The organism is Martelella sp. K41-7 (genome assembly GCF_055808365.1).
Genome location: NZ_CM147867.1, coordinates 3,720,137 through 3,822,500, shown reverse-complemented (window position 1 = coordinate 3,822,500; position 102,364 = coordinate 3,720,137). Strand labels below are relative to the sequence as shown.

At 60.0% G+C, this 102,364-nt stretch carries 99 protein-coding genes and 2 pseudogenes (2 of these 101 cut by a window edge); 60 read left to right on the top strand and 41 right to left on the bottom strand.

What is annotated here, in order from left to right:
- Both hrpB and AC0L7L_RS18140 read left to right on the top strand, forming a co-directional pair.
- Positions 1 to 1,032 carry the end of an ATP-dependent helicase HrpB gene (hrpB, locus tag AC0L7L_RS18145; protein WP_473510512.1) on the top strand. 1,425 nt of this gene lie to the left of the window's left edge, so only the last 1,032 of its 2,457 coding nucleotides appear in the window; the start codon falls outside the window, past its left edge; the stop codon is at positions 1,030 to 1,032.
- Positions 1,033 to 1,137: 105 nt separating this feature from the next.
- Positions 1,138 to 2,445 carry an ActS/PrrB/RegB family redox-sensitive histidine kinase gene (locus AC0L7L_RS18140; RefSeq protein ID WP_272213478.1) on the top strand — a complete coding sequence of 436 codons (1,308 nt, stop codon included), beginning with the start codon at positions 1,138 to 1,140 and terminating at the stop codon, positions 2,443 to 2,445.
- Here the strand turns inward: AC0L7L_RS18140 and AC0L7L_RS18135 are convergent.
- From AC0L7L_RS18135 to AC0L7L_RS18125, 3 genes are all read right to left on the bottom strand, one after another.
- The gene (locus tag AC0L7L_RS18135) at positions 2,436 to 3,701 is read right to left on the bottom strand and encodes an MFS transporter (protein ID WP_272213477.1); all 1,266 of its coding nucleotides are present in this window, start codon (positions 3,699 to 3,701) and stop codon (positions 2,436 to 2,438) included. The genes AC0L7L_RS18140 and AC0L7L_RS18135 overlap by 10 nt on opposite strands.
- A gap of 121 nt (positions 3,702 to 3,822) precedes the next feature.
- Positions 3,823 to 4,356: a gluconokinase gene (locus tag AC0L7L_RS18130; RefSeq protein WP_473510510.1), complete on the bottom strand. Its 534-nt coding sequence runs from the start codon at positions 4,354 to 4,356 to the stop codon at positions 3,823 to 3,825.
- 151 nt (positions 4,357 to 4,507) lie between these two features.
- A complete protein-coding gene (locus AC0L7L_RS18125; RefSeq protein WP_473510508.1) occupies positions 4,508 to 5,686 on the bottom strand; it encodes a cytochrome c3 family protein in 1,179 nt (392 codons plus the stop codon).
- A gap of 127 nt (positions 5,687 to 5,813) precedes the next feature.
- Between AC0L7L_RS18125 and AC0L7L_RS18120 the strand changes: the two genes are divergently transcribed.
- From AC0L7L_RS18120 to AC0L7L_RS18075, 10 genes are all read left to right on the top strand, one after another.
- A complete protein-coding gene (locus tag AC0L7L_RS18120; RefSeq protein WP_473510505.1) occupies positions 5,814 to 7,082 on the top strand; it encodes a Na(+)-translocating NADH-quinone reductase subunit A in 1,269 nt (422 codons plus the stop codon).
- Positions 7,079 to 7,855: an RnfABCDGE type electron transport complex subunit D gene (locus tag AC0L7L_RS18115; RefSeq protein ID WP_473510503.1), complete on the top strand. Its 777-nt coding sequence runs from the start codon at positions 7,079 to 7,081 to the stop codon at positions 7,853 to 7,855. The genes AC0L7L_RS18120 and AC0L7L_RS18115 overlap by 4 nt, the downstream gene beginning before the upstream one ends.
- A complete protein-coding gene (locus tag AC0L7L_RS18110) occupies positions 7,848 to 8,648 on the top strand; it encodes an FMN-binding protein (RefSeq protein WP_473510501.1) in 801 nt (266 codons plus the stop codon). Before AC0L7L_RS18115 ends, AC0L7L_RS18110 begins: the two co-directional genes overlap by 8 nt.
- Position 8,649: 1 nt before the next feature.
- Positions 8,650 to 9,315, top strand: coding sequence for an NADH:ubiquinone reductase (Na(+)-transporting) subunit D (locus AC0L7L_RS18105; RefSeq protein ID WP_473510499.1), 666 nt, complete (start codon positions 8,650 to 8,652; stop codon positions 9,313 to 9,315).
- Positions 9,312 to 9,923, top strand: a complete 612-nt coding sequence (gene nqrE, locus AC0L7L_RS18100; RefSeq protein ID WP_473510497.1) for an NADH:ubiquinone reductase (Na(+)-transporting) subunit E — start codon at positions 9,312 to 9,314, stop codon at positions 9,921 to 9,923. The genes AC0L7L_RS18105 and nqrE overlap by 4 nt, the downstream gene beginning before the upstream one ends.
- A complete protein-coding gene (nqrF, locus tag AC0L7L_RS18095) occupies positions 9,920 to 11,146 on the top strand; it encodes an NADH:ubiquinone reductase (Na(+)-transporting) subunit F (protein ID WP_272213468.1) in 1,227 nt (408 codons plus the stop codon). Before nqrE ends, nqrF begins: the two co-directional genes overlap by 4 nt.
- Positions 11,147 to 11,149: 3 nt before the next feature.
- Complete coding sequence (locus tag AC0L7L_RS18090; protein WP_473510494.1) at positions 11,150 to 12,166, top strand: FAD:protein FMN transferase; 1,017 nt, start codon at positions 11,150 to 11,152, stop codon at positions 12,164 to 12,166.
- A gap of 22 nt (positions 12,167 to 12,188) precedes the next feature.
- The gene (locus AC0L7L_RS18085) at positions 12,189 to 12,356 is read left to right on the top strand and encodes a hypothetical protein (protein ID WP_473510492.1); all 168 of its coding nucleotides are present in this window, start codon (positions 12,189 to 12,191) and stop codon (positions 12,354 to 12,356) included.
- The gene (locus AC0L7L_RS18080; protein ID WP_272213465.1) at positions 12,353 to 12,745 is read left to right on the top strand and encodes a CBS domain-containing protein; all 393 of its coding nucleotides are present in this window, start codon (positions 12,353 to 12,355) and stop codon (positions 12,743 to 12,745) included. The genes AC0L7L_RS18085 and AC0L7L_RS18080 overlap by 4 nt, the downstream gene beginning before the upstream one ends.
- 193 nt (positions 12,746 to 12,938) lie before the next feature.
- Entirely contained in the window at positions 12,939 to 13,520 is a 582-nt protein-coding gene (locus AC0L7L_RS18075) for an ActR/PrrA/RegA family redox response regulator transcription factor (RefSeq protein ID WP_272213464.1), read from the top strand.
- Here AC0L7L_RS18075 and AC0L7L_RS18070 read toward each other — a convergent pair.
- Positions 13,517 to 14,014, bottom strand: a complete 498-nt coding sequence (locus AC0L7L_RS18070) for an MmcB family DNA repair protein (RefSeq protein ID WP_272213463.1) — start codon at positions 14,012 to 14,014, stop codon at positions 13,517 to 13,519. The genes AC0L7L_RS18075 and AC0L7L_RS18070 overlap by 4 nt on opposite strands.
- Before the next feature lie 167 nt (positions 14,015 to 14,181).
- Between AC0L7L_RS18070 and AC0L7L_RS18065 the strand changes: the two genes are divergently transcribed.
- From AC0L7L_RS18065 to coaBC, 4 genes are all read left to right on the top strand, one after another.
- A complete protein-coding gene (locus tag AC0L7L_RS18065) occupies positions 14,182 to 14,826 on the top strand; it encodes a L,D-transpeptidase (RefSeq protein ID WP_272213462.1) in 645 nt (214 codons plus the stop codon).
- Positions 14,827 to 14,991: 165 nt separating this feature from the next.
- Positions 14,992 to 16,086 (top strand): carboxynorspermidine decarboxylase, encoded by a 1,095-nt coding sequence (gene nspC, locus AC0L7L_RS18060; protein WP_473510488.1) that lies wholly within the window; start codon positions 14,992 to 14,994, stop codon positions 16,084 to 16,086.
- Positions 16,087 to 16,173: 87 nt separating this feature from the next.
- A complete protein-coding gene (locus tag AC0L7L_RS18055; protein WP_272213461.1) occupies positions 16,174 to 17,418 on the top strand; it encodes a saccharopine dehydrogenase family protein in 1,245 nt (414 codons plus the stop codon).
- Positions 17,419 to 17,520: 102 nt separating this feature from the next.
- Complete coding sequence (gene coaBC / locus AC0L7L_RS18050) at positions 17,521 to 18,720, top strand: bifunctional phosphopantothenoylcysteine decarboxylase/phosphopantothenate--cysteine ligase CoaBC (RefSeq protein ID WP_473510486.1); 1,200 nt, start codon at positions 17,521 to 17,523, stop codon at positions 18,718 to 18,720.
- On the opposite strand, the gene AC0L7L_RS18045 is transcribed toward coaBC, so the two are convergent.
- Together AC0L7L_RS18045 and AC0L7L_RS18040 are read right to left on the bottom strand one after the other, a co-directional pair.
- On the bottom strand, positions 18,721 to 19,056 hold the full coding sequence (locus AC0L7L_RS18045) for a chaperone modulator CbpM (protein ID WP_272213457.1): 336 nt from the start codon (positions 19,054 to 19,056) through the stop codon (positions 18,721 to 18,723).
- Positions 19,056 to 19,997, bottom strand: a complete 942-nt coding sequence (locus AC0L7L_RS18040) for a DnaJ C-terminal domain-containing protein (RefSeq protein WP_473510484.1) — start codon at positions 19,995 to 19,997, stop codon at positions 19,056 to 19,058. The genes AC0L7L_RS18045 and AC0L7L_RS18040 overlap by 1 nt, the downstream gene beginning before the upstream one ends.
- A 170-nt stretch (positions 19,998 to 20,167) precedes the next feature.
- Here AC0L7L_RS18040 and AC0L7L_RS18035 point away from each other — a divergent pair, with 170 nt between their 5' ends.
- The 4 genes from AC0L7L_RS18035 (at position 20,168) to pyc (ending at position 28,371) form a co-directional block, all read left to right on the top strand.
- The gene (locus AC0L7L_RS18035) at positions 20,168 to 20,368 is read left to right on the top strand and encodes a YgaP family membrane protein (protein WP_272213455.1); all 201 of its coding nucleotides are present in this window, start codon (positions 20,168 to 20,170) and stop codon (positions 20,366 to 20,368) included.
- A 13-nt stretch (positions 20,369 to 20,381) separates the two neighbouring features.
- Positions 20,382 to 21,374: an efflux RND transporter periplasmic adaptor subunit gene (locus tag AC0L7L_RS18030; RefSeq protein WP_473510481.1), complete on the top strand. Its 993-nt coding sequence runs from the start codon at positions 20,382 to 20,384 to the stop codon at positions 21,372 to 21,374.
- The gene (locus tag AC0L7L_RS18025; protein WP_473510479.1) at positions 21,371 to 24,565 is read left to right on the top strand and encodes an efflux RND transporter permease subunit; all 3,195 of its coding nucleotides are present in this window, start codon (positions 21,371 to 21,373) and stop codon (positions 24,563 to 24,565) included. The genes AC0L7L_RS18030 and AC0L7L_RS18025 overlap by 4 nt, the downstream gene beginning before the upstream one ends.
- Before the next feature lie 347 nt (positions 24,566 to 24,912).
- Positions 24,913 to 28,371, top strand: a complete 3,459-nt coding sequence (pyc, locus tag AC0L7L_RS18020) for a pyruvate carboxylase (protein ID WP_473510477.1) — start codon at positions 24,913 to 24,915, stop codon at positions 28,369 to 28,371.
- A 38-nt stretch (positions 28,372 to 28,409) separates the two neighbouring features.
- On the opposite strand, the gene AC0L7L_RS18015 is transcribed toward pyc, so the two are convergent.
- Positions 28,410 to 29,315, bottom strand: coding sequence for an EamA family transporter (locus AC0L7L_RS18015; RefSeq protein WP_272213448.1), 906 nt, complete (start codon positions 29,313 to 29,315; stop codon positions 28,410 to 28,412).
- A 78-nt stretch (positions 29,316 to 29,393) separates the two neighbouring features.
- Between AC0L7L_RS18015 and AC0L7L_RS18010 the strand changes: the two genes are divergently transcribed.
- From AC0L7L_RS18010 to ispG, 5 genes are all read left to right on the top strand, one after another.
- A complete protein-coding gene (locus tag AC0L7L_RS18010; RefSeq protein ID WP_473510475.1) occupies positions 29,394 to 29,876 on the top strand; it encodes a MarR family winged helix-turn-helix transcriptional regulator in 483 nt (160 codons plus the stop codon).
- 143 nt (positions 29,877 to 30,019) lie between these two features.
- Positions 30,020 to 30,799 carry a DeoR/GlpR family DNA-binding transcription regulator gene (locus AC0L7L_RS18005; RefSeq protein WP_473510473.1) on the top strand — a complete coding sequence of 260 codons (780 nt, stop codon included), beginning with the start codon at positions 30,020 to 30,022 and terminating at the stop codon, positions 30,797 to 30,799.
- Positions 30,799 to 31,194, top strand: a complete 396-nt coding sequence (locus AC0L7L_RS18000; protein WP_473510471.1) for a VOC family protein — start codon at positions 30,799 to 30,801, stop codon at positions 31,192 to 31,194. Before AC0L7L_RS18005 ends, AC0L7L_RS18000 begins: the two co-directional genes overlap by 1 nt.
- An 11-nt stretch (positions 31,195 to 31,205) precedes the next feature.
- Complete coding sequence (locus AC0L7L_RS17995; RefSeq protein ID WP_473510470.1) at positions 31,206 to 32,393, top strand: MFS transporter; 1,188 nt, start codon at positions 31,206 to 31,208, stop codon at positions 32,391 to 32,393.
- A 59-nt stretch (positions 32,394 to 32,452) separates the two neighbouring features.
- Positions 32,453 to 33,709: a flavodoxin-dependent (E)-4-hydroxy-3-methylbut-2-enyl-diphosphate synthase gene (ispG, locus tag AC0L7L_RS17990; protein ID WP_473510468.1), complete on the top strand. Its 1,257-nt coding sequence runs from the start codon at positions 32,453 to 32,455 to the stop codon at positions 33,707 to 33,709.
- 6 nt (positions 33,710 to 33,715) lie between these two features.
- Here the strand turns inward: ispG and AC0L7L_RS17985 are convergent, their stop codons facing one another.
- The 5 genes from AC0L7L_RS17985 to acs form a co-directional block, all read right to left on the bottom strand.
- Complete coding sequence (locus AC0L7L_RS17985; protein WP_272213441.1) at positions 33,716 to 33,934, bottom strand: DUF1413 domain-containing protein; 219 nt, start codon at positions 33,932 to 33,934, stop codon at positions 33,716 to 33,718.
- Position 33,935: 1 nt separating this feature from the next.
- Positions 33,936 to 34,574 (bottom strand): LysE family translocator, encoded by a 639-nt coding sequence (locus tag AC0L7L_RS17980; RefSeq protein ID WP_272213440.1) that lies wholly within the window; start codon positions 34,572 to 34,574, stop codon positions 33,936 to 33,938.
- 12 nt (positions 34,575 to 34,586) lie between these two features.
- Positions 34,587 to 35,372 (bottom strand): NAD(P)-binding domain-containing protein, encoded by a 786-nt coding sequence (locus tag AC0L7L_RS17975; RefSeq protein WP_272213439.1) that lies wholly within the window; start codon positions 35,370 to 35,372, stop codon positions 34,587 to 34,589.
- 111 nt (positions 35,373 to 35,483) lie between these two features.
- Positions 35,484 to 36,065: an NADPH-dependent FMN reductase gene (locus AC0L7L_RS17970; RefSeq protein WP_473510466.1), complete on the bottom strand. Its 582-nt coding sequence runs from the start codon at positions 36,063 to 36,065 to the stop codon at positions 35,484 to 35,486.
- A 207-nt stretch (positions 36,066 to 36,272) separates the two neighbouring features.
- Complete coding sequence (gene acs / locus AC0L7L_RS17965; protein ID WP_473510464.1) at positions 36,273 to 38,231, bottom strand: acetate--CoA ligase; 1,959 nt, start codon at positions 38,229 to 38,231, stop codon at positions 36,273 to 36,275.
- A gap of 199 nt (positions 38,232 to 38,430) precedes the next feature.
- Between acs and AC0L7L_RS17960 the strand changes: the two genes are divergently transcribed.
- Positions 38,431 to 39,129: a DUF1013 domain-containing protein gene (locus AC0L7L_RS17960; protein WP_272213438.1), complete on the top strand. Its 699-nt coding sequence runs from the start codon at positions 38,431 to 38,433 to the stop codon at positions 39,127 to 39,129.
- A gap of 90 nt (positions 39,130 to 39,219) precedes the next feature.
- On the opposite strand, the gene AC0L7L_RS17955 is transcribed toward AC0L7L_RS17960, so the two are convergent.
- On the bottom strand, positions 39,220 to 39,594 hold the full coding sequence (locus tag AC0L7L_RS17955) for a winged helix-turn-helix transcriptional regulator (RefSeq protein WP_272213437.1): 375 nt from the start codon (positions 39,592 to 39,594) through the stop codon (positions 39,220 to 39,222).
- Positions 39,595 to 39,699: 105 nt separating this feature from the next.
- Between AC0L7L_RS17955 and AC0L7L_RS17950 the strand changes: the two genes are divergently transcribed.
- Positions 39,700 to 40,830, top strand: coding sequence for an NADH:flavin oxidoreductase (locus tag AC0L7L_RS17950; protein WP_473510461.1), 1,131 nt, complete (start codon positions 39,700 to 39,702; stop codon positions 40,828 to 40,830).
- 63 nt (positions 40,831 to 40,893) lie between these two features.
- Here the strand turns inward: AC0L7L_RS17950 and AC0L7L_RS17945 are convergent.
- Positions 40,894 to 41,564: pseudogene (locus AC0L7L_RS17945) on the bottom strand (YggS family pyridoxal phosphate-dependent enzyme).
- A gap of 175 nt (positions 41,565 to 41,739) precedes the next feature.
- On the opposite strand from AC0L7L_RS17945, the gene leuS reads away from it, so the two are divergent.
- The 3 genes from leuS (at position 41,740) to holA (ending at position 46,071) form a co-directional block, all read left to right on the top strand.
- Entirely contained in the window at positions 41,740 to 44,370 is a 2,631-nt protein-coding gene (leuS, locus tag AC0L7L_RS17940; protein WP_473510459.1) for a leucine--tRNA ligase, read from the top strand.
- Positions 44,357 to 44,914 carry a hypothetical protein gene (locus AC0L7L_RS17935; protein ID WP_473510457.1) on the top strand — a complete coding sequence of 186 codons (558 nt, stop codon included), beginning with the start codon at positions 44,357 to 44,359 and terminating at the stop codon, positions 44,912 to 44,914. Before leuS ends, AC0L7L_RS17935 begins: the two co-directional genes overlap by 14 nt.
- A gap of 110 nt (positions 44,915 to 45,024) precedes the next feature.
- Positions 45,025 to 46,071 (top strand): DNA polymerase III subunit delta, encoded by a 1,047-nt coding sequence (gene holA / locus AC0L7L_RS17930; RefSeq protein ID WP_473510455.1) that lies wholly within the window; start codon positions 45,025 to 45,027, stop codon positions 46,069 to 46,071.
- A 263-nt stretch (positions 46,072 to 46,334) separates the two neighbouring features.
- Here holA and AC0L7L_RS17925 read toward each other — a convergent pair whose 3' ends face one another.
- From AC0L7L_RS17925 to hemE, 8 genes are all read right to left on the bottom strand, one after another.
- Positions 46,335 to 47,216, bottom strand: a complete 882-nt coding sequence (locus AC0L7L_RS17925) for a ParB/RepB/Spo0J family partition protein (RefSeq protein WP_272213428.1) — start codon at positions 47,214 to 47,216, stop codon at positions 46,335 to 46,337.
- 41 nt (positions 47,217 to 47,257) lie between these two features.
- Entirely contained in the window at positions 47,258 to 48,049 is a 792-nt protein-coding gene (locus AC0L7L_RS17920; protein WP_272213427.1) for a ParA family protein, read from the bottom strand.
- 3 nt (positions 48,050 to 48,052) lie between these two features.
- On the bottom strand, positions 48,053 to 48,688 hold the full coding sequence (locus AC0L7L_RS17915) for a 16S rRNA (guanine(527)-N(7))-methyltransferase RsmG (RefSeq protein ID WP_272213426.1): 636 nt from the start codon (positions 48,686 to 48,688) through the stop codon (positions 48,053 to 48,055).
- A gap of 7 nt (positions 48,689 to 48,695) precedes the next feature.
- Positions 48,696 to 50,558 carry a tRNA uridine-5-carboxymethylaminomethyl(34) synthesis enzyme MnmG gene (gene mnmG / locus AC0L7L_RS17910; protein WP_473510452.1) on the bottom strand — a complete coding sequence of 621 codons (1,863 nt, stop codon included), beginning with the start codon at positions 50,556 to 50,558 and terminating at the stop codon, positions 48,696 to 48,698.
- 111 nt (positions 50,559 to 50,669) lie between these two features.
- Complete coding sequence (gene mnmE, locus AC0L7L_RS17905; protein WP_473510450.1) at positions 50,670 to 51,989, bottom strand: tRNA uridine-5-carboxymethylaminomethyl(34) synthesis GTPase MnmE; 1,320 nt, start codon at positions 51,987 to 51,989, stop codon at positions 50,670 to 50,672.
- 241 nt (positions 51,990 to 52,230) lie between these two features.
- Positions 52,231 to 53,496 (bottom strand): transcription termination factor Rho, encoded by a 1,266-nt coding sequence (gene rho, locus AC0L7L_RS17900; RefSeq protein WP_473510448.1) that lies wholly within the window; start codon positions 53,494 to 53,496, stop codon positions 52,231 to 52,233.
- 199 nt (positions 53,497 to 53,695) lie between these two features.
- A complete protein-coding gene (hemJ, locus tag AC0L7L_RS17895) occupies positions 53,696 to 54,238 on the bottom strand; it encodes a protoporphyrinogen oxidase HemJ (protein WP_473510446.1) in 543 nt (180 codons plus the stop codon).
- Positions 54,239 to 54,270: 32 nt separating this feature from the next.
- Complete coding sequence (gene hemE, locus AC0L7L_RS17890; RefSeq protein ID WP_272213425.1) at positions 54,271 to 55,296, bottom strand: uroporphyrinogen decarboxylase; 1,026 nt, start codon at positions 55,294 to 55,296, stop codon at positions 54,271 to 54,273.
- A gap of 410 nt (positions 55,297 to 55,706) precedes the next feature.
- Here hemE and AC0L7L_RS17885 point away from each other — a divergent pair, with 410 nt between their 5' ends.
- Genes AC0L7L_RS17885 through dnaQ form a run of 5 tightly spaced genes read left to right on the top strand, consistent with a single transcriptional unit; the run spans position 55,707 to position 59,360 of the window.
- Positions 55,707 to 56,528: a pyruvate, water dikinase regulatory protein gene (locus AC0L7L_RS17885; protein WP_272213424.1), complete on the top strand. Its 822-nt coding sequence runs from the start codon at positions 55,707 to 55,709 to the stop codon at positions 56,526 to 56,528.
- A gap of 37 nt (positions 56,529 to 56,565) precedes the next feature.
- Positions 56,566 to 57,189 carry a Maf family protein gene (locus AC0L7L_RS17880; protein ID WP_473510444.1) on the top strand — a complete coding sequence of 208 codons (624 nt, stop codon included), beginning with the start codon at positions 56,566 to 56,568 and terminating at the stop codon, positions 57,187 to 57,189.
- Positions 57,182 to 58,042: a shikimate dehydrogenase gene (locus AC0L7L_RS17875; RefSeq protein WP_272213420.1), complete on the top strand. Its 861-nt coding sequence runs from the start codon at positions 57,182 to 57,184 to the stop codon at positions 58,040 to 58,042. The genes AC0L7L_RS17880 and AC0L7L_RS17875 overlap by 8 nt, the downstream gene beginning before the upstream one ends.
- On the top strand, positions 58,039 to 58,647 hold the full coding sequence (gene coaE / locus AC0L7L_RS17870) for a dephospho-CoA kinase (RefSeq protein ID WP_272213419.1): 609 nt from the start codon (positions 58,039 to 58,041) through the stop codon (positions 58,645 to 58,647). The genes AC0L7L_RS17875 and coaE overlap by 4 nt, the downstream gene beginning before the upstream one ends.
- Positions 58,647 to 59,360, top strand: coding sequence for a DNA polymerase III subunit epsilon (gene dnaQ, locus AC0L7L_RS17865; protein ID WP_272213418.1), 714 nt, complete (start codon positions 58,647 to 58,649; stop codon positions 59,358 to 59,360). The genes coaE and dnaQ overlap by 1 nt, the downstream gene beginning before the upstream one ends.
- A 113-nt stretch (positions 59,361 to 59,473) precedes the next feature.
- Here dnaQ and AC0L7L_RS17860 read toward each other — a convergent pair whose 3' ends face one another.
- Together AC0L7L_RS17860 and AC0L7L_RS17855 are read right to left on the bottom strand one after the other, a co-directional pair.
- A complete protein-coding gene (locus AC0L7L_RS17860; RefSeq protein WP_473510440.1) occupies positions 59,474 to 61,642 on the bottom strand; it encodes a malate synthase G in 2,169 nt (722 codons plus the stop codon).
- 112 nt (positions 61,643 to 61,754) lie between these two features.
- Complete coding sequence (locus AC0L7L_RS17855) at positions 61,755 to 62,660, bottom strand: LysR family transcriptional regulator (protein WP_473510438.1); 906 nt, start codon at positions 62,658 to 62,660, stop codon at positions 61,755 to 61,757.
- A 105-nt stretch (positions 62,661 to 62,765) separates the two neighbouring features.
- On the opposite strand from AC0L7L_RS17855, the gene AC0L7L_RS17850 reads away from it, so the two are divergent.
- Positions 62,766 to 63,401 carry a class I SAM-dependent methyltransferase gene (locus AC0L7L_RS17850; protein ID WP_272213415.1) on the top strand — a complete coding sequence of 212 codons (636 nt, stop codon included), beginning with the start codon at positions 62,766 to 62,768 and terminating at the stop codon, positions 63,399 to 63,401.
- A 67-nt stretch (positions 63,402 to 63,468) separates the two neighbouring features.
- On the opposite strand, the pseudogene hslU reads toward AC0L7L_RS17850, so the two are convergent.
- The 5 genes and pseudogenes from hslU to AC0L7L_RS17825 form a co-directional block, all read right to left on the bottom strand.
- A pseudogene (gene hslU, locus AC0L7L_RS17845) lies at positions 63,469 to 64,777 on the bottom strand (ATP-dependent protease ATPase subunit HslU).
- 13 nt (positions 64,778 to 64,790) lie between these two features.
- Positions 64,791 to 65,291, bottom strand: a complete 501-nt coding sequence (locus tag AC0L7L_RS17840; RefSeq protein WP_272213413.1) for a GNAT family N-acetyltransferase — start codon at positions 65,289 to 65,291, stop codon at positions 64,791 to 64,793.
- A complete protein-coding gene (hslV, locus tag AC0L7L_RS17835; protein ID WP_473510436.1) occupies positions 65,281 to 65,838 on the bottom strand; it encodes an ATP-dependent protease subunit HslV in 558 nt (185 codons plus the stop codon). Before hslV ends, AC0L7L_RS17840 begins: the two co-directional genes overlap by 11 nt.
- Before the next feature lie 96 nt (positions 65,839 to 65,934).
- The gene (locus AC0L7L_RS17830) at positions 65,935 to 66,375 is read right to left on the bottom strand and encodes a DMT family transporter (RefSeq protein WP_272213412.1); all 441 of its coding nucleotides are present in this window, start codon (positions 66,373 to 66,375) and stop codon (positions 65,935 to 65,937) included.
- On the bottom strand, positions 66,372 to 66,866 hold the full coding sequence (locus AC0L7L_RS17825; RefSeq protein WP_473510433.1) for a DMT family transporter: 495 nt from the start codon (positions 66,864 to 66,866) through the stop codon (positions 66,372 to 66,374). Before AC0L7L_RS17825 ends, AC0L7L_RS17830 begins: the two co-directional genes overlap by 4 nt.
- A 234-nt stretch (positions 66,867 to 67,100) precedes the next feature.
- On the opposite strand from AC0L7L_RS17825, the gene hisB reads away from it, so the two are divergent.
- The 7 genes from hisB to coaA are packed head-to-tail and all read left to right on the top strand — an operon-like array spanning position 67,101 to position 71,706.
- Positions 67,101 to 67,709 carry an imidazoleglycerol-phosphate dehydratase HisB gene (gene hisB / locus AC0L7L_RS17820; RefSeq protein WP_272213409.1) on the top strand — a complete coding sequence of 203 codons (609 nt, stop codon included), beginning with the start codon at positions 67,101 to 67,103 and terminating at the stop codon, positions 67,707 to 67,709.
- An 11-nt stretch (positions 67,710 to 67,720) separates the two neighbouring features.
- Positions 67,721 to 68,179 (top strand): DUF2628 domain-containing protein, encoded by a 459-nt coding sequence (locus AC0L7L_RS17815; protein WP_473510430.1) that lies wholly within the window; start codon positions 67,721 to 67,723, stop codon positions 68,177 to 68,179.
- A 5-nt stretch (positions 68,180 to 68,184) separates the two neighbouring features.
- Positions 68,185 to 68,835, top strand: coding sequence for an imidazole glycerol phosphate synthase subunit HisH (gene hisH, locus AC0L7L_RS17810; protein WP_473510428.1), 651 nt, complete (start codon positions 68,185 to 68,187; stop codon positions 68,833 to 68,835).
- A gap of 22 nt (positions 68,836 to 68,857) precedes the next feature.
- Positions 68,858 to 69,592, top strand: a complete 735-nt coding sequence (hisA, locus tag AC0L7L_RS17805; protein ID WP_272213405.1) for a 1-(5-phosphoribosyl)-5-[(5-phosphoribosylamino)methylideneamino]imidazole-4-carboxamide isomerase — start codon at positions 68,858 to 68,860, stop codon at positions 69,590 to 69,592.
- Entirely contained in the window at positions 69,589 to 70,371 is a 783-nt protein-coding gene (gene hisF, locus AC0L7L_RS17800; protein ID WP_272213404.1) for an imidazole glycerol phosphate synthase subunit HisF, read from the top strand. The genes hisA and hisF overlap by 4 nt, the downstream gene beginning before the upstream one ends.
- Positions 70,372 to 70,387: 16 nt before the next feature.
- Entirely contained in the window at positions 70,388 to 70,711 is a 324-nt protein-coding gene (locus AC0L7L_RS17795) for a phosphoribosyl-ATP diphosphatase (protein WP_272213403.1), read from the top strand.
- On the top strand, positions 70,708 to 71,706 hold the full coding sequence (gene coaA / locus AC0L7L_RS17790; RefSeq protein WP_272213402.1) for a type I pantothenate kinase: 999 nt from the start codon (positions 70,708 to 70,710) through the stop codon (positions 71,704 to 71,706). The genes AC0L7L_RS17795 and coaA overlap by 4 nt, the downstream gene beginning before the upstream one ends.
- Before the next feature lie 3 nt (positions 71,707 to 71,709).
- Here coaA and AC0L7L_RS17785 read toward each other — a convergent pair whose 3' ends face one another.
- Complete coding sequence (locus tag AC0L7L_RS17785; protein ID WP_272213401.1) at positions 71,710 to 72,327, bottom strand: alpha-ketoglutarate-dependent dioxygenase AlkB family protein; 618 nt, start codon at positions 72,325 to 72,327, stop codon at positions 71,710 to 71,712.
- A 5-nt stretch (positions 72,328 to 72,332) separates the two neighbouring features.
- Complete coding sequence (gene arfB, locus AC0L7L_RS17780; RefSeq protein WP_473510424.1) at positions 72,333 to 72,770, bottom strand: alternative ribosome rescue aminoacyl-tRNA hydrolase ArfB; 438 nt, start codon at positions 72,768 to 72,770, stop codon at positions 72,333 to 72,335.
- Positions 72,771 to 73,027: 257 nt separating this feature from the next.
- On the opposite strand from arfB, the gene AC0L7L_RS17775 reads away from it, so the two are divergent.
- Positions 73,028 to 73,477 (top strand): glyoxalase superfamily protein, encoded by a 450-nt coding sequence (locus AC0L7L_RS17775; protein WP_272213400.1) that lies wholly within the window; start codon positions 73,028 to 73,030, stop codon positions 73,475 to 73,477.
- Between the two features lie 91 nt (positions 73,478 to 73,568).
- Here AC0L7L_RS17775 and AC0L7L_RS17770 read toward each other — a convergent pair whose 3' ends face one another.
- Positions 73,569 to 75,176, bottom strand: a complete 1,608-nt coding sequence (locus tag AC0L7L_RS17770) for a phosphoenolpyruvate carboxykinase (protein WP_272213399.1) — start codon at positions 75,174 to 75,176, stop codon at positions 73,569 to 73,571.
- A 335-nt stretch (positions 75,177 to 75,511) separates the two neighbouring features.
- Here AC0L7L_RS17770 and AC0L7L_RS17765 point away from each other — a divergent pair, with 335 nt between their 5' ends.
- The 5 genes from AC0L7L_RS17765 to AC0L7L_RS17745 all read left to right on the top strand — a co-directional run bounded on the left by AC0L7L_RS17765 (position 75,512) and on the right by AC0L7L_RS17745 (position 79,461).
- Entirely contained in the window at positions 75,512 to 76,234 is a 723-nt protein-coding gene (locus tag AC0L7L_RS17765) for a response regulator transcription factor (RefSeq protein WP_272213398.1), read from the top strand.
- Between the two features lie 181 nt (positions 76,235 to 76,415).
- Entirely contained in the window at positions 76,416 to 78,125 is a 1,710-nt protein-coding gene (locus AC0L7L_RS17760) for a sensor histidine kinase (protein ID WP_473514002.1), read from the top strand.
- Positions 78,122 to 78,613 carry an HPr kinase/phosphorylase gene (locus AC0L7L_RS17755; protein ID WP_473510421.1) on the top strand — a complete coding sequence of 164 codons (492 nt, stop codon included), beginning with the start codon at positions 78,122 to 78,124 and terminating at the stop codon, positions 78,611 to 78,613. The genes AC0L7L_RS17760 and AC0L7L_RS17755 overlap by 4 nt, the downstream gene beginning before the upstream one ends.
- Positions 78,614 to 78,772: 159 nt before the next feature.
- The gene (locus tag AC0L7L_RS17750; protein ID WP_272213394.1) at positions 78,773 to 79,174 is read left to right on the top strand and encodes a PTS sugar transporter subunit IIA; all 402 of its coding nucleotides are present in this window, start codon (positions 78,773 to 78,775) and stop codon (positions 79,172 to 79,174) included.
- Positions 79,175 to 79,182: 8 nt separating this feature from the next.
- Entirely contained in the window at positions 79,183 to 79,461 is a 279-nt protein-coding gene (locus AC0L7L_RS17745; protein ID WP_272213393.1) for an HPr family phosphocarrier protein, read from the top strand.
- A 41-nt stretch (positions 79,462 to 79,502) separates the two neighbouring features.
- Here AC0L7L_RS17745 and AC0L7L_RS17740 read toward each other — a convergent pair whose 3' ends face one another.
- Positions 79,503 to 80,237 carry a Crp/Fnr family transcriptional regulator gene (locus tag AC0L7L_RS17740; RefSeq protein WP_272213392.1) on the bottom strand — a complete coding sequence of 245 codons (735 nt, stop codon included), beginning with the start codon at positions 80,235 to 80,237 and terminating at the stop codon, positions 79,503 to 79,505.
- A gap of 239 nt (positions 80,238 to 80,476) precedes the next feature.
- On the opposite strand from AC0L7L_RS17740, the gene AC0L7L_RS17735 reads away from it, so the two are divergent.
- Positions 80,477 to 81,556 carry a glycosyltransferase family protein gene (locus tag AC0L7L_RS17735; protein WP_272213391.1) on the top strand — a complete coding sequence of 360 codons (1,080 nt, stop codon included), beginning with the start codon at positions 80,477 to 80,479 and terminating at the stop codon, positions 81,554 to 81,556.
- A gap of 145 nt (positions 81,557 to 81,701) precedes the next feature.
- Here AC0L7L_RS17735 and AC0L7L_RS17730 read toward each other — a convergent pair whose 3' ends face one another.
- From AC0L7L_RS17730 to AC0L7L_RS17720, 3 genes are all read right to left on the bottom strand, one after another.
- A complete protein-coding gene (locus AC0L7L_RS17730) occupies positions 81,702 to 83,222 on the bottom strand; it encodes an aldehyde dehydrogenase (NADP(+)) (protein ID WP_272213390.1) in 1,521 nt (506 codons plus the stop codon).
- A 48-nt stretch (positions 83,223 to 83,270) separates the two neighbouring features.
- On the bottom strand, positions 83,271 to 84,410 hold the full coding sequence (locus AC0L7L_RS17725) for a fumarylacetoacetate hydrolase family protein (protein WP_473514000.1): 1,140 nt from the start codon (positions 84,408 to 84,410) through the stop codon (positions 83,271 to 83,273).
- A 305-nt stretch (positions 84,411 to 84,715) separates the two neighbouring features.
- The gene (locus tag AC0L7L_RS17720; protein ID WP_473510417.1) at positions 84,716 to 85,891 is read right to left on the bottom strand and encodes a LysR family transcriptional regulator; all 1,176 of its coding nucleotides are present in this window, start codon (positions 85,889 to 85,891) and stop codon (positions 84,716 to 84,718) included.
- Positions 85,892 to 86,030: 139 nt separating this feature from the next.
- On the opposite strand from AC0L7L_RS17720, the gene AC0L7L_RS17715 reads away from it, so the two are divergent.
- The 9 genes from AC0L7L_RS17715 to AC0L7L_RS17675 all read left to right on the top strand — a co-directional run bounded on the left by AC0L7L_RS17715 (position 86,031) and on the right by AC0L7L_RS17675 (position 97,085).
- Complete coding sequence (locus AC0L7L_RS17715) at positions 86,031 to 87,581, top strand: aromatic amino acid ammonia-lyase (protein ID WP_272213388.1); 1,551 nt, start codon at positions 86,031 to 86,033, stop codon at positions 87,579 to 87,581.
- Between the two features lie 54 nt (positions 87,582 to 87,635).
- A complete protein-coding gene (osmF, locus tag AC0L7L_RS17710) occupies positions 87,636 to 88,553 on the top strand; it encodes a glycine betaine ABC transporter substrate-binding protein OsmF (protein WP_272213387.1) in 918 nt (305 codons plus the stop codon).
- Positions 88,554 to 88,805: 252 nt separating this feature from the next.
- Positions 88,806 to 90,008, top strand: coding sequence for an ABC transporter permease (locus AC0L7L_RS17705; protein WP_473510414.1), 1,203 nt, complete (start codon positions 88,806 to 88,808; stop codon positions 90,006 to 90,008).
- Positions 90,005 to 90,943 carry an ABC transporter ATP-binding protein gene (locus AC0L7L_RS17700; protein ID WP_473510413.1) on the top strand — a complete coding sequence of 313 codons (939 nt, stop codon included), beginning with the start codon at positions 90,005 to 90,007 and terminating at the stop codon, positions 90,941 to 90,943. The genes AC0L7L_RS17705 and AC0L7L_RS17700 overlap by 4 nt, the downstream gene beginning before the upstream one ends.
- Positions 90,940 to 91,680: an ABC transporter permease gene (locus AC0L7L_RS17695; RefSeq protein WP_272213385.1), complete on the top strand. Its 741-nt coding sequence runs from the start codon at positions 90,940 to 90,942 to the stop codon at positions 91,678 to 91,680. Before AC0L7L_RS17700 ends, AC0L7L_RS17695 begins: the two co-directional genes overlap by 4 nt.
- 10 nt (positions 91,681 to 91,690) lie before the next feature.
- Positions 91,691 to 93,070, top strand: a complete 1,380-nt coding sequence (locus AC0L7L_RS17690) for a dihydroorotase (protein ID WP_272213384.1) — start codon at positions 91,691 to 91,693, stop codon at positions 93,068 to 93,070.
- Positions 93,067 to 94,320 carry a Zn-dependent hydrolase gene (locus AC0L7L_RS17685; protein WP_272213382.1) on the top strand — a complete coding sequence of 418 codons (1,254 nt, stop codon included), beginning with the start codon at positions 93,067 to 93,069 and terminating at the stop codon, positions 94,318 to 94,320. Before AC0L7L_RS17690 ends, AC0L7L_RS17685 begins: the two co-directional genes overlap by 4 nt.
- 1 nt (position 94,321) lies before the next feature.
- The gene (locus AC0L7L_RS17680) at positions 94,322 to 95,410 is read left to right on the top strand and encodes a DUF917 domain-containing protein (protein WP_272213381.1); all 1,089 of its coding nucleotides are present in this window, start codon (positions 94,322 to 94,324) and stop codon (positions 95,408 to 95,410) included.
- Between the two features lie 10 nt (positions 95,411 to 95,420).
- Positions 95,421 to 97,085, top strand: coding sequence for a urocanate hydratase (locus AC0L7L_RS17675; protein ID WP_473510409.1), 1,665 nt, complete (start codon positions 95,421 to 95,423; stop codon positions 97,083 to 97,085).
- Positions 97,086 to 97,177: 92 nt separating this feature from the next.
- Here the strand turns inward: AC0L7L_RS17675 and gyrB are convergent, their stop codons facing one another.
- From gyrB to AC0L7L_RS17650, 5 genes are all read right to left on the bottom strand, one after another.
- Positions 97,178 to 99,613 carry a DNA topoisomerase (ATP-hydrolyzing) subunit B gene (gyrB, locus tag AC0L7L_RS17670; RefSeq protein WP_473510407.1) on the bottom strand — a complete coding sequence of 812 codons (2,436 nt, stop codon included), beginning with the start codon at positions 99,611 to 99,613 and terminating at the stop codon, positions 97,178 to 97,180.
- A 341-nt stretch (positions 99,614 to 99,954) separates the two neighbouring features.
- Entirely contained in the window at positions 99,955 to 100,161 is a 207-nt protein-coding gene (locus AC0L7L_RS17665; protein WP_473510406.1) for a hypothetical protein, read from the bottom strand.
- Positions 100,162 to 100,377: 216 nt separating this feature from the next.
- The gene (locus tag AC0L7L_RS17660) at positions 100,378 to 100,740 is read right to left on the bottom strand and encodes a helix-turn-helix domain-containing protein (RefSeq protein ID WP_473513997.1); all 363 of its coding nucleotides are present in this window, start codon (positions 100,738 to 100,740) and stop codon (positions 100,378 to 100,380) included.
- A complete protein-coding gene (locus tag AC0L7L_RS17655) occupies positions 100,712 to 101,305 on the bottom strand; it encodes a Smr/MutS family protein (RefSeq protein ID WP_272213377.1) in 594 nt (197 codons plus the stop codon). The genes AC0L7L_RS17660 and AC0L7L_RS17655 overlap by 29 nt, the downstream gene beginning before the upstream one ends.
- A 67-nt stretch (positions 101,306 to 101,372) precedes the next feature.
- The gene (locus AC0L7L_RS17650) at positions 101,373 to 102,074 is read right to left on the bottom strand and encodes a Tim44/TimA family putative adaptor protein (RefSeq protein WP_473513995.1); all 702 of its coding nucleotides are present in this window, start codon (positions 102,072 to 102,074) and stop codon (positions 101,373 to 101,375) included.
- A gap of 141 nt (positions 102,075 to 102,215) precedes the next feature.
- Here AC0L7L_RS17650 and AC0L7L_RS17645 point away from each other — a divergent pair, with 141 nt between their 5' ends.
- Positions 102,216 to 102,364 carry the 5' portion of an FxsA family protein gene (locus AC0L7L_RS17645; RefSeq protein WP_272213376.1) on the top strand. The gene runs 406 nt beyond the window's last position, so only the first 149 of its 555 coding nucleotides appear in the window; the start codon lies at positions 102,216 to 102,218; its stop codon lies beyond the right edge, outside the window.

Below are 102,364 nucleotides of genomic sequence, written 5' to 3'. Positions count from 1 at the left end.
GCTGAAGCCGCACGCGGGCTTGCCGGGCGTATCGCCAGAACGGCGGGTGGCGGCAGAACCGGCGGCCTGTTTGATCCCGGCGAAGCGCTGATCCGGGCCTTTCCGGACCGGATCGCAATGGCGCGGGGCGGGCGGGGCCGTTATCTGATGGCAAACGGGCGCGGGGCCGAGCTTAACGAAGACGACCCGCTGGCGACCCATGATTTCCTCGTGATCGCCGATCTGACAGGCTCGGCCGCGCGCGGACGCATTCTTGCCGCCTGCCCTGTCTCACGTGAAACAATTCTCACGGCGCGCGCTGGCGCAATCGAAAGCCGCGATGAGTGCGTCTTCGACCGGCAGAGCCTTTCGGTTCGCGCCCGCAGCGTGACCCGTCTTGATGCGCTGGTGCTTTTCGAACGGCAGGGCGCGAAACCGTCCGGTGAAACGGCGGCCGAAGCCCTTGCCGAGGGCTTGCGTAGCTTCGGGCTCTCGCATCTGTCCTTTCCGAAGGAAGCGGCGCGTCTTGTCGAACGGATCGGCTTTCTCAACCGAAAGCTTGGCGATCCCTGGCCCGATGTCAGCGATGATGGCCTTCTTGAAAGCCTTGATGTCTGGTTCACGCCGTTTCAGACCGGCGTAACCGCGCTTTCCTCCGTCAGTGCCAACAGTCTGATGCAGGGCCTCAAGGCCCTTATCCCCTATCCGCTTGCCGGCGATCTCGACCGGCTGGCGCCAACGCATTTTACCGCCCCCACCGGCGATCGCATGCCGATCCGCTATGACAGTGACGAACCGGTTCTGTCCATCCGGGTGCAGATGCTATACGGGCTGAAGAACCATCCGGTGATTGCCGGCGGGGTGCCGCTGCTGCTGGAGCTGACCTCTCCGGCCGGGCGTCCGATCCAGACAACACGCGATCTGCCGGGCTTCTGGGTGGGATCATGGAAGGATGTGCGGGCCGACATGCGCGGGCGCTATCCGAAACATCTGTGGCCCGAAGACCCGGTCAATGCGGACGCGACGCGGCGGGCAAAGCCGCGCGGTCAATGACGAAGAAGAGGCAAGAATGATGGCGCGTCCCGTCGGTTTTCTGCTCCCCTGCCATGGCGGCTGTCTTCTCGAACCGCCGCAACACGACTTCTGGGAGAGCGATCCATGAACACCCCGGTCCGCGACATGGTTGGCCATGAACGCCGTGGCAATCTGCGCCTGCAGACACTGGTGCGGCTGAGATGGCTGGCGGTGGCCGGCCAGGCGGCAACGGCGCTGACGGTGACGTTCGGGCTCGACTTTCCGATGCCGATCATTCCCGTGCTTGCGCTGATCGGTGCACTTGCGCTCGGCAATCTTGTGCTGAGCCTGCGCTTTCCGGCGACCCAGCGCGTCAGTCCAAGGATTGCCTTTGCGCTGATCGGCTTCGACCTTCTGCAGCTCACCGCGCTGCTCTATCTGACCGGCGGACTTGCCAATCCGTTTGCGCCGCTGATCTGCGTGCCGGTAATCATCTCGTTCGCCGCCTTGCCGCTGCACTATGCCTTTGCTCTTCTGGCTTTCGCGGTTTCCGGCGTCTCGGCGCTGGCGCTCACCCCGTTTCCCCTGCCCTGGCATGACGGCATTATTCTCGAAATCGAGCCGATCCTGAAATTCGGGATCTGGATCGCGATCATCTCGATGCTGGGGTTTGCCGCTTTTTATGCCCAGCGCATCACGCTCGAGGCCCAGCAGATTTCAGATGCGCTGGCGGCAACCGAGCTGGTACTGCAGCGCGAACAGCATCTGTCCCAGCTCGACGGGCTGGCGGCGGCTGCCGCGCATGAACTCGGCACGCCGCTTGCCACGATTTCGGTGGTGGCCAAGGAAATGGCGCGCGCGCTCGGTGACGATCCGGAACACGGCGAGGACGTGCAACTGCTCGTCAGCCAGAGCCAGCGCTGCCGGGGCATCCTCGGCCGCCTCACCTCGCTTTCCAAGGAGGATGAGGCCCATATGCGGCTTTTGCCGCTGACCTCGCTGATCGAGGAAGTCGTTGCGCCGCACCGGCCCTTCGTGGCTGAAATCAAGATCAGGGTTTCCGGCGATACCGGCGGCGAACCTGTGGGCGCGCGCAACCCCGGCATCATCTACGGTCTTGGCAATATCGTTGAAAACGCGGTCGAGCATGCCCGTCGCAAGGTGGAGGTCGAGGCGCAATACAGCGAAACCCGCGTGACGATCACCGTCGTCGATGATGGCGAAGGCTACACACCGGACATTCTGCCGCGCATCGGGGATCCGTTCGTGTCAGACAGGCCGAAGGACCCCGCTGACAGCCGGGCCGGAGGACTTGGTCTCGGGCTTTTCATCGCCAAGACGCTGCTGGAGCGATCCGGCGCGCGGCTGACCTTCGAAAATGCCGGCGGCGCGCGTATCACCGTCACCTGGCCGCGCTGGCGAATGGAAGACGACGCGCCCGATCAGAGCTGAGACTTCTCAGCCGGGATCACCTGGGTGAGGAAGATCGCAACCGTGGCCATGGCTGCAAACAGCGCCAGCAGAAAGCCTGGCGCCAGTGTGAAGCCCGTCTGCTGAATGATGAAGGTCGCCACAAGCGGTGTCAGTCCGCCGATAATCGCAAAGCCGATATTATAGACGAAGGCGACGCCGGTATAGCGCACATCGGTCGGGAAGATCGCCGTCAGCAGTACCGGCCCCACACCCCAGGCAAAGGCGGCGATCAGCGAGATCACGATCATAGCCGGGATCAGCGACGATACGCCTTCATGGATCCAGACATAGACCGGGATCGCCGCAATCGCGAGCAGCAGCGTGGCGACAAAGGCCGGGACCTTGATGCCGATAAAATCGGCGATGGCGCCGGCAACGGGCATCGGCAGCGAAAACACAATGATGCCGATGAGCAAGGCGGTTGCCACCTGATCGGGGTCGTAATGCAGGAAATCGGTCAGATAGCTGTTCATATAGAGGTACAACAGCGGCACGGCGGCGGCGCCAAGCCCGGTGATGAACAGGCCAAGCCAGACGGCGCGGGCATTGTCGCGGAACAGCGCTGCCAGCGGCACCTTGTGGGCTGAAGCTTCCATCTCGGCGAATGCCGGGCTTTCGGAAAGGCGGGCCCGCAGGAAGAAACCGACAATGGCGACAAGACCGCCGACGAAAAAGCCGATACGCCAGCCATAAGACAGCACGGCAGCATCACTCAGCAGATGTTCGATCGCCCATTGCACGGCCTGCGCCGCCAGCATGCCGACATTGATGATCATGAACAGGAAGCCGCAGGCAAGGCCGCGCCGCTTCGGCATGGTTTCGGTAATCAGCGTCATCGCGCCGGGAATTTCACCGCCAAGGCAAAGCCCCTGCACCATGCGCAGCACCACCAGCGCGACGGTTGCCGAAATACCCCAGGTCGCGTAGCCGGGCATGAAGGCGATCAGGAAGGTGGCCCCCGCCATGCCGGCAATCGAGATCCGGAGCATCATCTTACGGCCGTGCCTGTCGCCGAAATGGGAAAACAGAATGCCGCCGAGCGGCCGGACCAGATAGCCAGCAGCAAAAACCGCGAAGGTGGCAAGCAGGCCGGTCGCCGCAGTTTCTGCCGGAAAGAAGGTCTTGGCGATCTGCGATGCAAACGAGGCGTAGATCACAAAATCGTAAAATTCCAGACCGCCGCCCATACTGCCCAGAAACAGCGCCCGATTGCGCTCGCCTGAAGTCACCGCCATGTTGTCACCCTCCGCTCGGTTCGTCGGAGGAAACGTTGGCGGAACGGCAGGCGAAAGGCAAGCCTGTTGGCAACCCGAAACAGTGGTTTAGCGCGCTATCGCTTGCACAGGGTGCCGCGGATCAGGCAAAGGCGGCCTTCAGACCGGCAAGCGCATTATCTGCGATCGCGTCGGGGACATTGTCGATGTCAACCGTGACCACACCGGCCTCGCCTGTCGGGTCTTCAAGGGTTAACAGCTGGCTTTGCAACAGCGAGGTCGGCATGAAATGACCGGCCCGCGCGCCAATACGCCTGGCAAGCAGAGCCTCGCTGCCGTTCAGGAACACGAAGGCCAGCTGTCCGCCGGCGGTGGCGCGCAGCCGGTCACGATAGACCTTTTTCAGAGCCGAACAGGTGACCACCACACCCGCCGTTTGCGCGCGGGCAAGCTCGGCGCCCACAAGGTCAAGCCAGGGCCAGCGATCTCCATCCTCAAGCGGGATTCCGGCGCTCATCTTCTCGACATTGGATGCCGGATGCAGGTCGTCTCCCTCCACATGCTCATAACCGAGGCGTTCGGCCAGAAGCCGCGCAATCGAGGATTTGCCGCATCCGCTCACACCCATGACGATGATGGCGCGCGGCAGAGCGGCTTCGGCCTTGTTCGTGTTCATTGATTGGTTCATCCGGTCCGGCAGGAAAGATCGACAGGCATCGCCCGCCATATGATGTTCCCGCGTTAGCATGACCGGTCCGCCAACCGCAACGGGACAGAATGTCCCGTCGGACGGAAAGACCCGGCGGGACATTCTGAAATTGCTGCGTTTAACGCTGGATGCCAAGCGAAGTGACGTCCACTTCAAGCGGGCCGGAAAGGTCCTGGATCGAATCGTAGAGCAGTTCCAGCGCATATTGCGGATTATGTGCAAAGGCACCCGGATCGGCCGTCACGAATTTCCAGTTGTAAGCCGCCTTCAGGCTGCGCGGTGTCCAGGCATTATAACGCACCGTCTTGCCGTCGACCGCGTCGGCCCGGCCATCCTGATCGGCATCGACGAAGAAATAGGGGTAATGCGGTTCGAAGACGATCGGCGTTTCAGCGACATTGGCCGCATAATCCCGGATCATCTCCATCAGCAGGGCTGCATTGTTGGAGATGTCGGAGCGGATGCCCTTGGAAAGGTCGCCGCTGCCGTCATAGCTGACGCGGGAAATCCGGATTGCGTCGAAATTGCCGGTCTCGTGACAGGTGAGACAGGTCTCTTCGGCAACTGTCAACGTATGCGGATTGTGGCAGGAGGCACAATCCGCCACCGGACGGGCATGGAAGAACCGGCCCGAATAGGCCTTGTCGGGATATTCGAAGCCGCCCGCGCCAGCAGCACCAAGGCGCACAGCACCGGCAAGTGCATAATGCGGGTTGATGAAGCCGATTTCGGGGTCCGGCGTGTCTGCAGCCTTGTCGCCCACAGCATTGGTCACACTCACCCCGGCCTCACGACCGGCATGACAGGTGAGACAGGCCGCCTCGACACCGGGCTTGACCGGGTGCTCGATCCCGCTTGGCAGCGTGATCGCGGTAATTTCGGAAAGGCCGGGATTGTGGCAGGTCTCGCAATCTACGACGCCGCCAACGGGGACAGCCGCCGCCACACCCGGCTCGCTGCCGTCCAGCCCGTGGAAGGCGCGGAAGCCCGCACCGGAGTGACAGGTGGAACAGCTTGCAGGCACCTCGCCGTCGTCGTCCCAATGGGTAAAGGCTTCCGCCGAGGCATCGGCATGCGCAGAGCGCGCCCAGGCCTCGATCATCTTCTGCTGCGGGATTGAAATCTGGTCCGGACGGAAAGGCCCGGACTGCGGCATGACGAACAGTTCCAGCGCCTCGACGGCGGTTTCACCCTCGCTGTTATCCTGCGCCGAAACCGCCGTAGAATTGACAAATGTCAATACTGCTGCAACAACAGCCATGAAAATTTGAGAAAAACGGTTCACTTCATTAGACATGGCTTTTCACCCCCGCTGAAAATTCATAGTCTGTTCTTAACGTATGCTAAACAATTCGGTCCGTTCCGGCAATTCAAATGTCGGATAGACCGTATTGTTTGATGCGATAAGTCTTGGGAGTGTTTTTTTGGACCGCCTTTTTTCTGCCGGTCTGTCCGTGCCGACCGGCCCTTCATTGAACGATGACCATGCAGCCGAAACGCTTCTGACCGAGGAGGCAGCGCTTGTTCCCGCCGCCGGGGAGGAGCTGAGGGTCGTGCCGCTGGTCGAGGTTGACGCGCTCGTCGCGCAGGGCGAACCGCTGCTTTCGCTGCGCGCCGCACCCGATATCCGGCTTGTCGCGCCGATGGCCGCGCGGGTGGCCGCGATCGAGCTCAATCCCGGCCGCCGGCTGATCCAGATGCTGCTTTTCCGCGAAGACAGCGGCGACCGGCACACCTTTACGGTGGCAGACGCGGAGGGCGACGCGACAGCATTGCGGGCGCTGATGCAGGCGGCCGGCCTCTGGCGGCTTTTCCGCAGCCGACCCTTCGGGCATATGCCCGCTCCAGCCGACCTCCCCGCTGCGATTTTCGTGATGGCGACCGATTCGAGACCGGATGCCCCCGATCCGATGACGGCGCTTTCGGGTCGCGAGGATGCACTCTCGCGCGGTCTTGCCGCACTCAACCTGCTGGCCGAAGGCGCTGTTTTCCTGTGCGAGGCCAGCGGCGTGGCGCTCAATCTCGACAATTCGGCTAGGGTGCGGCGCATCACCTGCGGTTCACTGCATCCGCAGGGACTGGCCGGCATCCAGATCCACCACCATGCGCCGGCTGAAATCGACGCCCGCGTCTGGGACATTCATGCAGAGGACGTTGCCGATCTCGGCGACCTCCTCGCCTCTGGCCTCTTGCCAGAAACGCGGCTCGTCACCGTCACCGGCTCGGCCATGCGCGCGCCAAGGCTCCTTCGCTGTCAGCCCGGTGCAGATCTGCGTGGCCTTTGTCACGGCCATGTGCAGCCGGGGCCCTATCAGGTGCTGGCCGGTTCCGTGCTCGACGGCAGGCCGGCGCACTGGCTCGGCCACCGTGACCGGCAGGCAAGCATTGTTACACCTGGTTCCGGTAAAAGACGCCGCCACTGGTTTTCCGCCGCCTTGACCCGGGCCGCCCGGCCGCTGCCGATCATTCCGACGGCAGCCCTTGCGCAATCCTTCGGCGGCGATATTCCGGCAGCAGCCCTGATGCGCGCGCTTTCATCCGGAGACCAGGAAGCGGCAGCCCGTCTCGGTGCACTTTCGCTGCTGGAGGAAGACCTGGCACTGGTCGATTATGTGACCTCATCAGAGCCATCGCTTGCTGCGCAGCTGCGCGGGCTGTTGAACGCCATAGAAAAAGAGGAGGCCCCGGCATGAACCACGGATTGTGGGATCGCGAAACGGTAGCCCTTCTCCTTTTGATCTCGGTGATGCCGCTGGCGCTGACGTGGCTCTGGTATGGCGGGCTCGATGCCGCCGGTGTTCTGGTGCTGGCGCTGATCATTTCCGGTCTGTGGCATCTGATCTTCATGCTGGCGCGCGCGCAGCCACCCTCATTTGCCGGCGCGCTGACGGCGCTTGCAGTGGCCATGCTGGCGCCTGAGGACCTTAGCATCGTGCAGCTTGTTCTCGGCATCAGCTTTGGCTCGGTGATGGCAGAACTGGTGTTCGGCGGCTGGGGCCGCAATGTGCTGAACCCGGCGACCGTGACGCTTGCCTTTCTCGGCTTCGGCTTTGTCACCGCCCCCTGGCCGGAACTGCCGCTGCCGCTGGCATGGGCGGCCATTCCGGCGGCCCTTCTCGGCGCGTTTTTCGGTGTGATGCCGGCCCGCGTGATCGCAGGCGCAGTCATTGTCATCGGCGGCGCGCATCTGGTCGGGGTGCCGGTCGAGCCTGCGCTTCCAGCAATCGCCGTGGTGCTGGTGCTTTTGGTCGCAGACCCCGTGGCGAGCGCCTCGACCAAACTCGGCGGCTGGCTCAACGGCGCCTTTTTCGGCGCACTGATCATCCTGTTCACACTCGGCTGGCAAACCGCCGCATCCGTACAGCTTGCGGTTTCGGCAGCGCTTTTGACCTCGCTTGCAGCCCCGTTGCTGGACGAAGCCGCCATTGCGCTGTGGCTTGCTCAAAGGAGAAGACGTCATGGCTGACCTCAACCCGATCTCGGCATGGCGCCGGTTTCTGGCGCTGCCCAATGAAAACCGGACCAAGACCGTCATTGTCGCCTTTCTCGTCTCCGCCATCTGCGCCCTGATGGTCAGTGGCGCCACCGTCATCCTGCGACCGATTCAAACGGCAAATCGCGCAGCGGAAGAACAGGCCCGGCTGGAAGCGCTGGTCGCCGGTATCCCCGGCATGTCCGAGATCCTCGAGGAGCCCGGCGGTTCGCTGTCCACCGTCGTGATCAATCTGCCCAAGGGCGAAGCCGCGCAGAACGTGACGCCCGAAACCCTGCCCGCGGCACTCGATGATGCGGCGAACTGGACAACGCTTTCACCGGCCGAAGATACCGCCGGCATCGGAAGGCGGCCGAACTACACCCAGATCTATCTGCTGAGGAACGAAAACGGCGATATCTCGCTGGCACTGCTGCCGGTTAGCGGCCCGGGTTATCAGGCCGAAATCGATGCGATCGTGGCGCTGCGCGGTGACATGAACACCATTGCCGGGGTGGCGATTACCAATCAGGCAGAAACACCCGGCCTTGGCGGCCGCATCGAGGAACCGGCATGGCTGGCGCAATTCCCCGGCACCGAGCTTGCCGATGCGTCCGGCACTGTCCGCTTTGCCGTTGCCAAGGGGGCTGCCGGCAATGATTACGAGGTCGACGGCATCACCGGGGCCACCCGCACCGGCAATGCCTTTACCAAGATCATGCGGTTCTGGGGCGGGCCGGAAGGTTACGGCCCGCTGATCGACGCCGTTCAGCGCGGGGAGTTCTGATATGGCCCGGTCAACCAATCTCTGGTCGACGCTGACGGAGCCGCTCGTCCTGCAAAACCCGGTAACGCTGCAGATCCTCGGCATCTGTTCGGCGCTGGCGGTGACCACGTCGGTTGCGACCGCGCTGACCATGTCGGCGTCGCTGACCACGGTTCTGGTACTGTCTGCCGGCCTCGTCAGCCTGATCCGGCGGCATATTCCGGACTCGATCCGGCTGATTGTCCAGATCGTGATCGTCGCCTCGCTGGTGGTCGTCATCGACCAGATCCTGCAGGCCTATCTGTTTGACATCAGCCGCAAGCTTTCGGTGTTCGTCAGCTTGATCACCACCAATTGTCTGGTGCTGGGCCGTACCGAATCGTTCTCGCGCTCCAACCCGCCGCTGCCCTCCATGGTCGACGGGCTCGGCAACGGGCTCGGCTATTCGCTGGTGCTGATCGTCATCGGTTCGGCGCGTGAACTGTTCGGTGCCGGCAAGCTGATGGGTTATCAGGTGTTTCCGGTGGTTGCCGACGGTGGCTGGTTCACGCCGCTGAACCTGATGCTGCTGGCACCCAGCGCCTTCTTCATGCTTGGTGGACTGGTCTGGGCGGTGCGCACCGTCCTGCCCGCACAGGCGGAACCCTCGGAGTTCAACCCGCCGAAGACAGAGGAGCCCGGAAAATGACCGACCTCTGGAACCTTTTCCTAAGCGCGGCCTTCGTTGAAAACGCACCGCTGACCCTGTTTCTCGGGCTCTGCACCTTTCTGGCGCTGTCGCGCCGCACCGCTTCAGCCATCGGCCTCGGCATCGCCGTGACGGCCGTTATGGGCGTCACCGTGCCGCTCAACCAGGTGATCTATCATGCCCTGCTTGCACCCGGTGCCTGGGCCTGGGCCGGCATGCCGGATATCGACCTTTCCTATCTGAAGCTGATCTCGTTCATCGGCGTCATCGCCGCCACGGTCCAGCTCGTGGAAATGGTGCTCGACCGGTTCTTTCCGGCAATCTACGCTTCCTTTGGCGTGTTCCTGCCGCTTCTGACCGTGCACTGCGCGATTCTCGCCGGCAGCCTGTTCATGGTCGACCGTAATTACGGCATCGGCCAGTCGGCGGTGTTCGGCCTTGGCCAGGGCTTCGGTTTCGGGGTCGCCGTCGTTCTCCTCGGCGCGATCCGTTCGCGCCTTTCCTATGCCGACCTGCCGCAGGGCCTGCGCGGGCTCGGCATCACCTTTGCAATCGCCGGGATGATGTCGCTGGGCTTTTCGGCATTTGCGCAAATGGTGACGCCATGAACGAGATCGCAGTCGGAGCCCTTGTCATTGTCGGTCTCGTGCTGGTTCTCACGCTGGCGCTCTTGATCACCCGCGCGCGCCTGATCCCCGCCGAGGCGCTGACGATCACGGTCAACGACACAATGGAAATCGAGGCCAATCGTGGCGACCGCCTGCTTGGCGTGCTGCATGGCGCGGGCATCGGTATTCCGGCAGCCTGCGGCGGATCGGGCACATGCGGGCTTTGCCGGGTGCATGTGGAGGGTGAAGGCGCCGGTGAACCGCAGGCGACCGAGCGCGGCGTGCTCTCTGCCGCCGAGCGACGTGCCAAAATGCGCCTTGCCTGCCAAACCGCGCTGCGCGGCCCATGCTCTGTCACCGTGCCGCAGGACTTTGTCGGCGCGACCGGCTTTACCTGTCGCGTGGTGTCCAACACCATGAAGGCGCCGCTGATCCGGGAGCTGGTGTTGCAACTGCCCGAAGGTCAGCCATTCGATTTTGTTGCCGGCGGTTTCATGCAGCTCACCGCACCGGCTTATGGGCTCAACTTCCACGATATCGAAATCGACCCGGCGTTTCGCGACCCCTGGAAGATCTCCGGCTGGTCGGACATGACATCCTATGCCGAAAGACCGGTGACGCGGGCCTATTCAATCGCCTGCCGTCCGGAAGATGCCAGGCAGGAACGCGCCGTCTTCAATATCCGCCTTGCCGCACCACCACCGGGCCGCGAGCAGGAAATTCCGCCCGGCGTGGTCTCCTCCTGGCTATTTGCTCTGAAACCGGGCGACGCGGTTGAAGCGTCCGGCCCGTTCGGCGAGTTCGAGGTCCAGCCGACCGAACGCGAGATGGTCTTCATCGGCGGCGGTGTCGGCATGGCGCCGCTTCGCGCCATGATCCACGACCAGATCGGCAAAGGCACGCCGCGGCGGATGCGTTATTTCTACGGCGCACGCTCGGTGGCCGACCTGTTCTATGTCGAGGAATTCGAGAAGATTGCCGACGAACACGACAATTTCTCGTGGACGCCGGCGCTTTCCGATCCCGCGCCCGGCGACCGCTGGACGGGCGCCAGCGGGTTTATCCACGATGTCGTGCGCGCGGAGCTTTCCCGCCATCCCGCACCCGAGGACTGCGAATATTACATGTGCGGGCCGCCGGTGATGATTTCGGCGGTAACCTCCACGCTCCACCGGCTCGGCATCGAGCCGAAGTCCATCTTCTATGACGATTTCGGAGTCTGACCCATGAACGCACGTCAAGCATTTCTGACCCGCCGCCGCGTTCTGGCGCTTACCGGAACGGCTTTTCTGGCCGCGACCGGTGCCCGCGCCGCGGCACCGGCGATCCTGAAATCCGCCCCAGCAACGCGGCAGATCAGCGGTGAGGCCTTCGCCACCACATGGCGCGTAACCGTGCCGGACACGGCCCGGCCCGAGGCGCTTCGCGGCGAGATTGAAATGCTTCTCTCCGGCTTCGACCGGATGATGTCGCCATGGCGGGCCGACAGCGAAATCAGCGCATTCAACCTCGCTGGCCCCGGCAGCAAACCGGTCTCGGCAGAAACAGCCTTCGTGGCCGACAGCGCGCTTGAACTGGCAAGGAAGAGCAATGGCTGGTTTGACCCGAGCATCGGCCCGCTGGTGGCGCGCTATGGCTTCGGGCCGATTGAGGGAAGAACCGCCGATGGCGGTGCACCTTCGCTCTGGCATGCGCTGGCGGTCGATGGCAACCGCCTCGAAAAGACCCAGAACGGCGCCACCATCGACCTTTGCGGCATCGCCAAGGGGCGCGCACTCGACCTGATGGCCCACAGGCTTCTGCAAGCCGGACATAGGGATTTCCTGATTGATCTCGGCGGAGAGTTGGTTGCACACGGCAACCATCCGGCCGGCAGGCCGTGGCAGGTTGCCGTGGAAGACCCGCGTCTGGCTTCAACCGGCAGCGCCGGCGTGCTGCGGCTTGCCGATTGCGCGGTCGCGACCTCGGGCCTTCGCGCGCAGAGCTACACGCTTTCCGGCCACAGCTACAGCCACATCATCGATCCGCGCCATGCCGTTCCGGTCGAGGGCACAATCGCGTCGGTCTCGGTCCTCGGCTCTGATGCGATGACGGCGGATGGTTGGGCCACCGCGCTGACGGCAGCCGGCGAAAGCGGGCCTCTTCTGGCGCGCCGCCAGTCGGTCACAGCGCTGTTCCTTTTTCATGACGGCGACGGGCTTCGCCACGAAACCACCGGCGGCTTCGACCGTTTCCTGCTATAGTCTCTTCAACAGGAGCACGAACATGGAAATCCTGATGGCAATCGCGATCTTCCTTCTGGTCATGGCCGGACTTGGCGTCGGCTTGCTCAGCGGCCGCGGCCCCCTGAAGGGCTCGTGCGGCGGCATGGCCTGCATGAAGGAAGCCGCCTGCGAAGGCTGCCCGAACCGTGGATCGGGGCAGACGAAATGACCGACACGATTGCGGAGATCACCAAAACCGACACACTGACCGTGACGCCGGACATGCCGATCCGCCGTGCCGTGGCGTTGCTCGTCGAAAGCAGAGCTGCGGCCGCGCCGGTCGTCGACGAGGGTGATGCACTCATCGGCATCCTCACCCAGAAGGACTGTTTCAACCCGGCCCTTCAGGCAAGCTATTATCAGGAATGGAAAGGCACGGTCGCTAATTATATGAGCCGCAACGTCGTCAGCCTGCCGGCCAGCACCGACCTCGTTGCCGCCGCCGAAGCCTTCATCGCCCATCCGCATCGGGTGTTCCCCGTCACCGACGGTAATCAGCTGATCGGGCTTCTGCGCCGATCCGATGTGCTTTCGGCCTTGGTGCGGCTCAGCGGATAGACGTTCCGCCCGCGCCATTGCTGCCACAGCCATCGCCCCCGTGACCTCCGGCCTAAGCGGCGGTTTCCTGCCGCCCGGCGAGACGGTTTTTTCAAGTGGATCAGGGTTTACCCCCGGGCTTTCGAGGTTCATAAGCATCCGATAGCATTGACGCGCGGTCATTTGCCGCACAGCGAATTCAGGCAAGACGGACATGGACGAGACTGAGAAATCGGATTTCACGCGGGATGAAAGCCTGGGCGCACCGGAGGGCGATATGAGCCTTCTGATCGTCGATGATGACACGCCCTTTCTGCGCCGCATTGCCCGCGCCATGGAGACGCGCGGTTTTGCAATCGCAACGGCGGAAACCGTGGCGGAAGGCATTGAGAGAGCGAAAGCGCATCCACCGAAATATGCGGTCGTCGACTTGCGGCTTGAAGATGGCAGCGGGCTGGACGTGATCGCCGCCATCCGCGAATCAAGGCCCGATACCCGTATCGTGGTGCTGACCGGATACGGCAATATCGCCACCGCCGTCACTGCCGTAAAACTTGGCGCGCTCGACTATCTCGCCAAACCCGCCGATGCCGACGATATCGTCCACGCGCTGACCCAGGCGCCGGGCGAAAAGGTTGACCCGCCGGAAAACCCGATGTCGGCCGACAGGGTGCGCTGGGAACACATTCAACGTGTCTACGAAATGTGCGACCGAAACGTCTCCGAAACCGCGCGCCGTCTCAACATGCATCGCCGCACCCTGCAGCGGATCCTCGCAAAACGCGCGCCGCGCTAAAACGAAACGCCTTCCGATTCCAGCCGCTCCAGCACCAGTTCGGCCGATGTCAGCCGTTCGGCGGCATTGCGGGCAAAGGCAAGAGTCAGCACCTTGCGGCGCGCCGGTGCCAGCTTGTGTTCCGGCGCCGGCCTGACGATTTCCGCGCCGTAGCGATCGGCCAGCAGCAGGCCGCAGTCTTCGGGAAAGATATCGAGCGGAACCCCGGCATGGGTCGCGAAAAACAGCCGGTCGCAATAGTCGCGATAGTCCGGCCATTTGCGGTCGACACGAAAATCCTCGACCGACGACTTGATTTCGATGATCCAGATCTCGCCCTTTTCGGTGAGGCAGATCAGATCGGCCCGTCGGCCGTTCCTGAGCGTCATCTCGCTGATCGATGCGTGCCGCATGTGCTTCATCAGATGCTGCACGCCGCGACGCACCAACAAGGCTCTTTCAGACTGGCGGCCATCTGCCGTCGGGTTCTTGGCGTGAAGGTCGACAATCGCCATGGAACTTCCCTTCAATCGATGCATTTTCACAACAGCCCACTGCCCGTGTGCAGCTGTCTGCGTGGCTTCGCACTACTTGCGCTTGTCACGCAATGAAATGTTAACCATAAGCTTATATCAGCTAACTATTATCACTTTTCGCTTCAATCGTCGCCACGAGACAGGCCATGCACATCAGAACACTTCTCCTTGCACTTTCCTTCACCGGCCTGCTTGCCGCCGCTAGCTGCACCACGACCGACAGCATGTCCTCGGGCAAGATGGCGCCGATTTCCGCCTATGCCGCCATCAACGACGACGGCGTTGACCTGCCACGGGTGCCAATCGCGGAAGTGGACGACAAATATCGCCGCCAGGTCGTCGATTACGAGACCGATGAAAAGCCGGGCACGATTGTGGTCGATACCAAGGAGCGCCTGCTCTACTATGTGGAAGAAGACGGTAAGGCCGTTCGCTACGGGATCGGCGTCGGTCGCGACGGTTTCCGCTGGTCCGGCGATGCCTATATCGGACGCCGCGCCGAATGGCCGACCTGGTATCCGCCGTCAGCCATGATCAAGCGCCAGCCCGAGCTGAAGGAATATGCCGGCGGCATGGAGGCTGGCATCATGAACCCGCTCGGCGCCCGCGCGCTCTACCTTTACCGCAACGGCAACGACACCATGTTCCGCATCCACGGCAACCCCAACTGGACCTCGATCGGCCAGGCGGTTTCCTCCGGTTGCATCCGCATGATCAACCAGGACATCATCGACCTTTACGCCCGCGTCGACCCCGACCAGCGCACCAAGGTGGTCGTGCTTCCGGGCTGAGACAGCGCTTGAAATTGCATCCGCAAGGCGGCTCTTCGGGGCCGCCTTTTTCATTTCCGGCATCGAATTGTCGGCGCTGCGCTTGATTTTGGCGTTTCGTTCGATAGATAGAGCCCATCAGACCCAAGCGGCATGACCTTTCGCCGCAAACCGAAAGGCCCGGCTATGCAGACCCCCTATTATCTCATCGACAGGTCCCGTCTCCAGGCGAACCTCGACAAGATCGCCTGGCTGCGCGAAGCTTCCGGGGCCAAGGCGCTTCTGGCGCTCAAATGCTTTGCCACCTGGTCGGTGTTCGACCAGATGAGCGCGTATATGGATGGCACCACCTCGTCCTCGCTCTATGAAGTCAAGCTCGGCTTTGAAAAATTCGGCGGCGAAACCCATGCCTATTCGGTTGCCTACAGCGAAAACGAGATCGACGAGGTGCTCGCAAACTGCGACAAGATCATATTCAACTCGATCGGCCAGCTTTCCCGTTTCAAGGCGCAGTCGGAAGGCAAGATCCGCGGCCTGCGCGTCAATCCGCAGGTCTCGACCTCGGATTTCGATCTTGCCGATCCGGCCCGACCATTCTCGCGCCTTGGCGAACATGATCCGGCGGTGATTGAAGCGGTGCTCGATCAGGTCTCCGGCTTCATGTTTCACAACAATTGCGAGAACGAGGATTTCGCCCGTTTCGACGAAATGCTGACGGTCATTGAGGAACGTTTCGGCCCTCTGATCGAACGGCTCGACTGGGTGAGCCTCGGCGGTGGCATTCATTTTACCGGCGAAAGCTATCCGCTGGAAAAGCTCGCCGCGCGGCTGAAGGGTTTTGCCGGAAAGTATGGCGTTCAGGTCTATCTGGAGCCGGGCGAAGCGGCGATTACGGGGGCCGCCACACTGGAAGTCACCGTGCTCGACACGCTGAACAACGGTAAGGACCTTGCCATTGTCGACTCATCCATCGAGGCTCACATGCTGGATCTGCTGATCTATCGCGAAAATGCGAAGATTTTGCCGGACACCGGGCCGCATCAGGTTATGATCTGCGGAAAGTCCTGCCTCGCAGGCGATATTTTCGGCGAGTTTTCCTTTGAAGAACCCGTTAAGGTCGGCGACCATCTGTCGATCGAAAACGCAGCCGGTTACACGATGGTCAAAAAGAACTGGTTTAATGGCGTGAGAATGCCGGCAATCGCGATCCGCGAAGAAAACGGTGAAATCCGTACCGTTCGCGAATTCGGTTATGAAGATTTCAGATCCGCCCTGTCATAAGGCCGGGCTGATCCCGCGGAGCGGCGTGCCGCTCCGACCCTTGATTTCAGGCAGGATAAGCTGCCTAAAACCGGAGGCGTTGTTCCGATGAAGAAAAATGTGCTGATTATCGGCGCGGGCGGCGTGGCCCAGGTGGTTGCGCATAAATGTGCCCAGAACAATGATGTGCTCGGCGATATCCATATCGCCTCACGCACCAAGTCGAAATGCGATGCGATCATCGAAAGTGTGATCGAGAAGAAGGCGATGAAGCAGGACGGTGTTCTGCTGGGCCATCAGCTCGACGCACTCGACATCCCGGCAACTGTGGCTCTGATCACGCAGACCGGGGTCGAAATCGTCATCAATGTCGGCACCGCCTTCCTCAACATGTCGGTTCTGGAAGCTTGCCTTGAGACGGGCGCGGCCTATATCGACACCGCCATTCACGAAGAGCCGGACAAGATCTGCGAAACCCCGCCGTGGTATGCAAACTACGAATGGAAGCGCAAGGACCGCTGCGTTGAAAAGGGCGTCACCGCCATTCTCGGCGCCGGTTTCGATCCCGGTGTCGTCAATGCCTTTGCCCGCCTTGCCAAGGATGACTATGTTGACGACATCTCCGATATCGACATCGTCGACATCAATGCCGGAAACCATGGCAAGTATTTCGCCACCAATTTCGATCCGGAGATCAATTTCCGCGAATTCACCGGCACGGTCTATGCGTGGCAGAACAATGAATGGACGACGAACACGATGTTCGAGGTCGGCCATGAATTCGATCTGCCGGTCGTCGGCAAGCAGACGGCCTATATGTCCGGCCATGACGAGATCCATTCGCTGTCGAAGAATATGGGCTCACCCAATGTCCGCTTCTGGATGGGGTTTGGCGAACGATACATCACCGTATTCACCGTTCTGAAAAACCTCGGCCTGTTGTCCGAGCAGCCGGTGATGACGGCAGAAGGCCAGGAAGTGGTGCCGCTCAAGGTGGTCAAGGCGGTACTGCCCGACCCATCCTCGCTGGCGCCGAACTATACCGGCAAGACCTGCATCGGCGATTTCGTCAAAGGCACCAAGGACGGCAAGCCGGCGGAAGTCTTCATCTACAATGTTGCCGACCATAAGGAAGCCTACAACGAAGTGGGCAGCCAAGGCATTTCCTATACCGCCGGCGTTCCGCCTGTTGCCGCTGCCATTCTGGTGGCATCCGGCGAATGGGACGTGAAGACCATGGCCAATGTCGAGGAACTGCCGCCGAAGCCGTTCCTGCACATTCTGAACCACATCGGCCTGCCGACACGCATAAAGGATGAGAACGGCGACCGGGCACTGGATTTCTCGAAGTAAGTCAGACAATCGGCCCGACATCAGCCCCGCCGCGTTCTCGCAGCGGGGTTTTTCTTTGCCCGCTTCATGCTAAAACCGTCACGAACAACAAGCGGGCTTACCATGTCGCTGAAACACAAACGCATTCTTCTCGTCATCACCGGTGGCATCGCGGCCTATAAAAGCCTCGACCTGATCCGCCGGCTTAAGGAGCGCGGAGCGCATGTCACGCCCCTGATGACAGCGGCGGCGCAGGAATTCATCACGCCGCTCGCCGTTGGCGCACTGTCCGGCGGACACGTGTTTACCGAACTGTTTTCCCGCACCGAGGAACAGGATATCGGCCATATCCGGCTGGCGCGCGAAAACGACCTGATCGTGGTAGCCCCCGCGACTGCCAATCTGATGGCCAAAATGGCCAATGGTCTGGCCGATGATCTTGCAAGCGCGGTGCTGCTGGCGCGCGATTGCCCGGTGCTGCTGGCCCCCGCCATGAACCCGAAAATGTGGACGGCCACCGCAACGCAGCGCAATCTGGCGACCATCGTCGCAGATGGTGCGATGACCATCGGCCCGGTCGCGGGCGAGATGGCCGAAAGCGGTGAGACCGGCACCGGCCGCATGGCGGAGCCGCTGGAGATCGTCGCAGCCGTTGACGCTTTTTTTGACGCGGCGCCGAAGCCGCTTGCGGGAATGCGTGCGGTTATCACCTCCGGCCCGACCCATGAGGCCATCGATCCGGTGCGCTATATCGCCAACCGTTCCTCCGGCCGTCAGGGTCATGCGATTGCGGCTGCCCTTGCGAAGCTGGGCGCAGACGTCACGCTGGTTTCCGGCCCGGTGACGATTGCCGACCCTGCCGGTGTCAGAACCGTGCATGTGGAAAGCGCGCGTGAAATGCTGGCCGCCGTGGAACAGGCGCTGCCTGCCGATATTGCCATCATGGTCGCCGCTGTTGCCGACTGGCGGGCTACGGATTCGGCAACGCAGAAAATCAAGAAGAAGCCCGGAGAAACGCCGCCGCCGCTGCAACTCACCGAAAACCCGGATATCCTTAAGACCGTCGGCCATCATCAACAGCGCCCCGGCCTTGTGATCGGCTTTGCCGCCGAGACCAGCGATATCGCCACTTATGCCCGCGACAAACTTGCCCGCAAGGGCGCCGATCTGATCGTCGCCAATGATGTGTCGAAGGAAGGCGTTATGGGTGGCGCCCGAAACCAGGTGACGCTGGTGACGAAAGACGGCGCCGAGACCTGGCCCGAAATGGACAAACAGGCGGTTGCCCGCAAGTTGGCGGACTGGGTTGCCGGGCGGGTCTGATCAGGCCTTTGGCCGATCCTGCAACCGTGCAATCACCGCTGTGCGGACGTCCTCACCTTCGGCATTGAGCGCGGCATCGAGCGCCTTCATGCGCCGGCGCAACGTGCTGAGTTCATCCATCAGTCGCAGAACGACCGGCACCGCCTCGTCGTTGACCTCGAGGTCTTCGGTCAGTTCGACAATCAGCTGGAGACGGGCCAGATCGGTTTCGTCGAAGGCTGGTCCGCGCTCACCCTGATGCGGCTTCACCCAGGTGCGGGTGATGCAGATTTCCAGGCGTTCGGCGCTCAGCCGGCCGATCCTTTCCAAGACTTGCGTTTTGGTCATGATGATCATCACCGGCCTCCCTTCCAGCCCGCGCGCGGATCGAACCCGTGTTCGCCCTGCCATGCTCTGAGCGCTTCCTCAAGGGCGGGGTCGGGCTTTGGCGGCAATACGATCTTCAGCGTCACAAGCATGTCCCCAGCGCCGCCGCCGGATTTTGGCGCGCCTTTACCTTTGAGCCGCATGACCTTGCCTGAGCTGGAACTGGCCGGGACCTTAAGGTTGACCCGGCCGTCAATTGTCGGCACAGGGACGCTGGCGCCCAGAACGGCCTCATCGATCCCGAGAGGCAGATCGAGCAAGATATCATCGCCATCACGGACGAAGACGGCATCGGGCAGAACCTCAACACGCACATAGGCATCACCCGGCGGGCCGCCATTGACGCCCGGCGCACCCTTACCGGAAAGCCGCAGCGTCTTGCCATCCTCAATTCCGGCGGGGATCGTCAGCGCAATCCGCCCGCCCTCGGGCAGGCCGACTGTCTTCTTCGCGCCGGAAAGCGCTTCGATGAGGCTGACTTGAAGGTGAAAATGACGATCCTCGCCACGCATGCGCATTGAACCGCGCTCCTGCCTGGATCCTGCGGAAGCCCGGCCACCGAAGGCGCGGGAAAAGAACTCGCCGAGATCATCATACCCGCCTTCGAACTCGTAGCGCGCGCTCGGATCGGCCTCGGCATGGGTTCGATAATATTGCCGCTCCGGTCGCTCCTGCTGATTGGCGTCGATCTCCCCGGCGTCGAACCGCCTGCGTTTTTCCGGATCGCTCAACAGGTCATAGGACGCCGTCACCCGACCGAATTGTTCGGCCTTGGCTGCATCACCAGGGTTGAGGTCCGGATGGAGTTTCTTGGCAAGTTGCCTGTAGGCCTTCTTGATTTCGTCCTGAGAGGCCGTTTTGGCAACACCGAGCAGATTATAGGGATCGAGTGTGTCTTGTTGTTCAACCATGCTCGTGACCTTGATCAATCGGCGGACCGACCGCCTCGCCTTATAATATGGGAACTTCCGGTCCGTGTTTCCAGACGCCGAAAGGCTGAATGGGGAAGTATAACGGGCCTTGCAAATTCGCTATAATACCGTATATACGAAAGTACGTATCTTTAAACGAGGAGTTTGCAATGTCTCTCGATCGCGCAGTCCTGGCCTTTGCCGGTGTCATGATCCTCCTGTCGGTGCTTCTGACGGTTTTTGTGAGCATTTACTGGCTTTGGTTCACCGCCTTTATCGGCCTCAACATGCTGCAGTCTGCCTTCACCGGCTTCTGCCCGGCAGCCATGATTTTCAGGAAGCTCGGCTTCAAACCCGGCACCGCATTTTAAAAGTGAGATGATCATGCCCAAAGCTCTTGCATGGCGCGGCGCGGCCGCGCTTCTGATCGCGCTGATCACCGCCGCCTCAGCCGGAGCGGCAACGCTGAAGGTCGAGCCGATGACCGTGCCGGAGTGGAAGGCGGTTTATGGCGAGGTCAAGGCCCGCGACACCGTTCCGGCGCGTGCCCGCCTCGGCGGCACACTGGAAACCCTGACGCTGACCGAAGGCGATACGGTCAGCGAAGGTGATGTGATCGGCACCGTCAAGGATGACAAGCTCGATTACCAGATCGCAGCATACGAGGCCCAACTCAAAGGGCTTCAGGCCTCGCTCGAAAACGCGCGCTCGGAGCTGGCGCGCGGTGAAAACCTCAATCAGCGCGGTGTCATGAGCAACCAGCAACTCGATACGCTGAGAACCCAAGTCGACGTCGTGGTCAACAATATCGCCTCCGTCAACGCCAATATGGAGGTGGTCCGCCAGCAATTGCGCGAGGGCGAGATCCTCGCTCCGGCGTCCGGGCGTGTGCTGCAGGTGCCGGTGGTTGAAGGCTCGGTAATCATGCCGGGCGAAACCATTGCAACGATCGGCTCCGGCGGCTTTTTCTTGAGGCTCGCCATTCCTGCCCGCCATGCGAATCTGTTGCAGGAGGGCGCGACCATCGAAATCAGTCGTCCCGACGCCGAGGGTGAAGCAACGGGCAAACTGGTGAAGCTCTATCCCGAGCTCGACAACAACCGGGTGATTGCCGATGTCGAAGTCGACGGACTAAAGACCGGCTATGTCAACGAGCGCTTTCTGGTGCGCGTCCCGATCGGTGAGCGCCATGCATTTTTCGTGCCCGCAACGGCCGTTTCCACCCGCCATGGGCTGGACTTCGTCACGGTTACGCTGAGCGGCGGCCAGACACGGGAAAAAACCGTGATGACCGGCGGCAATGCCGAAATCGATGGCCAGACCATGATCGAAGTGCTGACCGGGCTTGTCGCAGGCGATGAGGTAATTGTCCCATGAAACCGCACAAGCTTGGCCTTGCCGGCGGGCTGACGAAATCCTTCATCGCCTCGCCGCTGACACCGCTCTTCCTTCTGGCAGCGCTCGCGCTTGGCCTCGTCGCACTGTTCACGCTGCCCCGCGAAGAAGAGCCGCAGATCTCCGTTCCTATGGTCGATATCATCGTCCAGGCGCCCGGTTTGAAGGCGGAAGATGCCGTCAAGCTCGTCTCCGAACCGCTGGAGACGATCATCAAGGGCATCAATGATGTCGAACATGTCTATTCCCAGACGTCCGACAACCAGGTCATGGTTACGGCCCGCTTCAAGGTTGGTACGCCATCCGACAGCGCCGTTCTGCGCGTTCATGACAAGGTCATGGCCAATATGGCCGACATTCCCGTCGGCATTCCCGAACCGCTGATCATCGGACGCACCATTGATGATGTCGCCATTGTAGCGCTGACGCTGACGCCCTCTGCCGGTGCAGATACCGACATTACCGCAAACGATCTGACCCGGGTGGCCCGCGAACTGCAGACCGAGTTGACCAAGATCGATGAGGTCGGGTTGACCTATCTGGTCGGCGAGACCGGCGAGGCAATCCGCGTCGCGCCCGATCCGGAACGGCTAGCCCTTTACGGTGTCACGCTGAAGGCTCTGACTGGCAAGGTGACGGCGGCAAACCGCGCGTTTTCAACCGGCACCGTGCGCGACAACGGTATGCAGGTCGACGTGATGGCCGGTCAGACGCTGTCTTCCCCCGGCGAAATCGGCAATCTTTTGCTGACAAGCGCCGACGGCAGGCCGGTCTATGTGCGCGATGTCGCCGATATCACCTATATCACCGACGATTCCGATGCCATCGCCTCCTCGGTCACGCTTGCCGAAGATGGCACGATGGACCGCGTTCCCGCCGTGACCCTGGCGATCGCCAAGCGCGCCGGGGCCAATGCGGTTGATGTCGCGCACGACACTCTCCGTCGCGTCGATGAACTCAAAGGCACGCTCATTCCCGACACCATGTCGGTTGCCGTCACAAGGGATTATGGCGAAACCGCCAATGAGAAGGCCAATGAACTGCTGTTCCATCTGGCCCTCGCCACGGTTTCGATCATCGTCCTGGTCTGGGTCGCCATTGGGTTCCGCGAGGCGCTGGTCGTGGCCATCGTCATTCCGATCACGATCCTGCTGACGCTGTTTGCCGCCAATATCATGGGCTATACGCTGAACCGCGTGTCGCTGTTCGCGCTGATCTTCTCCATCGGCATTCTGGTGGATGACGCCATCGTGGTGATCGAGAACATCGCCCGTCACTGGGCCATGCCCGACGAACGGACGCGCACACAAGCGGCAATCGAAGCCGTTGCCGAGGTCGGCAATCCGACGATCGTGGCGACGCTGACCGTCGTGGCGGCGCTGTTGCCGATGATGTTCGTCTCCGGCATGATGGGCCCCTATATGAGCCCGATCCCGGCGGTTGCTTCCGCGGCGATGATCTTTTCGTTTTTCGTCGCCGTGATGATCACGCCCTGGCTGATGGTGAAGATTGCCGGAAACGCCAAGCTTCATGGCGATGATGGCCATGGCGGCGGGCCGCTCGGCCGTGCCTATGCAGCGGCGGCCCGCCCGATCCTGAAGACCAAGCTCCGTTCATGGACCTTCATCGGTCTGGTACTTCTGGCAACCTTCGGTTCGCTCAGCCTGTTCTACACCAAACACGTTACGGTCAAACTTCTGCCGTTCGACAACAAGTCAGAGCTGCAGGTGACCATCGACCTGCCGGAAGGCGCCTCGGTCGAGGAGACGGATGCGATTGCCCAGGCCGTTGCCGATGTGGTTCTCCAAGCACCGGAGGTGATTTCGGTTCAGACCCATGCAGGAACCGCCTCGCCCTTCAACTTCAACGGTCTCGTTCGCCATTACTACATGCGAAACCGGCCGGAGATGGGTGACGTCCAGATCAACCTCACCCCCAAGGGCGATCGCGATCGCTCAAGCCACGAGATCGCGCTCGACCTGCGACAGCAGATTCTCGCCGAAGTCGCCGTGCCGGAAGGCAGTTCTCTGAAAATTGTCGAACCGCCGCCCGGTCCCCCAGTGATGGCGACACTGCTGGCCGAAATCTATGGTCCGGACGCCGAAACCCGGCATGCTGTCGCCGAAAAGGTGAAGACGGCGTTCCGCTCCGTGCCCTTCATCGTAGATGTCGATGACAGCTACGGTCAGCAGGCGCGGCGTCTGAGGGTGACGATTTCGGGCGACGATCTCGAATATTACGGGGTCGCCGAACAGGATGTCTTCGATGCTCTTGCCGCGCTCAACGGCACGACGACGGTGGGCTATTCCCATCGTGGCGGCGGCAGACCGCCGATGCCAATCGAGATCGGTCGCACGAAGGACCAGAAGGTCCTCGATGAAACCTTCCTGTCGACGCCGGTTGCCTCGACCACTGGTGGCACCGCATCAGTTGTCGAACTCGGCGATGTCGTGAGCGTCACGGAAGAGCTGACCTCCTACGCCATCTTCCGCCACAACGGGCACTATGCCGATATGGTCACCGGCGAGCTGGCCGGGGACTACGAGGCGCCTCTTTATGGCATGCTTGCGGTTCAGGATGCGATCGACGCGATGGACTGGGGCGATCTGCCGAAACCGGCCATCAAGCTCCACGGCCAGCCGGAGGACGCAACCGAACCTGTGCTTCTGTGGGACGGCGAATGGGAGGTTACCTGGGTGACCTTCCGCGACATGGGTGCCGCCTTCATGGTCGCGCTGCTGGGCATCTATATCCTTGTCGTCGCCCAATTCGGCTCGTTCAAACTGCCGCTTGTGATCCTGACACCGGTGCCGCTGACCTTTATCGGCATCATGCTCGGCCACTGGATGTTCAACGCCCCGTTTACGGCGACCTCGATGATCGGCTTCATTGCGCTTGCCGGCATTATCGTGCGCAATTCGATCCTGCTGGTCGACTTCATCCGACATACAAAGTCGGACGATGTGCCGATGATCGACACGCTGATCGCCGCCGGTTCGATCCGCTTCAAGCCGATCCTGCTGACTGCGCTCGCAGCCATCATCGGCGCGACGGTGATCCTCGCCGATCCGATCTTCCAGGGGCTGGCAATTTCGCTGCTGTTCGGGCTGATATCGTCGACATTGCTTACGGTGCTGATTATTCCGGCAATCTACCGTGCCCTGAGAAGCTGACCGGACGCAACGATCTATCCTGCAACGCGGCAAACGGGCGGCACGCATCTGCGCCGCCCGTTTGCGTGTTTTCAAAAGCCGAGTTAGCGCTGGCCAGAAGCAGGTCAAGGACATGAGGTCGTCAAATCCTGGCTGAGCCAACCGACAGGCCGCCTCGAACCCGGCAACTTGCCGAAATTTGTGCGCTCTACAGCAGATGAAACCTTGCAGCGCGTGCATTCCGGCTTGGCCTCGTCTCAGGATTGGTCCACAATTAACTTAGCCATCAGGCGGATTTGCGCTCTGTCCAGAGTTTGGCTATGAGTTTAAAATTGCGATTGTCACGCTTTTTCCTGAGGAGGCCTTCCTTGCCGATTTCTAAGATACTTGTCGCCAACCGTTCCGAGATTGCCATCCGTGTTTTTCGCGCTGCAAACGAACTCGACATAAAAACGGTCGCGATTTGGGCTGAAGAAGACAAGCTGGCGCTCCACCGCTTCAAGGCAGATGAAAGCTATCAGGTCGGACGCGGCCCGCATCTCGACCATGATATGGGGCCGATCGAAAGCTACCTCTCGATTGAAGAGATCATCCGCGTTGCCAAGCTTTCCGGCGCCGATGCCATCCACCCCGGTTACGGCCTGCTTTCCGAAAGCCCTGAATTCGTCGATGCCTGTGCCGAAGCCGGTATCACCTTCATCGGCCCCAAGGCAGAAACCATGCGACGGCTCGGCAACAAGGTCGCCGCGCGCAATCTTGCCATCGAGGTCGGCGTTCCGGTCGTGCCCGCCACCAAGCCACTGCCCGATGACATGACGGAAGTCGAAAAGATGGCCGAAGAGATCGGTTATCCGGTAATGCTGAAGGCGTCTTGGGGCGGCGGCGGACGCGGCATGCGCGCCATCCATTCCAAGGACGATCTCGCCCGCGAAGTCATCGAAGCCAAGCGCGAGGCAAAGGCCGCCTTCGGAAAGGACGAAGTCTATCTTGAAAAGCTGGTGCAACGCGCCCGCCATGTGGAAAGCCAGATCCTCGGTGACACCCATGGCAATGTCGTACACCTGTTCGAACGTGACTGCTCGATCCAGCGCCGCAACCAGAAGGTCGTCGAGCGCGCGCCGGCACCCTACCTCAATGCAGAACAGCGCGCCGAACTTGCCGAATACTCGCTGAAAATCGGCCGGGCGACTGATTACATCGGCGCCGGCACCGTCGAATATCTGATGGATGCCGATACCGGAAAATTCTACTTCATTGAGGTCAATCCGCGCATTCAGGTCGAGCACACGGTGACGGAAACCGTGACCGGCATCGATATCGTCAAGGCGCAGATCCATATTCTCGACGGCGCTGTGATCGGTACCGAAGAATCCGGCGTTCCCCCGCAGGACGAAATCTATCTGCGCGGCCATGCGCTCCAGTGCCGCATCACCACCGAAGACCCGGAGCACAACTTCATTCCCGATTACGGCCGGATCACCGCCTATCGCGGCGCCACCGGTTTCGGCATCCGGCTGGACGGCGGCACCGCCTATTCCGGTGCAGTGATCACCCGGTTCTATGATCCGCTTCTGGAAAAGGTGACGTCATGGGCGCCCTCCCCGCAGGAAGCAGCCCGCCGTATGGATCGCGCCCTCAGGGAGTTCCGTATTCGTGGCGTCGCCACCAACCTGACATTCCTTGAAGCGATCATCACCCATCCGCAGTTCATGGATTACAGCTATACCACGCGTTTCATCGACGAAACGCCGGAGCTTTTCTCCCAGGTCAAGCGCGCTGACCGCGCCACCAAGCTTCTGAACTATCTGGCCGACGTCACAGTCAACGGTCATCCGGAGGTCAAGGGCCGTCCGAAGCCATCCGACGAAATTGCCGCGCCCGTCGTGCCCTTCATCGAGGGTGATCCGAAGCCGGGCACCAAGCAGCTTCTCGACCAGATGGGACCGGAGAAATTCGCCAAATGGATGCGCAATGAAAAGCGCGTCCTGATGACCGACACCACCATGCGCGACGGTCACCAGTCTCTGCTGGCGACCCGTATGCGCACCCATGACATTGCCACTATTGCCGGGACCTATGCAAAGGCGCTGCCGGAGCTTCTGTCGCTGGAATGCTGGGGCGGCGCGACCTTCGACGTGTCCATGCGCTTTCTGACGGAAGACCCGTGGGAACGGCTGGCAAAGGTGCGCGAAAATGCACCGAACCTGCTGCTGCAGATGCTGCTGCGCGGTGCCAATGGCGTTGGCTACAAGAACTATCCCGACAATGTGGTGAAATATTTCGTCCGACAGGCAGCGCAGGGCGGGATTGATCTGTTCCGCGTTTTCGACTGCCTGAACTGGGTGGAAAACATGCGCGTTTCGATGGATGCCGTGGCCGAGGAAGGCAAGCTCTGCGAGGCGGCAATCTGCTACACCGGCGACATCATGAACGCCAAGCGACCGCAATATGATCTGAAATATTACACCGAGCTTGCGAAGGAACTGGAAGCCGCCGGTGCCCATATCATCGCGGTCAAGGACATGGCCGGCCTGCTGAAACCGGCAGCGGCGAAGATGCTGTTTACGGCACTGCGCGATGCCACCGAGCTGCCAATCCATTTCCACACCCACGACACGTCCGGGATCGCCGCGGCTACCGTGCTTTCGGCTGTCGATGCCGGCGTCGATGCCGTCGACGCGGCCATGGACGCGTTTTCCGGCAACACCTCTCAACCCTGCCTTGGCTCCATCGTCGAGGCACTGAAGGGTCACGAGCGCGATCCGGGGCTGGATACCGGCTATATCCGCCGCATCTCGTTTTACTGGGAGGCTGTGCGCCACCAATATGCAGCCTTTGAAAGCGACCTCAAGGGACCGGCCTCGGAAGTCTATCTTCACGAAATGCCGGGCGGCCAGTTTACCAACCTCAAGGAACAGGCCCGCTCGCTCGGCCTTGAAACCCGCTGGCACGAAGTGGCGCAGGCCTATGCCGACGCCAACCAGATGTTCGGTGATATCGTCAAGGTGACGCCGTCTTCCAAGGTCGTCGGCGACATGGCGCTGATGATGGTCAGCCAGGATCTCGCCGTCAGCGATGTCGAAAATCCCGCCAAGGACATGTCGTTCCCGGATTCGGTCGTCTCGATGCTGAAGGGCGACCTCGGCCAGCCGCCGGCCGGATGGCCGGAAGGCCTGCAGAAGAAGGCACTGAAGGGCGATGAACCCTATACGGTGCGGCCCGGTTCTCTGCTGGAAGCCGCCGACCTCGAGGCCGAACGCAAGGAAGCCGAAGAAAAGATCGGGCGCGAGATCAATGATTTCGAGCTTGCATCCTATCTGATGTACCCGAAGGTGTTCGTCGACTACGCGCTGGCCAGCGAGACCTACGGCCCTGTCGCGGTTCTGCCGACGCCTGCCTATTTCTACGGTCTCGACGAAGGCAATGAGCTGATCGCCGACATCGAACGCGGCAAGACGCTGGTGGTTCAGAACCAGGCGATCACCAGCGCCGACGAAAAGGGCATGGTCACGGTGTTCTTCGAGCTCAACGGTGCGCCCCGCTCGATCAAGGTGCCCGATCGGGCCCATGGTGCGACCGGCGGTGTCAACCAGAAGGTCGACCCAGCCAACCAGAACCAGATCGGCGCGCCGATGCCGGGTGTAATCTCCACCGTGGCCATTTCCGCCGGCCAGCAGGTCGAATCCGGCGACGTGCTGGTTTCGATCGAGGCAATGAAGATGGAAACCGCGCTCCACGCCGACCGTGACGGCGTCATCAAGGAAGTCCATGTGAAGGCGGGCGACCAGATCGACGCCAAGGACCTTCTGGTGGTGTTCGAGGACTGACGAACGCTTTCTTCAGCCCGACATTTGCAAAACCCCGGTCATTCGGCCGGGGTTTTGGCTTTCAGGGGCGCGGTCATGTCCGGTTGCGGCATTGCGGCGTTGCGCCCGGCATGACGGCCAAGCCAGAGGCTTGCGAGGATCAGGATGACACCGGCAATCTGCGGCAATGACAGGGCCTGTCCCAGAATAATCCAGCCGAGGACAACGGCGCTCAGCGGGCTCAGAAAGCCCAGAAGCGCTGCACTTGACGGGCCGATCCGGGCAATTCCGCGAAACCAGAGGAAATAGGTGAGCGCCGCGCCGACAACGCCGAGCCAGACAAGACCGACGATGTTTTGCAGTGTCGGTACTGGAAAGGCCGGTTCGAAAATGATGGCCAGCGGCAGCAGAAGCAGGCCACCGGTCGTCAACTGCCAGGCGGTCAGCGTCAGCGGCGGCACCGGAAACTGCCATTTGCGTGTCAAAACCGTGCCTGCGGCCATCGAAAGCGCGCCACCAAAGGATGCGGCAATTCCCAGCGGATCCAGCACCGCGTCCGGCGAGAGCACGAGAAAGCCGACGCCAACAAGGCCGATAAGTGCTGCGGCCACCCCCAGCAGCCTGATCTGCGTACCAAGTGCTGCGCGCGCCAGAAACAACACGATCAACGGCTGCGTGGCGCCAAGCGTTGCGGCAACGCCGCCGGGCAGGCGATAGGCGGCCACGAACAGCAGGCTCCAGAACAAGGCGAAATTCAGAAACCCGAGCACAAAAAGGCGCGGCAACATCGCACCCCTTGGCCATTGGCGCACCAGCAGCAACAAGATCAGCCCAGCCGGCAGCGCCCGCAACAGCCCCAGCGTCAACGGCAGGCCCGATGGCAACAACTCGGTGGTGACGATATAGGTGCTGCCCCAGATCGCGGGCGCCAGTGCGGTCAGCAGGAAGTCGGATGTCCTGGGCATGATTGCCTCCATTTATCTCGACGTCAAACTATATGGATTTAACTTGACGTCAAGATAAACTTCTTTCACCTTCCTGCCATGGATCATGTGGACAGCATTCTTGCCGAGTGGCAGGCCGAACGCCCCGACCTCGACGCCATGCCGATGGGTGTCATGGGACGGATGAAACGGCTTCAGGTGCACCTTGCGCGCAATCTGGAGACGGTTTTTGCACGCTATGGACTGAATGCGGCAAGCTTTGATGTGCTGGCCACGCTTCGCCGCGCGGGCCCGCCCTATGCGCTTTCCCCCTCGGCTCTGATGGACCGGACGATGGTGTCTTCCGGAACCATGACCAATCGTCTGGACCGGCTTGAGGAAGCAGGCTTTATCTTGCGCCAGCGCAACCCGGAAGACGGTCGCGGCTTCGTGATTGCACTCAACGACACGGGCTTCGCCCTGATCGATGAGGCCGTGAGCGCCCATGTCGAGAACCAGCACCGGCTGATTGCGGCGCTTGCTCAAGATGAGCGGGAAACACTAAACCGCCTGCTGGCAAAATGGCTGGCAGCGTTCGAGTAGGATCGTCCCCTCTCCGTTATCAGCCATGGTTCCCCCCTATTGAAGAGATCTAAACTGGTCTGCGCGGCCCCGTAGAATATTGCGGTATAACACTTGCATGCCTGTTCAATCCAGATTATGCCCGTTTCTGCACGATTTGGACAATGGCGATGCAAGACTATCTGATCCGCGAACGACAAGACATCATCCTTCAGCGCCTCAAGGCCTCTGGCCGGGTTCTGACAACCGATCTGGCGGCGGAATTTGCCGTCTCCGAAGATACGATCCGCCGCGATCTGCGCGATATGGCCGCGCGCGGTCTGTGCGAGCGCGTCTATGGCGGCGCCCTGCCCGTCGCGCCTGCTGCCGGACCGCTCGGCGCCCGCGACAGGGCCGTTGACGCCGAAAAAGAGGAGCTCGGTCGCCTGCTTGCGGGCGAGATCGAAGACGGCATGACCGTATTTTTCGATGCCTCCAGCACCAATATTGCCGCCGCCCGCGCCTTGCCCGAAAACCGCCGGACCACAATCGTCACCAATGCACCGGCTGTTGCCGCCGCCCTCGACGGTCATCAGACGCTTGATGTGGTCATCACCGGCGGACGGATCCATCGTGCGGTCGGCGGCGCCATCGGCGCCCGGTCGATCGAAGATATTCAGGCCTTCCATTTCGACCTTTGCCTGCTTGGCACCTGCGGGCTCGATATCGATGCCGGCCTCACCTGCTTTCACTATGAGGACGCCTTGTTCAAACGCGAGGCGGCGGCGTGTTCCCACCGGGTGGTCACCGCCGTGACGGCAGCAAAATACGCCACCCGCGCACCCTGCAGCGTGATCGCGCTCGATGCACTCGACGCCCTCGCAATTCCAGGCACACTCGGCCCCGGCGCCATTCAGGCGCTTGAGGAAACGGGGCTCGCGCTGATCGGCAGAGGACAGGCATGATGAACGCTGCCCGCATTGCCCATGTCGCGCTCTGGACCCATGACCTGGAGCGTCTTGCCATTTTTTACCGGGATGTCTTCGGTGCCAAAGTGGGTGAGCGCTATGAAAGCAGACGTCGGCCCGGTTTTGTTTCGCGCTTCATGACACTGACAGACGGGCCTGCTATCGAACTGATGCAGGCGCCGTGGCTCTGTCCGGTGAATGACCCGTCAACCGAAAGGCCCGGCTACGCCCATATCGCCATCAGCCTTGGAAGCGCTGCCGCAGTTGACCGGCAGGCAGCGGCGGCAAAAGGCGCCGGCTTTCTCGTCGGCCCGCCCCGCACCACCGGTGACGGTTTCTACGAGGCCGTCCTCTCCGACCCGGACGGAAACCACATTGAAATTACCGCATAACGAGAACAACAATGACAGAAACTTCGCTTGATGCGACCAGACGCCCGCGCCGATACATGTCCCCCCACCGCCTCGGCATCTCGCTGATGTTTCTGATGAACGGCTTCTATATGGGCTCGTGGGCGCCCAAAATTCCGATCTTTGCCGAAAAGCTGGGGCTTTCGGAAGGCGAACTCGGGTTGATGATCCTTGTCTTCGGCATCGGGTCGATCCTTGCCATGCCGCTGGCCGGTATTTTTAACGCCCGCTTCGGTTCCACCAAGGTCAGCAAGGCGGCAGCGCTGATGTTCCTGCCGATGCTGATCCTGATTACGCTTTCAAACACCATCTGGCTGGCCGCGATTGTGATCTTCCTGTTTGGCGGGCTGATGGCCTCGATGGATGTAACGATAAACGCCAATACGGTGGCTGTCGAAAAGGTAGAACATCGGGCGATCATGTCGTCCTGCCACGCCTTCTGGAGCCTCGGCGGACTTCTGGGCGCAGGTTTCGGCGGCGTTCTGATTGCCACAACAGGGCCGCTTGGCCACGCGCTTGCGGCCACCATTCTCGCCGGTCTGTTCCTTGCTGTCGGCTTTCCGAGGCTTATTGAGGATACGCCCACCGGAGAAGAACGCCACCAGAAGATCCGTCTTCCGATGACGCCGCTTCCATGGCTGATCGGCATTGTAGCGCTGTTTTCGATGATCCCCGAAGGCGCCATCATGGACTGGAGCGCACTTTACCTGCATGACGAACTGGGCGTCGATATCGCCTGGGCCGGCTTCGGTTTTGCGGCCTTCCAGCTCTCCATGACGACAATGCGCTTTGCAGGCGACCATGTCCGCGATCGGCTGGGCGGGGTGACAACCATGCGGATTTGCGCCGTGCTGTCGTTCACGGGCCTGCTGTTTGCAGGGCTTGCGCCGTCCACGTTTCTGACCATCGTCGGCTTTGCGATTGCCGGCCTTGGCATTTCCAACATGGTGCCGATTGCGTTTTCAGCCGTCGGAAACCTGCCGGGTTTGGCGCCGGGCATCGGGCTTTCGGTGGCGACCACGCTGGGCTATTCCGGCATTCTGGTTGCGCCCTCGGCGATCGGCTTTCTGGCCGAGCATACCGGGTTTTCACCGATCTTCACCGGCCTGTCGCTTCTTCCCGTCATTGTCTTCCTGATGGCGCCGATGATGCGCTATGCCGACCGCGACAGGATCGGCTGACAGTTGACAACACCGCGCCATTGTACCACCTGAAGGTAAGATCCGCTTCGGAGAAGATGATGACGCTTGCCCCCCGCAATTATGACCCGCTGCCCCGCCGCGCCTCCGTCGCCGTCGATGTGGGTGGCGTTATTGTCGGCGGCGGCGCGCCCGTGGTCGTGCAATCCATGACCAACACGGATACCGCCGATATCGACGCCACCGTGGCGCAGGTCGCAGCCCTTTCAAAAACCGGTTCCGAGCTGGTACGCATCACCGTCGACCGCGATGAGGCCGCAGCAGCCGTACCGCGCATTCGCGAGCGACTGGAACATCTGGGTCTCGATGTCCCGCTGGTCGGCGATTTTCACTATATCGGCCACAAGCTTCTGGCCGATCACCCGGCCTGCGCGGAAGCCCTTGCCAAATATCGTATCAATCCCGGCAATGTCGGGTTTCGCGACAAGCGTGACAAACAGTTTTCCGAGATCATCGAAATGGCGATCCGCTACGATAAACCGGTCCGGATCGGCGTCAACTGGGGCTCGCTCGACCAGGAGCTTCTGACCCGGCTGATGGATGAGAACGCAGAAACCGGTTCGCAGCTTTCCGCCCGTGATGTGACCCGCGAGGCGATCGTGCAGTCGGCGCTGCTCTCGGCGGAACTGGCCGAGGAAATCGGCCTGCCGCGAAACCGCATCATCCTTTCGGCCAAGGTCTCCCAGGTGCAGGACCTCATTGCCGTTTACGCCATGCTTGCGGAGCGGTCCGACCACGCGCTGCACCTCGGCCTTACGGAAGCCGGCATGGGTACCAAGGGTATTGTCGCATCGTCCGCCTCCATGGGCTATGTGTTGCAGCATGGCATTGGCGACACGATCCGGGTTTCGCTGACGCCGGAGCCCGGCGGCGACCGCACCCGCGAGGTGCAGGTGGCGCAGGAGCTGCTGCAGGTCATGGGCTTTCGCCAGTTCGTGCCGGTGGTTGCCGCCTGCCCCGGCTGCGGACGCACGACCTCGACCGTGTTTCAGGAACTGGCCTCCAAGATCGAATCCGATCTGCGTCGCAACATGCCGGTCTGGCGCGAGAAATATCCCGGCGTCGAAGCACTCAACGTCGCGGTCATGGGCTGTATCGTCAATGGACCGGGAGAGAGCAAACACGCCGATATCGGCATTTCGCTGCCCGGCACCGGCGAAACCCCCGCCGCCCCGGTGTTTGTCGATGGCAAAAAGGCCAAGACATTGCGCGGCCCCAACATAGCCGCCGATTTCGAGGCGATGGTGAGCGATTATATCGAGCAGCGTTTTGGCAGTGGAAAACAGGCGGCTGAGTAGGCCGCCTCACCGCTTCAGATAAACCCGACCGCCGCCGTTCTTGCGGCCGGTGTCTTCGACGCCGGGAAAGCATCCCTTGCGCACAGCGTTCAGGAATTCGCGGCCGATCTTGACCTTATCGCCGATAGGAAGCCGGTTCCAGTTCTCACCATAAACCTCGGGAAAGTGAAATGCGCCCGGCTCCTGCGCCAGAAGCCGGTTTGCGATTTCGTCTTCGTCGAGCATGTCAGAGCCTTGTGGTCAGAAGTTTGCAGCCGGCGAGCGTGAAGAAAACCGCCATCGTGCCCTCGATCGCCCGACGTCCCTTCTGATAGGCCCGGACCACAACACCGGACGAGAACATCAGCGCAAGCGTATTGAATGTCATAAAGCCGATGACAACGGCGCCAGCGATGAAAAGGACAATGGTTGCATTGCCAGCATCCTTTGGCAGGCCGATGGAAACGAGCGAGACCCAGGCAAAGATCGCCTTCGGATTGGTGAGATGGATATACAGGCCGCGTCGGTAGAAGATCGCCAGACCGGGATGACCGTCCATCTTCGGCGCTATGTCGGGTGCATCCGGCCGCCATGCCGCGCGGAAGCTCTTGTAGGCCAGATAGAGCAGATAGAACCCGCCGATGAACTTCAGAGCCACGAGACCATAGGCCAGTTTCGTCACCACGGCAGCCATTCCAGTGCCTGCCAGAACGGCCCAGAAAAACGATCCCGTCAAAACCCCGTTAGCAAGCGCGACGGCCTGACGCCTGCCATGCCCCATCGCTGTGCCGGCAATGGCAAGTGTCGCCGGACCGGGGCTGACGATGGCGACGAAATAGGCGGTCCAGGCAAGCGCCAGGGGGCCGAAAAGCGCAGCTGTGTCCATCAATATACCCTGTCAGTCGGATGGTGGCTTGGCATTTTCAAACCGGTCCCAGATGCCGTCAAGCGCTTTAGAAAACGCAGTATAGACATCATTCTCCTTCAGATGGGTCAGAACCTGCTCATTGGTGCCGCCGCGGGTGGCGGATTCATGCGTCAGTTCCGAAAACGACATTTCCCGTGCATTGCGAGCGGTTGAGGCCAGCGCGTAAAACACCGCGCCGGAAAAGGCCCGTGCCTTGTCGGCGGGAACATCCTTGGCCTGCAGCCAGTCAGCGATGGTCTCGTAATAGGCAAAGGCGCCTGCAAGCGAGGCGGTGGCGACGCACAGCGCCTGATATTCGGCATCGGTCTTCACGGCAACCACCGTGCCGAGTGGCTCGAACATTCTGATCGCATCTTCATCCGGCGGGAATACCGGCGTCGGACCGCCATGGAAGGCAACGGCCGGCAGCGGCGTGACGAGTGTGATCCGCGTTGCCGGTGCAACCATCTTTAAAAGCCGCGCCTGACTGTAGGTTGGCATGAAGCTGATGACGTGGTGACCAGGGCCGAATTTCAGTTCGGACGTGATCGCCTCGCCATCCTGCGGCCTGAGCGCCAGACATACGGTCTCGGCACCGTCGATAACATCCTGATTGCTGCCGGCGATTTCAACATTCTCGAAACGATCGGCCAGTTCGGCTGCGATCGTCTCGTTGCGCGGGGATAGAAGAATCGTCGGCTTTTCACCCTCGACTGTGCTCATGCCGATCACCACAGCCCGTGTAATCTCACCCGTTCCGATAAATCCGATCGTCATAGTGCACTCCTTTCATTGGCCGTTTCGGGCAGCATAGAAAGACGGGCCCGATTTGAAAATGGCCCGTATGGCAAAACCGGAGATTTAAGAGATGACGGCTTGGGACGACTGCTATTCAGCGGCTTCGCGCGCCCTCTTGAGCGCTTTGGTCCACCACAACAGGTCCTTGATCGTGGTTTTCGCGGCGTCATTCAAATAGTCATAGTCGGAGAGCTGTTTATCGCCTTTGCTGACAGCCATCATTTCCGGCATGGTAATCGCCACCCCACCGGAAAGCGGCGCCATCTGCAGCTGGCTTGTGACCATACGCACCTGTTCGACAGCGCGAGCACCACCAACACCGCCATAGCCCAGAAACCCAACCGGCTTTCGGCGCCACGCCTGATAGGCATAGTCGAGCGCATTTTTCAAAACGGCGGTCATGCCGTGATTGTATTCGGCGACCGAAAACACAAAACCATCGAATTCGGCCAGCTTCGCTTCCCATTTTTTCGCTGTTTCGTTTTCCGGTGGTTTCGCTGCAATCGGCGCAGTCTCATCGAAAAACGGCATCGGATAATCTCTCAGATCAACGACCTCGAACTCAGCGTCATCATAGGTTTCAGCAATCTCATGAAACCACGCAACAGCCGTGTCTGCGAAACGCTCTGGCCGGGTGCTCCCCACAATGATCGCGATCTTCGGTGTCGACATGTTCACACTCCTTTTCCAGATGATTGCGCCGATAAGAAAGAAACGGCGCGTCTGTACGCCTGCTCAACGCATGGGCCTATCAATACGTTCCGGTCAGGAAAAACCATTCTCCGCCTTACGGACAGCGTCTGCTCAAAAACTTAAGGTCGAGACCACCAGCAGATCGCTCTGCCGGCGGTTCATTGTTCTTTGCCCATTAAGGGGTCGTCACGCCGCCTTCGATTTGTTCTGGCGGTTTTCGATCAGATCGTCGACGACGCCGGGGTCGGCGAGTGTCGATGTGTCACCCAGCGCGCCGAAATCGTCCTCGGCGATCTTGCGCAGGATGCGGCGCATGATCTTGCCGGAACGGGTTTTCGGCAGGCCGGGCGCGAACTGTATCTTGTCCGGTGTGGCAATCGGGCCAATCTCGGCGCGCACCCATTTGATCAGCTCCTGACGCAGCGCATCGTCTGGATCATGCTCGCTCATCAGCGAGACATAGCAGTAAATGCCCTGCCCCTTGACCGGATGCGGATAGCCGACGACGGCAGCCTCTGAGACGAAGTGGTGAGAGACCAGCGCGCTTTCGATTTCCGCCGTGCCCAGACGGTGGCCGGACACATTCAGCACATCATCAACACGACCAGTGATCCAGTAATAGCCGTCCTCATCGCGCCGGCAGCCGTCACCGGTGAAATATTTCCCCTTGTAGGTGGAGAAATAGGTTTGGATGAAGCGATTGTGGTCGCCATAGACCGAACGCGCCTGCCCCGGCCAGCTGTCGGTGATGCAGAGATTGCCGTCGGCGACCCCTTCCAGCACATTGCCCTCATTGTCGACGAGCTGCGGCTGGACCCCGAAAAACGGTTTCGTCGCCGAACCGGGTTTGAGATCGGTGACACCCGGCAGCGGCGTGATCATCATGCCGCCGGTTTCCGTCTGCCACCAGGTATCGACGATCGGGCAGCGTTCCTCGCCGACGACGCGATAATACCATTCCCAGGCTTCCGGGTTGATCGGCTCGCCGACCGAGCCGAGAAGCCGCAGGCTCTCACGCGAGGATTTCTTGACCAGATCGTCGCCCGCGCCCATCAGCGCACGGATCGCCGTCGGGGCGGTGTAGAGAATGTTGACCTTGTGCTTGTCGACCACCTCCCAGAACCGGCCGGAATCCGGGAAGGTGGGCACGCCCTCGAACATCACCGTCGTCGCGCAATTGGCGAGCGGCCCGTAGACGATATAGGAGTGACCGGTGACCCAGCCGACATCGGCTGCACACCAGTAGATCTCGCCCTCCTTGTAGTCGAACACATATTCATGGGTCATCGAGGCCCATACCAGATAACCGCCGGTGGTATGCAGCACGCCCTTGGGCTTGCCGGTGGAACCGGAGGTGTAGAGGATGAACAGCGGATCCTCCGCACGCATCTTCACCGGCGTGCAGTCGCCCTTCACCGTCTTGATTTCCTCGTGATACCAGAGGTCGCGGCCACGCGCCCAGCCGACATGGCCGCCGGTGCGGCGCACCACCAGCACATGATTGACCAGCACATACTGCTTGGCGGCGATGTCGATGGCGAGATCGACATTTTCCTTCAGCTGGATCGGCTTGCCGCCACGCACGCCCTGATCGCAGGTAATGACAAAAGTCGATTCGCAATCGACAATGCGACCGGCCAATGCTTCCGGCGAGAAGCCGGCAAAGACCAGTGAATGAATGGCGCCGATACGCGCGCAGGCCAGCATGGCATAGGCCGCTTCCGGCACCATCGGCATGTAGATCGTCACCCGGTCGCCTTTTTTGACGCCGTGCTTCTTCATCACATTCGCCATCCGGCAAACCTGATCGTATAGCTGGTTATAGGTGATCTTCTTGTCGATATAGGGGTTGTCGCCTTCCCAGATGATCGCGGTCTGTTCCCCGTGGGTCTTCAGATGCCGATCAATGCAGTTGTAGGAGACATTGGTCTGGCCGTCCTCGAACCACTTGATCGAAACCCGGCCTTTGAACGAGGTATTCTTGATCTTGGTATAGGGCTTGAACCAGTCGATCCGCCGGCCGTGCCGGTCCCAGAAGATTTCAGGCTCCTCGACACTTTCCTGGTACCATTTTTCGTATTTGTTTTCGTCGATCAGAGCACGCGTCTTGGCCTGCTTTAAAACCGGATATGTCTTGCCTGACATACTTTCCTCCTCAGAAATTCCTCCGTTTCCTCATTCATACAGGCTCACACGATGTCTTCAATAAGACATTCGTCAATTGTTTTGATGCGATTGCATTTGAAGCGCTAAGGGACTATATGGTCGCGCATGTATTCCCGGAAATTGTGGCAAACACCCACGGACCGCGACACCGGCGCGGACGACAGAAGGACTTTATCCAATGGCACAAAAGCTGCTTATGCCCAAGGCGACAGCCGTATGGCTCGTGGACAACACGGCCTTGTCGTTCGACCAGATTGCCGAGCTCTGCAAACTTCACCCGCTTGAAGTCAAAGCGATTGCCGATGGCGAATCCGCACAAGGCATTAAAGGCCTCGACCCGATTTCGACCGGACAGCTTTCGCGTGAAGAAATTGCACGCGCTGAGGGCAATCCGAACCACAAGCTGAAAATCTCCGAACCCAAGGTTCGCGTACCGGAATCCAAGCGCAAAGGCCCGCGTTACACGCCGGTTTCCAAGCGTCAGGACCGTCCGAACGCTATCCTGTGGCTGGTCAGAAACCACCCGGAACTGAAGGATGCGCAGGTTTCGCGCCTCGTTGGCACCACCAAGTCGACGATCGAGCAGATCCGCGATCGCACCCACTGGAACTCGGCCAATCTGACGCCGATGGATCCGGTCACGCTCGGGCTTTGCAGCCAGATCGACCTTGATCTGGAAGTCGAAAAATCGGCCAAGGATCGTCCGCTTCCCTCTGCGGAAGAACTCGACAATGCCCGTCTGGCCTCGGCAAGCGAAATGGAAAGCCTCGGCGCTTCCATGAGCGACCAGAACGATGACAAGGGAATGTCCGCGGATGAAGTGTTCTCGCGCTTCGCTTCGCTGAAAAACGACGATGACGATGACGAGAACCGCTGATGCGCGGCATGTCTTATCGCTTTGATTCAAGGGGCAGTAAGGCCCCTTTTTCGTGATGTCGGTTCGCGATCACGACCAGGTCCGGCGACATCAGGCCATCTTCCGGTCAAAAGCACTGCGGGCCTGCGAAATTTCCTGTTCATTTTCCAACGCCCAGGCATGCAGGCTGCAATAAAGCGTCTTCAGCGAGGCACCGAGCGGCGTCAGCTGATATTCGACGCCGACCGGCGACGTCGCCAGCACATGCCGGAGGACGAGACCGTTGCGCTCCAGCCGGCGCAGCGTGTCGGTCAACGCCTTCTGACTGACACCTTCCAGCCGTTTCTTGATAGCGTTGAAACGATGCGGCCCGTAGGCAAGCACAGAAAGCGTCATGATCGACCATTTGCCGGAAATCTGATCGAGAATTTCGCGGCTCATGCAACTGGCGTTGAATTGTGGGCATTGTTCGATGCGCTGATCCATGAGTTTCCTTCCCTATACCTAGGCAAAGTATAGTGCCCTATTGACACTAGGTCTACAATTTATACCTATAGCGCCAGTCATTCAAGGACACCAGAAGGAAGTTCAATGTCCAGTCCAGATACACAGGTCCTGTTCAAACCTTTCAAATTGAAGTCTCTAGACCTCAAGAACCGAATCGTCATGGCGCCAATGACGCGCTCTTTTTCACCTGAAGGTGTGCCCGGCGACAATGTTGCCGCCTACTACAAACGCCGCGCGGAAGGTGATGTCGGCCTGATCCTGTCCGAAGGCACGGTCATCAATCGCCCGACATCCAAGAACCTTCCGGCAATCCCCGATTTTCACGGCGACAAGGCGCTCGCCGGTTGGAAGAATGTCATCGATACCGTCCATGCCGCTGGCGGCAAGATGGGTCCGCAGATCTGGCACGTGGCCAACACCATCGCATCCGCTGATTATCCGCCGAACCCGGACGAGACCGAAAGTCCCTCCGGCTTGGTCAAGCCGGGCGAGAAGCGCGGCCGGGCGATGAGTGAGGAAGATATCGCAGATACCATCGCAGCTTTCGCGAAAGCTGCGGCAGATGCCGAACGGCTCGGTTTCGACGTCGTCGAAATCCACGGCGCCCACGGTTATCTGATCGACCAGTTCTTCTGGAAGGGGCTGAACCTGCGCGACGACAGATGGGGCGGCCCGACGATTGCCGAACGCGCCCGTTTCGGCGTCGAGGTCGTGAAGGCCGTGCGCGCTGCCGTTTCGCCTGAAATGCCGGTAATCATGCGCCTCAGCCAGTGGAAGCAGCAGGACTACAATGCCCGCATCGCCACCAATCCGGACGAAATGGCCGAATGGTTGGAGCCGCTTGTGGATGCGGGCGCGGACATGCTGCACTGCTCGCAGCGCCGCTTCTGGGAGCCGGAATTTGCCGATGTTGATGGCGAAAACGGACTTAACTTTGCCGGCTGGGCCAAGAAGATCACTGGTGTTCCGACGATTTCGGTCGGGTCCGTCGGGCTCGACGGTGCGGACTTCCTGAGCTGGTTCGGCGGCGCGGAAGCCGATGCCAAGACGCCCGACCTCGCAAAGCTTATCGGCCGCATGGAACGCGAGGAATTCGACCTCATCGCTGTCGGTCGCGCACTGATCAGCGATCCTGAGTGGGTGAAGAAGGTGAAAGCCGGCGAGACCGACAAGCTCACCGCGTTTTCACGTGAAACACTCGCCGAGCTCTCCTGACATTCTGCGTATTTGATGTTTCAGGGCCGGGCGCGCGCAAAGCCGTCCGGCCTTTCTAACGCCTTACGCCGAATAGTCCCGCTCCCCGAAAATGGCCGATCCGACGCGTACACTGGTGGCGCCGAAGGCGACGGCAATCTCGTAATCGCCGGACATCCCCATGGAAAGTTTCGCAACGTTGTTTTCCTTCGCCAGATCGGAAAGCAGCGCGAAATGCGGGCCGGGATTTTCGCCCGCCGGGGAATACACATCAGCCCTTCGATCTCCAGCCCCAGCTCTTCGCGGCAGAGCGTGAGAAAGGCTTCCGTCTCTCGTGGATCGATGCCCGCCTTCTGCGGCTCGTTGCCGGTATTGACCTGGACATAAAGACGCGGCGCCCTGTCCTGCTTGTTGATTTCCTTCGACAGCGCCCGGGCAATCTTTTCGCGGTCGACGCTTTCGATCACATCAAACAGCTTCACCGCGTCCTCCGCCTTGTTGGACTGCAGCGGACCGATCAGGCGCAGTTCGATATCCGGCGTCTCCTGCTTCAATTCCGGAAACTTCTTCTGCGCTTCCTGAACACGGTTTTCACCGAAAACCCGCTGGCCATCTGCAATCGCCTCACGGATCATATCGGCGTCATGGGTCTTGGAAACGGCAACCAGTGTTACAGTCCCTTCCGCCAGCTCCGCCTCGTGCTCGGCCCCGGCAATCCTTGCCCGCACGTCTTCGAGGTTTTCGGAAACACCCATCGGCCCTGACTCCCTTCAATTCATGTTGCCGCACCATATGGCAAACGCACCACCGCCCGCAACGGGTCCGGCCCTATTCACAAGGGAGCAATTCGGCCTGATTAACTTGACGCTGGGGCGCTTTCGTGATGAAGCTCACCGCCAAAATCCCAAGAAAATGACCGAGTAGCTCGATATGGCCTCTGAACGTTACAATCCGCGCAAAGTCGAACCTGAATGGCAGAAGAAATGGAACGAGGACAATGTCTTCGTGACTGACAATGCTGATCCGCGCGAGACCTATTACGTCCTTGAAATGTTTCCCTATCCTTCCGGGCGCATTCATATAGGCCATGTCCGGAACTATGCCATGGGCGACGTGGTGGCCCGCTACAAGCGGGCCCGGGGCTATAACGTGCTGCATCCGATGGGCTGGGACGCTTTTGGCATGCCGGCGGAAAATGCGGCGATGCAGAACAAGGTTCATCCCAAGGACTGGACCTATGAAAACATCGCCACCATGCGCGATCAGCTGAAATCCATGGGTCTGTCGCTCGACTGGACCCGTGAATTCGCGACCTGCGATGTCGAATATTACCAGCGCCAGCAACATCTGTTCATCGATATGCTGGAAAAGGGCCTCGTCTACCGCAAGCAATCCAAGGTGAACTGGGACCCGGTCGATATGACCGTGCTTGCCAATGAGCAGGTCATCGAAGGCCGTGGCTGGCGTTCGGGCGCGCTGGTCGAACAGCGCGAGCTGACCCAGTGGTTCTTCAAGATCACCGATTTTGCCCAGGACCTGCTTGATGCGCTGGACACGCTGGACGGCTGGCCGGAAAAGGTCCGGCTGATGCAGAAGAACTGGATCGGCCGCTCCGAGGGCATGATGGTGCGCTGGGATATTTGCGAGAGCGCCGGCAAGGCCGGCGAACACGAGGAGCTGACGGTCTACACGACCCGGCCCGACACGATTTTCGGGGCCTCGTTCATGGCGATTTCCGCCGACCACCCGCTGGCAAAAGAAGCGGCCAAGCATGACGAAAAGGTCGCGACCTTCTGTGAGGAAACCCGGCGCGCCGGCACCTCGCTGGCCGCGCTCGAAACCGCAGAAAAAAAGGGCGTCGACACCGGTATCCGTGTGCGTCATCCCTTTGATGAGACCTGGGAACTGCCCGTTTATGTCGCCAATTTCGTGCTGATGGATTATGGCACGGGTGCGATTTTCGGCTGCCCCTCCGGCGACCAGCGCGACCTCGATTTCGCCCGCAAGTACGGCCTGCCAGTGACGCCCGTGGTGATGCCGAAGGACGGCGATGCAGCATCGTTCGAAATCGGCGACGAGGCCTTTACCGACGACGGCGTGATGATCAATTCCCGCTTCCTTGACGGCATGAGCACGACGGAAGCATTTGAAACCATTGCTCTCAAGCTGGAAGCCGATGCCGTGCGCGGAACGCCCCGCGGTGAACGCAAGGTCAATTTCCGCCTGCGCGACTGGGGCATTTCGCGCCAGCGCTACTGGGGTTGCCCGATCCCCGTCATCCATTGCGATGACTGCGGCGTCGTGCCGGTTCCGAAGGAAGATCTGCCGGTTCAGCTGCCTGACGATATTGATTTCGAAAAGCCGGGGAACCCGCTCGACCGCCATGAAAGCTGGCGTCACGTTGCCTGCCCGAATTGCGGCAAAGATGCCCGGCGCGAAACCGACACGATGGACACCTTTGTCGATTCGAGCTGGTACTACACCCGCTTTACCGCACCGCATGAAGACGCGCCGACGGACCCGGCAATTGCCGACCGCTGGCTGCCGGTCGACCAGTATATCGGCGGCATCGAGCATGCGATCCTGCATCTGCTTTACTCTCGCTTCTTCACCCGCGCGATGAAGGCGACCGGCCATGTCAGCCATGACGAGCCGTTCAAGGGCCTGTTCACGCAGGGCATGGTGGTGCATGAGACCTACCGTCTCGGCGGCAGCGGCCAGACCGGCCACTGGGTCTCACCAACGGAAATCACCATCGAAGAGGCCGATGGCGTTCGCAAGGCGGTTCTCACCGAAACCGGCGAGGATGTCGCCATCGGCTCCATCGAAAAGATGTCGAAGTCGAAGAAGAACGTCATCGACCCCGATGATATCCTGGCGACCTACGGTGCCGATACCGCTCGCTTCTTCGTGCTGTCGGACTCGCCGCCGGATCGCGATGTTGTCTGGACCGAATCCGGCGTTCAGGGCACATTCCGTTTCGTGCAGCGCATCTGGCGGTTGATTTCCGAAGCAGCCCCTGCCCTTGCAGATATTGCGCCCGCAGCCGGCAAGAATGGCAAGGCTCTGGAGGTTTCGCGCGCCGCTCACAAGACGCTGAAGGCCGTTGCCGCCGATCTCGACGGGCTTGCGTTCAACAAGGCGATTGCCCGCATTTATGAACTGGTCAACGTGCTGGCCCAGCCGCTTTCGGAGGTCGAAACGGCCGACGCCGAAATGCGTGGCGCGCTGAAACAGGCGAGCCTGTTCCTGACCCATTGTTTTGCGCCAATGATGCCGCATCTCGCCGAGGAATGCTGGCGGGCGCTTGGCGCTGAGGGTATGATCGCCATGGCGGCCTGGCCCGGCTATGATGAGGCCTTGACCGCCGACAATGAAGTAACGCTGCCGGTCCAGATCAACGGCAAGAAGCGGGCCGAACTGACGGTTGCCCGCGATGCCGATCAGGACAGCATCAAACAGGCGGTGCTGGAGCTTGAAGCGGTTGTACGGGCGCTCGACGGCAAGGCGCCGCGCAAGATCATCGTCGTGCCGCAAAGGATCGTGAATGTTGTTGTCTAAACCACGTCTGAGAGCGATCGCGTTTTCCCTGACCGCGCTTGCCGCTGTCGCAACACTCACATCCTGCCAGGTGCGACCGCTTTATGGCGGCGCAGAAGGCACGGCGCTAAACGCGAAGATGCACGAGCTTGCCTTCTCCGTACCGTCAACGCCGGTTGCGCAGAATGTCCGCAATGAGTTGATCTTCCTGACAAGCGGCGGCGCGGGCGAAAGTCTTAGCCCGAAATATGACGTCGATCTTTCGGCCTTCGCTGTGACGTCGGAGCTGTTGGTTGACGATTCGTCCGATACGGCTAGCGCCGGCCGGACAATCGTGACGGCAGATTTCGCACTGCGCCGTCGTGAAGACAACAAGCTGCTGGCCAGCGGCCGCCGGCGCGCCATTGCCCTGCTTGACTTTCCCTCCCAGGAATTTGCACGGCTGAGGGCCATCCGCGATGCCGAGCAGCGTGCGTCGAGGGAGGTTGCCGAGATCATCAACGCCGATCTGGCGATCGCCCTTAACGATGAGCCACCGCTGGAAATGCAGCCGGTGACCGAGTGAAACGCGTTTCCCGGCAATGAAAACCGCATTGCCGGGCTCTTCTCTGAACATTGTTCGGCCGCACTGAGCGGCTGCAATCTTCCGTACCACCGATCGAAACGGCCTGTGCGATGACGGAAATCAAATCCTACAAGTTTGACGAGTTCCTGCGGCAGGGGCTGTCGCGCTACAAGCTGTTCCTGCTTTACGGTCCTGATCGCGGGCTTGTGAGCGAACGGGCCGGGCTAATTGCCAAAGGTACCGGCGTTGCACTCGACGACCCCTTCTCCGTGATGAAGCTGGATGTCGGCGATATCGAAGGCGACGCCGGTCGGATTGTCGATGAAGTGAATTCGATCGGGCTTTTTGGTGGCTCCCGGCTCGTCTGGGTGCGGGCTGGCGGCAATGACAAGGCACTGGCAAGCGCGCTCAACACATTGTCAGAACTGCCACTGGAAGGCGCCTTTCTGATTATTGAGGCCGGGGAGCTGCGCAAAGGCACGGCGATGCGTAAGGCCGCGGAAAATTCTCAACGGATCGCCGCTATTCCCTGCTATGCCGATGACGCAAGAGCACTCAATGCCCTGATTGATCAGACATTGGGCGAGGCCGGACTGAGGCTTACGCCGCCGGCGCGACAGCTTCTTCTCTCCATGATCGGCGGCGACAGGCTCGCCACCCGGAACGAAATCGAAAAGCTCACACTTTACGGCCACGGCCTGGATGTCCTCAATGAAGACGACATTGCCGCAGTCATTGGCGATGCCAGCGCGATTTCGGCTGACGACGCCGTTGATGCCGTACTCTCGGGAGATGTTGCCGCTCTCAGACATGCCATGGCCAAGGTTTCGCAATCCAAAACCCCGATTTTTATGATTTTGAACGGATGCTTGCGGCAGTTTAACCTGCTTGACCAGATGCGCGCCGAAATGGAGAGTAAACGCCAGCCCGTCAGCAATGTGATGCAGACACTCGGTCGACAGATCTTTTTTCGTCGCAAGCCGATTTTCGAAAAGGCACTGACGATATGGGATGGCGCAGCCACCGAGCGGGCCTTACGCATGCTCTCTGAAGCGGTCCTGAATACGCGGCGTCATCCAGCTCTCGAGCAAAGCATCGCTACGCAGACGCTTCTGGCACTGACACTGCGATCAAACCGTCGCGCAGGCACCAACTAGCCGCCCCTTTTTTGGGCTACATTCAAATCTGTTGTGCCAGGAAGTCTGAGGACTTTCTCGACTGAGGTCGTCGAAATTGCGTCGGCATTTAGCTCTGCGTGGTCGACGCCACCAAGGCAAAGCACCTAACGGACGCCCAGGGCGCTACGCCAGATGACTTCGCCACTGCTTAGTCGCAAAACTGGGCGATCCGCTGCGCAAACACATAAGCAACTGTAATTAATTCATAAAATTGTATCGTATCATATTGTATTGATGCAATTTCAGCGGACATTTTGGAGGCGGCGGCAAATATCATCCAGTTGGTCGAGAGAACTATAAGCAATCCGAATCTGTCCGCCATCCACCTTATGATCGATCGTGATCGCAAGACCAAGCCGGTCGGAAAGTGAGCGCTCCAGCTCCAACGTATCGGCATCTTTCTGCCTTGGCTGACGCGACGCCCTGATGCCGCCGCCGTCAATCGCCTTTTGAGCGAGCTTTTCAACTTCGCGTACTGACAGACCCTTTTCAATGACCGTGCGCGCCAATGCGTCAGGATCCGGGGTGGAGATCAATGCACGGGCATGACCGGCCGAGAGAGCGCCTTGCGAAAGCAACTCGAGAACGCTCTCCGGCAACTTCAACAAACGTAGGCTGTTGGCGACATGGCTACGGCTTTTACCGATAATCTCGCCAAGATCATTCTGGGTATAGCCGTGCTCAGCCATCAGTAGCTCATAGCCATTGGCTTCCTCAAGCGGATTGAGATCGGCGCGTTGCACATTTTCAACGATCGCGATCTCAAGCGCTGTACGGTCATCCACATCGCGAATCAGAGCAGGAACTTCAGAGAGACCGGCCAGCTGTGCTGCGCGCCAACGGCGCTCACCAGCGATGATCTCATAGCGTTTATCACCAATCGTGCGCACCACGACCGGCTGCACAATACCGTGCTGACGAACCGAGGCCGCAAGATCACGAAGGTCATCTTCCTCGAAATGACGGCGGGGATTGCGTGGGTTACGCGAGATGAACTCAACGGGAATACGGCGATCCGCCGTCACCGGGGCTGCGGATGTATCGGCCGGTTCTGCCTTTTCGATATCGCCAATCAGCGCCGCTAGACCACGCCCGAGCCGCCGTTTTGAATTCTCTTCGCTCATACTGATTACCCCAACCGTCTAGTTCAGCAATACCCCGCCCATCAAGCGGCTGCCAACGCGCGTTCTCGCTGAATGATTTCAGATGCCAGATGGATATAGGCTTGGCTTCCCTGACATTTCAGGTCGTAAAGAATGACTGGCTTGCCGAAGGATGGCGCCTCCGAGACACGGACATTTCGTGGAATCAACGTCTTGTAGACCTTGGCACCCATATATTCACGAACATCCGACACCACCTGTTGGGCCAGATTATTGCGGGAATCATACATGGTCAGCACCACGCCCTGAATTTCGAGACCCGGGTTGATTGTGCTACGCACCTCGGCGACGGTATCAAGAAGCTGGCTCAGGCCCTCAAGCGCAAAGAACTCGCACTGCAGAGGAACGAGTATAGCCTGCGCCGCGCCCATGGCGTTCATCGTCAGCAGGTTAAAGGATGGTGGGCAATCGCAGAAGATATAGCGATATTTTCCGACATCAGATTGCGACAAGGCATCGCGCAGTTTGAAAACACGGCGCGGATCCGACGCGATTTCGAGCTCGAAACCAAGAAGATCGAGCGTCGAAGGAACGAGGTCCAGATTGGGAACAGCAGTCGGCACAGCCGCTTCCGTGATCGTTTTGTCACCGACGAGAACATCATAAGCAGAGAACTCGCGCTGATCACGTTCGATTCCGAGACCAGTGCTGGCATTGCCCTGCGGATCGAGATCCATAACCAGGACCTTTTCGCCAATTGCCGCAAGTGCGGTTGCCAAATTGATGGCAGTGGTGGTTTTACCAACGCCGCCTTTCTGGTTGGCGATCGTAATGATGCGCGTTTTACGGTTCATTGACTATTCCGCCAGTTTAGAGCCCGAGGACGGCGCAAGATTCGATATTTCCAGTATCACAGAACCGGGGTCGACCTTGCTCTGATGTTTTATCAGATCAAAGTCCCAATGGTCACGCGCTTTGTCGATCTCACGCTGATAATCCCTGCCTTTGTGGAAAAAGGCGGTGAACTCAGGATCGCCGACAAACCACGGTGCGGCATAGTCGAGGAGCAACGGCAACTCGGCTAGAGCCCGTGCCGACATCGCTTTAGCCACCGGAAGAGCGCCAAACGCAGCTTCTGCCCGGATGGCATGGACACCGGCCAACGCCCCGGTCTCACGAATAGCGGTGCGTAGGAACGCGGCCTTCTTGTTATTGCTCTCCACCAGATGGACCCGCCCCGCCCCTTTCTCTGCAAGAAGAATAGCCGTGATCAGCCCGGGAAACCCGCCTCCGCTTCCAATGTCGATCCAGGTCTTCGGCGCCGGGGAAAGCTGAAAGACCTGAGCGCTGTCAGCGACATGACGGTCCCAGAATTGCTGGCGCGTTGATGGCGCTACAAGATTGATTGACTTCGCCCATTTTTCGAAGTGCTGCGCGAAACGCTCGAGGCGAGCCTGTGTTTCACGTGAAACAGTCTGTCCATTCAGCTTCATTGTGTACTCACGCCGCCATTGTCCTGAACGCTCGCAAACGCACCAGCAGTAGCGAAAGCGCTGCCGGAGTCATGCCGTCAACCCGACTTGCCTGCGCAATTGTCGCCGGGCGGGCTTTTGCCAGCTTGCCTTTCAACTCGTTCGAAAGACCAGGCAACGCAGCATAATCAAAATCGTCGGGAATGGCCCTGCCCTCATCCTTGCGAACCTGCGCTATATCGGCCGCCTGCCGATCCAGATAGACAGCATAGGAGGCCTCGATCTCAATTGCATTGCGAACCATGCTTCTGGTCTCGGAGAGCTCCGGCCAGATCCGTGTCATCACCTCAAAGTCATACCCAGGATAGGCGAGGAGGTCATAGGCCGTCCGACGCTGACCATCCTGGTTCAGTTTTAGCCCGTAGGAAATGGCTTCATTCGGCGTCACCGAGCGGGCCTTGAGGCTATCGCGCGCACGGTCCAGTTCCATCTCGTATGCTTCGAAGCGCCTTCGCCTTTCTGAAGAAACGACGCCCAGAGCCAGAGCCAAGGGTGTCAGCCTTTCATCGGCGTTGTCCGCCCGCAGGCTCAGCCGATACTCCGCGCGGGAGGTGAACATTCGATAAGGCTCGGCAACGCCTCGCGAGGTCAGGTCATCCACCATCACTCCGATGTAGGAATCGGTGCGCGAGAAGATGACAGGTTCTTCGTCTCCCGCAACTTTCGCGGCGTTGAGCCCGCCAACAAGCCCCTGAGCGGCCGCCTCTTCATACCCGGTCGTTCCATTGATTTGTCCAGCCAGGAAAAGGCCCGGCATCTTTTTCAGCTCCAGCGACGGCTTCAACTCACGAGGGTCGACGTGATCATATTCAATGGCATAACCAGGCTGCAGGATTTCAACCTTTTCAAGCCCGGGAATAGCCCGAATGAAGGCCTGCTGAACGTCTTCGGGCAAAGAGGTGGAAATCCCGTTTGGATAGACCGTATGGCCATCAAGGCCCTCGGGCTCCAGAAAGATTTGATGACCATCACGATCGCCGAAGCGCATGATCTTGTCTTCGATCGACGGACAATAACGCGGACCAACCCCTTCAATCTGGCCGGAGTACATGGCTGAAAGGCCAATATTCTCACGAATGATCGCATGGACCTCCGGAGTTGTCCGGGTAATGCCGCAATCGATCTGTCGGTTCTGGACACCATCGGTCAAAAACGAAAACGGCACGGCGTCGTCATCAGCGCTTTGCCGATCAAGCGATGTCCAGTCGATCGTGCGCCCATCAAGCCGGGCCGGTGTTCCGGTCTTCAGACGACCAAGCGAGAGACCAAGACGACCAAGCGTCTCAGACAGACCGAGTGACGGTGCCTCACCCACCCGGCCCGCTGGAATCTTGCGCATACCGATATGGATCAGTCCGCGCAAAAAAGTCCCTGTTGTCAAAACGGCAGCGCCACAGCGATACTGCCGCCCATCCTTGGTCGTCACCGCGGATACGCGGCCATCGCTTGTTTCAATATCGAACACATCGCCTTCGATCACATCAAGGTTGTCTATATCTGCGAGCGCATCCTGCATCGCCTGACGGTAAAGCCGGCGATCTGCCTGACTACGCGGTCCGCGGACAGCCGGCCCCTTGCGCCTGTTCAGCATGCGGTACTGGATCGCGGCCGCATCAGCCACCCGGCCCATCAGCCCGTCAAGCGCATCGATTTCGCGCACCAAATGCCCCTTGCCCAATCCACCAATGGCTGGGTTGCAAGACATTACACCTATGGTCTCGCGCTTATGGGTGATCAACGCCGTCCTGGCACCGGCGCGCGCCGCTACAGAGGCTGCCTCGCATCCAGCGTGGCCACCGCCGATAACGACGACATCATAGTGATCGGTCATGAAAACTGCTCCATTCGAGGCTCAACGACCGTGGTCGGAACCCTCGTATCTTGGTAGTGGTTGTGCCGTGTCACCTGCGGTGAGTCAAGATTGTTTCACGTGAAACATCGCTCACTTGCCAACGCAAAACGACGAAAAGATCACGTCCAGTAAATCTTCGACATCCACCCGTCCGGTGATCCGTCCCAGAGCCTCCGCCGACTGTCTGAGCGATTCCGACGGAAGTTCTGGTGAGAGCCCGCGCTCAGTGAGAGCCGCCTCCAGCGCCACCAGTGCCTGCTGCAGGTAGTCCGTCTGACGGGCTCGCACCGGCAGGCTTAACGAAGAACCGGCAACACGATCCGCCAACCGTTCAGATATGGCCGCGATAAGGTCATCCATCCCTGCCCAGCTGTGCGACGACAACACCAAATCAAACGTTGCGGTATCGACTTCGGGAGCAGCAACATCGGATTTTGTGCCAATTTTCAGGCAGTCCAGATCAGAGAATACCTCAGCACTTGATCCTTCCGCGATCTCTGCAAGCGACAGCACCAGATCCGCCGAACCCAGTATTGCACGCGCCCGACGGACGCCTTCGGCTTCAACGACGTCGTCTGTGTCACGCAAACCCGCCGTATCATAAAGCCGAACCGCATAGCCGCCTATATCGAGGTTGACCTCGAGAACATCCCGCGTGGTACCGGCCACATCGGTAACAATCGCAATATCACGCCGAGCCAAGGCATTGAGCAAGCTCGATTTTCCGGCATTAGGCGGGCCAGCAATCACGACCTGATAGCCATCACGAATGATTTCCCCTGTCCGGCTGCCAGTAAGGTGATCACGAATGGCCTCGGCAATCGCCTCCACGCTCAGCCAGATGGTTTCGGACACGGAGCCCGGGATATCCTCTTCGTCAGAAAAATCGAGCTCAGCCTCAATCATTGCCCGTGCATGGGACAGCGCCGTCGCCCAGCCTTCATAGAGCTCCGAAAGCTTACCGCTCGCCTGCTCCATGGCCAGACGGCGCTGCATCTCGGTCTCGGCAACGATGATATCGGATAAGCCCTCGGCCTCGACAAGATCAAGCTTTCCGTTCTCGAATGCGCGTCGTGTGAACTCGCCGGCCTCGGCGTGGCGGGTATTGTCGAAAGACGAAATTCGGTCCAATGCCGCGCGGACAACCGCCCGGCCACCATGAAGATGAAATTCAATGCAATCTTCGCCGGTAAAGGATGCAGGAGCCCGAAAACTCAAAACCAGAGCCTGGTCGAGGGCCGCACCGGTCTCATCCCGCAATGTCAAAAGCTGTGCCTGGCGCGGATCGGGTACTCGGCCCGCAATCGCGGCACAGATCTCATGGGCATCCGCGCCAGAAATGCGGATAACCGCAACACCGGATGGCAGCGCACCACTCGAAAGTGCAAAGATTGTATCGGAAGCTCGCATCATCCGCGTCCGTTACCGAAAAAATTATAGAATATCTTTTATATTCATATAGTTAATAGAAAATCCCGTATCTCGGATCGAACCAGATGGATGATTTTCAAGGTCTAAAAATCCCGATAGGCCTATCGCCAGGCGGCGCTTAATAGTCTCATCCTCAAACACGACCCGACAGTTCTGTTCGGATTGTGTCTGCGGAAGGTAAACGAGGGTCTGGTCGAATTTTCTCCGTGAACACAGAACGTCAGGTGTTCATGGATTCGAAGAAATCGGCATTGCTTTTGGTTTGCTTCAGCTTGTCGATCAGGAACTCGATCCCATCGGTGGTTCCCATCGGCGCGAGGATCCGGCGAAGCACAAAGATCTTCTGAAGATCCTGACGCGGCACCAGAAGGTCTTCCTTGCGGGTTCCGGATTTGAGGATATCCATAGACGGGAAAATCCGCTTGTCGGCGACCTTTCGATCAAGCACGATTTCAGAGTTGCCCGTTCCCTTGAACTCTTCGAAAATAACTTCGTCCATACGGCTTCCGGTGTCGATCAGCGCGGTTGCAATGATCGTCAGCGAACCGCCCTCCTCGATATTACGCGCCGCACCGAAGAAACGCTTGGGGCGCTGCAGCGCATTGGCGTCGACACCACCGGTCAGAACTTTGCCGGAAGACGGTACGACCGTGTTGTAGGCGCGTCCGAGACGTGTGATCGAGTCGAGCAGGATCACAACATCGCGGCCATGTTCAACCAGACGCTTGGCCTTTTCGATCACCATTTCCGCCACCTGAACGTGACGCACGGCAGGCTCATCGAAGGTCGAAGATACGACTTCACCCTTCACTGAACGCTGCATGTCGGTCACTTCCTCGGGACGCTCGTCGATCAGAAGAACGATCAGGAAACATTCCGGATGGTTAGCGGTGATCGAATGGGCGATATTCTGCAGAAGCACCGTTTTACCGGTCCTGGGCGGTGCCACGATCAAACCGCGTTGGCCCTTGCCAAGCGGAGCCACCAGATCGATCACACGTGCGGAAAGATCCTTGGTTGTCGGATTTTCCAGCTCCATGTTGAAGCGTTCGTCCGGATAAAGCGGCGTCAAATTGTCGAAATGGACCTTGTGACGGATCTTTTCCGGGTCATCCGAATTGATCGTATTGACCTTCAGCAGCGCAAAATAGCGCTCGCCTTCCTTCGGTCCACGGATCGGACCTTCGACAGTATCACCCGTCTTCAGCGCGAAACGACGGATCTGAGACGGCGAGATATAGATATCGTCGGGACCGGGCAGGTAATTGGCATTGGCCGAACGCAGGAAGCCGAAGCCATCCTGCAGCACTTCGACAACGCCTTCACCGATGATCTCGACATCCTGTGTCGCCAGCACTTTCAGGATGGCAAACATCAGTTCTTGTTTGCGCATCGTGCTTGCGCCCTCGACCTCGAGCGATTCCGCGAAGGCGAGGAGATCGGTTGGCGTCTTGCTCTTCAGTTCCTGAAGCTTCATTTGAGACATGAAGAAAAACCGTAAATTGTTGTGATGATCGAAAGGCCGGTTGCGCGGGTGGAACAGTGCCAATTCGGATTGGCTCAGGGGATCGGTTCGCACAGCCTTTTTGGATGAGTTGGCAGGAAGATACTGATTTGCCGTTGACGTTACAAGAGCAAATGCGCGTTTTTATCCCGGAAAACGCGCGAAACCATTTATCAAGCGATTAAAACGGCTTAACAATGACCATGATGACTGCAATGATCATCAAAACTGTCGGCACTTCATTGATCATCCGCCAGTGCCGCGCACTCGTGGTCCGCTTGTCGACGGCAAAATCCTTGATCGCCTTGCTGTAATAGCCGTGGACGCCGGACATCAAAAAAACGGCGAGGAGCTTCACATGCAGCCAGCCATCGCTGAGCCAGCCGCCGTCCCAGGCCAGATAAAGGCCAAAAATCCAGGTCAGGATCATGGCCGGGTTCATGATCACCTTCATCAACCGGTGTTCCATGACCTTGAAGGTCTCAGACTTGTCTGAACCCGGCGCGCTATCGGCATGATAGACGAACAGACGCGGCATGTAGAACATCCCGGCCATCCAGGATATCACAGCCATGACGTGAATGGCCGTGGCCCAGAGATAGAAACTGTCACGCTGAAAGATGAACAATCCGAGACAAATGAACAGAAATAAAAGCAGCGCTGTCATCGCCCGGCTTGCCGATTTCTTTCCAGCCGTTGTCCTCGTTTCACCCTGATCGGTCATCATTTCCTCAACATCTATTTGTTTTAATTATATTATTTTTCGCCCCGAACGAGCTTCACCAATGCGGCCACATTCTCGGGATCTGCCTCCGGTGTAATCCCGTGACCGAGATTGAAAATCATCGGTCCATCGGACAAGGTTTTGAGAATGGCTGCAGCCCGGGCCTTCATCATCTCACCTCCAACAACCATTGCGAGTGGATCGAGATTTCCCTGAACCGGGCCTTCGCTCTGCAGCACCTTGGCAACATCGAGAGGGACTGTCCAGTCCAGCCCGATGGCGTTGGCGCCGGTTGCCTGCCGATAGGTCGAAAGATTGGCCCCGGCACCCTTGGCAAAGGCAATGATCTTTGCGCCCGGAACTGCTGTTCGCACCTGGCTGACGATCCTGGCCACTGGTTTCGCAGCAAAATCCGCAAAATCCTCCTCAGAAAGAACACCGGCCCAGCTGTCGAAGATCTGAGCAGCGTCTGCCCCGGCCTGAAGCTGGCGGATCAGGTAATCGGCGGAGAGATCCGCGATAAGATCGAGAAGTTTCAGGAATTCGCGTCTGTGGCGATAGGCAAACAGCCGTGCCGGCGCCTGGTCGCTGGTTCCCTTCCCGGCGATCATATAGGTCGCGACCGTCCACGGGGCCCCGCAGAAGCCCAGCAGCGAGGTTTCATCGGGCAGGCTGGCCCGTATCCGACGCACGGCTTCGATCACGGGATCGAGCGTCTGTGCACCATAGCGGGCTTCCAGACGAGCGATATCGTCAGCGGTGATCGGATCAAGTCTCGGGCCTTCACCCTTTTCAAAGCGAACACCGCATTTCAACGCATCGGGGATGACGAGTATGTCCGAAAACAGGATGGCTGCATCAAATCCATAGCGTCGGATTGGTTGAAGCGTCACTTCAGTCGCAAAATCGGGATTGTAGCAAAGCTTGAGAAAGCCTCCGGCTTTTTCTCTCAAGGCACGATATTCCGGAAGATAGCGACCGGCTTGCCGCATCAGCCAGATCGGTGGCGGGTTGACGGTTTCGCCTTCAAGCACGCGTTCGAGCGTCCGTTTTCCCATATCCCCAGCCCTTCTTAATAATGAATCTTTCTATCTTTGGATTCCTTTTATTTCTTAGAGTCTGTGAGGATCAAGGATTAAAGGTTTTTCCTGAGTGATGAGTCTTTTCCACGGTTTCGGTTGATCGAAGTCGATCCGAAATCGTCATTGATTGATAATTGTGGGGAAGAAAGCCGATTGATTTTTGGATTCAGTTAGTTGCCGGTTGCCGCTTTGACCGCCATGCCTGTGCAAAACTGTTGGATTATCGATGAACGTGCGCAGTTTATCCCCGTTTTCAACAGAGCGGTTTGAACCTTTTCGACAAATGGGCATATGTGGACAAATCACTGGACTACCCACAGGCCAAAAACCGCGTCGTGTAAATATCCCGGTTTATCCAATGTTATGAACAGGAGGCGAAGGACATCGTGGAAAACCGAAAAAACTTCTTTCACCTCCATTTGATCTCTGATTCTACCGGGGAAACATTGATCTCTGCAGGCCGCGCGGTTGCCGCCCAGTTTGGCGGTTATGAGCCGATCGAGCATGTCTATCCGCTGGTGCGCAGCCGCAAACAGGTTCTCGCCGTGCTCAGGGCCATCGATGAAGCGCCCGGCATCGTTCTCTACACCGTCGTCAACGAAGAACTCGGCGCTCTTCTGGATGAGATGTGCCGGGATATGAATGTCCCCTGCGTCAATGTGCTGGATCCGGTTGCCGCCGTGTTCCAGTCCTATCTTGGTACGGCATCGCGGCGCCGCTCAGGCGCGCAGCACAGCCTGGACGAGGACTATTTCGCTCGTATAGAGGCGCTGAATTTCGCCATGGATCATGATGACGGGCAGATGCCAGAGACGTATGACGAGGCGGATGTGGTGATCCTGGGGATTTCCCGCACATCGAAGACCCCGACATCTGTCTATCTCGCCAATCGCGGTGTGAAAGCAGCCAATATACCGATTGTGCCCGGCACCCAGCTGCCTGAAAGCCTGCACAGGGCGGAAAAGCCATTGATCGTCTGCCTGATTGCTTCCACGGGGCGGATTTCTCAGGTCCGTGAATTTCGTGAGTTCGGCAGCGGCGCCGATGAAGGCAAGAGCGAATATACCGACCGTGCGGTGATCGCCGAGGAACTGAAATATGCCCGCAGTCTTGCCGCCCAGAACAACTGGCCGATCATCGATGTCACCCGCCGGTCGATCGAGGAAACCGCGGCTGCCATTCTTGCCCTGAAAAACGAGCTCAAGTAATCACAGGGTTGAAATGCTGTGAGAGGAGAAGCGGTCGATGTCGAATGTTGCGTCAAAAGCCTTGAATATCCCGCTGATCCTAGCGTCCACCAGCCCGTCTCGCCGCGCGCTTCTGACCAATGCCGGGATCGCTTTTTCCAGCATGCGCCCGCATGTAGACGAACGCGCTGTCGAAGCGCCGTTTTTGAAGACGGGAGCAACGCCGGTCTTCCTCGCCGGTCTTCTGTCACGGTCGAAAGCGCTCGATGTATCAATGCGCGCGCGCGGCGCCTTCGTCATCGGCGGCGATCAGGTGATGGCGTTTGAGGGAAAGCCCTATTCGAAACCGGAAAGCCGCGTGCAAGCGCGCGCGCATCTCAAACGCCTGTCCGGTAAGACCCATTACCTGATGAGCGCCTTCGCGATTGCCCGCGATGGTGCCGTCCTGTTTGAAGCCTGCGAGACAGCGGCATTGCATATGCGCGCACTCGATGACGCCGAAATCGATCATTATCTGGCGCTGATATCCGATGACACGCTTTATTCATCTGGCATTTACCAGCTGGAAGGTCCGGGTGTGCGACTTTTCGACAGGATCGACGGCGATTTCTTTACGATACTGGGCATGCCGATGCTTCAGCTTCTGGCCGCCTTACGCAAACTCGGAGCGCTGCATGACTGATTCACGTGAAACCTCGGTGCGGCGCGCCTGTGTCATCGGCCATCCGGTTTCCCAGTCCCGCTCGCCGCTGGTGCATGGCTACTGGCTGAAGAAATACGGGATCTCTGGCGAATATGTCCGTCAGGATGTCCCGTCGGGCGAGATCGCATCCTTCATGGACAAGCTGCGCTCCGGCGAAGCGGGTTTGGTGGGCTGCAATGTTACCATTCCCCACAAGATGGCCGCCTTTGAGCTTGCCGATCACGCCGACGAACATGCCACGCTTCTGGGTGCTGCCAATACGCTGTGGGTCGAAGAAGGCCGCATTCATGCAACCAACACCGATGGCCTCGGCTTCACCGGCAATCTCGACGCCATCCATCCCGGATGGGAATATGTGGAAAAGGCCGTTGTGCTTGGTGCCGGCGGTGGCGCCCGCTCGATTGCGATGGCGCTCAAGCAGCGCGGCATTTCCCACATCCATATCGTCAACCGCACACTGGCGCGTGCATCGGAATTGGCGGCTCGGCTGGGCGACCGCGTCGACGCTCATGATATGGATCGGCTTGCCGATGTGATGTCGGGAGCCGGTCTGTTCGTCAACACCACCTCACTGGGCATGAAGGGCGGTGCTGTTCCGGATTTCGATTTCGGCCTGCTGTCCGAAAACGCGATCGTGGCCGATATCGTCTATGTTCCGCTTGAAACGCCGATCCTGAAACAGGCAAAGTCGCACGGGCTTAAAACCGCTGACGGCCTCGGCATGTTGTTGCATCAGGCGGTTCCCGGCTTTGAGAAATGGTTTGATACCAAGCCCGAGGTCGATGCCGCACTTCGCGATGAGATCATCGCAGACCTTGAGACCAGCGGATGATCATTCTCGGCCTGACCGGATCGATCGGTATGGGAAAATCCACAACGGCGGGGTTTTTCACCGAAGCCGGCATTCCGGTTCAAAATGCCGATGAGGTGGTGCATGCTCTTTACCGCGGAGCCGCCGTGGCACCTGTGGAAAGCGCCTTTCCCGGCGTTGTTGTCGATGGCGTGATTGACCGCTCCCGGTTGAGCAAGGCGCTTGCCGGAAAATCGGAAAATTTCGAAAAACTGGAAGCGATCGTCCATCCTCTGGTGCGCAAAGAGCGCAATCGCTTTCTTGAAAAGGCCCGGGAGGACGGTGCTGATATCGCGGTGCTCGATATTCCGCTGCTGTTTGAAACCGGCGCCGATCACGCGGTCGATTGCGTGCTGGTCGTGACCTGCGATCCCGGGATCCAGCGCGAGCGAGTGCTGTCACGACCCGATATGACAGTGGAAAAGTTCGAAACAGTGCTCAAACGCCAGCTGCCTGATGGCGAAAAACGGGCGCGGGCCGACTATGTTGTCGACACGGGGCACGGATTTGACCAGGCACGGGCGGCGGTCGGTCACATCATTGCCGCGCTTGAAGAAAAAGCGGCGAAACAGGACGGAGAACAGTGATGAAGGTCACGCGCGACATCATTTTCGATACCGAAACAACGGGTATGGACAAAAATGACGACCGGCTGATCGAAATCGGTTGCCTCGAGCTGATCGACCATTTTCCGACAGGCAAGACCTTCCACGTCTATGTCAATCCTGACGGTAAGACCGTTCACCCTGAAGCCTTTCAGGTGCACGGCATTTCCGACGAGTTTCTGAAGGACAAGCCGGTTTTTGCGGATGTCGCCGACGATCTTCTGGCGTTTTTCGACGGCGCCCGCTGGATCGCCCACAATGCAGCTTTCGATATGGGCTTCATCAATGTGGAGCTCGGCCGTCTCGGCAAGCCGCCGATCGATCAGGAAATGGTGGTTGATACGCTTGCGCTTGCGCGGCGCAAACACCCTATGGGCCCCAACAGCCTAGACGCGCTCTGCAAGCGCTATTCCATCGACAATGCCCACCGGACCAAGCACGGGGCGCTGCTCGATGCCGAATTGCTGGCTGAGGTCTATATCGAGATGTCGGGTGGCCGTCAGGCGGCCTTTCGCCTCGTCAATGCAAGCTCGACCGATGAATATGACAGCGACGGAAATCTGCGCAAACTGCCGCCGCTGGTGCGCCCTCGCCCGTTGGCATCGCGTGTGCACGCCGACGAGGTCGAGGCCCATGCGAAGATGATCGCCGATATCGGTGACAAGGCGCTGTGGAACAGCGTTTCGGGCGACTGAGACAATCGTTGAACCGGACGCAGCATCGGGTCTGAAACCAAGGCTTCGCGAATAGCGTCAGCTAAAAAATACCCGGCGCATGCCGGGTATCCTGATTCTGTCGCTGATGGTCTTCAGGCAGCGTCCTGGGCTTTGCGCTCCTGTCTGCGGGCATGCAGCACCGGTTCGGTGTAGCCATTCGGCTGTTCCCTGCCCTTCAGCACCAGATCCATCGCCGCCTGGAAGGCGATTGAACCTTCGAAATCTGACGCCATCGGCCGGTAGGCCGGATCGCCCTCGTTCTGCCGGTCGACGACGGCGGCCATCTTCTTCATCGTGGCGATGATCTGCTCTTCGGTGCAGACGCCGTGATAGAGCCAGTTGGCCATGTGCTGGGAGGAAATTCTGAGCGTTGCCCGGTCCTCCATCAGGCCGATATCGTTGATATCGGGAACCTTGGAGCAGCCGACGCCCTGATCGATCCAGCGCACGACATAGCCGAGGATCCCTTGCGCATTATTGTCGAGTTCGGCCTGAATATCCTCTTTCGACCAGTTCGGCCGAACAGCGACCGGAACGGAGAGGATATTGGTGAGGCTGGCGCGCGGGCGGTCTTTCAGCTTTTCCTGTACCTTTGCCACATCGACGGCGTGATAATGCGTGGCATGCAGTGTAGCAGCGGTCGGCGAAGGCACCCAGGCAGTGTTGGCGCCGGCCTTCGGCTGGCCGATCTTGGCTTCGAGCATGCCGGCCATCAGGTCCGGCATCGCCCACATGCCCTTGCCGATCTGGGCATGGCCGGAAAGCCCGCATTCAAGCCCGATATCGACGTTCCAGTCCTCGTAGGACGCCATCCACGGCGCCGATTTCATATCGCCCTTGCGGATCATCGGGCCGGCTTCCATTGAGGTATGAATCTCGTCGCCGGTACGGTCAAGGAAGCCGGTATTGATGAACACGACACGCTTTTTGGCGGCGCGGATACATTCCTTGAGGTTGACCGTGGTGCGGCGTTCCTCATCCATAATGCCCATCTTCATCGTGTTCGGCGCCATGCCGACGATCTTTTCGACGCGAGCGAACAACTCGTCGGTAAAGGCCACTTCCTCAGGCCCGTGCATCTTCGGCTTGACCACATACATGGAGCCGGTGCGCGAATTCATGTGGCGACCATCCTCGCCGATATCATAAAGCGCGATCAGTGCTGTGACAGCGGCATCCATGATCCCTTCCGGCACTTCACGGCCGTCGCGGTCGTGGATCGCCGGGTTGGTCATCAGATGGCCGACATTCCTGACCAGCATCAGCGAGCGGCCCTTGAGGCTCGTCGGTGAACCGTCCGGCGCGGAAAACGCGATATCTGGGTTCAGACGGCGGGTAAATGTTTTGCCGCCCTTGGTGACCTCTTCCGTCAGGTCGCCCTTCAACAGGCCGAGCCAGTTGGCATAGGCGAGCACCTTGTCTTCGGCATCGACGGCGGCAACAGAATCCTCGCAATCCATGATCGCGGTAATGGCCGATTCGAGCACCACATCGTTGATGTTGCCGGGGTCGGTCTTGCCGATCATGCCTGCCGGATCCACATCGACAATCGCATGCAGATTGTTGTTTGCGAAGATCAGCCGGAAAGCATCGCCGTCTTTGTCATCGAAGCCGGCATATTGTCCGGGGTCGGAAAGTCCGGTTTCTCCGGCCGTGGTTTTGACGATCAGCACGCCGTCCTGATAGCCAAAGCCGGTGACATCCGCCCATTTGCCGGCTGCAAGCGGGAAATTCTCATCGAGAAAACCCTTGGCCCAGGCAATCACCTTTTCGCCGCGCTTCGGATTGTAGCCCTTGCCCTTTTCCGCGTCGTCGTCTTCGGCAATCGCATCCGTGCCGTAGAGCGCGTCATAAAGCGAACCCCAACGGGCATTGGCCGCGTTCAGCGCATAGCGCGCGTTCATCACCGGAACCACAAGCTGGGGACCGGCGATTGTGGCGATCTCGGGATCGACATTCTCGGTCGAGACGGAGAAATCATCGCCCTCCGGCAGGATATAGCCGATTTCGCGCAGAAACGCCTCATAGGCGGCCATATCGGCCGGCGCGCCATTGTCCTTGTACCAGGCGTCGAGCTTTTCCTGCATGGCGTCGCGGGTTTTCAGCAGCGCCCGGTTCTTCGGTGCGAGATCATGCACGATCTCCGAAAATCCACTGAAAAAGGCATCCGGATCGATCCCGGTTCCCGGAAGCGCCGTTTCAGTCAGAAAATCATGCAGGGTCTTGTCGAAAGCAAGGCCGAATTTTTCGATGCGAGCCATGGGAAACGCCTTTTCGGATATTTTGTCTGCCGCCAATGTAGCGACGCAAGTGTGAACGTCAATTCGGCGCGAATTTGAAATATTGTTTCCAAAATGGAACTAATACCAATCTTCACTGCCTGTTGGACGAAAGTTTTGCGAGGAATTCGGCGAGAATATCATAGACCACACGGATGCGGCGGCTGGAATGGAGTTCACGGTGGGTCACCAGCCAGATCGGCACGGAAATCGGCTTGAAAGCCGGAAACACTTCCTCCAGGTCCGGAAACAGCGCCACATCTTCTTTCAGCAGAAGCCCGATGCCGAGGCCCGCGCGCATCATCTCCATTATCAATGTGCCGCTTTCGGTGATCACCGGAAAATTGTCCGCGGTCAGCGGGATTCCTTCGTCGGCAAAGATCGGCAGTAGTTGTTCACGGAATTCGAAACCGAAGTAATCGGCCGATTTCAGCTTCTCCACCGTGACCGGGCGACCGAGGCGGTCGATATAGGCACTGGCCGCATACATCCCGGCAGAGGTCACGCCGACCTGTTTGGCGATCAGTTCCGGCTCCGTTGGCCGGGCATGACGGATGGCGATATCGGCCTCGCGGCGGATCAGGTCGGAAAGCGCGTTGGAGGTCTTGATATCCAGCGCGATCCCGGGGGCAAGCTTGCGGATTTTCGCGACAACTGCGGGCAGGTGGTAGGTTGCCATTGCATTGGTCGCTGCGATCCGGACTTCGCCCTCGACCGCCTGGCACTGGCCGGAGGCGGCAAGCGAGATATTGTTGGCGGCGTTGTTCATTTCGCGGGCATAGGCCAGCAATTGTCGGCCGGCGGCTGTCAGCGTCATGGAGCGGGTGCCGCGCTCGAACAGCGAGACACCGAGGCTTGCTTCAAGGCCGGCCACCTGGCGGCTCAGCGTCGGCTGTGTGACCTTCAGCGCCCGCGCTGCCGCAGACAGCGAGCCTTCTTCTGCCGTCGCCAGAAAGGCGCGGACCTGGTTCCAGTCATATCTGACAGCGTCCCATTTCATCGCTTTGCGTATAACAGCTCAAGGAATTTAGGCAATTCCCGCATAGCCTGAAACCCCCTATCAGTCTTGTCAGCAACAGCACAACATCAGCCGCAGGAACCGATCATGCCCGTATCCAAGACGAAGACAAAGCAATTCTGGGACAAAATCGCCGAAAAATACGCGCGTGACCCGATCTCCGATCCAGAATCCTACCAGATCAAGCTCGACATCACCCGCGAATACCTACACCCGGATATGAGAGTGCTGGAACTCGGCTGCGGAACCGGGACGACCGCACTCTACCACGCGCCCGCCGTCGACCGGATCGATGCCTGGGATCTTTCGGACAACATGATTGCGATCGCCGAGCGCAAGGCCAAAGACGCTGCTATCTGCAATGTCCATTTCCGTCAGGGTGATGTCGGCGCGCTTGCTGGCACCAATGAACTTTATGATGTTGTGATGGCGCATTCGCTGCTGCACCTTCTGGAACACCGCGAGCGTGTGTTTGACAGCATTTTTACCGCGCTGAAACCGGGCGGCGTGCTCGTTTCCTCGACGGCCTGTCTTGCCGACTTTTCCTGGTATATCCGCACCGCCATTCCGGCGATGCAGATGATTGGCAAGGCACCATATGTCGGCAGCTTCACACAGGAACAACTGATTGCTGAAATGGCGCAGGCCGGATTTTCCATTGTCCACCAGTGGTGTCCCGGTCGCAACAAGGCCGCCTTTCTGGTGGCCACCAAAGCGGCATGAGAAAAGGCCGGTGCACCAGCGCCGGCCTTTTCTCATGTTTCACGTGAAATCAGGGTTAACGAACCCTTTACAGAATGTAGCGCGACAGGTCCGTGTCATTGGCAAGATCACCGACATGTTTGCGCACATAGTCGGAATCGATCAGGATTTCCTGGCCTGATTGATCGGGCGCGGTAAACGAGATTCTCGTCCAGAACCCGCTCCATCACTGTCTGCAGCCGCCGCGCGCCGATGTTTTCCACGGTCGCATTGAGGTGCACGGCCACATCGGCAAGTGCGTCAATCGCGTCTTCGGTGAAGTCGAGATTCAGTTCCTCGGTTTTCATCAGCGCCCGGTATTGGCGGATCAGGCTGGCTTCGGTTTCCGTCAGGATCCGGCGGAAGTCTTCCTTGGTCAGCGCCTGCAGCTCAACTCGGATCGGCAGACGGCCCTGCAGCTCCGGCAACAGGTCGGACGGTTTGGAGACGTGGAACGCACCAGACGCGATGAACAGGATATGGTCGGTCTTGATCGGCCCGTATTTGGTGGCGACCGTCGTGCCTTCGACCAGCGGTAGCAGGTCGCGCTGCACGCCTTCGCGCGAAACACCGGCCCCCATGCGTCCATCGCCTGCGGCGATCTTGTCGATCTCATCGAGGAATACGATGCCGTCTTCCTGCACAAGACGCACCGCCTCACGCTGGATTACCTCGTCATCGAGCAGCTTGTCGCTTTCGTCGCGGATCAGGTCCGAATAGGAGTTTTTGACCGTGGTACGCACCTTCTTGGTCTTGTCGCCCATGCCCTTGCCGAACATTTCCGACAGGTTCAGCACACCGATATTGGCGCCCGGCATCCCGGGAATTTCAAGGCCCGGCATGCCTGAACTGCTATCGGTGACCTCAATGTCGATTTCCTTGTCGTCCATCTCGCCGTCGCGCAGCTTCTTGCGGAAACTGTCGCGCGTGGCGGGCGATGAGGTCTTGCCGACCAGCGCATCAAGCACCCGTTCCTCGGCATTGGCATGGGCCTTGGCCTGCACTTCCTGGCGCTTCTTTTCGCGCACCAGCACGAGGCCGATCTCAACCAGATCGCGGATGATCTGCTCGACATCGCGGCCAACATAGCCGACCTCGGTAAATTTGGTGGCCTCGACCTTCATGAAGGGTGCGCCTGCCAGTTTCGCCAGGCGGCGCGAAATCTCGGTCTTGCCGACACCGGTCGGACCGATCATCAGAATATTCTTCGGCATCACCTCGTCGCGCAGATCGTCCGGCAATTGCTGGCGTCGCCAGCGATTGCGCAGCGCAATGGCAACGGCGCGCTTGGCGTCATTCTGGCCGATGATATGGCGGTCGAGTTCGGAAACGATCTCGCGCGGGGAAAAACTGGTCATCTGTCACTGCTCCTCAAGGATCACGGGCCATCAGCAGGGCCGGACCGCTTGTCATGCTGAAAGTTCCAAGCCGAACAAAGCCGGCCTTCTCAAAGGCGCGTATCGCCGCCACATTTTCGGGGCGTGGATCGACGAGGACGCGTTTCGCGTCGTTATTTAGCGCCCGTTCCGCCATGGCGGAGACGAAACGCGGACCGAAGCCGCGACCGATCATGTCGGGCGGGCCGATGAACTGATCGAGACCGAAAGTCCCGGCTGGCTGGCTGTCAAGGGTTGGTTCCTTGTCGCGCTCGCCATCGAGATCGCACAGCTGGATATAGCCGAACGGCACGTCATCCAGCAGAACGACAAAGGGTGAAACGGTCGGATCATCGATATGCGAACGCATCTGCTCCACCTGCTTTTCAGCCCGTTCCCACCATTTCGCAACGTGCGGTTCCTGCAGCCAGTGGCCCATCAGTTCAAGGTCGCTTTCAACAAGCGGCCTGAAACGTATGATCCCGTCACGCGGCATCCAGGGTTTCCACGATGATGTTGCCATTGGTATAAACGCAGATCTGCGAGGCGATCTCCATCGCCCTGTGGGCGACATCGTCGGCGGGCTTGTCGCTGTCCATCAGGGCGAGTGCCGCTGAAAGCGCGTAATTGCCGCCGGAGCCGATTGCCATGACACCGTGTTCGGGCTCCAGCACATCGCCGTTACCCGTGACAGCGAGCGTGATATCCTTGTCGGCGACCAGCATCATCGCTTCCAGATTGCGCAGATATTTGTCGGTGCGCCAGTCTTTGGCAAGCTCCACGCAGGCGCGCATCAGTTGGTCGGGATACTGCTCGAGCTTGCGCTCCAGCCGCTCCAGCAGGGTAAACGCATCAGCCGTGGCACCGGCAAAGCCGGCGATAACGTTACCCTTGCCGATCCGGCGGACCTTGCGGGCATTACCTTTCATCACTGTCTGGCCGAGCGAGACCTGGCCATCACCGGCCATCACCACCTTGCCATCCTTGCGCACGGTAATGATGGTGGTGGCGTGCATGGTGCCGAAGGGATTGTGTTCGCTCATGATAAAACCTCTTGTCCGGCTTCGCTTTGATGCGCGAAGCCCTGTCCGGCATTCTATGTAGGCAGCCTTGCCACATTTGCAATCCGTGAAGGTTGCTCAGGCCGTTATCTGGGGTTTCTTGCGACTCTGGGCGATGATCATGCCGACGAGAATAAGCGCCAGACCGGCCAACCTCAAAAGTGGCTGTCCTTCCACGCCCTCAACCACATCCATGACAGCGCTCATGAACATCTGCCCGCCGATGATCAGCACTGCGGTGTTGACAGCGCCAATTTTCGGAATCACCCATGAACCGGCCGCCACGAAGATGACACCGACGGGACCGGCGAGATAGCCGTAGAGCGGAACCTCCGAAACCGTTGGCGGTATCAGGCCCCCGATGAAAACGGCAACCACGCTGACGGTGATGAAGCCGACAATATGGTTATAAAACGAGGACATCATTGGTGATGTTGAAACGCTGAGGCGGCCATTGACCTGTCGGCTGATGCCGACAAGAACGCCGGCGGTGACGGCAAAGATAATTGAGAAAATCATGCCTGTGCCCCTCCCGAGATAATGACGAGGACGCTGCCTGCAAGAATGAACAGAACGGCCATCAGGTCGCGCAGATCAAGGCGTCTGGCCGGAAGGCCGAAAAAGCCCCATTGGTCGGCGGCAAGCGAAAACAGCACCTGCCCGCCAAGACCGAGCGCAATCGCGCCTGAAAGCGCGAGCGGAGAGTTGACCGCAAGCGAGGCAGTCACCACGGTGGCGGCCCCAAAAACGCCGCCGAGATAGGCCCACCATGGCACACGAAGGTTCTCCACTTTTTCGGTTTTCACGCCAGATCCTGATCTGCGGAAATAGAGAAGGCCGAGAATGGCGATTGCGGCCAGCGTGCCGCAACCATGACCGGCCCACGAGGCATACATCGGCGAGCCGTAAAGGGCGACAACGGCATTCAGATGGGTCATCACGGCCATGATGCAGCCGGCCGCGAACGCGGCAAGGAAATAGATGAGCGAAGGACGTGCAGTGGGGGACATGGGAGGGGCTCTCAGGAGAATATTATGCGGTTCAGCCTGTAGCCGAGAACATGCCGCAATGAAAGCCGGAAGCCCCGGCGCAGACCTCGCGGCGGCAGGAAAGCGCCATTCGGCCTCTCAGATGTCAAGGATCGCGCTTTGCGTGAAGTCGGCTTTTCCGCTTTTCTTTTGCGCTTGGCGGGCCTGCCTGTTAAGGAATGGCGATACCGCATGTCTTGGAGAAAGAAGGCACAAATGGCTGCTGAAAGCGAAGCCCGCCGCGCGGAAATTGCGCGCAAGACCAAGGAAACCGCGATTTCCGTTTCCGTCAATGTTGACGGTACCGGTGAAGCGCGGATTTCGACGGGAATAGGCTTTTTCGACCATATGCTCGACCAGCTTTCCCGCCATTCGCTGATCGATATGACGATCGAGGCGAAGGGTGACCTGCATATCGATGATCATCACACGGTTGAGGATGTCGGCATCGCCATCGGCCAGGCATTGGCAAAAGCGCTCGGCGAGCGTGCCGGCGTGACCCGCTATGCCTCGATCGATCTCGCCATGGACGAGACCATGACCAAGGCCGCGCTTGACCTTTCCGGCAGGCCATTTTTGGTCTGGAACGTCACGTTTCCGTCCGAGAAGATCGGCACGTTCGATACCGAGCTGGTGCGCGAATTCTTCCATGCGCTGGCCCAGAATGCGGGTATCACGCTGCATGTTCTGAACCATTACGGTGCCAACAGCCACCATATCGCCGAAACCTGTTTCAAGGCCGTCGCCCGCGCGTTGCGTGCTGCCGCCGAGATCGATCCGCGCCAGAAAGGCCGCGTGCCCTCCACAAAGGGCATGCTCGCCTGAGAGGAGGCAAGATGGCAAGCTATCTCGTCCTGATCCCGCCCGGCGACAACGATCCGGAGAAGATCCGCTTCATGCCGGACCAGTTCGCGTGGCTGGGCTTTCTGTTCGGCCCGTTCTGGCTTCTGGCGAACCGCGCCTTTGTTGCCGGCTTCATCACCCTTGCGCTTTCCATTGCGTTCGGGGTGGCGGGTTTTTTCGAAAGCCTGTCGTTCGGTGCCAGTGCTGCATCGCTTGCGCTCAACCTGCTGATCGGTTTCGAGGCCCGCGAATGGAAGGCGATTGCCATGGAACGGCGCGGTTTCACGCTTGATGGTGTGGTGGTTGCGCCTGATATCGGCACGGCGGAAGCCATCTATTTCGCAGAAAAGCAGGGCAGTGCGCCCTTTACCCATTTTACGCCCGGCCCTGCCGCCAAACATGGGCCTTTGCCTTCCGGCATTGGTCTGATGGATACCTATTCAGCAAGATGACGACCATGAAAGTTGCGATAATCGATTACGGCTCGGGCAATCTGCGCTCGGCCACCAAGGCCTTCGAACGCGCTGCGCGCGAACAAGGCCTCGATGCCGAGATCATTCTCACCGACAAGGCCGAGATCGTGGCATCTGCCGACCGGATCGTGCTGCCCGGTGTGGGCGCCTATGCCGATTGCCGCGCCGGGCTTCACGCCGTTCCGGGTATGGTTGATGCCATCCGCGAGACGGTGGAGAACAAGGCCCGCCCCTTTCTCGGCATCTGCGTCGGCATGCAGCTGATGTCCGAGCGCGGCCTGGAAAAGACAGTTTCGGAAGGGTTTGGCTGGATTGCCGGCGATGTAACCGAAATCACTCCGGAAGATCGCGACCTCAAGATCCCGCAGATCGGCTGGAACACGCTTGAGCTGAAAAGCGAACACTGGCTTTTTGATGGCATCCCGACCGGCGAGAACGGACTGCACGCATATTTCGTGCATTCCTATCACCTTGCGGCAAACAAGCCGGAACAGGTGATTGCCACCACCGGTTATGGTGGCCCGGTTACCGCCTTTGTCGCAGACGGCAACAAGGCCGGCAGCCAGTTTCACCCGGAAAAAAGCCAGACCCTCGGCCTCAAGCTGATCGCCAACTTTTTGACCTGGGCGCCTTAAGAATTCAAACGAAAGACCAGACATGATCCTTTTTCCCGCCATCGACCTGAAAGACGGCCAGTGCGTGCGCCTGAAGCTCGGCGATATGGAGCAGGCGACGATCTACAATCCCGATCCCGCGTCACAGGCGAAAGCCTTCGAGGATCAGGGCTTTAGCCATCTGCATGTGGTGGATTTGAATGGCGCCTTCGCCGGCGAAAGCGTCAATGGCGATGCGGTCGATGCGATCTTGAAGGCGACGAAAAACCCGGTACAGCTCGGCGGTGGCATCCGCTCTCTCGACCATATCGAGACATGGCTGTCGAAGGGCCTTGCCCGCGTTATTCTTGGCACCGTTGCCGTGCGCGATCCCGAACTGGTGAAGGCCGCCTGCAAGGCATATCCTGGCAAGATCGCTGTTGGCATCGACGCACGCGGCGGTAAGGTTGCCGTCGAGGGATGGGCCGAGGCATCCGAACTTGAAGTGGTCGAGCTTGCAAAGCGGTTTGAAGGTGCGGGTGTTGCCGCAATCATCTACACCGATATCGACCGCGATGGCGTTCTGACCGGCATCAACTGGGATTCCACGCTCGCGCTCGCTGCCGCTGTCAACATCCCGGTCATCGCTTCCGGCGGCCTTGCCTCGATGGAAGACATCACCCGCATGACGAGGCCCGACGCCCAGATCCTCGAAGGTGCAATCTCCGGCCGCGCGCTCTATGATGGCCGCATCGATCCGGCCGAAGCGCTGGCGATGCTGAAAGGTGCGCAGTCATGACACTCAAAGCCCGCGTTATCCCCTGTCTCGACGTCAAGGACGGCCGTGTCGTCAAGGGCGTGAACTTTGTCGATCTGATCGACGCCGGTGATCCGGTCGAAGCCGCGCGCGCCTATGATGCTGCCGGTGCCGACGAGCTTTGCTTTCTCGACATCACCGCCACCTCCGATAACCGCGAGACGATTTTCGACGTCGTGACCCGCACCGCCGAACATTGCTTTATGCCGCTGACGGTTGGCGGCGGCGTGCGCACGGTCGCCGATATCCGCAAGCTGCTGCTCTGCGGTGCCGACAAGGTGTCGATCAACTCGGCAGCGGTGAAAAACCCGGACTTTGTCGCCGAGGCTGCCGATAAATTCGGTAATCAGTGCATTGTTGTTTCGATTGATGCCAAACGGCGGGAAACGCCAGCTGGCGAAGGCGACAGCGCCTGGGAGATTTTTACCCATGGCGGCCGTCAGCCCACCGGCATTGATGCCGTAAAATTCGCCCGCAAGGTCGTTGGTCTGGGGGCTGGTGAAATCATGCTGACCTCGATGGACCGTGATGGCACCAAGGTGGGCTATGACATCGCGCTGACGCGCGCGATTGCAGACGCCGTGTCCGTGCCGGTGATCGCCTCCGGCGGCGTGGGCAATCTCGATCACATGGTCGAAGGCATTCGCGACGGCCATGCAACGGCCGTGCTCGCCGCATCGATCTTCCACTTTGGTACCTATTCCATCGGCGAAGCAAAACAGTATATGGCTGATCACGGCATCGCCATGCGTCTCGACTGAGGCGGGGAGGAAAACCATGTCCGAATTCACACTCGCCGATCTTGAGGCGATCGTCGCCGAGCGCGCCAAGGCCTCGCCGGAGGAAAGCTGGACGGCGAAGCTCGTCGAAAAAGGCCAGCGAAAGGCCGCCAAGAAGTTGGGCGAAGAAGCGGTTGAAACCGTTATTGCGGCAATCGCCGAGGACCGGGAAAACCTGACTGGCGAGACCGCCGACCTGCTCTATCACCTGCTGGTGGTGCTGAAGATCGCCGATATCCCGCTTGCCGATGTGATGGATGAACTGGCGCGGCGCACCGGTCAATCGGGTATTGCCGAAAAGGCGGGACGCGCGCCTTCATGATTTCCGAATTTCGCGACTCATTTCTGGACGACAATGCCGGTGAGACGCTGGCCGATCCGGTCTCGCCCTATCGGTTTTTCTCTGCCGAGGAATGGTCGCGCTTTCGCGCCGATACGCCGATGACGCTGAAAGCGGAAGAAGTCCGCAAGCTGCGTTCGCTGAACGATCCGATCGAACTGGAAGAAGTGCGCCGCATCTATCTCTCGCTGTCGAGGCTTTTATCCACCCATGTGGAAAGCTCGCAGATGCTGTTTCGCCAGCGTAGCCGGTTCCTGAGCTTCGGCAAGCAGGACAGCAAAACCCCGTTCATCATCGGTGTTGCCGGATCGGTAGCCGTCGGCAAGTCCACCACGGCGCGTCTGCTGAAACAGTTGTTGGCCCGCTGGCCCTCAAGCCCCAAGGTCGATCTCGTCACCTCCGATGGCTTTCTGTTTCCCAATGCGGTTCTGGAAATGGAAGGCCTGATGCGCCGCAAGGGCTTTCCCGACAGCTTCGACACGGCGGCAATCCTGCGCTTTCTCTCGGCGATCAAGGCGGGCATGCCCAATGTGAAGGCGCCGCTTTATTCGCACCTGACCTATGATGTGCTGCCGGACAATTTCGTCACCGTCGACCGTCCCGATATCCTGATTTTCGAAGGCATCAACGTGTTGCAGGCCCGCAGCCTGCCCGCCGGCGGGCGCATGGTGCCGATGGTCTCGGACTTCTTCGACTTCTCGATCTATATCGACGCCGATGTCTCGTTGATCCATCACTGGTATATCGAGCGGTTCCGGAAGCTGCGCAACACCGCCTTCCAGGACCCCGCTTCCTATTTCCACCGCTATGCGCAGCTTTCCGAACATGACGCGCTGTCGACGGCAGAAGACCTCTGGAACAACATCAATCTGAAAAATCTGGAGGACAATATCCTCCCCACCCGCCCACGCGCCGACCTGATCCTGCGCAAGGGCCACGACCATCTGGTGGAAACGGTGGCGCTGAGGAAATTGTGAGCGTCAATCCGCTTCTCTCACCCGTCGCAGCGTCAGATTGATCCGCCCGCCATTCTTCAAAAGCGTTGATGTGCCGGGATAGGTGCGGGTGACGCCGTGATAGGCGAGCCGGCTTTTGCCGGACAGCAGCATGATGTCGCCGCTTTTGAGTTTCAGTGAGACGGCCTTGTCCTTGCGGTCGGTTCCGCCCACACGGAAAAGGCAGGTATCACCCAGCGAGACTGAAAGCACAGGTGCGGCAAAATCGGCCTCGTCGCTATCCTGATGCATGCCCATCTTCGCCGTATCGTCGTAGAAATTGATCAGGCAGGCTTCGGGCGGCTGCGGATAACCTGCAAGTTCACGCCAGAGTGCGGCCAGCCGTTCCGACATTTGCGGCCATGGCCTGCCGGTGACCGGATGGGTGTCCTGATAGCGATAGCCGCGCGCCTTGTCGGTGACCCAGCCGAGCGGGCCGCAATTGGTCATGCGCACAGACATCGGCCGCCCGGTGCGCGGCATGGCCGGCACGTAAAGCGGGGCTTTTGCCACCACGGCGCGGATGTCGGCGACCAGCGCCTCCTGTGCCTCCCGGTCAAGATAATCCGGCAGGTAGCGAAAACCTTCGGGAAGACCGGTCATCGCGGTTACTCGTCCGACGCGGGTTTGCCGCGCATTTTCTTGATCGTGCCGCGTCCGGTCTTTGCCTTCAGCCGGCGTTCTATGGAACCCTTGGTGGGCCTGGTCTTTCGCCGTCTTGGCGGTGGCGGGGCCGCGGCTGTGAGGATCAGCTCCTTCAGCTTTTCGCGCGCCGCCTCACGGTTGCGCTCCTGGCTGCGATGGGCGTTGGCCTCGATCATCAGCACACCCTCCTTGGAGACCTTGCGGCCGCCAAGGCGCACCGCATTGCGCTTCACCCGATCGGGCAGCGACGGCGAGGCTTCTAGCGGAAAGAACAGCTGAACGGCGGTCGCCACCTTGTTGACGTTCTGCCCGCCGGGCCCGCCGGCAAGCACGAACTGCTCGGTCAGTTCCCAGCCCAAAATCGTAATCTGGTCGTTGATGGTAAGATCGCGTGATGCCATGACTGGCGTTATCTCATGCCGTCCCCTGCCCTTCAAGGCCGCAATCCCTGTCGGGTGGACCTTGCTTGACGTGGACGGAAAACCGGCCTAGTGAGCATGAACGGCAAGGGACGCCGGCCGCCCGCGGGTTTTCATGAAAACCATGGTGAAGTGCCCAGTGAACCGATGAGCGATGTTTTCAAACCTTGCGCATTCGCGTTTCCGGCAATGCGGGCACCGAAACACCAGACAGGCGAATGCGAAGGAAAGACTTCGCTATGTCCAATTTATCCAATCCACCTCTGCCATCGCTTGAGGCGCTCAAGGGTCAGGCCAAACGTCTGCGGTCGCATCTTGCCCGCGAAGGCCAGCCGATTACCCATTCGCGTGCTCTGGAATTGATTGCCGCCCAATACGGCTTTCGCGACTGGAACACACTCCATGCCCGGCTCGGCAATCGCCCTCCGCTCAATCCGTGGGTGCTCGGCTCTCGGGTTTCGGGAACCTATCTGGGTCATGCCTTCGAAGCCGAGATTATTTCGGCAAAGGCGTTTTCCAACAAGCCGGGACACTATCGTCTGACGCTGAAGTTCGACGAACCCGTCGATGTTGTGACATTCGACAGTTTCTCCTCTTTCAGACGCCGTATCAACTGCACGGTCGACGAGACCGGGCGGTCACCGGCAAAGACGTCTGACGGCAGGCCGCATGTCGAACTTGCCTGGTAGGGGCTGTGTCGGGGAATCCAAAAGAAATGCCCGGCGCCAGATAGCAACCGGGCATTTCCCGCGCTCCTCCTGCGGAACGGATTTGGCTGGCTCAGGCGGCGGCCAGCATTTTCGGCGAAGCCGCCTTCACGCCATCATCCACATGATCCTCGAACTTTGCGAAATTGGCGACGAACATGTCGACAAGCTTGGCCGCCTGGGCGTCATAGGCGTCCGCATCGCTCCAGGTGCCGCGCGGGTTGAGGATCGCCGCGTCGACGCCGGGAATCGCGAGCGGAATCGCAAAACCGAAATTCGGATCGACCCTGAACTCGGCGCCGGCAAGCTTGCCGGACAGCGCTTCGGCCAGCATGGCGCGGGTCTGGCGGATTGGCATGCGGCTGCCGGTGCCATAGGCGCCGCCGGTCCAGCCGGTATTCACCAGCCAGCACTCGACCTCATGCTTTGCAATCAGCGATTTCAGAAGATTGCCATACTCGGTCGGATGACGCGGCATGAACGGCGCGCCGAAACAGGTCGAAAACGTTGCCTCGGGTTCCGTCACGCCCTTTTCAGTTCCCGCCACCTTGGCGGTATAGCCGGAGAGGAAGTGATACATCGCCTGCTCGGGCGTGAGTTTCGCAATCGGCGGCAGCACGCCAAAGGCATCGGCCGTCAGCATGATGATGGTCTTGGGATGCGGGGCAAGCCCTGTGCGCGAGGCATTGGGAATATAATCCAGCGGATAGGCGCAGCGGGTGTTTTCCGTCAGCGAACCGTCATCGAAATCGGGCTCGCGGTTTGAATCGAGCACAACGTTTTCCAGAACCGTGCCAAAGCGTTTTGTGGTGGCGTAGATTTCCGGTTCCGCTTCCGCAGACAGACGGATGGTCTTGGCGTAGCAGCCGCCCTCAAAGTTGAAGAGGCCGTTTTCGCCCCAACCATGCTCGTCATCACCGATCAGCGTGCGCGAGGGATCGGCCGAAAGCGTGGTCTTGCCGGTGCCCGAAAGGCCGAAGAACACGGCCGCATCGCCGGCGTCGCCGACATTGGCAGAGCAGTGCATCGGCATCACGCCACGGGCGGGCAGAAGATAGTTGAGTGCGGTGAATACCGACTTCTTCATCTCACCCGCATAGGATGTGCCGCCGATCAGCACCACACCGTTTTCGAGGTCGCAGGCAATCACGGTCTCGGTGCGGCAGCCATAGCGCTTCGGGTCGGCCACGAAGCTCGGCAGGTTGATAATGGTGAGCTTGGCCTCGAAGTCTTCGAGCGCATCGCGTTCCGGGCGGATCAGCAGATTGCGGATGAACTGGGCGTGCCAGGCATATTCGGTGACAACGCGCGTCGGCAGACGGTTTTCGGCATCTGCGCCGCCGATCAGGTCCTGCACGAACAGGTCCTTGCCACTGGCGTGCGCAAGCATGTCCGCCTTTAAAAGCGCAAAATGCTCCGGCGACATCGCCTTGTTGTTGTCCCACCAGATCTGATCCCTGGTGTTGTCGTCACAAACCACGAATTTGTCCTTGGCGGAGCGCCCGGTGTGCTGACCGGTGAGCGCGCGCAAAGCACCGTCGGCTGTCAGGACGGCTTCACTGCGGCGTAGTGATTCCTCGCAGAGTTCCGACGGCATCAGATTGTAATAGACCCCCGCGAGGTCTTTCAGACCCGCGGCTTCAACCGGAAAACGGCGATTGTAGATTCCATGCTCCACCATGCGAAATGCCTCTCTAAACAAAATCTAATTTTTTAAAAACATATTAAATTTGTTCGTATTCGACAACAGGAAATCTGACAAAAACTAATAATATCATGAGTTTAATCGATTAAAGAAAATGTCGTATTTACACGCTTCATGTGTTTTTCGTGGATTCTCAATCTGTTATCGCGATCCAGGCCCTGGTCATTAAATTCGTTTTTATCGGCGAAGCGCGCGCTTCGGTTGGTCTTGCCACAATTTGTTCTAGTTTTTTTCCAACAAATGCTAGAAACAGAGAGACGGAGAACTCAGCTGCCGTCCAATGACCATAAACTGCAGTCAGGGAGCCCATCATGCAGACAATCGCGCTCGTGGATGACGACCGGAACATTCTGACCTCGGTGTCGATTGCGCTGGAATCCGAAGGCTATCGTGTCGATACCTATACCGACGGCGCGACGGCGCTGACCGGGCTTCAGGCCAATCCGCCGCAGCTGGCCATCTTCGACATCAAGATGCCGCGTATGGATGGCATGGAGCTTCTGCGGCGATTGCGTCAGAAATCGGACGTTCCGGTGATCTTCCTGACCTCGAAGGATGAAGAGATCGATGAGCTCTTCGGTCTGAAGATGGGCGCTGACGATTTCATCACCAAGCCGTTTTCGCAGCGGCTTCTGGTGGAGCGTGTGCGCGCCGTACTGCGCCGTGTTGCCGCCCGCGAGGCCGCCATTGCCGGCGGTGGGGCCAAACCCGGCGAGGGCGAAGCCAACAGGCCCCTCGAGCGTGGCCCGCTGGTGATGGACCGTGAGCGCCACACCTGCACCTGGAAGGGTGATCCCGTGACACTGACTGTCACCGAGTTTCTGATCCTGCATTCGCTGGCCCAGCGCCCCGGCGTGGTCAAGAGCCGCGACGCCCTGATGGATGCAGCCTATGACGATCAGGTCTATGTCGATGATCGCACGATCGACAGCCACATCAAGCGCCTGCGCAAGAAATTCAAGCTGGTTGACACCGATTTCGATATGATCGAAACCCTTTACGGCGTCGGCTACCGTTTCCGCGAAGCCGCCTGAGTTCGCCGGACAGGGCGTGGCAAGCAAGCCGGACAGCCCGACACAGATTAGGCGCAATTGCGGGCTTCAAACGTGGCCAGCGCCGCATGCGGCAGCGCAAGCAGGGTTGAGATTGACGAAAGACGGCGACAAAGCAGAAAGCAGGAAACCGGCCCGGCGCTGGCGCAAGCCCTTCGCGGTCATGCGCTGGGTCTTGGCCTCGACCGTGTTTTCGAGCCTCAACTGGCGTATCCTGTTTTTTAATCTTCTGGCACTGTTCTTTCTGGTCGGCGGCATCCTCTATCTCAACCAGTTCCGTGAAGGACTGATCGATGCCCGTGTGGAAAGTCTTCTGACCCAGGGCGAGATCATTGCAGGTGCGATCGCCTCTTCCGCTTCGGTCGAAACCGATACGCTGACAATCGACCCGCAGAAGCTTCTGGAGCTGCAGGCGGGCGAGAGCGCGCGTCCATCGTCCAGCGATGAGGATCTGCGTTTTCCGCTCAATCCGGAAAAGGTCGCGCCGATCCTGAGGAGACTGATTTCGCCGACCCGCACCCGCGCGCGCATTTACGACCCCGACGCCAATCTGATCCTCGATTCGCGCTATCTCTATTCGCGCGGTCAGGTTCTGCGCTACGATTTACCCGACACCGCCCAGTCAACGACGGAAAACATCAGCGAAGAACTCGGCAATCTGATGAACCGGTTCCTGCAGCCGGGCGATCTGCCGCGCTACGAAGAAGCGCCCGGCGGCGATGGCTCGATTTATCCAGAGGTCAACAAAGCGCTCGACGCGCAGCGTTCGGCCGTCGTGCGGGTCACAGACCGGGGTGGCCTGATCGTCTCCGTGGCCGTGCCCATCCAGCGCTTTCGCGCGGTGCTTGGCGTCCTGCTCTTGTCCACGCAGGCTGGCGATATCGACAAGATTGTCCACGCCGAGCGGATTGCGATCATCCGTGTTTTCGGGGTCACGGCGCTGGTCACGATGATCCTTTCCTTCATGCTGTCATCGACGATCGCAAGTCCGCTGCGCCGCCTTTCCGAGGCGGCCGTCAGGGTGCGCCGCGGCGGGCCGCGCGAGCGCGAGGAAATCCCGGATTTCTCCGCCCGTCAGGACGAGATCGGCCATCTTTCGACCATGCTTCGGGAAATGACGACGGCGCTTTATGACCGGATCGATGCCATTGACAGCTTCGCCGCCGATGTCGCCCATGAGCTGAAGAACCCGCTCACCTCGCTGCGAAGCGCGGTCGAGACCCTGCCGCTGGCAAAAACCGAGGAATCGAAGGCGCGGCTGACGGAAATCATCCAGCATGATGTTCGACGCCTCGACCGGCTGATCAGCGATATCTCGGACGCCTCCCGCCTCGATGCGGAACTGGCGCGTGAGGATGCCAGACGCTTTGATGCGGAGGCCCTGCTGAAGGATCTGGTGACGATTTCGCGCGAAACCCGCAGGCGGCACAAGTCGGTTGAACTCGACCTCACCGTCAATCCCGCCAGTCAGGGCAAAAATGCCTTCGAGGCCTTTGGCCATGATCTCCGGATCGGCCAGATCGTCACCAATCTGATCGAAAACGCACGCTCCTTCGTGCCCGACCAGGGCGGGCGCATCGAAGTCACGCTGACGCGCACGCGCAACCAGATCGTTATTACCGTCGAGGATAACGGCCCCGGTATTCGCCCGGATGCGCTGGAGCGGATCTTCGAGCGGTTTTACACCGACAGGCCGGATGGCGAGGCCTTCGGCCAGAATTCCGGTCTCGGTCTTTCCATTTCCAGACAGATCGCCGAGGCTCATGGTGGTACGCTGACGGCGGAAAACATCGCCGGTCCGGAAGCTGACGGTGCAGCGAAGGGCGCGCGCTTTACCCTTAAATTGCCCGCCGCCGGCGGCAAGGCGCAATGACGGCCGGAGCCCCCGTAAACCGGCACGCCACCGCGATTGTCATCGGCGCGACGGGTATCCTGATCACCGGGCCTTCCGGCGCCGGCAAGAGCGAACTCGCAATCGCCCTGCTCGGCGCGGCGCGGCGCCATGCCCTTTACGCGGCGCTGGTGGCCGACGATCAGGTTCTGGTGACATTTGCGTCCGGCCGGGTCATCGCATCTGCCCCTGGCGCCATCGCAGGTCTGATTGAGGTCCGCTGCTCCGGTCTTGCGCAAGTGCCGAATCTCGACAGTGCTGTCATGGATTTTGCTCTGGCTCCCGTCCCGGCCGATAAGGCCGAACGTCTGCCGCGTGACGGGTGGCTTGCGCTTGACGATCAGGACCACCGCCTGCCGCAGCTTTTCCTGCGTTGGCCCGCGCCTGCCCCGTTCTACAAACTGTGCGCGCTCTGCCCGGGGCTTGAATTTGGCCTGCCTGCTCGGCCAAGCCGTTTCGTAGATCCTTGAACGGGCAATGCCTGGTCCGGGCATCCCGAGGAGCGTGTATTTGAATTCACGTGAAAATGTCCCCATTTTTTCTTGCACTTCGCGCGCGCATCGACAAGATGCGAAACTGTCGGCGCGAAGGCGATGGGCGTGGACAGTTGCAAAGGGAGTGGCGCGAAAATGATCGGACTGGTGCTTGTGACCCATGGACGTCTGGCGGAGGAATTCCGGCTGGCGGTCGAGCATGTTGTCGGGCCACAGGAAGCGATCGAGACCGTTTCGATCGGTCCGGAGGACGATATGGACCGCCGCCGCGACGATATTCTTGCTGCGGTGGGCAAGGTCGATGGCGGCAATGGCGTTATCATCCTGACCGACATGTTCGGTGGCACGCCGTCCAACCTCGCCATTTCGGTGATGAATAGTGGCACGACCGAGGTCATTGCCGGCGTCAATCTACCGATGCTGATCAAGCTGGTGGCTGTGCGTACCGAAAACGACATGGCAAGGGCGCTTGCCGAAGCCGAGGACGCGGGGCGACGCTATATCAATGTCGCAAGCCGTGTCCTGAGCGGGAAATAGCGGCCCCGATGAACGATCCGGTTTCCCGCACGTTCACGATCGTCAATCGCAGGGGCTTGCATGCGCGTGCCTCGGCGAAGTTTGTGCAGACCGTTGAAAAGATCGACGCTTCGGTCCGTGTCACCAAGGACGGGATGACCGTTGGAGGCACATCGATCATGGGGCTTATGATGCTGGCAGCCGGCATCGACAGCACGATTGTCGTTTCGGCGGAAGGTCCCGAAGCGGAAGCGGCGCTTGACGCCATCAAGGCTCTGATTGCCGGCCGTTTCGGAGAAGAGAGCTGAGCCGATCGCCGTTCTGGTCGGCGCCGGATGTGCGCATGCGGTCAGCCAGCCGGAAACCAGCTCGTATCGACCCGTGAATGGCGGTCAACGAAGTCACAGAGCTGCACCAGCTTTTCCTCCTCCAGCACTTCGACGGTGCCATTGTCGCGCCGGATCAGGCCGTCCTTCTGCAAGGCCATGAAGGAGCGGCTGACATAGACATTCGTCAGTCCCAGAACATCGGAAATCTCGGTCTGGTTGAGCGGCAGGCGGAACACGGTCTTCATCGACTTGTTGGTGATGCGCAGGCGGGCCATGAGATCGAGCAGCAGATAGGCGATCCGCTCGCGCGCGCTCATGCGCCCGATGGCCTGGAGAAAATCAATCAGGATGACCTGGTTACGTACGGCAAGCGCAAACAACAGGGCGGCAAGCTGCGGTGCGTCGCGGAAAACGTCGTCGAGATCCTTTTTCGGAAACGGGCAGAGGCGAACGTCCTCCGCCGCGCGCAACACGGTTGTACAGGTGTCGAAGGCAATATCGGAGAAACCGACGATATCGCCCGGATGATGAATTTCGACAATCTGCCTTCGGCCGTCCTTCATGTCGGTATAGCTGTAGAGCCAGCCATGCTTGACGACATAGAGGTTCGCATTGCGCTGGCCTTCCCGGTGGATTTCGGTACCCTTGCCATAGTCCCTTTCATCCCGCTCCAGACGGGTGATATTGTCCCGCGAACGCGGGTTCAGCGGCACGTAATGTGACAGTTTCTGCACCAGGCAGCTATTTTGGCTCATCTGCTCCGATCCTTGGCGAAAGGCCCTGCGACCAGGGTCCGGCAAAAATGGCGTGCGCGGGCACGCATCGCAACGGAAAACTGATCTGTTTTGCGTGGCGAGTGACATTATTTCGCCAAATCTTCCGATTTCAAACCAGTTTAATGCGTACTGCAATGAAAGGGTTCAGATACGGGCCTTACACGAGGAGAACCTGGATGTCCGAAGCCTGCCTCCCGCGGCGGAAGGAGGCGCGCTAAGTGTCCTCCGCCGTAGCCATTATCGACCCATTTTGCCTGACGTCTTGCACCGTGACCGCGCTTGACGGCTATGCAGCTGGCGAAACCGAAACCGCTGTTTTGCGGGTCGCGCGCGCGCTGAGCGGCAGCTTGCGTTTCCATTTCTACCAGAATGGACGGACTATCATGGACCGTGACCGATACGGTCTTTATCGTCCGCTCGATGCCGTTAACGGCGACAATGTTGCCGGCGTCGCCGGTATCATCGTGATCAATTCCTGGAAGGCCGCACTGCGGGCCCGCAAGCTTAACCGCGATTGCCCGATTTTCCTGTGGCTGCACCGCAATCCCGGACGTCACAATCGTCGAATGGGCGAGGCACTGGCCGATGCCGGGATCAAGATCATTTGCGTTTCGCGCACCCATGCCGAAGGCGTCACGGCATTTCTGCAACCCGAAAATCGCTGGCTCCCGGAGATCGGTTGGATCTATTCGCCTGTTGACGATGACCTTGTTGCCGACGACACGCCGCGTGATCCCGACCGGCTTTTCTATCCGGGCATGCCTCTGAAAGGCATGCCGGAGGTCCTCGCCAAGTTCGAGGCCGTGCGCCGCGACCGACCGGCGCTGCGGCTTGATATTGCCGAGCCGGCCGGTCTTGTGTGGCCGGGAGACCGTATTCCTAGCGGCGTCAACTTTCTCGGCCGTCTTCCCCGCACCGCAATGATTGGGCGGATGCGGCGTTCACTGTGCGTCTTCTATCCTCAGACGCGGTGCGGTGGACCCTTCAGTCAGCTTTTGGCCGAGGCGAACGCCATTGGGACACCTGTGCTTTTCCACAAGGGTGTTGGCGTCAATGACGAGATTGCCGGTGTGTCCGGACAGGCAATCGATAGCAATGAACTCGATGCTGTCGGCGCGAGGCTCGACCTATGGCGCCTGTCGCCGCCAATAGTCGACATTCCCGCGCCGTTTCGCATGCAACATGTGGCGTTGGCCTGGAAGGAAATGCTTGAAGCGCCAACCTGGAAAAGGCCCAGTCGGCCCTGCGGCATTGTAAACGGGCTTGCCACCTGCCCAACCGCGTCCCCGGAGAAATGATACTGGCGTGGTCACAGAGCTTGGGGCCATCGGCGCCGGCGAATTGCCTGATGGTCGATGAACTCCGTTTGTTCCCGCGAAAACGACAATCGCCTCGTATCGAAACCGATGCGAGGCGATAATCTTATCAGGTTTCTGGATCTGTTTAGCCGATATGGCGCAGATCTTCCGGCAACAGTGCCGACGGCATGCTCTGGTAGCAGACCGGGCGCAGGAAGCGACGGATTGCCAGCGAGCCGACGGACGTGGCGCCGAAATTGGTCGAGGCCGGATAGGGTCCGCCGTGAACCATGGCATCGGCCACCGCCACCCCGGTGGCAAAGCCATTCGCAAGCAACCGGCCGGCCTTGCGCTCCAGCAGGGGCACAAGGCTCTGTGCGAATTCGATATCGTCATCGTCCAGATGCAGCGTGCAGGTCAGTTGACCCTCAAGCCGTTCGGCTATGGCCCGCATTTCCTGGGCATTGGCAGCCATCACCACGATGCCAAGCGGTCCGAAAACTTCGTGCGAAAGCCCCGGATGGTCGAGGAAATCCTTGCCGCTTACGGTAAACAATGCCGGTGCGCCTTCGCGGCCCTCAGACGCAGCTTTTACCAGCGTCTTCACACCATCCGTTCCGGCGACATTGCCACGCCCGCGGCGGAATGCTTCGGCGATACCCTCGGTGAGCATCGGTGAGGGGCCGACATCACCGAGGGCCTTTGCGGCTGCATCGGCAAAACGGTCGGATTCCGGGCCGGCGAGCGTGATAACGATACCGGGATTGGTGCAGAACTGGCCGACACCCATGGACAGCGAGCCGGCCCAGCCTCTGGCGATGTCCTCGCCACGGTTTGCCAGCGCATCGGGCATCAGGAAATTCGGGTTGACCGAGCCAAGTTCACCGAAGAAGGGAATAGGCTCGTCGCGCCGCGCGCAGAGATCGAACAATGCCTTGCCGCCGGCAAGCGAGCCGGTAAACCCGACCGCCTTGATCAGCTGATGGGTGACGAGCGCGCTGCCGGCCTCATGCGACGCGCCTTGCAGCAACGAGAATACGCCGGGGTGAATTCCGCATTTTTCCGCCGCTGCGGCTATCGCCTCAGCGATGATCTCACCAGTGCCGGGGTGGGCCGGATGCCCCTTGACGACGACCGGGCAGCCTGCGGCAAGCGCCGAGGCCGTATCGCCGCCGGCCGTGGAGAAGGCGAGCGGGAAATTCGATGCCCCGAACACGGCGACAGGTCCGATCGGGCGCTGTACCATCTTCAGGTCCGGGCTTGGCGGGGTCGCATCGGGATTGGCAGCATCATGGCGGCGGTCGAGATAATCGCCATCAAGGATATGGCGTGCAAAAAGGCGCAGCTGGCCGGTTGTGCGTCCGCGTTCGCCCTCGAGGCGGGCTTCGGGAAGGCCGGTCTCGGCGGAAGCGATCGCGGTAATATCGCTGCCGCGCTTTTCGATTTCGTCGGCGATCTTGTTCAGAAATCCGGCGCGATCCCTGCGTGTCGCATAACCATAGGTCCAGAAGGCGGCCTCGGCCGACTTCACGGCCTGGTCGATCAGATCATCATTCGCCTCACAATATTCGATCGGCTCACCGCTGACGGGTGTTGAGGAAAAACTGATATCCGTCCCAATCCATTCGCCGCCGATCAGATGTTTGCCGTGTGGTTTAAAGGTCATAGTCAGTTCTCCTGGGAAATTTTCAATTGGACGGAAACACATACCGGCTCAGATAAGGTCGCGCGCCGCGAGGTTTGTCATCAGCGCGCGAATACCGAACGTCCATGGCGGGCATTCGGTCGAAAGCTGCACGGTGTTTTCAAGACGGCCGAGACCGGGCGATGAAATCGTCACCCTGTCGCCCGGCTTGTGGGTAAAGCCCTCTCCCGGCACTTCGCGGTCTTCGCTCGGGGCAAACAGCGTTCCGAGATAGAGCATAAAGCCATCGGGATACTGATGATGCCGGCCGATGGTTTGGCTGACAAGCGCTTCCGGATCGCGGCTGATTTCCGACATTGAGGAATGCCCCGTCATTTCAAAACCGTCCTCGCCAGCTACCGTCAGCGTAATTTCGGCCCTGCGCACATTGTCGAGCGTAAAGCTGTCGTCGAAAAGCCTGATCATCGGGCCGATTGAGGCCGAGGCATTGTTGTCTTTTGCCTTGCCGAGCAACAATGCGGAACGTCCCTCTACATCGCGCAGATTGACGTCATTGCCAAGCGTGGCACCAACAATCCTGCCGGCCGACGATACCGCGAGAACCACTTCGGGCTCCGGATTGTTCCATTGCGAGACCGGATGCAGGCCGACATCGGCGCCCGGACCAACGGCGGAGAGCACCTGTGCCTTGGAAAACACTTCCGCATCCGGGCCGATCCCGACTTCGAGATACTGGCTCCAGAGACCCTCGCGGACCAGCGCCTCTTTGGCGGCTGCCGCTGCCTTCGATCCCGCCTCGATATTCTTCAGGCTGGCGCCGATGGCCGCGCCGATACGCGCGCGGATTGTCTCGGCCTTTTTGGGGTCGCCGGCGGCTTTTTCCTCGATCACGCGCTCGACCATCGAGCGCGCAAATGTGACGCCGCAGGCCTTGACCGGCTGGAGGTCTGATGGGCACAGGAAATGGACATGGCTCTCATCGCCGGGGCTGGCATCCGCAATCTCTTCCAGCGTGGCGAGCCGGAATCCGGGTGCCTCGGCGACATAGCCGGCCGGATCAGGCATTTCGCAGATGTCGCGCACCGTCGGCGCGATCTTTGAGGTGATATCGTAAAGCGCGCCGCCACGTAGCGTTACAACGGCCGGTCCTTTGGCTTCGGGCAGAAAAACACGCCCGAGCCAGGTTCCGTTCTGGTCATCAATAATCATCATCGCAAGTGTCCTCATGCCCGGCGCAGATCGCGCCGTCTCCGTCCCAACGTAAAGGCGGATTACACTTAAGCGACAATGCGGCGATATTCCAGCCTTCCGGGCAGTCATCCCGGGCTGTCCTTCATGAGGCGGGCAAGAAAAGGCAGGGCCGCGCGTCCGATGGCAAGCCCCCGGTGTCGCCCGAAGCACCGGTTGAAGGCGGGCGTCTTCATCCCGATCCCGCGCGCCATTGCAGACGGCTCACTTAGGATTTCGACTGTATTTTGAACAGAACCATTGCTCACCTTCTGCACGTCGTCGCTTCACTCGGCCGAAGGTAGAAGCTCGAGGATACGCCCGGCGTGACGGCTGGCGGCGGCCGTCGGCGGCCAGACGAGGGAAAGGGTGAGGCTGAAACGCGCCTCGAGCGGAATGCTGCCGATCGGGGCCGCCATGGTCAGGAAGGCCGCCTCGGGCAGGACCGCAACAAAACCCTGTTCGATGACGAGATTGACGATGATCGGCAGGGAATCGACCTCGACAAGGCGCATGGCGGCCCGTTCGGGCTCGCCCAGCTTTTCGGCGAACAGCGCATCGGCCTTCTGGCGAAGCCCGCTTTTCAGGCTCGGCACCGCGATCGGCCGGGTCAGAACCAGATTGGCAATATCCCCGCCGCTTTTCTCAATCAGCGTGCGCGGCCCGACGACGGAAAGCCGAGAGTGCGAGATCGTCCGGCGTTCATAGCTTTCGGGGATCGCCTCAGTGTCGAGCAGCGCCACGTCATAACTTCCGCCCTGCAGGCCGCGCATCAGTTCGTCCGCTGTGGTCGAAGAGATGAACAGCGGCGCCTCGGGCCGCTGTTCCAGCCAGCGCGCCGAAAGGCGGGCGAGCGAACGCGCCGTATTGCTCTCATAGCCGAGCGGGATCACAGAGCCGAGATGACAGGTGGAGACGGTGCGGCGAAACTGACGGGCTGCACTCTTGGTCAGCCGCTTCCAGACCTCCTCCAGAACTTCGGCAAGCGCCAGCACTTGCTGTCCGGCAGGTGTCAGGTCGACACCATCCGAATTGCGGATGAAAAGGGCGCGGTTTATCTCATGTTCGAAGGCGGAGATCTGCCGGGAAAGCTGCGGCTGACCGATGCCGATCTCGCGTGCGGCACGGCGGATGCTGCCCATCCGCGCCACGTGGCAGTAGCGCGAAAGCGTGAGGAGGCTGACGTTTAGCATAGCCCTGCGTTCGGCTTCGATCTCCGCAAGCTCGCCGAGCGCGCGGGCGGTGCCCGCAGCAAGCGCCAGATCCGGCATCAACCGCCGGCCCTCAAGCGTCAGCGACAGCCGTGAACCGGCTTTTTGCACCAGAGGTGTGGCCAACTCGTTCTCTATCCGGTTGACGGCGGCTGCCATGCTGGCTGGCGGGCGTTTGAGCGCGCGGGCGGCAGGCCTGAGCCCGCCGCATTTCAGCACTTCATACACGCTGCACAGCGTCAGGATATCCAATGATCGCGCCTCCGGTGAACGGCCTAAAAATTAGGCAAACGAGACATTGCATAAATCAAGAGCATCACCCGTTCAACATATGGGATATCCCGTCTTTGACAATAATCCAATACTCTGCCGTCAACGCATGGGGAACCGAATGAACGCGAAGAACAAAAGCATCATGTTTTCAGGCCAGCCGCTGAGCTTCGACATTCTGTCGCGGATCGGCGCCGGTTGCGCGCTTCCCGCGGTTACCTATGCGGGCGTCGAACGGGTCGAGCGGGCCCATCAGGTGGTCCGCGACCGGCTTGCCGAAGGGCTTTCGATCTACGGCGCCAATACCGGCGTCGGCGCGATGAAGGACACCGAGTGGACGCTGGAAGCGCTCGAAGAGTTCAATCTCGGCCTGGTGCGCGCCCACCATTTCGGTACCGGTGATCCCTTTCCGGTCGAGATCGTGCGCAATGCGATTGCCATTCGCATCAATACCGCGCTGACCGGACGGGTTGGCTGCTCGATGGCGCTGGTCGAAGCCTTTCAGGCCTTGTTGGAACATGATTTGATTCCGGTCGTGCGCCGCACCGGCTCGATTGGCTGTGCCGATATTGGCTTGATGGGGCAGGTTTCGGCGGCGCTCACCGGCGCTGGCGATGTGCTGTACAAGGGCCGCCGCATGCCGACGACCGAAGCTTTTGCGCTGGCCGGGCTTCAGCCGCTCAAGATGGAGCCGCGCGATGCCCTCGCTTCGTTTTCGCTGAACGCCATCGGCTATGCTTCGGCGGCGTCCGCGCTGCACAAGGCTGCTCTTGCGGTGCGCGTGCTGCTGGCGACCGGTCTGGCAACGGCCGGTGCCATGGGCGGGGCAATTGCGCCCTGGCGCTCGGTGGTTGAGGTTGGCACCCATGCCCATGCGGATATCGGCACCTGGCTTTGCCGGGCCTATGACGACTGGGGCTGGATTTCGGCGAGCCATGTGCAGGATCCCTTGAGCATCCGCATGATGCCGCAGGTGTTCGGCACCGCTATCGAAAGTCTGACGATTGCCGGCAATACCATTCTCGCCGCGACCGGTCGCACCGACGACAATCCGGTGGTGATCGGCAACGAGGTTCTGACCTCCGGTGGTTCGCTGCCGCTCGACGTCACCATTTACGTGCAGGCCGCCCAGATCGCGATGGCCCATGTGGCCCGCAACATCTTCAATCGCTGCGTCATTCTGACCAATGGCGGACGGCGCGGCCTTCCGGTCAATCTGGTGCCTCATGGCACCGTGGCAACCGGTTTCGGCCCGATCCTGAAGCTTGCGGGCGACCTCTTTGTCAGGACCCAGACACTGTCAGCGCCGATTTCGGCGCAGTCGCTGGTGGTGGCTGGCGGTATCGAGGACGAGGCCGCCTTTCTGCCGCTGGTGGTCGAGCGTTTCGAGCGCCAGGTCCGGGCACTGAGACGCATGGCCGGACTTGAGGCGTTGCTGGCCGCACAGGCCATGGATATTTCCGGCGATGAGCCGCGTGGTGTAGCAAATCTCGTCTATGCTATCGTCAGAACGCACTCCGCGCTCTATCTGAAAGACAGGCCGCTTTCGAGCGAGGTTGAACAGATCGAAGAGGAACTCGGCTCGGACGCGACGATGACCAGACTGATCGAACAGGCACCACTTGCCCTGCTCGATGACTTTTTCGCACTCGCACCGCCTGAAAAGGCCTGAGGCCGCAGGTAACGCTTTAAAGGTCCGGATGGACCGGCAAGAGAGGGACAGATCATGAAACGACTTTTGACATTGACCGGCGCGCTCGCCGTCACCGCGTTTTCCTTTGCAGGAACCGCCTCGGCCGATCCGGTCGTGGTTTCCTCCAAGATCGACACGGAAGGTGGCGTGCTCGGCAACATCATCATTCAGGCTCTTCAGGCCAATGACATTCCGACCGAAAACAAGATACAGCTCGGCGGGACCCCGATCGTCCGTCAGGCGATCACGCAAGGTCAGATCGACATCTATCCGGAATATACCGGCAATGCCGCCTTCTTCTTCAACAAGACCGATCTGCCGGTCTGGAACAAGCCCGAGGCCGGCTATGAAGAAGCCAAGAAGCTTGACTACGACGCCAACAAGATCGTCTGGCTTACCCCGGCGGATGCCAATAACACCTGGGCGATTGCGTTGCGCAAGGATGTCGCCGACCCGAACAACCTCTCCAATATGAGCGAGTTCGGCGCCTATGTCGCCGGCGGTGGCAAGGTGAAGCTTGCCGCGTCTTCCGAATTCGTCACCTCGCCTGCAGCATTGCCGGCCTTTCAGGAAGCCTATGGTTTCGCCCTGACCTCCGGTCAGTTGATCCAGCTTTCCGGCGGTGACACGGCGGCAACGATTGCGGCGGCTGCCAAGCAGACCTCCGGCGCCAACGCTGCCATGGTCTACGGTACCGACGGCGGCATTGCCCCTTCGGGCCTGAAGGTGATGCAAGACGACAAGGGCGTGCAGCCGGTCTATCTACCGACCCCGATCATCCGCGAAGCCAGCCTCGAGGAATATCCGCAGATTGCAGATATCCTGAAGCCGGTCTTCGAGGGTCTGACGCTTGAAACTCTGCAGGACCTCAACGGTCGCGTCCAGGTCGGCGGTGAACCTGCCGATGCGGTTGCCAAGGACTACCTGACCTCAAACGGGTTCGTGAAGTAACAGGCCTTCCCTTCCGCAATGCCGGGATTGCCTGGCATTGCGGGCGGTAAGACACAAGGCTGCAAAACGCAGATAGAGTAGCCCGTAAAATGGCTCCGGATCCCGGCTTGAGGCCGGGATCCACGGAAAAGGACTGCAAACGCAAAACGCCCGCGCATGGCGCGGGTGATACGAAGCGGGCTTTACCCGACTTACTGCGAACACCCGCCACATGAGCGGGACGGATCACCGTTGCCAAGCGAAGGGCACGCCATGTCAGCCATCAGCGACCCCCGACAGGAAAGCCACGCCGCGCTCAGGCTCGACAAGCTCGGCGTCATCGTCGCGGCGATAGCGATCCTGTCGCTGTTTCTTCAGCCGTTTGCGCTTTCCCGGGCAAACCGTATCGTTTCTGCCGACAATGTGATGGTCTGGGCGGCCATGCCGCCCTGGCAGGGTGCCGCGCTCATCATTGCCATGCTGGCCGCCATCGCGGTGGTTCTGTTCAAGACGCCGGTCAATGTCCGGCTTGCCGTTTCCATCGCCGCCATAGCGGTTCTGGCGCTGATGGTTGGCCGTGCCGGCTATTATTTGATGCCACCGGACAATCCCTACGCCCGCATCTCGCCCGGCGCGAGTTTCTGGCTGATGCTGTTCGCGTTTTCGATCACCATGGCCGATGCAATCGTGCGCAAGGCGCTGCCACCGTTGCTGCGCATCGCCTTTCTCGTGGTCGCCGCCGCTGCGATCGGGCTGCTGTTGTGGTCCGGTGCCTGGAACGATCTCTCGATCCTGAAGGAATATAGCAATCGCGCAGACGCCTTCTGGCGCGAAGGCCGCACACATGTGGAACTGGCCTTCGGCTCGCTGGCTGCCGCCGCCGCCGCCGGCATTCCGATCGGCATCCTGTGTTTTCGCGTGCCGAAGGCGCGGGCCACGATCCTGAACAGCCTGAACGTGCTGCAGACGATCCCGTCAATCGCGCTGTTCGGGCTTCTGATCGCGCCGCTGGCGTGGGTTGGCCGTAATGTGCCGGGCGCTGCTGAACTCGGCATTGCCGGTATCGGCTTTGCGCCTGCGATTGTTGCGCTGTTTGCCTATTCGCTGTTGCCGGTTGTTTCCAACACGGTTGCCGGCCTCGACAGTGTGCCGCGCGATGCGCGCGAGGCCGCCCGTGGCATGGGCATGACCGTTCGTCAGCAGCTTTTCCAGGTGGAGCTGCCGCTTGCCTTTCCCGTCATCCTCACCGGAATCCGCATCGTGCTGGTGCAGAATATCGGCCTTGCCGTGATCGCCGGGCTGATTGGCGGCGGTGGATACGGCACATTCGTTTTTCAGGGCATTGCTCAGACCGCGACCGATCTCGTGCTTTTGGGCGCGCTGCCGGTCGTCGCCATGGCCTTTGCTGCAGCCATTATTCTCGATGCGCTTGTTGAAATCAGCCAGACAAAAGCCAAAAAGGGGAGCCGGGCATGATCGAGATCGAGGGAATTACCAAGGTCTATGGCGACTTTAATGCCGTCGATAATGTCTCGCTCACCGTCGAGCGTGGTGAGCTTGCAGCAATTGTCGGCACCTCCGGCTCCGGCAAGACCACGCTGATGCGGATGATCAATCGCCTCGTGGAACCGACATCCGGTACGATCCGCATTGACGGGCGCGACAACCGCGAACTGCCTGACTACGAGCTTCGGCGCGGTATCGGCTATGCCATCCAGGGCCACGGACTGTTCCCGCACCGCTCGGTGGCGGAAAATATCGGCACGGTGCCCAAGCTTCTCGGCTGGGACCGTAAGCGGTGCGATGCCCGCGTCGATGAATTGCTCGAACTTTTTCACCTGGAGCCGTCAGCCTTTCGCGACCGGATGCCGCATGAGCTTTCCGGCGGCCAGCAGCAGCGCATCGGCGTGGCCCGCGCGCTGGCCGCAGAGCCTGCCGTGCTTTTGATGGACGAGCCTTTCGGCGCGCTCGATCCGATCATCCGTGCCAAGGCGCAGGAGGACCTGCTTGATATCCAGCGCCGGTTTTCGACCACAGTGGTGCTGGTCACCCATGATATGGACGAGGCCATCCTGCTCGGCCACAAGATCGCCGTCATGCATGAGGGCAGGCTTGAACAATACGCCCCGGCCGCCGAGATCATCGCCGATCCGGCAAGCGATTTCGTCAATGAACTGCTCGGCACCGGCGACAAGGCCTTCCGCATGCTCTCGCTCGAGGCCTGCGACAACCTTGTCGAGGGCGGGGCGGCTGACGGCGAAGCGATCCCGGCGTCAGCAAGCCTGAAGGATGCGCTGGCCGCAACGCTGTGGTCGGGACGCGACGCCCTTCCTGTCGAACGTGACGGCAAGGTGGTTGGCCGGGTCACCCGGGACGCGCTGATCCGTCGTGCCGCGGGGCCGTCATCATGAAAACCTCTGTTCTTGTCCGTCTGGTCCTTCTGGTGCTGCTGATTGCCTTTATCGTCTTTCCGCAAGCCTTCGCTCCGGTGTTCCGGCCGTTCACACAAAACGGCGCCCCTGCGATCTATACCCAGACCAGCCTGTTGTCGCTGACCCTCAGCCACCTCGCCATTGTCGGCGTGGCAACCGTTGCGGCAACGCTGTTTTCTGTCGGTCTTGCCATCGTCGTCACAAGGCCGTTCGGTGTCGAATTCCTGCCGCTGTCGCGCTCGATCGCCAATATCGGCCAGACCTTCCCGCCGGTCGCCGTGCTGGCGCTGGCCGTACCGATCTTCGGTTTCGGACCGATCCCGACGCTGATTGCGCTGTTCCTCTACGGGTTGCTGCCGATCTTCGAAAATGCGCTGACGGGTCTGACCAATCTTCCCGGCAATGTCTCCGAGGCCGCGCGCGGGGTCGGTATGACCGGCACCCAGCGGCTGACGCAGGTCGAGTTTCCGCTGGCGTTTCCCGTCATTCTGGCCGGCATCCGCCTTTCGGTGGTCATCTCGCTGGCAACGGCGACGATCGGCTCGACTGTCGCGGCCAAGACGCTTGGTGAGGTCATCATCGCCGGGCTGTTGTCGAACAACACCGCTTTCGTTCTGCAAGGCGGCCTTGTGGTCGGCGTTCTGGCGCTCCTCATTCACGATGGGTTCGTGATGTTCGAGCGGTCCATGGCCCGGCGCACCGGCCGTAGCTACTAGGAGTATTCAAATGTCGGATTTCGATCTCGTTCTGAAAGGCACGCTGGTGCTTTCCGATCGGGTGGTGAAGGGCGGCCATGTGGCTGTCCGCGACGGGCTGATCGCGGCCGTCGGCCAGGGCGCAATGCCTGACGCCCGTGAGCGTCATGATCTGGGGACGGCCCTGATCCTGCCGGGAGGCATCGACGCGCAGGTGCATTCGCTCAGCCAGAAGGACCAGGAGGATTTCATCTGGTCGACGCGCTCTGCTGCCTCCGGCGGTGTCACCACGATTGTCGACATGCCCTATGACGAGGGCAATGTGGTCAATTCGGCCGAAGCCGTGAAGAAGAAGATCGCCCACGCATCGCCGCAGGCCCGCGTTGATTTCGCGCTCTACGGCACGGTCAATCCGGCTGAAGGTGCTGCCCGGATTGCCGAACAGGTGGAAGCCGGGGTCGCTGCCTTCAAGTTCTCCACCTTCGGCACACACCCGACCCGTTTTCCCCGCATTCCGGCAGCGCTTCTGGAGGAGTGCTTTGCCGCAATCGCGCCGACCGGCCTTGCTGCCGGTGCCCACAATGAGGACGATGAATTCGTCAATGCGGCAATTGCCAGGGTCAAGGCTTCCGGCCTCACCGATTACCGCGCCCACGGCCTGTCGCGCCCGCCGCTGACGGAACTCATCGCCATGCACCAGATCTATGAGACGGGTGCGGCGACTGGCTGTCCCGCCCATGTGGTGCATTGCTCGCTTGGTCGCGGCTACGAGATCGCCGCAGCCTATCGTGCCCAGGGTCACACTGCCACGGTGGAGTGTTGCATCCATTACCTGACGCTGGACGAGGAAAACGATGTCAAGCGGCTTGGCGGCAAGGCCAAGATCAATCCTCCGGTGCGTCCGCGCGCCGAGGTGGAAAAGCTCTGGCGTCATGTCGCTTGCGGCAATGTCACCCTGGTCTCCACCGATCATGTGAGCTGGTCGGAAGACCGCAAGACCAATCCGGACATGCTGGCCAATGCCTCGGGCGTTCCGGGGCTGGAAGTGATGATGCCGTTTTTCATCAAGGGCGCGCTTGAGCATGGCGTGCCGCTCCATTGGGCCGCACGGCTGATGGCGGCAAACCCCGCGAAGCATTTTCGTCTCGATCATGTGAAGGGCGCGCTCGAAATCGGCAAACATGCCGATATCGCCGTTCTCGAGCCGGGCGATTTTGTCTATGATGCGGCGGAAAGCGGCAACAATGTCGTCGGCTGGTCGCCCTATAACGGCATGCGCCTGCCCTACAAGGTGACGGCGACATGGCTGCGCGGAAAACAGGTCTTCGACGGCAAGAGCGTGACCGACCCCGGCGCCGGCGCATTCGTGCGGCCTGAGGCGAGTCTGCCTTTGCGCGAGGCGGTACAATGAGCCGCAACCTCACCGTTTCTCCGGCGCGCATTGCAGCCGATATCGACGCGCTTGCCGCGATTACCGAACAGAACCGGCCGTGGACCCGTCGCGCCTTCTCGCCGCTGTTCCTTGAAGGCCGTGCCTATCTCGAAAAGGCGTTCCGGGCCGCAGGGCTTGAAACCCGCATCGACGCCGCCGGCAATCTGACCGGCATTCGCAAGGGCAAGACGCCCGGCTCAGGCACGATCATGCTCGGCTCGCATTCCGACACGGTGCCCGATGGCGGGCGGTTCGACGGGGTTGCCGGTGTGGTCGTGGCACTCGAAGTGGTGCGCGGCCTCACGGAGGCCGGCGTTGAACTCGACCATGATCTGGAGGTTGCCGATTTCCTGGCCGAGGAGGTCTCGATCTTCGGCGTCTCCTGCATTGGTTCGCGCGGGATGGCGGGTGTTCGCCCGGCCGAATGGCTGAGCCGGGAGGCAGGTGGGATGACGCTTGCCGATGGCATCACGCAAGTCGGTGGCAATCCGGATGCCGAACAGAAGGCCCGCGACGATATTCGCGCCTTTCTCGAACTCCACATCGAGCAGGGCCCGGTGCTGGAGAGCGAAAAACGCGATATCGGCGTGGTCACCGCCATTGCCGGGATCACCCGCGTGGAAATCATTGTCGAGGGCCGCGCAGACCATGCGGGCACCACGCCGATGGATCACCGCGCCGATGCGCTTGCCGCCAGCGCCCATGTGGTGCTCGCGGTTGAAACCTTTGCCGGCGAGCTTTCGGCGACACCCGGCCATTTTGCCGCAACGACCGGCGAATTCGAGATGTGGCCGAACGCCGCCAATGTGGTGCCCTCGAAAGTGCGCATGCTGCTCGATATCCGCTCGGAGCACCGCGACGATCTCGGCGCGTTTCTGGCCTCGCTTGAATCCTGCCTTGAAGGCATTGCCGGGGATAACGGTGTGGCCATCGCCGCGCCGCGCCTTGTCTCCGACAATCCTGCCATGCCGATGGATCCGCTGGTGATGGACGTGCTCGATGATGCCTGCGAGACGACGGGGGCCACCCACCGCCGCATGGCGTCTGGCGCAGGTCACGATGCCGCCTTCATGGCCCGGATCGCCAAGGCCGGCATGGTGTTTATTCCCTGCCGTGACGGGCGCAGCCACACACCGGAAGAATTCGCGGAAAACGCCGATATCGCGCTCGCAGCAGAAGTCCTGCTCGAGGCGGTAAAGCGGCTCGACAAACAACTGATGGAGCAATGAGATGGGCCGTATCCTGACGACCAAAGATGTGGAGCCCGCCGTCAAGGGTGGCTCGGTTTATGCCGCCGGTGGCGGTGGTTGGGCCGATCACGGCCGTATGCTGGGCTATGCCGCCGTCAATGTCGGCAAGCCGGAACTGGTCTCGGTGGAAGAGCTTTCCGACAATGACTGGGTGGCAACGGCTGCTGCCATCGGCGCGCCGGCCTCGACGACGCCCTGGGAGATGCAGGGCATCGACTACATCAAGGCGGCAGAGCTGCTGCAGGAGGCGCTTGGCGAACGGCTTTCCGGCCTGATCGTCGGCCAGAACGGCAAATCCTCGACGCTCAACGGCTGGCTGCCATCCGCCGTGCTCGGTACCAAGGTGGTCGATGCCGTCGGTGATATCCGCGCCCATCCGACCGGTGATATGGGCGCAATCGGCATGGCAAGTTCGCCGGAGCAGATGATTCAGACCGCCGTTGGCGGCAATCGCGCCGAAAACCGCTATATCGAACTGGTGGTCAAGGGTGCGACGGCGAAGATCTCGCCGGTGCTTCGAACCGCTGCCGACCAGTCCGGCGGCTTTATCGCGTCGTGCCGCAATCCGCTGCGCGCATCTTACGTGAAAGCCAATGCCGCACTCGGCGGCATTTCCATGGCGCTCGCACTCGGTGAAGCCATCATCGCGGCGGAGAAAAAGAGCGGTTCGGCCGTCATCGACGCCATCGTCAAAACCACCAATGGTGCAATCCTGACCGAGGGCAAGGTGACGAAAAAGGCCGTTATCTACACCAATGAGGCCTTCGATGTCGGCACGGTGACGGTGGGTTCCGGCGACAAGGCAATGCTGCTGCATGTGATGAACGAATATATGGCCGTGGAGGATGTGGGCGAGACGCGGCTTGCAACCTTTCCCGACGTGATCACCACGCTTTCGGAAGACGGCGAGCCCTTGAGCGTCGGCCAACTTGAAGAGGGCATGACGATCTTTGTGCTGCATGTGCCGAAGACGGTTATTCCGCTGTCTTCCAGCGTGAAGGACCCGGCGGTCTATCCGGTGGTGGAAAAGGCGCTCGGCATTTCGATTGCCGATTACGCGCTGGCCTGAGGAGGAAAACATGCCGAAAGACAATCCGCGCCACCCGCGTTTTCCGATCCCCGGCGGGCCTGAAATCCGCGCCAAAGGCTGGCGGCAGGAAGCTCTGCTGCGTCTGATGGAAAATGTGCTTTCCGTTGGCGAAGACCCGGACAACCTCGTGGTCTATGCCGCCCTTGGCAAGGCCGCGCGCAACTGGCCCTCACATGCCATGATCGTGAAGACGCTTCTCGAGATGGACGAGAACCAGACGCTGATCATCCAGTCCGGCAAGCCGGTCGGCCTGTTGAAGACCCATGCAAAAGCCCCGCTGGTGATCATGGCGAACTGCAATATCGTCGGCCAGTGGGCAAAGGCCGAAGTCTTCTACGAGCTGGAACGCAAGGGCCTGATCTGCTGGGGTGGACTGACGGCCGGCGCCTGGCAGTATATCGGTTCGCAGGGCGTCATTCAGGGCACCTACGAAATCTTCATGCGGATCGCCGAAAAGCGTTTTGACGGTTCGCTGGCCGGCCGCTTCATCCTGACTGCAGGACTCGGCGGCATGGGCGGCGCGCAACCGCTCGCCGGCCGCATGGCCGGTGCCGCCATCCTGGTGGTCGATATCGATGATGAGCGCGCCAAAAAACGTCACGAGATCGGCTTTCTCGACGCGATCGCGCCCGATCTCGATTCAGCACTTGCGATGATCGACGAGGCGGTTGCCGCCAAAAAGGCGATTTCGGTCGGGCTTGTCGGCAATGCCGCCGATATCTATCCCGAGATTGTCCGGCGCGGGATCACGCCCGATATCGTCACCGACCAGACCTCGGCCCACGACCTTGTCTATGGCTATGTGCCGAAGGGCATGAGCCTTGCGGAGGTGAAGCGCCTTCGCGAGGAAGGCCCGGCTCAGCTGATGGCCGCAAGCCGTGCCTCGGTTGCCGAGCATGTGCGAGCGATGCTGACATTCCAGCAAAACGGTGCGGAAGTGTTTGACAATGGCAATCTGATTCGTACCCAGGCGCGCGAAGGCGGCGTTGCCAATGCCTTCGATATTCCGATCTTCACCGAGGCCTATCTCAGGCCGCTGTTTGCCGAAGCGATCGGCCCGTTCCGCTGGATGGCGCTGTCGGGGGAGGAAAGCGATATCGCCCGCATCGATGATCTGGTTCTGGCGATGTTTCCGGATAATTTCATCGTCACCAACTGGATCCGTTTGGCGCGCGAAAACGTACCGTTCGAGGGCCTGCCGGCCCGCATCGCCTGGCTCGGTCATGGCGAGCGCACCAGACTTGCTGTGGCGGTCAATGAACTGGTCGAAAACGGCGAGCTCAAGGGACCGGTCGCATTTTCCCGCGATCATCTTGATGCCGGAGCCATGGCGCATCCCAACATCATGACGGAGAACATGAAGGACGGATCGGACGCGATTGCCGACTGGCCGCTGATCAACGCCATGACGATGTGCGCCTCGATGGCCGATCTGGTCGTCATCCATTCCGGCGGCGGCGGCTATGCCGGTTACATGACCAGTGCCGGCGTCACCATCATCGCCGACGGCACGGCCGATGGCGCGGAACGGCTGGAACACGCGCTCACCAACGATACGTCGCTGGGGATTATCCGTTATGCCGATGCAGGGTATGAGGCGGCCGAAGATGCTGCAAAGCGCGGTGATGTCGGCCATCTGCCGCTGGAAGTCTAAGCCCGACATTTGCGTCATCCTCGGGACAAACCCGGGGATGACGTCTCAGAGCGGAAATGAGCCCGCCTTGCCGCATGGCACAGCCGCGCCGGTCAGATATCCAGATTGGCAACCGAAAGCGCATTGTCCTGGATGAAGTCACGGCGGGGTTCAACCTCGTCACCCATCAAGCGCGAGAACAGCCCGTCGGCGCTGGTGGCGTCGTTGACCTTGACCTGCAGCAGCGAGCGGACATTGGGATCCATCGTCGTTTCCCAGAGCTGCTCGGCATTCATCTCGCCCAGGCCTTTATAGCGTTGTGTCGTCAGCCCCTTGCGTCCGGCCTCGAACACGGCTTCCAGCATGGCGCGCGGGCCGTAGATGGTGAGGTCGCCATTCTTGCGGCTCAACCGCGGCGGTTTTTCGTAGATTTCGAACAGCCGCTTCTGCATCTGGTCGATATAGCGCGCATCGGCTGAACCGATCAGGCCCATATCGAGCGAGGCCACTTCCTTGACGCTGCGGACCGTGCGTTCGAAACGGAGCCCGCCATCTTCGCGCACGAAGCCTTCCCATCCACGCTCGGTTTCCTCGGCGATCACGTCGAGCCGGGCGGCGATATCGGCAGCAAGGCGCTCGGCCTCGGCCGGGTCGGTCACCCGTTCGGCATTGAGCGCACCGGCGATCGCCGCCTGCTCGACGACCGCGCGGTCGTAGCGGGAATGGATGCCCTCCATGAGATTGCGCATGCGCACGGCATCAACGATGACCTGGCGCAGATCCGCGCCGGCGCGGACTTCACCGGTGCCCAGATGAAGGGACGCATCCTCGAGACCCTGGTCGATCAGGTAATCCTCGAGCGCCTGCTCGTTCTTCAGGTACTGCGTCGATTTTCCGCGCGTCACCTTATAGAGCGGCGGCTGGGCGATATAGAGGTGCCCGCGTTCGATCAGTTCCGGCATCTGACGGAAGAAGAAGGTCAGAAGCAGCGTACGGATATGGGCGCCATCAACGTCAGCATCGGTCATGATGATGATCTTGTGGTAGCGCAGCTTGTCCGGATTGTACTCGTCCTTGCCGATGCCGGTGCCGAGCGCCGTAATCATCGTGCCAATTTCCTGGCTCGATAGCATCTTGTCGAAGCGCGCGCGTTCGACGTTCAGGATCTTACCGCGAAGCGGCAGAATAGCCTGGGTCTCGCGCGAGCGGCCCTGCTTGGCCGAGCCGCCAGCGGAATCACCCTCCACCAGGACAAGCTCGGATTTCGCCGGGTCGCGGTTGGAGCAATCGGCAAGCTTACCGGGCAGCGAAGCGATGTCGAGCGCGCCCTTGCGCCGCGTCAGTTCACGTGCACGGCGCGCTGCCTCACGGGCGGATGCGGCTTCGGCAACCTTGGTGACCAGGATCTTGGCCTCGTTCGGATGCTCTTCCAGCCACTGCGCGAGCGCTTCATTGACGCAGCTTTCAACGACCGGGCGCACCTCGGAGGAGACCAGCTTGTCCTTGGTTTGCGAGGAGAATTTTGGATCCGGAACCTTGACCGAAAGCACGGCCGTCAGACCTTCGCGGCAGTCATCGCCCGTCAACGATACTTTCTCGCGCTTCAAAATGCCGGACGTATCGGCGTAGGCAATCATCTGGCGGGTCAGCGCGCCACGAAAACCGGCCATGTGGGTGCCGCCGTCGCGCTGGGGAATGTTGTTGGTAAAGCACAGCACATTCTCGTGATAGCTGTCGTTCCACCACATTGCCACTTCGACGGTGATATCGTCCTTTTCGGTGGAGATTGCGATCGGCGCGCTGACCAGCGGTTTCTTGGAGCGGTCGAGATAAGCGACAAAGGCAGCGAGACCGCCGTCGTAGTGCAAATCTTTCTCGATCTTTTCGGAATGGCGGTTGTCGGTCAGAAGAATGTGCACGCCGGAATTCAGGAAGGCCAGTTCATGCAGACGCTTTTCCAACGTGTCATAGTCGAACTCGACCATGGTGAAGGTTTCCTGGCTCGGCATGAAGGTGAGCTCGGTTCCGGTCTCACCGGCAGCATCGCCGATCACTTCCAGCGGCTTGTCTGCAACACCATGGGTAAAGCTGATCTCGTGCAGCTTGCCATTGCGCTTGATCTTCAGCTTCAGCCAGACCGACAGGGCATTGACCACCGAGACGCCGACGCCGTGCAGGCCGCCGGAAACTTTGTAGGAATTCTGGTCGAACTTGCCGCCCGCATGCAGCTGGGTCATGATGACTTCTGCCGCCGAAATACCCTCGCCGGTATGAATGTCGGTCGGGATGCCGCGGCCATTGTCGGTGACCGACACGGAACCATCGGGGTTCAGCGTCACGGTCACGAGATCGGCGTAGCCGCCAAGTGCCTCGTCGATGGCGTTATCCACCACCTCATAGACCATATGATGCAGACCCGAACCGTCATCCGTGTCGCCGATATACATGCCGGGGCGTTTGCGCACGGCGTCGAGGCCTTTGAGAACCTTGATCGAATCGGCGCCGTATTCGGCCGGAAGGCCGACGGCTGTTTCTGGAGTTTCGCTCATCAACAGGTCTTTCCGAATTTGTCAGGGGTGCGGCAGGTTACGTAAAACGCCACCGAATCACTGCTTTTTCAAGCGCAAAGCTTAGGGGAAAAGCCGTTTCCGCTCAAATCACTACGGCCCCTTTTACAGTCAAATTGGGGATAAACCTAGCCTGTTTCAATGGCGGGGCATGCCGACACCGGAAGCCATCGATCTCGCGCTTGAAAATCAGCGGGTAACCGTCCGTGATGGACCGGTTGCGGGTGCGCGATACCAACCCTGAAAAATGCAGGCGGCGCCCCGCCGGGAGCGCCGCCTCGAAAATGCGGATCGACCTGAAAAATCGGCAAGGAAGGGCGAGATCAGCCCGCCTTGCGACGGCCCCAGCGTTCATTCGGCTCGATCAGCGCGGCATCGGCAAAGGTCGCCATCTCGTGTTCGGCCCTGTCATGGGTCAGGATGCCGTTCCAATGAAGGTAGAGATAGCTGTCACGAATGATCTGGTTGGTCGAGGGGGATGTGGCGGTTGTACTACGTACACGATTGGAATGGGCGGCCGTGGGGGCCATGTCCTTCTCCATGGAATATCTGGCGTTTGGGAGGCGCTCTCCGGTGGGAAACGGTTTTCGCAATCGGGACCCCGTACACGACTTGCAGGGCCGGATGCAGTGAACCTCTTGGCCAGAAGCCGTATTGAGGTCCCGAATGCATTTTCAGATTAGTAATCCAGACTGCATTGTTCTTTGATCTCCCTCAAACTCCGTGAGAATCGTCATTTTTCGGGGTCAGCGCGCAAGTTTCCGGTCAATCAGCAGATCAAGTTCTCCGAGTGCTTCTTCATCGAGCTGGCCGATGATGCGCGAAAGCCTGTTGGCAAAGGCGGTATGGGCGGGGGAAAGCCCGGCTGTATCGACCACCACGCGAGGATCGGACTGATCGGCAATGGCAAACAACGCCTCGGCATCGTCCCAGATAATATGGAAATAGCCGGCAACGCGCTGAAGGAAGTCGAAACTCGGCTTGCCGCGTCGCCCGTGTTCAAGCGCGGAGAGATAGGCGGCTGACACGCCGATGGCCTCGGCCATCTGTTTCTGCGAAACGCCGCGCCGCGCCCTCAGTTCACGAACGGCCTCTCCGAACGGAGTCATGCTCATGTCCCTTTCTCCGGGCAAGCCGCACATAAAGCGCGCCCTCGCCGCCATGCTGGCGGGCCGCCGTTTCATAGGAAGAAATCAGCGGCCTGAAGTCCGGCAGCGAAAACCACATAGGCACCGCCCGTTTCAAAACCCCGTCGCTGCCGATCGATCCGCCCTTGCCGGTGATCACCAGAATATGCCGGTGCCCCCTGGCATGTGCGCGGTGCAGAAATGCCAGAAGCAGGGCATGCGCCTCGTCCTGAAACAGGCCGTGCAGATCGACCCTGGCGTCGATCGACAGCCGTCCGCTTGCCAGCTTGCGCTTGATGGGCCGCTCGAGCGGATGGTGCTTTCGGGCCTGATCCTGCGCCAGCTTTTTCGGCAATGCCAGCGGCGAGACGCTGGTCTTTCCTGTGTCCGCCTTTTTGCCTTCTGCGGCAATGCCATTCATCAGGTCGGGAAAACTTTCCGGATTTGCCGAGTGTTTTTCCAGCTTTTTGCCTGGCAACGGCCGTGCCGTACGCGCGACCTTGTTCCACAATTCCCGCTCTTCTGACGAGAGCTTCCGGCGGCTCATCTTGAAAGAAACTCCCGACAAAAAGAAGCGGCGTCTGAACGCCGCTTCATACCACAGAGGCTAACCGCTATTCGGAAGCCGTGGCGATCAGCTTCCAGTTCGGATCCCGCGAGCGCGTATCGCGTGCGAATGTCCAGAGATCGCGAACCTCGGCAATCTGCTCGGCATCGCCTTCAACAACGCCGCCGTCCGTATCATAGGTCGCGGAAATCATCTGGCTGACAATCCTGAGTGTGATCCGGGCCTCCGTATTTTCAACGTCCACCTCGGTGATCTCGGCTTTTTCGATACCGACGAAATTCGCCTTGACGGTTTCGCCGCTTGCCTCGCGCTCGCTGAGAGCGGCATTGAAGCCCTCATAGACCTCCTTGGAAAGGAGGTCCTTCAGTGTGCGCCGGTCGCCTTCGGCAAACGCCATCACGATCATTTCATAGGCCGCGCCTGCGCCCTTGAGGAAGGTATCGGGCTCGAACTGCGGATCGGCTTCAACGATCTCGCGGAGGCCTGTGTTTACTGCGGTCCCCTCCGGCGAAATTTTGTCGATGGCGGCCATGCGGGCAGCCTTCTGATCCTTTTCGGCGCCAGGCAGCGTAATCACATTGCCCTTTTCGCCGACGGCCTCGGTCGCGTCGGTACGCGAGCGAACCGGGGTCTGCTCATAGCGCGGCTTCTCGTTGCCCGTGCGGCGGCCCAGAACGTTGCGGAGCTGGAAAAAAATCACCACCGCGGCAATCAGAAAGAAGAGTGTAATCAGATCACTTGTGCCCATTTTGGTGTTAACCGCCATTTTCCCTGTTGTTTCCCACCCCCATATAGACTTCACAGGGCCATGATTCAAATGTAACACTTCGAATGAAGACGTTCATTTCGTCATGATCATAACGAAAGACGAACCGAACAGGAAACCGTTTTGCCGCTTCTGATTGCCATCATCCTCTTTCCTTTTGTTGAGATCGCCGGTTTCATCGTTGTTGGCCGTGCCATCGGGCTGTTTCCGACACTCGGTTTGATTATCCTCACAGCCATCATCGGCGCGATTTTGCTGCGTGTTCAGGGCTT

Excerpts from the sequence above, each read along its gene's own strand:
- AC0L7L_RS18140 (WP_272213478.1), top strand. The coding sequence starts at position 1,138 with ATGAACACCCCGGTCCGCGACATGGTTGGCCATGAACGCCGTGGCAAT.
- AC0L7L_RS18135 (WP_272213477.1), bottom strand. The coding sequence starts at position 3,701 with ATGGCGGTGACTTCAGGCGAGCGCAATCGGGCGCTGTTTCTGGGCAGT.
- AC0L7L_RS18130 (WP_473510510.1), bottom strand. The coding sequence starts at position 4,356 with ATGAACACGAACAAGGCCGAAGCCGCTCTGCCGCGCGCCATCATCGTC.
- AC0L7L_RS18125 (WP_473510508.1), bottom strand. The coding sequence starts at position 5,686 with ATGTCTAATGAAGTGAACCGTTTTTCTCAAATTTTCATGGCTGTTGTT.
- AC0L7L_RS18115 (WP_473510503.1), top strand. The coding sequence starts at position 7,079 with ATGAACCACGGATTGTGGGATCGCGAAACGGTAGCCCTTCTCCTTTTG.
- AC0L7L_RS18110 (WP_473510501.1), top strand. The coding sequence starts at position 7,848 with ATGGCTGACCTCAACCCGATCTCGGCATGGCGCCGGTTTCTGGCGCTG.
- AC0L7L_RS18105 (WP_473510499.1), top strand. The coding sequence starts at position 8,650 with ATGGCCCGGTCAACCAATCTCTGGTCGACGCTGACGGAGCCGCTCGTC.
- nqrE (WP_473510497.1), top strand. The coding sequence starts at position 9,312 with ATGACCGACCTCTGGAACCTTTTCCTAAGCGCGGCCTTCGTTGAAAAC.
- nqrF (WP_272213468.1), top strand. The coding sequence starts at position 9,920 with ATGAACGAGATCGCAGTCGGAGCCCTTGTCATTGTCGGTCTCGTGCTG.
- AC0L7L_RS18090 (WP_473510494.1), top strand. The coding sequence starts at position 11,150 with ATGAACGCACGTCAAGCATTTCTGACCCGCCGCCGCGTTCTGGCGCTT.
- AC0L7L_RS18085 (WP_473510492.1), top strand. The coding sequence starts at position 12,189 with ATGGAAATCCTGATGGCAATCGCGATCTTCCTTCTGGTCATGGCCGGA.
- AC0L7L_RS18080 (WP_272213465.1), top strand. The coding sequence starts at position 12,353 with ATGACCGACACGATTGCGGAGATCACCAAAACCGACACACTGACCGTG.
- AC0L7L_RS18075 (WP_272213464.1), top strand. The coding sequence starts at position 12,939 with ATGGACGAGACTGAGAAATCGGATTTCACGCGGGATGAAAGCCTGGGC.
- AC0L7L_RS18070 (WP_272213463.1), bottom strand. The coding sequence starts at position 14,014 with ATGGCGATTGTCGACCTTCACGCCAAGAACCCGACGGCAGATGGCCGC.
- AC0L7L_RS18065 (WP_272213462.1), top strand. The coding sequence starts at position 14,182 with ATGCACATCAGAACACTTCTCCTTGCACTTTCCTTCACCGGCCTGCTT.
- nspC (WP_473510488.1), top strand. The coding sequence starts at position 14,992 with ATGCAGACCCCCTATTATCTCATCGACAGGTCCCGTCTCCAGGCGAAC.
- AC0L7L_RS18055 (WP_272213461.1), top strand. The coding sequence starts at position 16,174 with ATGAAGAAAAATGTGCTGATTATCGGCGCGGGCGGCGTGGCCCAGGTG.
- coaBC (WP_473510486.1), top strand. The coding sequence starts at position 17,521 with ATGTCGCTGAAACACAAACGCATTCTTCTCGTCATCACCGGTGGCATC.
- AC0L7L_RS18045 (WP_272213457.1), bottom strand. The coding sequence starts at position 19,056 with ATGATCATCATGACCAAAACGCAAGTCTTGGAAAGGATCGGCCGGCTG.
- AC0L7L_RS18040 (WP_473510484.1), bottom strand. The coding sequence starts at position 19,997 with ATGGTTGAACAACAAGACACACTCGATCCCTATAATCTGCTCGGTGTT.
- AC0L7L_RS18035 (WP_272213455.1), top strand. The coding sequence starts at position 20,168 with ATGTCTCTCGATCGCGCAGTCCTGGCCTTTGCCGGTGTCATGATCCTC.
- AC0L7L_RS18030 (WP_473510481.1), top strand. The coding sequence starts at position 20,382 with ATGCCCAAAGCTCTTGCATGGCGCGGCGCGGCCGCGCTTCTGATCGCG.
- AC0L7L_RS18025 (WP_473510479.1), top strand. The coding sequence starts at position 21,371 with ATGAAACCGCACAAGCTTGGCCTTGCCGGCGGGCTGACGAAATCCTTC.
- AC0L7L_RS18015 (WP_272213448.1), bottom strand. The coding sequence starts at position 29,315 with ATGCCCAGGACATCCGACTTCCTGCTGACCGCACTGGCGCCCGCGATC.
- AC0L7L_RS18010 (WP_473510475.1), top strand. The coding sequence starts at position 29,394 with ATGGATCATGTGGACAGCATTCTTGCCGAGTGGCAGGCCGAACGCCCC.
- AC0L7L_RS18005 (WP_473510473.1), top strand. The coding sequence starts at position 30,020 with ATGGCGATGCAAGACTATCTGATCCGCGAACGACAAGACATCATCCTT.
- AC0L7L_RS18000 (WP_473510471.1), top strand. The coding sequence starts at position 30,799 with ATGAACGCTGCCCGCATTGCCCATGTCGCGCTCTGGACCCATGACCTG.
- AC0L7L_RS17995 (WP_473510470.1), top strand. The coding sequence starts at position 31,206 with ATGACAGAAACTTCGCTTGATGCGACCAGACGCCCGCGCCGATACATG.
- ispG (WP_473510468.1), top strand. The coding sequence starts at position 32,453 with ATGACGCTTGCCCCCCGCAATTATGACCCGCTGCCCCGCCGCGCCTCC.
- AC0L7L_RS17985 (WP_272213441.1), bottom strand. The coding sequence starts at position 33,934 with ATGCTCGACGAAGACGAAATCGCAAACCGGCTTCTGGCGCAGGAGCCG.
- AC0L7L_RS17980 (WP_272213440.1), bottom strand. The coding sequence starts at position 34,574 with ATGGACACAGCTGCGCTTTTCGGCCCCCTGGCGCTTGCCTGGACCGCC.
- AC0L7L_RS17975 (WP_272213439.1), bottom strand. The coding sequence starts at position 35,372 with ATGACGATCGGATTTATCGGAACGGGTGAGATTACACGGGCTGTGGTG.
- AC0L7L_RS17970 (WP_473510466.1), bottom strand. The coding sequence starts at position 36,065 with ATGTCGACACCGAAGATCGCGATCATTGTGGGGAGCACCCGGCCAGAG.
- acs (WP_473510464.1), bottom strand. The coding sequence starts at position 38,231 with ATGTCAGGCAAGACATATCCGGTTTTAAAGCAGGCCAAGACGCGTGCT.
- AC0L7L_RS17960 (WP_272213438.1), top strand. The coding sequence starts at position 38,431 with ATGGCACAAAAGCTGCTTATGCCCAAGGCGACAGCCGTATGGCTCGTG.
- AC0L7L_RS17955 (WP_272213437.1), bottom strand. The coding sequence starts at position 39,594 with ATGGATCAGCGCATCGAACAATGCCCACAATTCAACGCCAGTTGCATG.
- AC0L7L_RS17950 (WP_473510461.1), top strand. The coding sequence starts at position 39,700 with ATGTCCAGTCCAGATACACAGGTCCTGTTCAAACCTTTCAAATTGAAG.
- leuS (WP_473510459.1), top strand. The coding sequence starts at position 41,740 with ATGGCCTCTGAACGTTACAATCCGCGCAAAGTCGAACCTGAATGGCAG.
- AC0L7L_RS17935 (WP_473510457.1), top strand. The coding sequence starts at position 44,357 with ATGTTGTTGTCTAAACCACGTCTGAGAGCGATCGCGTTTTCCCTGACC.
- holA (WP_473510455.1), top strand. The coding sequence starts at position 45,025 with ATGACGGAAATCAAATCCTACAAGTTTGACGAGTTCCTGCGGCAGGGG.
- AC0L7L_RS17925 (WP_272213428.1), bottom strand. The coding sequence starts at position 47,216 with ATGAGCGAAGAGAATTCAAAACGGCGGCTCGGGCGTGGTCTAGCGGCG.
- AC0L7L_RS17920 (WP_272213427.1), bottom strand. The coding sequence starts at position 48,049 with ATGAACCGTAAAACGCGCATCATTACGATCGCCAACCAGAAAGGCGGC.
- AC0L7L_RS17915 (WP_272213426.1), bottom strand. The coding sequence starts at position 48,688 with ATGAAGCTGAATGGACAGACTGTTTCACGTGAAACACAGGCTCGCCTC.
- mnmG (WP_473510452.1), bottom strand. The coding sequence starts at position 50,558 with ATGACCGATCACTATGATGTCGTCGTTATCGGCGGTGGCCACGCTGGA.
- mnmE (WP_473510450.1), bottom strand. The coding sequence starts at position 51,989 with ATGCGAGCTTCCGATACAATCTTTGCACTTTCGAGTGGTGCGCTGCCA.
- rho (WP_473510448.1), bottom strand. The coding sequence starts at position 53,496 with ATGTCTCAAATGAAGCTTCAGGAACTGAAGAGCAAGACGCCAACCGAT.
- hemJ (WP_473510446.1), bottom strand. The coding sequence starts at position 54,238 with ATGACCGATCAGGGTGAAACGAGGACAACGGCTGGAAAGAAATCGGCA.
- hemE (WP_272213425.1), bottom strand. The coding sequence starts at position 55,296 with ATGGGAAAACGGACGCTCGAACGCGTGCTTGAAGGCGAAACCGTCAAC.
- AC0L7L_RS17880 (WP_473510444.1), top strand. The coding sequence starts at position 56,566 with ATGTCGAATGTTGCGTCAAAAGCCTTGAATATCCCGCTGATCCTAGCG.
- AC0L7L_RS17875 (WP_272213420.1), top strand. The coding sequence starts at position 57,182 with ATGACTGATTCACGTGAAACCTCGGTGCGGCGCGCCTGTGTCATCGGC.
- coaE (WP_272213419.1), top strand. The coding sequence starts at position 58,039 with ATGATCATTCTCGGCCTGACCGGATCGATCGGTATGGGAAAATCCACA.
- dnaQ (WP_272213418.1), top strand. The coding sequence starts at position 58,647 with ATGAAGGTCACGCGCGACATCATTTTCGATACCGAAACAACGGGTATG.
- AC0L7L_RS17860 (WP_473510440.1), bottom strand. The coding sequence starts at position 61,642 with ATGGCTCGCATCGAAAAATTCGGCCTTGCTTTCGACAAGACCCTGCAT.
- AC0L7L_RS17855 (WP_473510438.1), bottom strand. The coding sequence starts at position 62,660 with ATGAAATGGGACGCTGTCAGATATGACTGGAACCAGGTCCGCGCCTTT.
- AC0L7L_RS17850 (WP_272213415.1), top strand. The coding sequence starts at position 62,766 with ATGCCCGTATCCAAGACGAAGACAAAGCAATTCTGGGACAAAATCGCC.
- AC0L7L_RS17840 (WP_272213413.1), bottom strand. The coding sequence starts at position 65,291 with ATGCCGCGTGACGGGATCATACGTTTCAGGCCGCTTGTTGAAAGCGAC.
- hslV (WP_473510436.1), bottom strand. The coding sequence starts at position 65,838 with ATGAGCGAACACAATCCCTTCGGCACCATGCACGCCACCACCATCATT.
- AC0L7L_RS17830 (WP_272213412.1), bottom strand. The coding sequence starts at position 66,375 with ATGATTTTCTCAATTATCTTTGCCGTCACCGCCGGCGTTCTTGTCGGC.
- AC0L7L_RS17825 (WP_473510433.1), bottom strand. The coding sequence starts at position 66,866 with ATGTCCCCCACTGCACGTCCTTCGCTCATCTATTTCCTTGCCGCGTTC.
- hisB (WP_272213409.1), top strand. The coding sequence starts at position 67,101 with ATGGCTGCTGAAAGCGAAGCCCGCCGCGCGGAAATTGCGCGCAAGACC.
- AC0L7L_RS17815 (WP_473510430.1), top strand. The coding sequence starts at position 67,721 with ATGGCAAGCTATCTCGTCCTGATCCCGCCCGGCGACAACGATCCGGAG.
- hisH (WP_473510428.1), top strand. The coding sequence starts at position 68,185 with ATGAAAGTTGCGATAATCGATTACGGCTCGGGCAATCTGCGCTCGGCC.
- hisA (WP_272213405.1), top strand. The coding sequence starts at position 68,858 with ATGATCCTTTTTCCCGCCATCGACCTGAAAGACGGCCAGTGCGTGCGC.
- hisF (WP_272213404.1), top strand. The coding sequence starts at position 69,589 with ATGACACTCAAAGCCCGCGTTATCCCCTGTCTCGACGTCAAGGACGGC.
- AC0L7L_RS17795 (WP_272213403.1), top strand. The coding sequence starts at position 70,388 with ATGTCCGAATTCACACTCGCCGATCTTGAGGCGATCGTCGCCGAGCGC.
- coaA (WP_272213402.1), top strand. The coding sequence starts at position 70,708 with ATGATTTCCGAATTTCGCGACTCATTTCTGGACGACAATGCCGGTGAG.
- AC0L7L_RS17785 (WP_272213401.1), bottom strand. The coding sequence starts at position 72,327 with ATGACCGGTCTTCCCGAAGGTTTTCGCTACCTGCCGGATTATCTTGAC.
- arfB (WP_473510424.1), bottom strand. The coding sequence starts at position 72,770 with ATGGCATCACGCGATCTTACCATCAACGACCAGATTACGATTTTGGGC.
- AC0L7L_RS17775 (WP_272213400.1), top strand. The coding sequence starts at position 73,028 with ATGTCCAATTTATCCAATCCACCTCTGCCATCGCTTGAGGCGCTCAAG.
- AC0L7L_RS17770 (WP_272213399.1), bottom strand. The coding sequence starts at position 75,176 with ATGGTGGAGCATGGAATCTACAATCGCCGTTTTCCGGTTGAAGCCGCG.
- AC0L7L_RS17765 (WP_272213398.1), top strand. The coding sequence starts at position 75,512 with ATGCAGACAATCGCGCTCGTGGATGACGACCGGAACATTCTGACCTCG.
- AC0L7L_RS17760 (WP_473514002.1), top strand. The coding sequence starts at position 76,416 with ATGCGCTGGGTCTTGGCCTCGACCGTGTTTTCGAGCCTCAACTGGCGT.
- AC0L7L_RS17755 (WP_473510421.1), top strand. The coding sequence starts at position 78,122 with ATGACGGCCGGAGCCCCCGTAAACCGGCACGCCACCGCGATTGTCATC.
- AC0L7L_RS17750 (WP_272213394.1), top strand. The coding sequence starts at position 78,773 with ATGATCGGACTGGTGCTTGTGACCCATGGACGTCTGGCGGAGGAATTC.
- AC0L7L_RS17745 (WP_272213393.1), top strand. The coding sequence starts at position 79,183 with ATGAACGATCCGGTTTCCCGCACGTTCACGATCGTCAATCGCAGGGGC.
- AC0L7L_RS17740 (WP_272213392.1), bottom strand. The coding sequence starts at position 80,237 with ATGAGCCAAAATAGCTGCCTGGTGCAGAAACTGTCACATTACGTGCCG.
- AC0L7L_RS17730 (WP_272213390.1), bottom strand. The coding sequence starts at position 83,222 with ATGACCTTTAAACCACACGGCAAACATCTGATCGGCGGCGAATGGATT.
- AC0L7L_RS17725 (WP_473514000.1), bottom strand. The coding sequence starts at position 84,410 with ATGATTATTGATGACCAGAACGGAACCTGGCTCGGGCGTGTTTTTCTG.
- AC0L7L_RS17715 (WP_272213388.1), top strand. The coding sequence starts at position 86,031 with ATGAACGCGAAGAACAAAAGCATCATGTTTTCAGGCCAGCCGCTGAGC.
- osmF (WP_272213387.1), top strand. The coding sequence starts at position 87,636 with ATGAAACGACTTTTGACATTGACCGGCGCGCTCGCCGTCACCGCGTTT.
- AC0L7L_RS17705 (WP_473510414.1), top strand. The coding sequence starts at position 88,806 with ATGTCAGCCATCAGCGACCCCCGACAGGAAAGCCACGCCGCGCTCAGG.
- AC0L7L_RS17700 (WP_473510413.1), top strand. The coding sequence starts at position 90,005 with ATGATCGAGATCGAGGGAATTACCAAGGTCTATGGCGACTTTAATGCC.
- AC0L7L_RS17695 (WP_272213385.1), top strand. The coding sequence starts at position 90,940 with ATGAAAACCTCTGTTCTTGTCCGTCTGGTCCTTCTGGTGCTGCTGATT.
- AC0L7L_RS17690 (WP_272213384.1), top strand. The coding sequence starts at position 91,691 with ATGTCGGATTTCGATCTCGTTCTGAAAGGCACGCTGGTGCTTTCCGAT.
- AC0L7L_RS17685 (WP_272213382.1), top strand. The coding sequence starts at position 93,067 with ATGAGCCGCAACCTCACCGTTTCTCCGGCGCGCATTGCAGCCGATATC.
- AC0L7L_RS17680 (WP_272213381.1), top strand. The coding sequence starts at position 94,322 with ATGGGCCGTATCCTGACGACCAAAGATGTGGAGCCCGCCGTCAAGGGT.
- AC0L7L_RS17675 (WP_473510409.1), top strand. The coding sequence starts at position 95,421 with ATGCCGAAAGACAATCCGCGCCACCCGCGTTTTCCGATCCCCGGCGGG.
- gyrB (WP_473510407.1), bottom strand. The coding sequence starts at position 99,613 with ATGAGCGAAACTCCAGAAACAGCCGTCGGCCTTCCGGCCGAATACGGC.
- AC0L7L_RS17665 (WP_473510406.1), bottom strand. The coding sequence starts at position 100,161 with ATGGCCCCCACGGCCGCCCATTCCAATCGTGTACGTAGTACAACCGCC.
- AC0L7L_RS17660 (WP_473513997.1), bottom strand. The coding sequence starts at position 100,740 with ATGACTCCGTTCGGAGAGGCCGTTCGTGAACTGAGGGCGCGGCGCGGC.
- AC0L7L_RS17655 (WP_272213377.1), bottom strand. The coding sequence starts at position 101,305 with ATGAGCCGCCGGAAGCTCTCGTCAGAAGAGCGGGAATTGTGGAACAAG.
- AC0L7L_RS17650 (WP_473513995.1), bottom strand. The coding sequence starts at position 102,074 with ATGGGCACAAGTGATCTGATTACACTCTTCTTTCTGATTGCCGCGGTG.